Here is a 115,343-nt window from a genome sequence, read left to right on the forward strand (position 1 = left end):
TCTTTTGCGTATTCTGTGCCAGTTTCAAAAAGCTAATAATATCTGTTGGTTCGCTGTTTACTAAAACGACATCGGCTGAATCAACAGCTACATCAGTCCCTGCTCCAATTGCGACCCCAATATCAGCTTTAGCCAAACTAGGAGCATCATTGATTCCGTCACCAACCATCATGACTTTGTTGCCTTCACTTTGTAATTTAGCAACAATTTTTTGTTTGTCTTCAGGCATCAATTCTGAATAAACTTCTGTTATTCCGAGTTTCTTAGCAATACTATTAGCAACTTTTTCATTATCACCAGTTAACATTACTGGGGTAATATTTAATTGTTTTATTTGCTTAATCAACGAACTTGCAGATGATTTAACTTGGTCACCCACAGCAACATAACCAATTAGAGTTTTATCTTGAATCAAGTAACTAGTAGTATAATCGGCAACATCAATAATCGGAAAATTAGTTATGATTTCGCGGGCCGCTTTTTCATTTACTAGTAAATATTCTTTACCACCTAAAACACCCGAAACACCTTTACCCGAAATATTTTTACTCTCAGATAACGGCAACAACTCAATCTGCTTTTCATGCGCATATTGCAAAATACTTTTTGCGATTGGGTGAGTTGAATCTTGCTCAATCGAAGCAATTAATTTCAATGCTTCAATCGGAGACATTGATTCTTTTAATGAATCACACTTACGTACTTGAAATTTACCCTCAGTCAGTGTGCCCGTTTTATCCATTAAAAGATAGTTAATCTTAGAGCTGACACTTATCACATTTCGATTTCTAATTAATAAACCATTTTTGGCACCAATAGAAGTGCTTTTAGCATTAACCAATGGAATTGCTAGCCCTAAAGCATGAGGACATGCAATTACTAAAACGGTAACCATTCTTTCTAGCCCATCGGCAATGCCATTGATGCTTGTCCACACGATTAGCGCAATGATACCAATAATTAACGCTGCGTAGAAAAGCCAACCAGAAACTTGGTCAGCCAAGGTTTGCAGCTTTGATTTATTCATCTGCGAAGATTGAACAAGTTTATTAACATTAGCCAAAAAACCGGAATTGGCAGAGTTTGTTACTTTAATAGTTAATGCATTTGAACCATTAACAGAACCCCCGATTACTTTATCGTCTTTTTTACGCGTAACATCATTCGATTCGCCCGTAACTAGCGATTCATTAATATCACTTGTACCATTCAAAATAATCCCATCAAGGGGAATACTTTCACCCGGCTTAACAATAATCGTTGCGTCTTTTTGAACTTCATTGATAGCAACATCACTAGTTTGACCGTCTCGTTGAACATGAACTTTATCCGGCAGCAACTTGGCCAAATCATTAACTGAACTGCTTGCGTTCATTACCGAGGTCATTTCAATCCAATGCCCAAGTAACATAATTAAAATCAACGTTGCTAATTCCCAAAAGAAATCCATTATATGATTTTTACTATTCAGCAGATCGTTTTGGATAAATGCATATAGACTATAAACATAGGCAGTCGTAATTCCCAATGAGATTAAAGTCATCATTTCTGGCTTTTTAGACTTTAATTCGTAGTACGCTCCCTTAAGAAACGGCTCGCCACCGTAAACAAAAAGAATAGTAGCAAAAATAACAACAACCCATTCGGAGCCAGGAAACGAAAATTGAAATGGCAAATGGACTCCCATTGCAGGTGCTAAAAATAGAATAGGAAGTGAAAGAATTACGGAAATCCAAAATTTTTGTTTTAAATTGCCCATGTGCATCATGTGATTGCCATGCATCATCATGTCACCACCACCCATGCTCATTTGCTGGCCATGATCCATATGCATTGATGAATCATGGTTCATTCCATGACTATTATCATTCATATTCATATTATTCAAATTAATCAAGTCCCATCTTTAAACATCAACCATATCATTCAGTTAACTTTAATCTACTTTGATAAGTGAATAATGTCAAAGAAGAGGCTCAACAATTTAGTAACAGCTAATTAAAAAATTTAAGCCTTTTTGAGCTTAGCATTTTGATATAAATGATGGATAAAGCCGATTACTAAGCCAATAATTGTTGGAATCACCCAGTCCATGCCAATTTTGGCAAAAGGTAGAAAACGAGTTTGAATAGCTTGTAATTGCAGAGCCCAAGGTTGCTGGCTTACTACAGGAGGAAAAGAGGCAATCATGTCAAAAATAGCTGGAATAAAAGTTAATCCGACTGCCCAGTAATAAACTATTGCATCATGATTAAATAACGGGCCAGTAATTGACAAGATTATCAGAACAATTGCAATTGGATAAAGGAACATTAACATTGGTGTTGACCATGATATGATTGTGTCAAGCCCAAAATTAGCGGTGATAAAAGAAGCCACTGTCATTATCAATAGCCAAGTATGATAACTAATTTTGTTGAAACTGCGGTGAAAATCTTGCGCAAAGGCTGCTAATAAGCCAACTGCTGTTGTTAAACAGGTCAATGTTACTAAGGTCGCCAGCAACGCATGGCCAAAGTCTCCTAAATAGTAAGTAACAATTTGGTTAAAAGTGGTACCTCCTTCTGGAGCGATTTTAAAATGATTAAGTGTCGTTGCTCCGAGCCAAATTAAGCAAATATAAATAATTCCAATAGCACTTGTTGCCAATACACCAGCCTTAGCAGTCACTTTTGCGTTACTCTTAGCTGAGGTTTTACCCAGCTGCTTAACTGCCGAAACAATCGTATAGCCAAAAGCTAAACCAGCTAATGCATCCATCGTGTTATAGCCTTGCAAAAAACCGTTAAAAAATGGCATGGTTTGATAAGCAGGAGTAACACTTTGCTGTTTAGCAGCCCCCATAGGTGAAATTGCTGCCAATAAAAAAATAAAGAATAACAACACTAAGAATAGTGGATTTAATATTTTTCCGATACTTTCTAATATTGATGATTGCTTATATGAAATAATAAAAGCTAATATAAAAAAGACCGCAGAGAAAAGTAATAGACTAATTTGAGAGTATTTTTGCGGTAAAATTGGAGCTAGGCCAACCGAAAAAGAAATACTCGCTGTTCGCGGTGTTGCAAATAATGGTCCTAAAGTTAAATGGATTAGAACCATAAAAGCAAGTGCAAATTTAGGCCCAAGTGGTAGACCGATATCATAAACACCTTTTGCATGGCTGGCACTAATAGCTAAAACTGCTAATAAAGGTAATAAAACTGCTGTGACCAAAAAGCCAAAGGTTGCCATTCCCCAGTTTGCGCCCGCCATTTGACCCAAATGAATGGGGAAAATTAAATTTCCTGCTCCGAAAAAAAGTCCGAATAACAAAGAGGCAACAACAAGATATTGCTTCCAGGTTAAGGGCTCTTGATTTAAGTCTTGTTCTAAATTTTCCATAATAAATCTCCTTTAATTTATACTCGCTGATGGTTCCGACATTCTTTGTATCAATATTCCATATGAAAGACCACTTTCTGCGTAATTTTAGAAAGGTAAGCTTAGGTTTTGTAACTAAAAAAGCACCCTTGAAATTAATCAAGGGTGCTTTTAACACGGTACCACCTAAATTACTAATAACCTAGTCAGAAAAAACCAAGTTAATAAGTCACTTCACGTACGGCAATAATGCGATACGCTAACACGATAATGGGTGTTCCCAATATTAGCTACTTTTAATTCACCATATAGCTCAAAGTTACTTTCACTCTGCCATCACGGTTCTTTTTCAGCAACAGAACTCTCTAAAACGCTACGTGCAAAGTTACTTTTCTTTTCATTGCTTTCTTAATATTAATAATATTTTAATCAAGACATTATTTTTTGTCAACGTCAAATCTAAAAAATAAGACTAATCAACTCATTCTGCCTATCATAATCATTTTGGCAACACAATCTTTGTTCCATGCAATTGATTAACTCTTAGTTCACCAGCAACCAAAGATGCATTACTAGTATTAATTCCACCGCCAGGTAAAATTTCAATTTGGTTATTCGCCCAAGCAATAATCTTTTTCAAATGATCAAAGTTGGCTTCTACCGGCTCTTCTAAATTTCCTCCGTGCGTCAAGATACGTTTAACACCCATACTAATCAATGATGTTACTGCATTTTTTTGGTCAGATTCTGTTATATGATCAAACGCCATATGCATTACAACGTCAAGTCCTAGTGCTGTAGCTAGCGAAACTAGCTCTTCCATTTGGACCTTATTAAGCAAATGTTGCTTAGTCAAGCAGCCAAATGTCACTGCGTCTGCTCCTAACAAGCCCGCAATTTGAATATCATTTTTCATCATATCCAGTTCGATACTATCGTAAACAAAATTGCCACCTCTGGGCCTAATCATAACAACGACTGGAACCTGAAAACCATGAGCATAATCAACCGTTTTTTTGATAACACCAAATGAAGGAGTTGTTCCCCCAGCCTGTAAATTATTATTTAATTCAATTCTACCGGCTCCTGCAGCAATATTCTTAGGGACAGACACAAAATTTTCAACACATGCTTCTTTAATCACGATTGTTTCTCTTTCTTAATCTAATGGAATATGAGTTTCAGCCTTAAATTTTTCGAGCCATTTTTGTGTAAATGGAAAAATATGGGTTTTGTTGTCCTCCGGCTCAGCTACAAAAATTGTTGGCGTTTGATTAGTGCCAGCTACACAAAAAGCAAATTGAACGTTAGTAGCTACGCCAAAATTACCGTTTTGATCCAAAGCAATAAGTGATATCGCTCCTACGCTACCATATTTTTCCTTTAGCTTATTAATAAAGGGGTAAAGTGCCTCATCACAAGCCTGTTGTGGACTTTTTCCCTCACCCATTTTATTAACAATTTCATAGGACAGGCATCCCTTCATAATATCTTCGCCAAGACCTGTCGCAGCTGCTCCACCAATAGAACTATCGACATAAAAGCCTGCTCCCGATAAAGGTGAGTCACCTATTCGCCCATTTTCTTTCATAAATAATCCGGAAGTTGATGTTGCCGCAACCATCGAACCTTTTTGATCAAGCGTAACCGCACCAACCGTATCATGCCCATCATAAGGGACTAAGTTTTCCTGCTTTTTAGCTTGAATTCTATCTTCCCACTGAGTTTTTGCTTTTTTAGTTAGCATATTTGTCATGGTAAAACCATTTTGCATGGCAAACTTAGTAGCACCTTGACCAACTAAAAAGCTATTCGTTTTGCGTTCACTTAATTTTCGTGCAACAGATACTGCATTTTTGACATTTTCAATTGCGGCTACCGATCCTTGAGCAAAAGTGTCACCTTCCATGTAACCAGCATCCATCTGCACCACGCCCTCTTCATTGGGTAGACCGCCGTAACCAACAGAGTGGTAATCGGGAAAAGATTCTACATCATTAATTAGTTGTTCAACTGCATCACCGGCAGATTGATGCTCTTGTAATAATTTACTGGCCTTTTTAAGTCCCTTAAAGGACATTCTCCAAGTCGAAATTGCTGCCCAAGTCATGTTTTTACCTTCTTTTTATTAATTTAGATAATTTTAATCTTAAACTATGTATAGAAGAGTTACAACTATTGGTAACAACAAAAAAAGATTCTAACCTAATATAAAAGGCTGAGAATCTTTTTGTAATTACCACATTCCAATTACTTTTGTCCAAACAAGTCCGCCGCCAAGCCAGATTACGTTCAAGACAACGCCAATGATGGCACTGAGTTTCCACCAATCTTTATTGGAAACATAACCAGTTGAAGATAATAAAGCGGCTGGACCCGCAGAGTAGCTCGAAGTTGACAGGTATAGTGAACCATCTAATGCAAGCATTAAAGCGGCCATGACTGGCGGTACTCCAGCACCAATTGCTATTGATAAAAAGCCAGCATATAGAGCTGAAATTTGAGTTGATACACTTGGGAATAAATAATGTAGGTAAAAGTAAGCCAAATATAAAATTACTAATACTAAAACCCAATTCATTCCGTGCAGTGCACTTCCCAGAGTCTTTGAAAACCATGGGAAAAAGCCAAGCGTCATTAGTTTTTGCGACATCAACATGATGATTGACAACCAAGTTAAGATATTCCAAGCAAAGCTTTGTCCAAGAATATCTTTAACATTGATAACACCACAAATAAGTAAAAGAGCCACGGCGATAAAACTAACTTGGGTAGCATCAATTCCAAATTCTGGTCCAACTAACCATAAAATAACTGACAGTAAGAAAACGATTCCCATAATCTTTTCGGCAGCCGTCATTTTGCCAAGTTTTTTCAATTTATCGTCTGCCCAATCATGAGCATTAGGAGTTTCCTTAATCTTCGGTGGGTAAATTTTATATAAAATAAAAGGAACGACTAATAATGAAATCAAACCAGGAACAATCGCTGCTAAAAACCATTGCATCCATGAAATTGAAATATTTTGCGTTTTTGCTATTCCAAGAGCTACCATGTTACCAGCTAAGCCGGTTAAAAACATAGTTGAAGTGACAATATTAACTTCGTACTCATTAAAAACCAGGAAAGAACCCATGTCCCGTTCTGTTCCCTTTTTAGGATCAGAACCCATTTCTTTTGATAAGTTATCAATAATCGGGTACATAATGCCATTAACACGCGCGTTGTTACTTGGAATACCAATTGCCAAAACAGTCTCAACTAAGGATAATGCGTAAGCTAAGCCTAAAGTTCTTTTACCAAAAGTTTTAACAAAGAAATAAGCAATTCTCTTACCTAATCCAGATTTGATAAAGCCTGCTGCCATAAACATGCACATTGCAACCATCCAGGCCGTCGAATTACCGAATCCCGCCGTAACTTCGTCCATTTTGAAGATACCGGTTAAGGTGGCAATTACGACAGCAATAATAGTTGTAGCCATCATTGGTAACGGCTTAGTCACACAAGCAACGATGGTTGCAATAAAAATCGCGAACAAGTACCAAGCTGTGACATTGATTGCTGTTGGTCTAATCGGTGTGACTAGCCAAAGAATAAGGCCAATCCCCACTGGCAAGAGCCACTTTTTCCATTCAAATTTATCTAACATTTTTGTTTTCTCCTTAGAAAATTATTCGTTCGCCTTTTTAATAGCTGAACTAACAGCCTCTTTTAAAGCATGGGTTGTTGTGGAAGCACCTGAAATGGCATCAACAGCTGTTGTGTTTTGTTCCACCATTTCTTGTGGCAGACGAGCGATCGCAACAGCCCCAATACCTTCAGTCTCATGATTTTCCAAAACTTCAATGTTCTTAATTGTTTGATCTTCATAAGTTACTCGGACCAGAATTCTTCCCCCAATGCCTGCTTCAGAAGAACCAAGATATTGATTCTTTTGCAAAACGATTTGGTTTTCGTTGTTGCCATCGAGTAGGTCATTTATGTTCGGGAGAGTGCTTACATTTGCTGCTTTTGTCGTTAAACTTGGTAACTGTGCAACTTTTTCGCCAGCAATTTTACCAAAAATCAAACACTCTGCTAAATTGCCACCGCCTTGGTAACGATTGGTACACATGCCACCAAGTTCACCAGCACTATACAAACGTCTAATCACTTTGTCGTCATTATTTAGAACTTGAGCAAATTCGTTATGTTGAGGTCCTCCTTGAGTATTTAAAACTGCTGGAGCTAATTTGACGGCATAAAAAGCACCATTGACGTTGAATTGAGCCATTGTTTCTGGAGCCCGATTAAATTCAAGATCTTGGCCTTTTTGCACAAATTGATTAAATCTAGCAATTGTATTTACCAGATTTTTACCAGGAACTTTAATTTTGGTAGCCAAAGCTTCAACTGTATCAGCCTTAACGACCTTGGCAAAAAAGTCTTGGTACTTCAATCTTCCTTCTTCTTTTTCCTGCAGAAACTTTTGGTACTGGTTGTGATCAAAGACAAGCCATGCGTTATCGTATGCATGCGGCAAAAGATAATCACCGTGTTGGTAAATATGACCATGCCTAAATTTGGCATCCTCACGCATGAACCGTGTCCCATCATCGGCAACCGCAATAATGGAACCTTCTTTAACATTTTTCCAGCCACTAATTTGTCTTCCGCGAACGTTGTCTTTTTCGGCAATTACGTAACTAGGTACTATGCCAAGAGACTCGTAATTACCCATATGCCACATCTTAGCACCAACTTCAGCAGCCATTGTAATGCCATCGCCTTGATTATATAAGGTACCCAATGGGGTCAACTTGCTAACATGCAGATAGTCTTGCTGCATCTGAGCATTATTTTCAAAACCACCAGTTGCCAGCACCACACCCTTTTTTGCGCGAATATAATAGTGCTTGTGATTACGAGTAATTACTGTTCCAACAATTTCATCATTTTCAGGGTCCTGCAAAAGATGCTCGGCCTTTGACTTCAGCCAGACATTAATTTTCGAACTACGTGAGAGAACTTCTTGGCGAAGTATTTTCCATAAACCAGCATCAAAATCCTGATTATGCACCAAGGCAAAGTCAAAGGTTTCGGAACCATTATATTCGGGATACTCGCACAAATTCTTTTTATTAGCCAAATGATCACCTGGCTGATAGTCTTTTGACCAAATAAACGGATCAATCCCCAGATACTCTTTAAAGTAACTCGGCATTTGAACAAAGCCGTCCAAATAAGCATTTAAAGTAGGCTTATCAACATTGAATGGTGCGGCTAATTGCTGATAATAATTAGTTATTTTTTCTTTATTATGTGCCATTGCCACATGCTGAGCCGAATAGCGGGTATTACCGCCTTCGTGACCATAAGGGGCAGCGTCTGCAATTAGCACCCGACAGCCTTTATCTGCGGCAAAACGAGCAGCAGTTGCCCCAGCTCCACCAAAGCCTAAAACTAAAACATCATATTCTCCATCCCACTTAGTTTGTGCATCAATTTTCATTTTTCTTCTTCTTTACTGCTTCTTAGCATTTTTGATTGCTTCATTAACTGCTTCCTTGAAGGCAGCACTTGTAGTGCTGGCGCCACTGACTGCGTCAACATCTGTTGTCTGGGCGGAGAGCATCTTTTTGGTCAATACCGGTATTGCTTTGCCTCCTAAAGATGGTGTTTCTTTTTCCTGCAAAGTTTCGATTTTAGCAATTTTATTATCATCTAGCGTTACGCGAACAACGATTGGAGCATCGTTAATTCCGTTTTCACTAATACCAATGCCTTGATTTGCATCAGCTTCGTAATCAGCTGAAGTGGCGTGCGCATCCGACTTAAGGTCCGGATTTTCCGAAGCATTTGTAACAACATCTTCTTCTGCCATTTTTCTTTTTGGCCAAGCTGCATTTTCACCAGCAATCTTACCGGAAATTAACAAGTCTGCGATACTGTTTGCGCCAATGTATTTTGTTGCAAAAATGTCGCCAAGTTCCCCTGCTTCATATAAGTGCGGAATGACGTTATTTTCCATATCAAGTACCTCACACTTTTCATTTCTGCGCGCGCCACCATGAGTATGTAAAATATTATGTCTAATCGCAATGGCATAATAAGGCCCATTGCCAAAAGCACGCATTGTTTCAATTTTGCGGTTTAACACCATATCCCGTTTTGTTTTTGTTACTTGAAAATTAAAGTCAGCAACTGCTTCAGCTAATTTTGGAGCACTAATTTTTTTGGCTAACTCTTCGATCGAATCGGCTTTATCTGCATATGAAATTAACTGCTTAATTTGCTCTGCCTTGTCTGAAGAATCATTTGCTAGTTGATCATATTGTTTTTGATCCATGACAATGTGAGGATGATTTTGATTTGGCAACATAATCCAATTACCATGGTTATACTTATAACCGTGGCGATCTTCTTCATCTTCACGGTAATAACGCGTTCCGTCATCCCCAGCAACAAAAATACTGCCGTTAAATAGGCTTTGCCAATTGATCATGTAAGCAAACTTCTCTCTTGGCTTGCCCTCATTTAATGAAAAGCCATGTGAATCATAATTAGACATATGCCATAGCCGAGCACCAGCTTCGACAGCTAAATCAATTCCCTTACCCTTATTGTATAAAGTACCTATTGGTGCTAATGACCCTTGGCCGAGAAAAGTCTGTACCATATCCTGATTATTTTCGAAACCGCCACAAGACAATACGACACCATTTTTGGCTGCGACATTTTGCACGATGCCATGGCGTTTAATCTGTACGCCAAGAATTGTTTTTGAAGCAGGATCCTGAATAAGATGTTCCGCCGGACTTGAAAACCAGACGTCAATTTGATCTAAACGTTCGTATACTTTCTTACGAAGTAATTTCCAAAAGCCACCATTGTACATGCCAGCCGTCATTGTTTGTGAGCGCATAGTAGCCGCATGATCATATTCGGGATATTCACCTTGTGGCCTTCTACCAGTATATTGGGCATCAATTCCAAAATATTTTTGTGAATATTCCTTCATTTGTAAAACATTATTTACAAAAGTATCTAAAGCTTTTGGATCGTATTTAAACGGATAGTAAGTTTGTTTATAATAATCACGCAAATCATCGAAATTATCGCTCCAGGCAAAGGCCCCACCGGCATAGCGGGTATTACCACCTTCTTGACCTTCTGGCGCAGAATCAATCAATAAAACTTTTGCCTTTTGATCAGCGGCAAATCTCGCCGCACCTGCACCAGCTCCACCGAAGCCAATCACGATTACATCATAGATTGCGTCCCACTTAAGAGTTGAATCGTAGATCATTATCTTACCTTCTCTTTCCTAAAAGATTACTTATACTTAATGAAATATATCCTTTAAGAAAAATTAAGTCCAATTTATTTTTTAAAAATTTTTATTATAAAAGATTATTCAAAAGTATTGTCAAGTAAGGAAAAATTGCAATTTTTTCTCAAGTTTAATATAATCAAAAAAGATAAGATTATAAAAGTTTTTAATTAATTAGGAGATAAATATGAACGAAAAAGATCTTCTATACTTCTGTAAATTAGTAGAAACAGGTAATTATACAGCAACAGCTGAATTATTTGACGTAACCCAGCCGACCATTTCAATGGCAATTAAACGGCTGGCAGATAAATTCAACGATCCACTTATTTTGCAAAAAAATAGAAAGAGCAAAATTACTTTGACAAATGCTGGAGAGCTACTTTATCAAAAAGCTAAAATTTTGTTACAAGACATTGCCAGTATTAATTATGATGTTAAGCATGCTAGTGATAAAAAAATAAGATTAGCTTTTTCGGGTGAAGCAGGCAACTCATTTATTGCCGATATAATTATGCAATTTTACCAGGCAGGCTTAACTGACCTCATTGACACTAATATTGAAAGATCAACTGATGCATTCTCTGATCTAACAAATGGTGAAGTTGATGTTGCGATTTATTCATGGATGGTCCCGATTAACGATCCTGAATATTTTGTTCATAACCTTAAAAAAACAGAATTGGTTATTATTACAGGTTTAAATGATCCCTGGAAAGAAGTTAGCGAAGTTAACGCCTCTGATTTACGTAATCGGAAATTTATAGCTCGTTCACAAGGTTATTTAACAAGAGAATGCTTAGAAGAAGTTGGAAAACTGGGTAACTTTTCACCTGATATAATTTATACTGCTCAAACAATGCAAACTATGATTGACTTAGTAAAAAGGAATATTGGTATTGCCCTAGCAATGGAAAGTAGCCTTAAAGACGAAACTGGTATTCATGTGATTCATTTAAAGCCAGGGCAAAAATTATATGCTTATATGCAAATTGCTATGCGCAAAAGCTTTGTTCCTAATAAATACCAAAAAAAAGGTATCGAAATATTACGGCACTTTAAGCCATAAGTACAAGAACTTTAAAAGTTAGAAAAACTCATGACTACTACAGATCATTTTCTGATTTTAGTAGTCATGAGTTTTTTAAAGCTAAAATATTAACTAATGTTATTTTTAATTTTCATATCCATAAGCAGAATCCAACTACAAGCTAAAAAATTCTTGTTAATTACTGATAATAAAAACATTTCGATTTAATGTTTCAAATAGCGTTTAATAGAGCTCTAGTTGCCTAGAAATTGATAAGCGGACAAAAGAAATATAAGATCAGCTATAATTCATTTCAATTCTAAATTGTTTGAGCTAACCATAGCGAAGAAGCTATAAAAACAAAATAAAAATATCTAAGAATCTTTTAATCTACTGCAATAAAAAAACATTATTCATTTGTTTTACTTACTGTGATAATGTGCTACATCATAATTCTATGAAAATTTTTCAGAAACAAATTATTTTCAGAATATATTTTTTATGTCCAATATTGCACTATTCATGCTCTTTCTTTACTCCTTAACAACTAAAGGCTGTAATTGTTTTTCTATTTCATTAAGTGGGACATTAGCTTGAAGTAAACTAGCGGCAGTATAAGCCCCTTCAATAAATGCAGTGTTATATAAATGAACTTTTTTGTCTGAAAACTCTACGGCCATGTCTAGGTTCATTTTGGCACTGCCTAGATCATAAAAAGCTAAGATTTCATCTGCCTGATTTTCGTTAAAAGCATTAATAATCTTATCCATACTAGTGCCAATATCATTGTCATTGGTACCGCCAGCAAGAGTGAAAGGCACATCTTTAGCCACCTGCTTAATAAGCTTTTCAATGCCAATAGCTATTTCTGGCACATGGGAAACAATGGTTATTCCAAAAGTCATAATTATCCTTCCGTTTCAAGTAATGCTGCGAATAAGTAGCCACTTGATTGTGAACCTGGGTCAACATGTCCTTTAGAACGCTCGCCCAAATATGATGCTCGACCTTTTTTGGCAATCATTGGAGCGGTACTTTTAACTGCAGCAGTAATTCTAGACTCGGTTAACTGGCCTTCTTTAACTTTTGGTACTAGTTGTGCCCAGACGTCAACCATAGTTTTATCCCCTGGCTGTGCACCACCGCGTTTTTCAATCCCATTTAACGCAGCTTCTAATAATTCGCCTAAATCTGTTGTAGTAGCACTTTTTTTAGCCATTTCCAAGAAAGCTGTTCCATATAAAGGACCAGACGCGCCACCAACTGTTGAAATCAGGGTCATTGCAATCTCCTTTAGAGCCTCTGATTCTGAAGCTGGAGGAGTAGTAGAAAGTTTTTTAACTACTGCTTGCATACCCCGATCCATATTAAAGCCGTGGTCACTATCTCCAATTGGCGTGTCAAGATCACTTAAAAGTTGCTTATTTTCAGCTATTTTGGCAGCAAACTTTGTCATCCACTCAATTGTTTGATTGACAGTTAATTCCATTTAATTATTCTCCTTAATTTACCAAGCAATAGTTTCAACCGGAGTATTTAAATACTCGAGCCATTTGTTATCCTGAATTTCTAGCATAGTAAGTGAAATTCCGGCCATGTCCAAAGAGGTCATATAATTACCAACCTTGGTAAACACAGGCTTAAGGCCACTCTCATTCAGCTTGTTGAATAAGTCATTAGTAAAAATGTATTGCTCCATCAGCGGAGTAGCACCCATGCCATTTACCAGCACAGCATACTTTTTAGCAGGGTCTAATTTTAGTTCGTTATCAAGTTTTCCTAGCAATTCCTTTACTAATTCATTAGCAGGTTTAATCTTTTCAACCCGATAGCCTGGTTCTGAATGAATTCCAACCCCATACTCAATTTCATCATCTTTTAACGTAAAACCTGGTTTACCCGTTTCTGGATTGGTAGCAGCAGAAAGAGCCACAGCAATTGTTTTAATATTTGGCAAAACTTGCTTGGCCAGTTCTTCAATTTCTGCTAGACTGGCCCCATTTTGAGCAGCTGCACCTAAAATTTTGTGCATCAAAATTGTTCCCGCAACACCGCGGCGACCCTGCGTATAGGTGCTATTTTCAACCGCAATATCGTCATCGACAACAATAGATTTAACTTTGATATCTTCCATTTCCGCCATATCCATTGCCATTTCAAAGTTCATAACATCGCCCGAATAATTTTTAATGACCAGAAAAACACCTTGTCCATGGTCAGTCGCTTTAATTGCGGCATAAATCTGATCTGGTGTAGGCGATGTAAATACTTGTCCGCATACAGCTGCACTTAGCATTCCTTTTCCGACAAAGCCAGCATGGGTCGGCTCATGACCTGATCCACCTCCACTAACTAAACCTACTTTGCCCGTCATTGATGCCTCATTCGCACGCACCAATGCATCAGTTTGCGGTATTCGCCGAATATATTGTGGATATGCCTTGCTCATCCCGCTAACCATTTCGTCAACGACATCGTTAGGATTATCAATAATCTTTTTCATTACCAAAAGCCTCCTTTTTAGTTAAATCAGTTATAGATTAATTATAGCAATAAGCGCTTTCATAGACTATTGCTGAAAACAAAAAAACGAAGATTGCTCTTCGTTTTCGCTTTATTTAATTAATACTTGATATCGTTTAGATCGATCATCATCCGGATGTTCAGCCGCATGACCACAGGCGACAATGACACTTACCTCGTATTCACCAGAAATACCTAAGTCTGCTAGCAATTTGTCATCAGTATTGAGAATTCTTGCCGCATTCATTAAATAAACTGAACCTAAATTTAAATCTGCTGCTTCAACCATAATATTTTCAGCCGCCACGGAAGCATCGCGTTCACCAAACATACTATTTTTCTTTACGTTAATAACAAACAGCAATGGTGCGTCATAACAAGCACTCTTGGTTAAAGTTTCAATCCGATCAAGAAGTGAACTATCTTTCACAACAGTCATCCGCATATCTTTAGTTTGGTGCATTCCACATGGAGCCGACTGAAAAGCCGCAATCAACTTAGTTAAATCTTCTTGATCAACGTTTTCATTAGTATATTTTCTAATTGCTACTCTTTTAAAAACAGAATCAGACATTAGCTGCATCTCCTATTTAAAATAGTGACCTGAATCGATTGAATTATTGAGCTAAAACTTTACCACTTTTATGATCTAAATTTGCCCATCTAATGAAGTATGTATCAGTAATTTGAACGTACTTTTTACCATGGATCTTCTTAGTATTAATTACCATCACGGTCTTACCCTTTTTAACATATACGTTAGCTTTGCGAATACCTTTGCTATTATATACGTATGACTTCTTTTTTACCTTATATTGAGCTGCCTTAAACAATTTAACGTTTCTAACGCTAATGTATTGATTCTTCTTATTATTAAAAGCAATTAAAGACTTGCCTTTCGGATTTGCAAGACCGGAAACAAGAATTATAGTGCCCTTCTTTAACTTAGAATTTTTCACACGTTTACCATTTTTATCGTAAACATATGAATTCCTTGTTAATTTAGCATACTTACCCATTAATGATAAGGCTTTAGAAGAATCTGCAGAATTTTTACTTGGCTTCTTAGAAGTATCATTACCTGTTGCTGGCTTAGTTTGATTCCCAGTTGTTGGGGTTTTTGAAGCGTCCTGGTTATCAGCCGGCTTAGTTTGATCCCCAGTTGTTGGCGTTTTAGTCGTATCTTGACCAGTTGTAGGCTTAGTTTGATCCCCAGTCGTTGTGGTCGAAGTTGAAGTACCAGTACTAGTAGTAGCTGATTGGCTTGTGCTATTACTTGTTTCTGCTGCCAATACTGGCGCTGCAGCACTTAAACTAAGTGATAACGAAGCAGCACCCACTAAACCTAAAATTGTTTTTTTGTTCATATTTACACCTCATTAAAATATCTATTTGTTTCTATTTTACTACTTTATGCCAAATTTTTCCTGTTATAAATCAGATGGTATGTTTATTTCTTTGTTAAAAGTCAAAAAAACTTTTAGTTTAAACTTATTTAGTAATATCTTATAAGGAATTAAAACCGGTTTTGCTTTATACTATTTAGAGAAACAATAATTTTTAATTGAGGAAGGCTGACATGAAGCAGAAAAAAAGCGATATAATTGAAATTTTAGTTACAATTGACCAAAACTACATTAAGCCTCTTGAAGTAATGATGTATTCAATGAAACTTAATAATATGGAGCAAGATTTTTGCATTTGGTTAATTCATGATAACATTGAGGATTCTGCTCTACGTGACCTAACGAAATTTGGTAAGCAAATTGGCATGCAGGTCAAAACTGTGGCAATGAATAATAATATTACATTTCCTGATTCACTTTTAAACCTGCATGATTACCCTAAAGAAATGTATTTCAGATTATTATCAGGTAAAGTTTTACCGGCTAATTTGCATAGAATACTCTACCTTGATCCTGATATTTTAGTAATTAATTCACTTAAACAGCTTTGGGACTTGGATTTAGCTGGCAACATGTTTGCTGCTGCTGTTCACGAGGGTTTAACCGATATTATGAGCTCAATCAACAACATTCGCCTAGGTACAACAACCGGCTACTTTAATTCAGGCATCATGTTAATGGATCTTGACCAAATGCGAAAAAAGGTCAAAATAGAAGATATCACGGCAGCAATTGAAAAAAATCACGATACTCTTATTCTACCGGATCAGGATATTCTCAATTATCTCTATGGTGAAAACATCCTAAAAATACCTGAAACACTTTGGAATTATGATGCTCGCGCATATTCAGTTTACTTAGCTAGAAGTACCGGCGATTGTAATATAGAATGGGTAATGGAAAATACCTCGATTTTACATTTTTGCGGGAAACCTAAACCTTGGCAAAAAGAAAAGCATTCAAGATTTAAAGCTCTTTATCTCAACTATCAGCAAATGACTAATCGCATCTTAAAAAGACAAAAATAAATATGATATTTAGCCTTTTTCTGTTGATGAAGCTACGAACTGTGCTAAAATATAAAAAGTTGCGAAATATCAAGCGACACAAAGCATTATGTAATTCGTGTATAGTTTAATCACAAATTAGTCCTGCTTAAATTTTTTAGAAAAGAGAAGAAAATATGGCTTCAATTAATAAATCTGAACTTACCAAAGAAGTTTCAGCAAAAACTGGTTTTAAACAAAAAGATGCGGAAAAAGTTATCGATTCACTAGTCGAATCAATCAAGGACAACTTAGCTAAAGGCGAAAAGGTTCAAATTATCGGTTTCGGCTCATTCGAAGTTCGTGATCGTGCTGAAAGAAAAGGTAGAAACCCACAAACTGGTAAAACCTTGACCATTCCCGCAACTAAAGTGCCAGCTTTCAAACCAGGCAAAGCTTTAAAAGACGCGGTTAAATAGTTTAATTATAAGTTAAAAACAACAGACAAATTTGCCTGTTGTTTTTTTGTTTTATTTTACCTATTTTGGTGGTTTAATTTCTTAGCCAAAAAATCACCGGTAACTTGCACAATAAAGATTAGGATAATGACCAAAACTGTGGCTACAAAGGTCACATCGTTATCAAAACGCTGATACCCATAAGAAATGGCCGTATTACCCAAGCCACCAGAGCCGATAGCACCAGCCATTGCAGTTAAGCCGATTAAACTAATAATTGTTACCGTCGATACTCGGGCCAATTCTGAACGAGCTTCGTTTAAATAGACATTAAAAATGATATCCCAGGTTGTTGCCCCCAAACTTTGCGCTGCTTCAATTTTTCCGTGATCAACACTTTCTAAAGCCACCTGAACTTGACGAGCATAGAAGGGAAAAACTCCAAGTGATAACGGAACCAGTGCAGCATTCATACCGATCTGCGTTCCGACTATTAATTGGGTAAACGGAGCAATGAAGGCTAACAAAATGATAAACGGAATTGCCCGAAAAATTGAAACAATTTTATCACAAATATTAAACCAAAACTTATTTTGTCTGATTCCACCCTCTTTGGTTAAAACTAGAATTACCCCGAAGAGGATACCTAAAATGCCACCAAAGATTGCTGACCAAAAAGTCATAAATAAAGTTTGAAAAATACTCGTTCCCCAGCCAGTATCGCCGCCCCAGCCTAAGTTCACGACATTTGGAAAAATTTTACTAAACCAACTAATCATACAAATTCCCCTTTTCATTCAACCTAGTTACTGCTACTCCTTCTTCGGTTAAAAAGGCAACTGTCTGCTTCTGCTTATCGTTATCACCCTTGACCAAAACTAAAAGCGTACCGATTGGTTCATCGTCTAGTAACTCAACATTCCCGTATAGCATGCTAGTTTCGACTCCGATCTGGCGGTAAAGGTCAATAATAATTGATTTGGTTACGTTAGCTAAACTATAAATAAGTTGGTAAATTGCTTCATGATCATTTAGCTTAGTTAAATTTAGCGACTCTAATGTGTTAATTACTTCTAGTGAGCCGCCTACAAAGCTCTTTGTTAAGCTGTTTTTCGGATGCAAGACTACATCACGCAGCGTACCGTTTTCAATGATTTTTCCTTGCTGCATTAAAGCAACTTTGTCACAAATCTTTTTAACCGCGCTCATCTCATGTGTAATCAAGACAATTGTAAGGTTGAGTTCTTCTTTTAATTTTTTTAGGAGGGTTAAAATCTGTTGGGTATTTTGCGGGTCAAGTGCACTAGTAGCTTCATCCGAAATGAGAATATCTGGTTCATTGGCTAAAGCACGTGCAATTGCAACCCTTTGCTGCTGCCCACCGGATAATTGAACCGGGTAAAAATCTGCCTTTTCCTTTAAATCAACTAATTCTAACAGTTTCAGGGATTTTTCCTCTATTTCCTTATCTTTTAAGCCAGAATGCTTTAAAGCAAAAGCAACATTTTCAACTACAGTTATTTCGTTAAGCAAGTTAAAGCTTTGAAAAATCATTCCGATTTTTCTACGCTCCAATTGCAGATTCTTGTTAGAAATAACCTGCTTACCGTCTTTGACAAAATCTGTGCCATTAACTTTAATGTTCCCAGCCGTTGGTTTTTGTAATAAATTAATTGTTCTAACTAAGGTTGACTTACCTGCCCCAGAAAAGCCAACAATACCGTAAATATCACCTTTTTCAACAGTTAGGCTGACATCATGGACTGCATGCACTATTTTTCTTTTTTTATCAGCGAAATCAACGTTGACATGTTGCAACTCAATAATACCCATTAAATTTTCTCCATTCACTTAAAAACTAACTAAAACTTGATGTCCCAAGCAGTTTTTTGCATGTCACCATAATATTTCTTGTCTAAGCGCTTAGTTTCTTCGGTCTGGTAGGCCTTCACAACGGCGAGGTAATCTTTATTCTTCTCCTCACCCTTACGAGCACAAATGATGTTAACCCATTTTAATGAATCCCTGTTAACCGGCTCAACAAAGATTGTCTGTTTCTTACCTAAACCAGCGGGACGAGCAAAGTCATTATTAACAACTGCGGCATCAACTGAGTCAATTACCCGACCACATTGATCAGCATTTATTTCTTTAATTTTTAGGTTTTTAGGATTTTTCACAACGTCAGCAACAGTAGCTAATTCCTTGCCTTTACGCAGTTCGATTAAGCCGGCATTTTTTAAAACAAAAAGTGCACGGGATTCGTTGCTGGCATCATTTGGAACTGCAATTGTAGCACCTTTTGGTAAGTCGCTCAGTTTGTGATATTTCTTGGAATATAATCTGATCGGATTAATTTCTGTGCGGCCAATTGCCACTACGCCGCCCTTATTCGCTTTATTCCACGCTTTCAAAAAGGCATAGTGCTGAAAGGCATTTAAGTCAATATCACCATTTTTAACGGCTTTGTTTGGCTGGTTGTAATCGGTAAAGTTCTTCACTTTAACCGTTACACCATATTTCTTTTTTGCAGTAGCCGCAACATGATTCCAAATATCTTCCTTTGGCTTAGTTTCACTAACTATTCCCACGGTAACCACATGGTTGCCACCTTTTTGACTATTATTAGGTTTGGGGCCAAAGCTAAACCACCCAATCACAATCACAACTAAAGCGACGATTACGCCGATAACAATATTTCTTGTCTTCTTCTTCGACATTACAGAACCTCCAAAGTTCAACAAAAAAGCACTCATCCCTAAAAATAAGGACGAGTGCTTCGCGATACCACCTTTAATTTGTTTATTACTCACGTAATAAACCTCAATAGCTATCTATCAATAGCTTGCACAAATAACGGATGCAACTCCGCCGAAAGCTAAATATCACTAACGGTCATCATTTCAAGCCCATGTTCATTATCCCTTGTCTGCTAACTCTCACCAAAATGTTAGCTCTCTTTATCAACTTGGCAAATAACTACTCTGCTTTTCAAGATGTATTAATTATTTAATTGTTTATTAATTTAGCACCTAGTTTTAGTTCTGTCAACCACGTTTAAAATTATTTTTGCTGATGCTTGTGAAAATTCTGATATTGATCCCAATTATCACGCGCGACTACAAAGGTAATGATTGCCATGCCAATTACTTGCCACCATAAGTTAGGATTGATCATTTCAGCTTGAATAATACTATTAACAAGGATCAGGATACTGATCACTAAAACGATTACGCTTATGATCATCTTCTTCATTTCGTTTCTCCTTTCTAGCATAAGTTAAAAATTCATATGAATATTTATTTTGATCATCAGGTAAATGAGTCTCTTTTTTTATTAACTCAAATTGCGAATAGTCAATGGTCGGCATAATCGTGTCACCAGCAAAAACAGCTTTTATTTCCGTTTTTTCTAAATAATCTACTTGCTTTTTCAATGCTTGGAAAACCGATGTACCCCCGATAACAAAAATCTTTTCATCTTGATGTGACTTAAGCCAATGCTTTAATTTATTTAACGAAGATAATATGACAACTTGGTTATTGTGATCAAATTTGTGTGCCACTTCGCAACTACTTGATAAAACAATATGTTGTCTATTAGGTAGCAGCCTAGGTAAGCTAGCAAAAGTTTTACGGCCCATAACAATTGGATGACCAACTGTTAACTTTTTAAAATGTTCCAAATCCTTAGGTAAATACCACGGTAAATGTCCATCTAGACCAATTTGATGTTTCTCATCCTCAGCCCACACAAAAATAATCATTAATGCACCTCTAGTTTTATTATACAGCTTTATTCTCGTTATTTATATCTTTTACCTTTAACTCGACCAATTAACGTAAAACAGCAAAAAATTAGCTAGGCAACTGCTTGTCAAAACCCTAAATTTATTTTTCCTGATTTAGCAGTATGCTATAGTAAAATAGTAAAAAGTATACAAGCATGAGGAGAAATGAAATGACTAAAAGTGCTGCAGATTTTTCAGATGAAAATTTTACCCGAATGAAAACAATTGAAGCGGATTTAGTCCGCAATTTACAAGAAGTTGTTAAAGACCCTAGCACAGAAAGTAAATTGAGTGATGCCATTTTCACAGATCATCAAAATTGGCTGAAAGTCATTATGCCAAACTACTCAACTGAAATTCATTTAGGAATTGTTAACGGCTATGAAAGTGATGAACGCTACCAATCATATTACGATGACAAGGCTGGTAAAGGTGCTACTAAGATACTAATCAAAATTGTCAAAGATCATTTGCAAAAATAAAAGGTGAAATCTTCTAATTAGAGGATCTCACCTTTTATTTTTTTAATGGAACCAACTAGTATGCTTGTCAGTAAAAGCAAGCAGGTCATTACTTAAATATAGAATATACGTGAAAAATAACGTTAAATTTGCGTCACCTTGAAAAGCCGTAACACCCCACAGAATGATCGCAAAGATTCCCTGAATTGACCAAAAGTAGTACTGTTCCCGAAAACGAAACGTGCAAAGGACTGAGCCAGTGATGCCAATTGCACCGGCGATTGCATCAATCCATGGCCTTGGACTAATAAAGATTTTTGTGTCCATTAAGTAAAGCAGGCCCGTTACCACGATAAAAAAGCAAACTGTATAAACCCACTTGGATAAATTGAGCCCCCTAATATGTTTTTCTGCATCTTTTGTCCAAGCTGGTAAAAATAGCACGGGCAAGTCTAATAGAAAAATATAGGCTGCCTGCAAAACAACATTGGCATAATTTTTAGCATATATCGAAACAATAATGTAAATAATTGATGATAATAAGCCCAATACACCGTTAATCGGTCTTGCATTAGTAATAGCCAACGTACACGTAAAGCCCATGATAGCTGCAATCATCGTCACAAACGCAATTAAATCAATTGGTGAGGAAATTGTCGTACCGATAATGACGCCGATCCCTAGCATCAATAGCATATAAGTTTTAAAGCTCCAACCACGCATTTGACTTACATACCATTTAATACTAAATAAATTATTATTAGGTTGAAATTTCATTAATACCGCCCTATCTATCTCTTTATTTGTGTGCAAGCACGAAATCTATCATAGCATTTAATTCGTAAATCCAAAATTATTCTGACTTGAACAACTTATTGCTTATCCGTAAAAGCTAGCTTTAATAAAAATGGGGCAATCAAAGTTGTTAAGATAATGACTCCCACAACTAATGAATAAGTAGTAGAAGTTAAAAAGTGCTTTTGCCTGCTAATCTGGGCAACAATCAAGGCCATTTCACCACGCGAAACCATTCCTGCCCCAATTTGAATTGAACTCAAAAAGGAAAAACCAGATAGTTTAGCACCAATACCAGCACCACCCCATTTAGATAAAATTGCACCAAATAAAAGCAGTACAAATAACCCAATATTTTGCCAGATTCCAGTTAACGTCATCTCAAGACCAATACTGATGAAAAAAAGCGGAATAAAAAAGCCATAGCCAATGGTCGTAAAATTTTCTTGCAGTTTCGCTTTTTCATTTAACTGGCTAAAAGCAAGTCCGACAAAAAAGGCACCAATCACATCGCTTAAGCCAACAAATTCTGCACCAAAAGAAGCCACTAAAATAATAACTAATAGTAAAAGGACGTTAGCTGCCGGCACAGTAATCTTAGTCCACAATTTAACCAACCTTGGTGCTAGCCAAAAACTACCAATGATTAGTACTAATAAATAGCCTATCTGACAAAATATGTGCCATGCTAATTCATATTTTGCTGTAGTTACTGGCCTTTGCGTGTTAAACAAACTGCTTGCGATGCTTAACAACAAGATTGATAGTATGTCATCAACTACAGCCGCGCCGAGAATGGTCATCCCTTCCTTACTTCTAAGACAACCTAATTCCTGTAAAACCGCCACAGAAATTGAGACTGATGTCGCCGCAAAAATTAATCCCAAATAAAGACAATCAATTGGCGCAAAAGCAAACAATAATCCTGTTAAATAAGCAACAATTATTGGAACAATCATTCCCAGCAGTGCCACAAGCAAACTGGGATACCAAAGCTTTTTTAAAATAGTCAAATCACTTTCAAGGCCAGCTAAAAACATCAGCAAGATAACGCCAATTTCCGCTAAATTTTTAATTAGTGAAGTTGGCCTGACCCAATTTAAAAATGCCGGACCAAGGATGACACCTGCAATTAATTGGCCAATCACAGCAGGCAGCTTACTCCTTACGCTAATTTGCCCACCAATTAGGGCGAATAATAAGATTAAAATTACTAGTTTTATTTGTTCCATTTTTCCTTCAACTTTCACACAAAAAAGACTTCCAAGAAATTACCTAGGCAACCCAAACCTAGGAACAATTCTTGAAAGTCTTGAACTCCAACCGAAATTTTTTTAATTATTATAACGAAAGAAACTTAATTTTGTAAACCCTTTTTTGCTTTTCCTTCATAAGCCAATTTTTCATTTTCATAAGTAAGCAGCTGATCATCAAAATGTGTGACTTTAAAATCAAGGTAATCAATCGCTTTTTGTAAGTTCATCGCTTGCTTTTTTAGTTCTTTTAGCTGAGACACAAGTAGTTTTTTGCGCTCTTTAGGTGGCTGTTTTTGCTGATATTTAGCCACAAATTCTTGCAGTCTTTTAACCGAAACACCAGCTTGACGTAAAGCTTTAATGTAAAAAATCCAATTTTGATCATATTCGCTATATTCACGATAGCCGTTAGTGTCCTGCCTAACTGGTGGTATTAAACCGCATTTTTCCCAATAGCGAAGTGTATCTTTTGATAAATTAAACTGGGAACTAACTTCATTAATATTCAAAAATTCTCCTCATATCAGCGAATCATATTATAAATACGTTCAACCGCAGCCGGATCGCGATGATCAAAAAATTGGCTTTGTCGTTTATCTAACCTGTTGATTTTGGTCATTTCTTGGTCAGTTAAAGTAAAATCAAAAATATTACTATTTTCCACAATTCGCTCACGATGAACAGATTTTGGAATAACAACTATTTTTCTCTGAATTAGCCATCTTAAAATCACCTGTCCTACCGATTTATGGTTACTCAATCCAATTTCTTGTAGAAGTGGGTTACTAAAAATCTGGTTTTTCCCCTCAGCAAATGGTGCCCAAGCTTCTGGCTGAATTGCTTTGTCTTGCAAGAATTTAACAGCATCTTGTTGTTGCATCCAAGGATTAATCTCAATTTGATTAACAGCTGGTCGTACGCGATTATACAAAGCCAAATCCCAAATTCGATCGGGTTCAAAATTCGATACACCAATTGCACGAATCATCCCAGATTCATATGCTTCTTCCATTGCACGCCAAGTGCCGTAAACATCACCATAAGGTTGATGAATTAAGTATAAATCCAGATAATCTAACTGCAACTTTTTTAATGATTCATTGATTGCTCTTTTAGTGGCTTCATATCCTGTGTCCTGGACCCATAATTTAGTAGTAACAAAAATATCTGATCTTGTTATTCCGCTCTTCTTAATTGCTCGTCCTACTGCTTCTTCGTTTCCATATGAGCTAGCTGTGTCAATTAGCCTGTAACCTGCATCCAATGCTGTCAAGACAGCCTTTTCTGCTTCCTTATTGTCAGTAATTTGGAAAACACCAAAGCCTAAAAGCGGCATTTCAATTCCATTGTTTAATTTAACTGTTTCCATGCGTATTCCTCAATCAACTATGTTTAATAATTTTGCAGTTATTATAAACCTTGGAGTGCAGACCAATGCAAGAGGAGTAAAAAGTATTCCTAATGTGGCTCAGATTAAACGTAATAAGGCCAACGAAATTACGCCCACCAAAACGATTACCAGTAACGATTTACTAATTAAGGCAACAATAAAGGTGGGTAGTGATGCCAAAACATAATCCACATTAACTTTGGGAAGATGTCCTAGACTTGGCGTAAATAAACTACTAAACCAAAGAGATGCCATAATTACAATTGGGACGAATGATAGAAATTCAACTATTATTTTAGGTAAAGTAAATTTTTTTAATAAAACAAATGGCAAAATTCGCGATAGCCAAGTGGCAATTCCGCAGCCAATAATTGTTAACATTGTGTAGTTAGAAAAAGACATGTTTCACTACCATCCCCAATATGCACCCTAAAATTGTCACCACAAGAATAACTAACTGTTCAGGTAAAATAATCATGCATAAGTAAGTTAAAGCCATTGTTATCAAAACTACTGTCACCTGTAAAGCTTGTTTCATTTTTTTATCACTAATTATCTGTAGGTACAATAAACCTATAAACATTGCTACAATGGCAAAATCTAAGCCCAATCTTTGCGGATTGGTAATTAAGCCCCCAAGAAATGCACCTATAGCAGTTGCAATTACCCAAGTCAAATACGAAATAGTATTAGTCGTATTCTGCCAGGTAAAAGTCAGCCGATCGCCTGTATAGTTTAATTTGTTCACCCCAAGTGCAAAACTTTCATCAGTCAGCAAGGTGCCGATGGCTATTCCCTTACCTACACTATCTTTTTTAAAATATGGTGCCAATGTAGTGCTCATTAAAATCATTCTGGAATTAATCAGAAAGGTCGCTAGGATGATTGACAAAATCGGGCTCCCTGCCGCAAGCATACTTACTGTAGTAAACTGGGCGGATCCGGCATAAATAATAATTGACATTAAGCAAACTGTTAAGATTGAAAATCCACTCGCGCGGCCAATGATGCCAAAAGCAGCAGCAATTCCTAAATAGCCAAATACTGTTGGTATTGTTTCAACAAATGCGGCATGTCTTGATAAAGAGTTATCCATCTACTCATCTACCTTTCCCTTTTTCTTAAAAACTATTTGCATAAAATAGTGTAAACTAGGTTTAACTAGCAAAAATTATTTGAACCTAAGCAAAGGCAAGTTTAATTTGCTACAATGCTCTTTCGTTCGATATATAATAAATATGTTCAATATATTAGATTTAACAAAGTTTACGACGAACTTTAGATAAAGTCAATTACTTTTTAAGGAGAAGCTAATTGGAAATTAATCAGATTATTGCCCACAACGTTAAGTTTTACCGGCTTAAAGCCGGACTAAATATTAGTCAGCTAGCGGAAGCTGCGGGTATTAGTAAAAGTATGCTCTCACAAATAGAAGGTGGAACAACTAATCCGACAATCAACACAATCTGGAAGATTTGTGCTGGACTTAATATTCCCTATACCCTTCTTTTAGAAGATTCTGACCTTAATAAACCAACAATTATTCAAAAAAGTAAAATTCTGCAGCAACATTCCGCCGATGGTCATTACCGGATTTTTAATTATTTTCCCCAATCAGTTCATCGACGCTTTGAGCTTTTTCAAATGGAGCTAGATCCGCATTCACAATATAAATCTGTTGGGCATTCATCAAATTCCGAGGAATATGTAATGGTAATAGCCGGAACATTATGGATTACGGTCAATAATCAGAAAAATCTGTTAAAAAAAGATGATGCCATCTTCTTTAATCCAACCAATCCCCATATCTACTCCAATGAAACCAATGTAATCGCAAAGGCCGTTATTATTAATAATTATTACTAATTTATTTACAAATCTTGTTTTAAGAACTATCTAAAAGAAAAATCACTTCTGATAATGAAGTGATTTTTTTACTTGTATATTTTTTGGTTCTAGTTTTAGTTGATAATTAAAATTTTACTTTCCTTGTTCGTCACGGTCTTTAAATACTTGTTTAGCTACATTAACAGCATTTAAAACTTTAGGAAAGCCAACATAAGGAATGGCTTGGATGAAAGTCTCAATTACTTCTTCTCTAGTTAATCCAACATTTAAAGCACCATTGATGTGAACGTTTAATTGTGGTGCAGTATCGCCCTGTGAAAGCAAACTAGTAATAGTAATCATTTCTCTTTGCTTTAAGTCTAAAACACCACGATCATAAATATCGCCAAATGCGAATTCAATAATGTATTTACCAACATCTTCTGGCAAACCTGCTAATGAATCGATAACTGCTTGACCAGCTTCTTGATCAACTTTAGCTAAATTCTTTAAACCAGTTTTGTAACGATTATTTTCTGCCATGTTATTCTCCTTTTCGCTAATTCAAATTACTGCTATAGAATAAATGCTGGAGTATACTCCACGTCAACCACTTTTTTTAAGTTGACACAAAAAAAGTTGAATGTAATTATTATCTTAAAAAACAGATGAGAAGAGATAAATATTATGCAATATTCTATTGGTCAATTTTCTAAATTATGTGGTCTGTCGATTGATACGCTGCGATATTACGAAAAGCAGGGATTAATATTTTCAAGCCGCGACAGAAACAACCGTCGTGTATATACAGATAAAGATATCAATTGGGTCAAGTTTATTCTTAGACTGAAGAAAACCGGCATGAGTATTAAAAAAATGCAGGAATACGCCAAATTGCGTTACCAGGGTGACGAAACAATTCCCCAAAGGTTGGTCCTTCTTTTTGAACAATTGGATTTATTGCATCAAGAACAGGATCAACTCAATGAAGATATTAAATTTATTGAACATAAAATCAAAATTTATCTTGGACTAGCTAAATGATAAAAGAGTAATAAATCTGCTCTTGTCTAAATTCGATAATAGTGCAAATATATCAATATAGCTTTAGTTTGACTGCAACTAAGATTAAATATCGGCAAACTATTGTTTATAACAAGATAATATTGGTAATTAAATTAGGAGGTCTATATGAAACGGAAATCTTTACTAATGTCATTTTTAGTCATTTTTGGCGTTTTGTTATCCTTGAATGTTTTTGGGCAAAACGTTCAGGCAAAATATTGGAAAGAATATTACTTTAAGCCGCGCGAGGTCAAAGTAATTAAGCCAGTCAAAATTTATAAAATGAAAATTGCTTATCCATTATATAAGACCCATGCGGTTGCTTCCAAAACATTGCGAAAAGGTCAAAAAGTTCATATTCGTGATGTTGCTAGTTACGAATGGCTGGTAACTCATAAGGGTTGGGCTAACGGCTATTTTAAAGCTCATGGTAAATATTTCTGGCAATGTCCGAAAGCTAAGGGCTGGTATAAATTAGTCAGATAGATTACTACTGAAAATAAAGAGCGTTTGTAGACACTCTTTATTTTTATAGCTAGGTCTTTTAAGAAAAGTGAATGTAATTACTTTAAAAGCACATTCTTTGGACGGCTAGTCCGATTTAGGTATATGTTCCATGTCTTGGGAAAAAAATGGTTTTTACAAACAAGAACTAGGAAATATTTGACCTATTTCAAGTGAGTAGTCATTGTGGCTATGAGTTTAGTCAAAATATTAGCGATAATTAAAAATCTTTTCGAAGATTTAATCGAGTTGCCTGAACTTTTAGGCATCTTTAAATATAAGTAAGGAACATCTGGCATTATGAAACAACTAGGAAAAATAACTTTATCTTTATTAAAAGCCATTGGTTTCCTTATCTGGTTTCTGTTCTCCTTTATTTTTATGGAAGCTCCAACACTTGCATATATAATATGTGACAATGAAACAAGGAACAATGTCAATATTTGGCACCATGTATTGGTTCTGATAATTGGCTGTCTAGTTGGTTTTGTATCTGTTTATCCGCTTTATAAAAAAGTTAACGGCACGCCGATCTGGTCAATCAAACTAAGCATAAAAAATCTACTGATTTCTTTCGGTTTTACAATACTGTCAACTTTGATTGAATCGATAATTGGAAATGTTTTAAAATTAGGAAGTTCAAACGACAATGATTTAATTAGATTACTTCACACTCAACTAGGCGCGATTGTTTTTTTCACCTTGGTTATATCGGGTCCTATATTTGAATCAATGCTATTTCAAGGTAGCTTACAAGGCGGGATTTTTAAAAAGCTTAATCTTTGGCTAGCAATTCTTCTCACTAGTCTGCTTTTTGCTTTTGCACATGGATACGAGCTTTCTTGGTCAACTTTTCAATTATTTATAAGTGGGCTAAGTTTTTCTCTAATATATTTAATAACTAAAGACATTAAAATGGTCATTTTTAGTCATGGCTTACTGAATTTAATTATTTGGATATTCAGATTTTTTTGATGTAAAAGCTAAAGAAAAAAATATTTATAAGCAAAAGGGCTGAACCAGCTAGTTCACCCTTTTTTGCTTTCCCAAAAAATCTTTTTGTTAAATAAAAAGCAAGTACTTGCTTGCATTAAAAAATTAAAGATGCTATTCTACACCAAACACAAAATAAAAAGTGAGGTTAAAAATATGAATTTCAAAAAATTTATCAGCAGTCGTGGAACTGTAATCGCACTGTTGATTACCGTTATTTTTGGTGGACTAGTATTCTGGATATATGATTCAGGGTATAAGAATATGCCAAGCAAGATTAAAGAATTGCCCATCGAAATTATTAATCAAGACTCTGACAGCAAGGATCTGGCTGAAAATATTAAAGCTAAAGCTCCGTTCAAACATGTAAAAATTAGTTCTGATCTCAAAAAAGGAAAACAGAATCTAGATCAGCGAAAGAGTTACCTGCTGATAGCAATTCCAGCACACTTCAAGCACAACCTTTCACATGGCAAAAACGCTAAAGTGAAATTTTATCTTAATGATTCAAACCAAATGTCGGTAAGTAGTTCTTTGAATGCGGTAGCCAATAAAATGGGCCAAGCAATTGACACGAAAATACAAGTTCAAAGTCAGACAATTAAAATAGCAAAACCACAGCTAGCTAAATTACAATTAGAGCTAAATAAGCAAAGGGCAAACGCAGAAATTGAAATAAATACTGCTCGACGCTCAATTGCTCAAGCACCCAAACAAATGCAGCCAGCTTTAATTAAAAAGCTAAAAACGCAAACCGCTTTAAGACAAAAACAAGTAGTAAAGGAGGCTTTGAAGCAAAAGCAGCAAATTATTTCTCAAAGCAGGCAAAAGGCATTAGCACAACAGAGTAAAACTTCTTCTTTTACTATTCAGCACCGCAATTCTGTTCCGAAGGGTTTAAACAATGCCCTAGCCCCTTTCTTTATCAACATCACACTTAATTTAGGAACGCTCATGGGAGCACTACTTCTTTATGGTGTATATACTAAATTTGCGTCTCAAATCGGCCGGTGGAAGTCATTTGCATATTTGGTATGTACTTATTTACTAATAGCATTTTTAGCAAGCTTAATTGTGAGTGCGATTGATCTTAAAATTTTGCCAGGATCCATGGCAAATTATTTGAACATCATGTTTGGACATACATTGGCAATTTTCCTTTACTACAACTTCAACACAATAGCACTTCTATTATTAGGACAAATCGGAACTCCGATTAATATTATTTTGACAATGATTCAAGTCGTTTCAGGAGCCGGAATTATTCCACTGATTGGAATGAATTCTTTCTTTAATCTTGTTCATTACATATCCCCGGTATACTACGGGATTCAGTCTGACTTTAATTTCCTCTATGGAGGGACATTTTCTTCGGAGCAACAAATCGGCTTTTGGCTACTCCTGGTAGGAATCTTGTTAGTTAATATGATAATTGTTACAATAAGACACAAGCAACCAACGTTAAAATTTGATGAATTAAGTTAAGGCAGGTGATCAACATGGCTGGTGATGTTGAACAAAGGATTTTGGCAGCTTTTTCACATTTATTAATTCAAAATGGATATCAAGGAACAACTACAAAAAAAATTGCTCAAGCCGCACAAGTTAATGAAAGTACCTTATTTAGACACTTTAAAGATAAATATAGTATTTTGCAGCAACTTGTAGCCGAATATCGTCAAGATATTCAAACAGTCGGGGATAATTACCAGCTTGTTGGTGACATTGAAAAAGATATCATGAATTTTTCTGTAATCTACCAAGGTTTTATTGAACAGCACTTAGCGTTATTTTTGACCGGTATTCGTGAATCACAAAAATTACCTGAACTAAAAAAAGTAATTAAAAGCTTACTTGATTTAATCAGAAATATTTTAGAAGAAAAATTTGCGCAAATGCAAAATAATGGCGAAATTGCCCAGGACATTGACTTGAAAGTGGAAATTGATAATCTAATTCTACTTAACTTGGGTCAAGCCATTATGCAACATTCCTTTCCAGATTCGCTTTTTCAAATTCAACCACAGGAATTTGTACAAAACAACATTCGGACTTACGCAGAACATTTAAAACCAAAGAATTGAAGTCGTCATTAAACATATTTTTTAAAATTAAACCAAAGAAGTTTAAAAAGTGTTACGGCCCCCGAAATTAGAACAATTTTGGAGGTCGTTTTTCGATGATAAAATTATTTAAGTAAGTTAAAGCGAAATCTTCAACTTGGAACAAAATTATAGGGCTAGTCCTGAAGAATTGTATGCGTCCATGTTTAAGCCATACGCTAATTCTAATTATTCTAAAGACTCTATGGAGCGGTCATAAAAGTTTATATTAATTAAGTATAAACTTAAAGACGATGTTTAAGAACGAGTTCGCAAAAAAAGACATGACATAGTCGACCACCGAACAATCGATCGCATTAGCACATTCGAGAAAAAAGCCAAATTAAAATACACGACTTCAATTGACTATCGAAATCGTGTATCAAGATTTGCTTATTATAAAATGTCGAACTGTTTGGTTGCACTTCATATCCAATAAAATATTCCTAATGTATATATCATTGGGGCTTGCTTCAATAAAGGATAATTATTTTGGCTTTGCCCCGTTAATATTTAGAATTTTCGCTCAACTTTTAATAGTGTGCGATAATCTACCCTTTTCAACTTTTACTTAAATTTATAATTACAGGTTACTAGCTCTATAATTTTGTCGATATTCTTCACTTCCTCCATTCTACGTAAAAATTTTCATCATTAAATCGCGTAATAAGATTGACTTATATTAGCGCAAACGCTAATATGAAGGCATAGTAAATAAATGCTATTGAACAGTATCCCCATACAATTGCAGTGGTCATTTATTTACTTAAAACCGTAAGTGATTTAATTGACAAATATATTATTACTCGTTTTCGCTAATTAGTCAACATAATAATAGTGAATTCGCTAATATTTTTTGTCAAGGATAGGGAGATCCTTGATATGTGCACGTTTGAAAGAATAAAGAAATTAGCCAAAAAGCATCATTTAACTCTTGCAAAGGTAAATGATTTAGCTGGTATAGGAACTAATTCAATTTATCGTTGGAAAAAGCAAACCCCAACAAGTAATAACTTACAAAAAGTTGCTAATGTATTACATACTTCAACCGATTATCTACTTGGTAATACTGATGATCCTTCCCCCATTAATATCAAGGAACGCCATGCGATTGATATTGAAAATGATGAATTATTATCCTACCGTGGCCGACCTATTCCTAATGATTATCTTGATATTATTAAAAATCTTATGGATTCAGACATTGAAAGAGGTAAACGTCGTGAGTAATTTAATTGCTTGGCTATATAATTATGCCTTTAAACACAAAATTGGCGTTTTACAAATATTTACCAAACCAGAATACAGTTCTTTGTCCGACAAAAGCAAACAATTGATTATTATCAATATAAATTGGAAAAATAAAAAAGAGTTACCTTTCATAATTGGTCACGAAATTGGTCATATTTTAGCTGGGGAACCGGGTTTATCCAATTATTGTGGAACACCTTTAACGCCGAATGAACGTCGTGCAGACCTATTCTCACTAAATTTGATTTTTAAATATGCATCAAAACAATATGACTGTTTTGATGAGCCAATTCAATTTATTGAGCAGTATGGCATTCCATATAGAATGCTAGCTGATACAGTTAACTTATATAAAAGAAACGGCCAACTAGTTTTTTAGTTAGGTGTTTATCTTGTTAGCAGACATAAAACAAAATTATGCGAATATTAAATAGAATTTGCGATTAGTATTTCTAAATTAGAGGAAAAGTGATCAAATTCACTGATGTTAAGCAAAAATAGAATTTTTATACCGTGCATTTGCCGTATAAAATTAAAACAAGCTTGTAAAGACTTTGATTACAAGCTTGTTTCTTATTTTAAGGAGAGTACAGGATTTGAACCTGCGCGCCAAGGAAAACTTGGTTCGCCGGATTTCGAGTCCGGTGCATTACCACTCTGCCAACTCTCCACAACAATCATAATTATACATGATATTGGTAAAACTGCAAAATTAATTTTACAATTTTACTAAATTTGTTCTTATAATCGTTTAATCGTTGTCCATTTTAGATATGATTTCCTTAATTTTACCAAAATTACTTACCAATGATTTGCACCATTAGACTTTTATATAATTCATAAACAGAATATGCCCAAAAATTATTATATCTAATCAAATATGCTGCCAAATTATTTACCAATTTAACGCAGAGGAATAATAAGCACTGAAAATCTACAAATAAAAGGAAAATAAAAGGAAAAATTCATCGCAGAATGAACTACCAAATAAGAAATAAGTAACCCATTACACAGCTTTTTAGGAGTCTTCTGTCTTCTGACTAATTGGTCGCGCTTCCACGATAAGCCATTGAATCGTAAATAAATTTTATATCAATTTAATTCCAAAAAGACTCTGCACAAATACATTGAAATTGGTTCATAATTTAATTTGTTAATAAAAATTAGCTTGCGGGGTATGTCTATTTACCTCTAATCCAGTAATACCAATGATCAAATAAATAATTTGTAAAATTACAAGTCCTTGAATATCGGTAATTTTCCAAGCTATTTACTTACAAAGTTACTGTCATTCTCAGAGCCTCATAGACTATCCCATTTTATATAGCTATTAAATTTATTAACAGCAATTTTTAAAGAGTGCTTTTAGGTAATAAAATCTTGACCAGATTGCTACAATTTAATTAAAAGGATAGATTTGTTTTCGGCAATGATAGTGATATGACAATAACGTACAGTCACTAAACAATTTCAAAACAAGAGAATTAAATAACTACCGACTTAAAAACCGTTTTATATTTCAAATTAATCTAGGGTCGGAATTTTCAATCTACAATTATAAGTAAAATATATTTTATAATTACTATAATATTACTTTTATTTTTGCATTTTATTCATGAATAGTATTTACTTTAAGCTAGATTTAAAGGCTTAGTTTAAAAATAATCTGATCTAGGTTTTATATAAAATTTCAGATTAATCAGATACTTGCCTTGCTAAAGTTATTTGCAAAATTAATAGTTTTATTTAACTAACTAATTTAATAAATTACCTTTTATTAGCAATTTCCTTAAGTTTTACTCAAGAGTGTCCTTTAAAGTATATTGAAACCTTGGCAACTGGTAAAATACAGTCGAATAAAGTTTGATAGGTAGGGGTTTGTCTTGTATTTAAACATCTGGATTGCAATTATGTCTGCTCTAATACTGGTGCTACTTATATTTAACATTAGGAACTCACGCCGCTTTAACCTGTTTGACCATTGGCTCCACCACAAATTAGTTAGGCGACATAATGGTTTTAGCTGGCAAGTAATTGCTTTTATCAATGACCCTAAACTTTTAGTAGTTTGGGATATTTTTCTTGCCAGCTTTTTAATTAATGAAGAAAAAAATCTAACTGCTTTTTGGGTGCTATTCACACTAGGCTTTACTGACTTAACAGGGCTACTGCTTAAGAAATGGATGCATCGAAAACGTCCTATTAAACATTCTAATCTCGAAGACGGTTATAGCTTTCCTAGTGGTCATGTTTTAGGAACAACCATAATGGTCCTGATTTTATGGAAAATATTTGCAAATCAATTTGGTAGTAAACTTTTAATCACTCTGTTTGCGATCTGGATTATGGTAGTCATTTCACGCATTAGTCTTAAAGCCCACTACCCTTCAGATGTAATTGGTGCAACTTCATTAGCAGTCTTATGCTTTACCTTGTCGCAGCAATTTTTTCTTTTGCTACTGTAATAAAATCAACTAATTAAACTAAAACAAAGTAAGCATTATTTTTATATGCAAAAAAAGACTAATTTAAAAAATTAAATTAGTCCTTAAAAAAGTCTTTACCTGCAATAACAGATAACTGTTTTGCAAAATAAGATAAAGTCAATATTTCATTAATCTTCTTTATAACATGTAGAGTATCTTACCAAGTACAAAAACAATTACACACAGTGCTAGTGTATACACTGCACAATATGGAAGAGCCTTTTTTAGAAGTACGCCTTCTTTCCCTTCAAGCTTAGTGGCACCTGTTGCAATAGCAATACTTTGGGGAGAAATCATTTTACCGGCTGTTGCACCAGCCATGTTAGCCGCCGCTAGCCAATAAGTATTAACACTTAATGCTTGAGCTGCTTGTACTTGCAAGGCTCCGAACAATACGTTAGCAGAAGTATCACTACCGGTAATAAAAATTCCTAGAACACCAATGATTGGCGAAATTACTGGGTAAAAAGGACCAGTTAATTTAACCAAGCTGATTGCGATGATAGTAATCATGCCACTATAACCCATTACTTTTGACAAGCCTACAATAGCACAAACCGTTACAATAGTTTTAGTCAGTTGTTTGATGGTGTCAAATAGCACTAAAACCATCTCTTTTAATGATAACCCTTGAATAGCACCACCAATGAAACTTGATAGCAGAATCAAGGTACCAGGAGATGATAGCCAGTCAATGTCGACTGGTTTGGCACCAATGCCATTGTAGAAGTGAAAACTCGTTTTGACACTAGCTAAAGCACCCTTGATTGATGGAAACAGTGAAGAGGTAAAAATAATTAAGACGAATACCAAAATAAATGGTATCCAAGCTTTAATTTTATCTCCAGTCGTTTTTGTACCAGCCTCAATATTAGGCTGCACTGGTGTTTCTTGTCTTTTATTAGCATATAGTCTAGTGATGAAAACCAAAGACAGAATACAAATAATCGCGCCTACGATTGAAGGTAACTCTGGCCCCATATATTTAGTAATGAATATTTGTGGAACTGCAAATGTAAAGCCGGCCATAAACGTTGAAAAAAGTACGCCATTTCCTTTAAAAGATTTCAGGCCCTTCCCTGAAGTAAGCATCACCAAAACGAACGGAATAATCACAATCAAAAAGAACAATTGAATAGCTACAAAATAAGATAATTGCGTAGTTTCAAGCCCTGTAACCTTTGCCAAAGTTGTAATCGGTAAACCTACAGCACCAAAAGCAGTTGGTGCTGTATTGGCAATAAGACACACAACTGCAGCTTTAATTGGGTTCATTCCTAAAATGATAAGAATACTTGCCGGGATAGCAACCGAAGTGCCAAAGCCCGCAACTGCTTCTAGAAATCCACCTAAGCCCCAAGCAAGAATCAGTACTAAAATTCTCATATCTTTTGTGATCGAAGTAAGCATTGACATGATTGTATCAAGTCCGCCCGATTTCTTACTAATATTGTAAATAAAAAGAGCCGATATGATTACATAAATAATTGGCCAAATTGCCATCATAATTCCATCCATACCAGCAGTAATACTATTTATAAACGAAAAGTTAAAGCCAAAAATACTAAGCACAATTGTAACAATAAGTCCAACCGCACAGGCAACGTCTCCACGTACATGAAAAACACCCAAAGAAATGACTAACCAGATTATGGGAATAAGGGCAATAACTGTTTTAACTATATCCATTCTAATTTCCTCCGTTTATTTATTCAAAAAATGGAATAAGATAATTCCTTAAAAATTAAAAATTACACGAAAAAGTATTATTTGTTCCCTAAAACACATACAATAAAATAAAATGTAAATTATTACCCATAAAGGTATTTTAGCATGCTAAAAAATAGATTTAAACAGGATTATGCCAATTATTGTAAACGCTTTCTATAAGTAGCATATTTAAGCCAAAAATACTACTAAAAAAGAGATTAACTCTGCAAAAAAGTTAATCTCATAATAAATAATTCGTAATTTATAAGTCGTCAAAGCCAATCATCAAACTGCCCTCTTCAGCGTAAAAGGAACATAATCCGCGCATCGATCGAATAATAATATCAGCTTGCGGATAAAGAGAAAGGATCTTTTGCTTTAAAGTTTCTGCGTCCTTCTCATTTCGACACTGATCAATAATTACTCGTCCACCACGGTATTTGCGCTCTCCCATTAATTTTAGAACTTCTTTAAATGCTCGTTTCATTCCCCGCACTTTTGAGATGGGCTCAAGCTTGCCTTCATTACTGGCTGTTCCAACCACGTCAATATTTAACATTTTGGCAACCTTGGCCACTGCAATATTGACCCGACCATTTAACGCTAGATTATGTAATGATTGCAAAATAACCAACAGATGAGTGTGCGTTTTATATTGCGAAATTTTTTGTTCGATGTCTACAAATCTTGTTTTACTATTAACTAGACGCTCAATTTCTTCCCTTATAATTGAAATTTCTGGGCCAGCTGTTCGGGAATCAACCACGATTACCTTGCTACCCGGATTATCTTTTTCATAAATTTGTTTTGCCTGGTAAGCTGATGAGAAACTACCACTTAAGCCACTAGTAATTGTTAACATAATAGCTCGTTTACTACCTTCAAGAGCTTTAAGCCATTCATCAATGCTTGGACAAGAGGTTCTTCCTTCTTCTGTGTTTGTTTCCATGCTACTTAAAAAGTCATCCATATCAAGATCTTCATTATCAAGGAAATCTTTACCTGCAATTGTGACTGTTAAAGGAACAACTGTTAACTTTTCACTAGCACGATCATTAGAGCCAGAATCAATTATTAATTTTACTTCTTCCATAAAAAGCATCCTTATATAGAAAATAAACCATTCAAACTTAAAAATGTATAGCTAAATGATAAAGCAAATTACTTAAAAAAGCGACAAAATCTTTTTAAATTTTTTTAACACTAGAAATCGTTTACAAATGTTTACATAATCACAAAGTTAGGCTAAAATTTGTTCTGTAGAGATGGAGCCCTTGCTCCTCTTAATGTATGTACTAGACGTTAGTACAGCATTTATTATTTAGGAGGTTTTTAGATGTTAAAATCAGTCATTGAAAATGTTCATGCACTGGAAATCTATGATTCACGTGGTAACCCAACTGTAGAAGCTTTTGTTACTCTTTCAAACGGTGTCGTAGGTAAGGCTGAAGTTCCATCAGGTGCTTCAACTGGTGAAAACGAAGCAGTTGAATTACGTGATGGCGGCGACCGTGTTGGTGGTAAAGGTGTTTCTAAAGCAGTTAACAATGTTAATACTAAGATTGCTGAAGCTTTAAAGGGATTAGACCCACACGACCAAGCTAATATCGACCGTGTTATGATCGAATTAGATGGTACACCAAACAAGGCTGAACTTGGTGCTAATGCTATTTTAGGTGTGTCAATGGCTACTGCTGATGCAGCTGCTAAAGACAGTCACCAACCTTTGTACAGATACCTTGGCGGTACTGACCTTGAAATGCCACAAACTTTCCACAACGTTATTAACGGTGGTGAGCACGCAGACAACGGTATTGATGTACAAGAATTCATGATTACCCCAGTTAAGAAGACTTCATTCCGTGATGGTTTTGAAAAGATTGTTAACACTTACCACACTTTGAAGAAAGTTCTTGAAGACATGGGTTACGAAACTGGCCTCGGTGACGAAGGTGGTTTCGCTCCTAACATGAAGAATTCTGAAGAAGCTTTACAAGCTTTACACGATGCTATCGTTAAAGCTGGTTATAAGCCTGGTGAAGACATTGCCATTGCTTGTGACTGTGCTGCTTCATACTTCTACAACAAAGAAGACGGCAAGTACCACTTCGAAGGTAAGGTATTTGACGATGAACAATTAGCAGAATACTACGACAAGTTGCTTGATAAGTTCCCAGAATTGATTTCAATTGAAGACCCATACGATGAAAACGATGTTGATGGTATGATCAAATTCACTCAAAGCCATAAAGACAGAATTCAAATTGTGTTAGATGACTTCATTTGTACTAATCCTAAGCTTTTAACTAAAGCTATCAAGGAAGGTGCAGGTAACGCATCATTAATCAAATTGAACCAAATCGGTACTGTTACTGAAACTTTGGAAACTATCCGTCTTTCACGTAAGAATGGTTACAACACCATGATTTCTCATCGTTCAGGTGAAACTGGTGACACATTCATCGCTGACTTTGCTGTTGCTGTTAACGGTGGTCAACTTAAGACTGGTGCCCCAGCTCGTTCAGAACGTGTTGAAAAGTACAACCGTTTACTTGAAATCGAAGAAGAACTCGGTGAAGGTGAACGTTTAGCTACATTCCCAGACAGCGTTGACAAGGATTAATTAGTTTTAATTCAATAAAAAGCCTGCAGTATTGCAGGCTTTTTGTATACCCAATTTTGTTTTTGCAAGTGTTATAATTTATAAAAATAAAAGTTTTAACGGTTAATATCTATGAAAAAAATAAGTAATTTTTATGATCCCCAGTTACCAACACTACTAATGTCAATTCATCCAGAATACGTCAACCAGATCTTACAAGGAACTAAAATTATTGAGTACCGCAAAAGATTTTTTAAGGAAAAATTTCAGGCCTTTGTTTACACAACTGGTGCCCAGGGAGGCATTCAGTTATTTTTGACTTGCGCCCCGGCGATTCGTGACAATGCGCAAGTCTTAGCTAAGATTGGTCAGAATATCCAACATGATGATTTTAATGAGATTTATGATTACTTCCTTCCCAAAAATACGGGTTGTATCCTCCCTATTCTTGCAACTACTTCAATGGAGAAAGTTGCATTGTCAAAAATAAGACAAATATTACCGTCAATTGCGATTCCGCAAAGTTACCTCTTTTTGGATGCTTCTGATAAATTAATCCTGCTCAATTTCCTATTAAAGCAAGATGCAATTAAACACAAAACTAATCAGTGGGAACACCATTTTGCTAATATTGCTAATATCAAAAAAGAACCAACCGACATTAGACTATTTTAACCTGGCAAAAAAAGAGTCCGGCTTATTAAGCTAAATTCCATAGCAGATAGCTTTTTATGGCGTTAGTTTAACAGCAGGACTTTTTTTATTGTTATTCAGCTTTTTTCTTGGCTGCCAAAAATTCTTTTTTACTAATATACTCAATTGAGCGCACATATTGGCCCTTATGATCAATAGCAATGTATTTTTCGTTAGGTGAATATCCGCCCACGTACTTAATTTTATAAGGTAGTAATTTCCCATTTGTTGGATTGAAAGATTGGACAGAATAATATTTTTGCGTATTTTGCGGAACCTCCGCATAGCTGATTGTTTCCGCAATCAATGGATTGAACCTATCGGAAATTGAATTATGAAAAACAAACGGCACACACAGCAAAAGAACAATTGCTGTGACAATGATAATCTTCAATTTTTTACTTGTCATATTTATTCTCCTCATTCGTTAACTATTAAAATTGGTCTAAACTATTGCCTTCTCAATGGTATTTATTCACTTAACCGTTTAAAAACTAATAAATAGGAAAAAAACTTTTTATCAGTTTTAAAAGCCAGTACAAAGATAACTTTAGATATAGATTAATAGTATACGGTTACTTTTAAAATACAAATCGCCTTATCTTAAAATAACTTTAAAAAGTCGAAATTTATTTAGAATAATTGGAAACGTTACCTCAGCTTATTAGCTAGAAATAACTGTGTAATTATGCTAATTTAGACTATGAATTAATAAAGGTAAGGAAGGAAAATTATGTCTGAAAAAAATAGTGGCTTGACTCAAGCCCAAGCAGATAAGCTCCTCAAACAAAATGGGTTAAATGAAGTTCCTGAACCACAATTTAACTTTTTCAAAGAATTTTTATCTAAGCTATGGAACTTGTCAGCCTGGATTTTGGAAGCTGCCTTAATTCTAGAATGTATTCTAGGTAAATGGATTCAATCATTATTTGTTTTGTTAATGCTTTTGTTTGCAGCGTGGAATGGTGCTTCTAAGAAAAAGCAATCCCGCCGCGTTTTAAACAATATTTCACATAAACTGACACCAAAAGTTTCAGTTGAGCGTGATGGTAAATGGCAAAATATTGATTCAAAGTATTTAGTAACTGGTGATTTAATCAGCATTCAGGCTGGTGATGTTTTAGCAGCTGACGTTAAAATTATTAGTGGCCAAGTTTCATTTGACGAGAGTTCAATTACTGGTGAAGCTAAAACTGTTAGTAAAGGGCAAGATGACACTGGCTTTGCTGGTACAACAGTGATTGAGGGCAACGGTTTAGCTATCGTAACTGCCACCGGTGCCAATTCCCGTTCTGGTAAAACAATTAACCTGATCAATAATTCTGCTGCCCCCGGTCACTTACAACAATTACTTACTAAAATTATTTATTATCTTTGTATATTAGATGGTATCTTAACACTAGTTATTGTCATTGCCTCCTTCTTCAAGGGTGGCGATCTGAATAACTTAATTAACATGTTGCCATTCTTGGCTATGATGTTTATTGCATCAATTCCTGTGGCAATGCCATCCACTTTTGCCCTCTCAAACTCGTTTGAAGCAACTCGGCTGAGTAAAGAAGGCGTATTAACTTCTGATTTAACGGGAATTCAAGACGCAGCCAATTTGAACTTATTGTTACTTGATAAAACGGGAACAATTACCGAAAACAAAACGGCTGTCTCTAACTGGACCAATTTTAGTAATCTAGACGATAAAACCGTTTTAGAGCTTGCTTCTGCAGCTACAGATCAAAGAAATAAAAAAATTATTGACAATGCAATCGATGATTATGTCTCTAAATTAGGTTTAACTATTAGGACAAGCGACAATTTTACTCCCTTTACATCTGGCACAGGTTATTCAATGGCCCAAATTGATGACCATAACGTTAAACTTGGTTCTTTTAAGCAGCTGTCCCTAATCGACAAAGCTGCCAATGACAAGATTAAGGAAATTGACTTTGGCGCCGGTCGTTCGGTAGCCCTTTTAATTGATGACAAATTAGCTGGCGTTTTTATTCTTCAAGACCAAGTACGGTCTGATTCCAAACAAGCATTGGCAGAATTGAAAAAGCGCGGCGTTTTACCAATCATGTTAACTGGTGATAACCAAAAAACAGCCGAAGCTGTAGCTCGCGAGGTCGACCTTAAAGGAGAAGTCATTTCGATTCACGACTTTAATGATCAAACTGATACTAGCAAATTAGCCGGTATTGCGGATGTTTTACCAGAGGATAAGTTAAAAATGGTGAAATTTTTCCAGCAAAAAGGTTATATTGTCGGTATGACTGGTGATGGTGTCAATGACTCCCCTGCTCTGCGTCAAGCAGAAGTTGGTATCGCTGTATCAAACGCAGCCGATGTTGCTAAACGTTCTGGTAAGATGGTTTTACTTAACGATGGTCTCACTTCAATTGTCAAAATTTTAGATGCTGGTCACCGGGTTTATCAACGAATGACTACCTGGTCATTAACTAAATTAGCCAGAACCGCTCAATTAACAATGCTATTAACCTTTGGCTACCTTTTCTTTGACTATATCCCAATGGCACTAAACGCAATGGTCATTTACACCATCATGAATAATATGGTGACGATGATGATTGGAACCGACAGAACACATATTACTTATCAGCCTGAAAATTGGAACATGGCCAAATTAGCTAAAATAGCCTTTTCGCTAGCTTCTGGCTGGACGATAGTTGGTATTATCGCTATTGCTTACCTTAATACTCATGGTTGGAGCCACGGAACAATTTCAACGATGGTCTATGTCTACCTTGTTTTAAGCGCAATGTTTATTATTATGATTACCAGAACAAAACGTTATTTCTGGCAAGACTATCCTTCTAAAGCGGTTGGACTAACTCAATTAGGAGATATTATCTTAACGATCATCTTGGCAATATTCGGAATTGCAATGACTAAGATTAGTTGGATGAATTTACTGTTAGTCTTTATCGTGGCACTACTTGCCGCAATCGTAATTGATTTGTTCTACCAACCGATTATGAAAAATAGATAACTTTTACAATACTGCTAAAGCTGGATTCCTAAATGAAGGATCCAGTTTTTTGGTTTAATTAAGTATCAATTGATTACTTCTTTTAGAAATAGATTTGAGCAAGTATTTAAGATATCAAAGTTTTTATATAAAAGAACTATAAAAGTAATAGATGAGGTAATTATTAAGGAATACTTTCATCCACAAAAGTTCTTTAAAATGTTAATTGACAGTTACTTATGTTCTTTCCTTAATTTTTATCCAGAAATACCAATCTGTATTTTGATGACACCGTTCAAAAGCAAACACCCAACTTAGTTTTATACATGCTTAATGAAATTACTAAAAATCCGAAAGATTGCAATTTAAATAAGCTGGCTGAAGAATCCAGTTATAACCGTGCATATTTAGGGAGCCAATTTAAAAAATATACCGGCCTGTCTTTTTCCGAAGCATTAAAAGACCGGAAATTGCTTGATGCTTATAATATGCTAATATCAACTAAAATGCCTATTTCCGAAATAACCGAACAAGTAGGAATCAGTAATAAAACATGCTATTATAATAAATTTAAAAAGAAAGCTCACAAATTACCAAATGATGTAAGAGCCGAATTCAAATAAAAAAGCCTGATCCAGAATTATTTTCTGGGTCAGGTTTTACTTAAAGAATATCAATGTTATATATCTTTTAAGGTGTTTTTGTGAAAAAGTATAAATAAAAAATAGTGAGCTATTGACAAGAATGTCAATTTTTAAAACAAAAAGTCTTTACTGGGTGACTATAGCACCACCCCCTTTCAGGTTAGTTAGCCTCAAGGTTTGAGTAAAAAATAATTTTTATAACACTAAATAAATGCTGTAAACAATAAAAGATCAAAATAGAGATCTTTTCCTTTTAAAAACAGTTATTTCTTCAGCTCATAAACATAAGAAGTTTCGTCTGGACGGTATGCACCATGCAGCTTGCCAACTTGAGTAAAACCCATTTTATTAATCAAATGTTGCATAGCCTTATTATCTTCGTGCGTATCGATTCGAATTGAATCAACTTTATCGCTTTGCCTGATCTTGTTAATCACGGAATTCAATAATTGGGTCGCATAACCCTTGCCAGCGTGCTCAGATTTAATTGCAACACGGTGAATAACAACATAATTATCTGTGTCGCAAAGCCACTTACCATTTAAATTATCATATACATGGTCAGGCCCATCCACAATAGCAATTGCACCGACTGTCTCATGATCATCCGAGACAGCTAGATATGCCCAACCATTCTTGATATCTTCCTTAATCTGATCATGCGAAGGATAATCGCCCTGCCATTGATCTACACCATGTTCTGCTAACTGATTAGCACCGTCTTTCAAAATAGTTATGATTTGGTCGAAATCGGCCATCGTTGCTTTTCTTAATTGCAAAATTCTTATTCTCCTTTTTTGAAATACCGCACCATTATATATATTGAAGTTGCAGTTGTAAAAAATTTTGACTCCTATTTAGGAGAAATTTTGCAAAGCTAAAAAGTTTTTAATTTATACAGTTTATTTATGCCACCAAGCCTGCTATATCAACATGTCAATGATGCAAAAATTAAAAATATGTTTGATTTTTATATTAAAAGCCTGTAGCTTAATACCATATATTATTATCAAAAGAATTTGATATCTCAATCAAAACTAAAAAGCCAGTTAATTACTGAATCTAGGAATTAACTGGCTCTATGCTCAAATTAACAAATAAAAATTAAATAGTTTAAAATAAAAACCTATGCTAAAGCATCAGCTTTTATAATGGTGTTAAGCACCGTGATATTGGACAAGTGAGAAAACATCTAGATCAGGCAGTTTCTCTCTTCCCTTTAAATCCGGTAATTCAACGTAAAAGGCAGCCCCCACAAGTTCACCACCTAGATTTTCAATCAACCGCTTGCATGCACGAAGGGTTCCTGCAGTTGCAAGTAGGTCATCACAGATAACTACACGTTGACCCGGCTTAATTGCATCCTTATGCATTTCGAGACTATTTGAACCATATTCTAAATCATAAGATGCGCGTTCAACTTCTCGAGGAAGCTTATGAGGCTTTCTAGCGGGAACAAAACCAATTCCTAATTCAGTTGCCACCGGACAACCAACAATAAAACCGCGAGCTTCAGGGCCAACAATTACGTCCGCCCTTCTTTTCTTAGCATAATTTGCCAATTCATGTGTGGCTTCTTGAAATACCTTTCCATCTTGCAAGATAGGAGTTATATCCCTAAATATTATCCCTTCATTAGGAAAGTCCTTAACACTTGCAATGTGTTTTTCAAAAATGTTTGCCATAAGAAGAAAAACCTCCAAAACTTCATTCGCTTTTCTAAAGCTTCTTTTGACCTTTCTATTCTAGCAGACTTTCTAATTAAAAGCATTAAAAGCCTTAAAAGTTAATGTTGTTTTAATTGCTCATTCACGTACATTAAGAGTTTAGAACTCGCCATTTTTCTAAGCCGTTGTACAAAATTAATTTGTGAACGAGTTGCACTAAAATATTTTGAAGCCGTAAGTGGCTGCTTAAGTGGATTCTTGATACCGAATATTTTATCTTGGTCCATTTTAATAAACTTTAGTTCAAAGAAAACGCGTAGAATAAATAAAATACTATTATAATCCAAGCCTAGATATGGAGCTACCTGCCGGTAGTCATCTGCAGCCAAGCCCGGGTGTTGATACACATACTTCAATACTTGTTCGAATGCACTTTTAACCGGAATATTTTCTACTGGCAATTGATCTAGTAAGAAACGCAAATATAGCTGGCCAAAATGATTATTCAGCGCCAAATCAAATTCATTTTGATTATGGGGCGCATCTAAGAATACAGCTATTTCACCCTCATCATCATATTCATTGACCAAAGTAATCTTAGAAGGATCTAGATCATACCGATTGGCAGCTACTGCTTTATTTTTTTCATCAAACAATAAATATTTATCCGCAAATCCCATAACATACTTTTCTTGTCGGAGGTCGACTACATCTTGAGCCACACTTAATTGCGGTGCTGCGAAAACTATTCCTTTCATTACTCCTTGCAGCTTAACTTGTTTGCGGTAGCAATTTTCTCCTAATTGAATGAAGAGCTGGTCAATATATGGCAAGAGGGTTCGTGTAAGGTACTTCTTATTAAAGCCAACAACTTCAAGCTTAGTGTTGTTTTTTACAACTGTTAGTTTAATATGATTCTTATCTTTGCCCATGAAGAAACAACTGCATATTTCTGGGTGACTAATACTAAATATTGGTTCTTCATTATCTGTCCCGAATGGTCCAACCTTTTTGATTTCAGCCATCGTCTTTGTACTCAACCCGCTAAAAGGTAACTCAAAATCATAATATTCAGTCATTGAGCTAACAGGTGTTTGATAGCTTTTTTCAAAAGACTGTCGTAAATCATCGACTTTACTTTCTTCCATTGAAAGGCCGCAAGCAAAATCATGTCCACCAAATTTTAGAAACAGTTCTTTTTTCATGGGGTCAAGTGCTTCAAAGAGATTAAAACCCGCAATCGATCTACCCGAGCCTTTAACAATGCCAGCATCATTTTTCGTTAAGACAATTGTTGGCTTGCGAACATGCTCCACAATTTTATTGGCAACTAACCCAAGAACACCCTCATGAAAGTTGGAATCATAAATAACTAGTGTTTTTTTTGTTTGCCAACTGTTACTTTTAATTTGCTCTAAACAGCTCTTAAATACTTGTTCAGTTAATTCCTTTCGTTGATCATTTAGTTTCTCAACTCGATCGGCAATTTCCTGGGCTTCTTCTTCACTTTCACTCAAAAGTAAATCAACTGCTAACTCGGCATTGTCAAGCCGTCCAACGGCATTTAAACGTGGTGCAATATTAAAGCCAATATCGGTTTCATTAATTTGGCCAAAACTAAGTCCAGCATTTTTGATTAAACAGCGCAAACCGGGTCTTTCGGTCTGATTAATTACCTTTAATCCCTGCTTAACAATGATATGGCCTTCACCGGAAACCTTAACCATATCACCAATTGTTCCAATCATCGCCAATTCTAGCAGTTCAGTCATTGGATCCTGCATTAACTCACGGCAAATAGTGTATGCAACACCTGCACCGCAATAATCATCAAAAGGATAAGACTGTCCAGGATAATTACAGTGAACGATGGCATAGCTATCCGGCACTTCTTCCTGAATTTTATGGTGATCGGTAATAATTGTATCAACCCCGTGTTCTTTGGCATAAGCCACTTCATTTACACCAGTTATACCATTGTCAACCGTAATAATCAGTTTGGTTCCATCAGCAACAATCTTCTGGTAGGCTGCCATATTTGGGCCATAACCATCCCGAAAACGGTCAGGAATATAAAAATGAACATCTGCCCCTAGAATCGTCAAAGTTTCCATCATAATACTAGTTGCAGTTATTCCATCTGCATCGTAGTCACCATAAATAGTTATTTTTTCACCATTATCAATCGCCAGATTAATTCTTTCGACAGCCTTAGTCATGTCATGCATTAAAGTTGGATCTGCTAAATCCTCTTCAGTCGCATTAAACCAAAAGTCCAACTGCTCATCAGTATTAAGATTACGCTGAGCAAGTAATTTTGCCTCAATCTCACTAAGTTGATATTTTTCAATTAATTCGGGAGCTAACTCTTTTCCAGAGCGCTGTTTCCAATCTATCATTTAAATAATTAGCCTTTTTCCAATCAGAAGAAAATCAGGCAGTTTAATTAACCGCCTGACAAAAGTTATTTCAAATCATCATCGTTCATACGGAGAACTGCCATGAAAGCATCTTGTGGTACTTCAACACGACCAACTGCTTTCATCCGTTTTTTACCACGTTTTTGCTTTTCAAGTAATTTAGCCCGGCGGTCTGGATCACCAGTATGGATTTTCCAGGTAACATCCTTCCGGTATGGCTTGACTGTAGCTCGAGAAATGATTTTTGCACCAATCGCTCCTTGAATATCAACTTCAAAGTTTTGCCGCGGAATTAACTTCTTCAATAAAGAAGTCATTTGTCTAGCACGATTTTGTGCTTCATCGCGATGTGCAATAAAGCTCAATGCATCAATCACTTGTTTATTCAGCAAAATATCAATTTTAACTAAATCAGTAGCGCGGTACCCAGTTATTTCATAATCAAGTGAAGCATATCCTTTAGTTGACGACTTCAAATCATCAAAAAAGTCATAAATAATTTCTGCAAGCGGCATATTATAAATCACGTTAACGCGGTATTTATCTAAATAATCCATGGTTACAAAGTCGCCACGCTTACGCTGACACAGTTCCATTACCGGACCGACAAAGTCATTTGGAACCATGACCTCGGCTTTAACATAAGGCTCTTGAACTTCTTTATATTCACCGGCTGAAGGAAGATCAGATGGATTATCGATTACCTTAGTCGAGCCATCATTCATAATTGCATGGTAATCAACCGAAGGAGCAGTCATAATTAAATCAAGGTTAAATTCTTGCTCTAGTCGCTCCTGGACAACGTCCATATGTAAAAGACCTAAGAAACCACAACGGAAACCGAATCCCAATGCCGTAGAAGTTTCAGGTTCAAATTCCAGCGCGGCATCATTTAACTGCAGCTTTTGTAATGCTTCTTTTAAATCATCATATTTAGAATTATCAACTGGGTACATTCCGGAATATACCATTGGCGGAATCTGGCGATAACCAGGTAATGGTTCAGCCGTTGGCTTTTCTGCAGAGGTGATTGTATCACCTACTCGAGTCTCACGGACAGATTTAATATTAGCAGTTAAATAACCGACATCTCCCGCAATTAAAATATCCTTCTTCACGGAGTGAGGACTCGAAACACCGACTTCAGTAACCTCGTATTCTTTACCTGTGTTCATAATTTTGATGTGATCACCAGGTTTGACCGTTCCCTCTTTAATCCGCACAGATAATACTACACCACGATAATCATCATATTTTGAATCGAAAATAAGTGCTTTAAGCGGATTAGTCAGAGAACCATCTGGTGCCGGAATATCCTGCACTATTTGTTCAAGTAAATTGGCAATACCTTGGCCAGTTTTTCCAGATACTTCGGCCGCGTTGCTTGCATCAATTCCAAGCATCTCAGTGATTTCTTCTTTTGCTTGGTCAGGATTGGCTGAAGGTAAATCAATTTTATTAATGACTGGTAGAATTTCAAGGTCATCGTCAATGGCCAAATAGGTGTTAGCCAAAGTTTGAGCCTGAACACCTTGGGACGCATCAACAACCAACAAGGCTCCTTCGCAAGCTGCAAGCGAACGAGAAACTTCATACGAAAAGTCCACGTGTCCTGGTGTATCGATTAAATGAAAAATGTAATCTTCTCCATCCTGAGCATGATACTTTATTTCAACAGAATTCATTTTAATGGTAATTCCCCGTTGACGCTCAAGTGGCATGTCATCAAGCATTTGGTTTTTTAATTGGCGTTCTGAAACAGTATCCGTCAATTCTAAAATTCGATCGGCAATTGTGGATTTACCATGGTCAATATGCGCTACAATTGAAAAGTTACGAATATGTTTTTGATAATCTTGTAGTTTTTTAATATCCATATGTTATTTGCACCCTTTACTCTATCTTTATTATTATAGCAAATTCAGCGACCATGATAAATGAATTGATCAAAGGATACAGTCTGTATTGTATTAAATCATTTTTGTTAATTTCACAATATGGAAAAAACTAACTCATTTCTTTTTCTTACTTTAATTTTTAAAGTAGCCACTTCTTGCCGTTTATTAAAATAATCATTTAAAGAAAGAGCATCAAACTATGCAATTATTTGATGCTCTTTCTAATTACTTATTTTTTTTAAAACAGTCTTTGTCCTTTACTTTTTTCGCCGCTTTAATAAGCCACCTAATACGTAACTGATCGATAGCATTAGATTGCCTAAAATTGTCCAAATGGCGATATGCTTTTGATCTGCTCCTGTTTGAGGAAGCAAATTCACATCCTGTTTTTGTTTACTGCTTGAGCTGGCCTTAGTTGCTAATTGTTTGATCTTAATCTTTTTATTACGTACTACAACTAAATTTTTAATCTTACCTGTCTTAAGCCGGTTAGATATCAATGCTTGACCATCAACCTTTTTTGACTTTTCCTTAGTTTGATCCCTTCGTCTAGTTACACCTAAAGTAATGCTTGCTTGACCTTCACTACCTACTTCATTTTTAATATAAATATAAGTTATCATCTGCTCGCTGGTGGTAAAGTAGCCAACTGGTTTCCCCTTTATTTCCTTGAAAGTATAACCCGGCAGGTCTTTTTGCTTGCTTTGATAGCTTTCTCCCACTTTGCCACTTAAAATTTCATCCGGCGCAATTTTATTGCCCTGCTCGTCTTGATAGTGCACAGTGATGGTTGAAGTTGTTGGCTCCGCAGGCTTTACTGGGTTCTTCGTGTAAATATAGACTACTTCTTTCGGTTCATCGGTATACGTGCCAGTACTATCGCCTTTTATTTCTTTGAAAGTATAACCCGGCAGGTCTTTTTGCTTGCTTTGATAGCTTTCTCCCACTTTGCCACTTAAAATTTCATCCGGTGCAATTTTATTGCCCTGCTCGTCTTGATAGTGCACAGTGATGGTTGAAGTTGTTGGCTCCGCAGGCTTTACTGGGTTCTTCGTGTAAATATAAACTACTTTTTTCGGTACATCGGTATACGTGCCAGTACTATCGCCCTTTATTTCTTTGAGGGTATAACCCGGCAGGTCTTTTTGCCCTACCTTGATATAGCTTGTTCCAAGTTCACCCATGAAATCCTGATGATCAGCAATTTTTCGGTAATTTTCATCACAATAGTAAACCCTAACGGTTCCAACGTGAATATAAGTACCATGATCAGTTATGCCATTATAATTTAGTAGTATATCCAATAAAGTCCTAGATTTTCCCCTTGCATTTTCAGTTGTTCCGTCACCTACATTAATCCACTGGCAAAATTTATGCTCGATATCATCGGTATCTCCCCAACGGTCTCGTCTAAATTTAAATTTTGGTCCCAGCACTATTTTTTTTAGGCTAGAAAGACGGGTTAACATCCTATAATCATTATCATTTTTATTCATGTCAAAGCTACTTAAATCTAGGCTGGTTAAGCTGCTACAGCTGTCAAACATATCATACATACTAGTTACTTGGCTAGTATCAAAGCTTCTCAAGTCTAGACTGGTTAAGCCACTGCAATCAACAAATACTCCGTCCATTTGGCTTACATTTTTGGTATTAAAGTGACTCACGTCTAGGCTAGTTATACCCTTACAATCGCAGAACATGAAGACCATACTTTTTACTTGACTCGTGTCAAAGTGACTCACGTCTAGGCTAGTCAAGCTACTGTCATTATTGAACAAGTATGACATGTTAGTTACTTGACTTGTGTCAAGTTGTTCTAAGCCAGAAATCATTTTTAAATTATCATAATCACCAAAAAGATATGTTGCATCACCTATAACTCTGATTTTGCCATTTATTGTGATTTTTTCTATACTATTTTTAGTTAAATTATCATACCAATAAAAGGGGTCCCAAGAGCGAAATTCCCCTGCTGGATTATCTAATATTACCGGCTGATCATTTGTGCCTCCCAAAATAGTTAATTCTTTATTTTCATCATCAAAAGTCGCTTTCAAGCCAATCCAACTAACCTCGCGAATTTTTGCTCTAGTTAAATCACTTGCTTTGACTGTTGCCTGATTAGTTGCCTCGTTCGAAGTCGACTCAGTTGTATTTGATTGCAAATTGCTGTCTAGCTCACTTGTAGTGCTTTCTTTACTAACAGCTGATTCTTTTTTTGTAGAGTTTACATCATCCTGACTATTTTGGTTGGCACTTTGACTAACAGAAATTCCCTTTTTAGTATCTGCCTTAATTGAAGATTGCATTATGTTTTGGTCACCAGTCAAACTGTCTGCCTCAACCACATTCTTATTAAGATATAGTCCTAATAGGACAGCAGCGGATGCACCAACAATCATACTACTTCTGATTGCTCTTGTTTTCTCCATTTGACCATTTTTACTAATTTTCATTCTATATATCACTCCGTTTTAATATTCTTATATCAAACTGCCACCATTTATTAATACTTAATATAATTGAATTATATAACTTTTTTCTCTATTAAAAAAGTATTTTATTAATATAAATTACGTAACTCTAAATATATTTAAGGGAAATTAAAAGAGCATTAAACTATACAAAATACAAAAGTTTGATGCTCTTTTATGATTGTCAATTTTTAATAATTATATTAAAAATAAACGCAAGATAATTTTATTTTTTTTAGAGAACTTTACTGCAATTTCTCTTTTAGTCTTTCAAAAAAGCCTTTTTCTTGGGGAGTGATTGAGCCGCCACCAGCTTTAACAAAGTCCACTAAAGCTTGCTTTTGCTTTTCGTTGATCGTTTTTGGAATCTGGACTTGAATAGTAGTAATCTGATCACCGTTGCCATTACCGCGAAGGTAAGGAACACCTTCACCACGGATAGTGAATTTTTTATTCGGTTGTGTACCTGCTGGTATCTTTAACTTCTTATCACCATGAACTGTCTTAACCGTAATTTCATCACCAAGAGTAGCCTGAGCAAATGAGATCGGTACGGTAGTATAAATTGTGTTTCCACTACGCTCAAATTCTTTAGATGGCTTAATCCGGTAGCTTATGTACAAATCACCATAAGGTCCACCATTTTTACCTGCTTCACCTTGACCTTCATAACGGAGTTGTTGGCCATTATCAATTCCAGCCGGAATATTAACCTCAATGGTATTTTTACCGTCTACAACGCCATTACCATGACAAGTCTTACATGGATGCTCAATGATGACACCCCGACCATGACATTTATCACAGGTAGTTTGCCGCCGAATTACACCAATCATTGACTTTTGGCTAACGGTCATTATTCCCGTACCACCACATTTGTCACAGGTAACAGGTTGAGTACCCTTTTCAGCACCGTTACCCTTGCAAGTTGGACAAGTTTCACTGCGAGTATAAGAAACTTGTGTTTTCTTGCCATTAATCGCATCCATAAAGTCAATTGTTAACGTATAATCAAGATCTTCTCCGCGAGTTGGTGCCTTCGGATCAACATGACGTGACGAAGCCCCAGCACCACCAAAGAAATCATTAAAAATATCGCCGAAATCGCCAAAGCCACCGAAGTCACCATATCCTTGACCGGCTCCACCGCCAAAGCCGCCCTGACCATTTACACCAGCAGAACCAAATTGGTCATATTGTGCCCGCTTTTGTTGGTCATGTAAAACTTCATATGCTTCGTTAATTTTTTTATATTTTTCCTCTGCGCCAGGTTCATGATTAATATCTGGATGATACTTTTTAGCTAGTTTACGGTAAGCAGAGTTAATTTCTTTATCACTGGCATTCCGATCAACGCCTAGCACATCATAGTAATCTTCTTGTGCCATCTAAAAGCTCCTTACTTTACAAAAGAAAAGAACTACTTATGCGGCAGTTCTTTTCTAATTTATTCAATTATAAACCCTTTATTTATCTGGGTCTACCTTATGAAATTCACCTTCGCCAGCAGAGCCATTATCAGAGCCGCCATCTTGTGAACCTGGGTTTTGTGGGCCTGCCTGCGGACCAGCTTGACCTTGAGCACCTTGAGCTCCACCGTTAGCTTGGTATAATTTTACGGCTAAATCTTGAGCAACTTTTGATAATTCATCCTTCTTGGCCTTCATTTCATCCAAGTTATTATCTTTTTGTGCCTTCTTCAAAGCCTCAAGAGCATCTTTAACCTTCTTAGTATCGTCATCTGATACCTTGTCTTTGACTTCATCTAAGGTCTTTTCAGTTGAGAAGATTAATTGGTCAACCTCATTGCGAAGATCGACTTCTTCCTTCTTCTTTTTATCCTCTTCAGCATGTTCTTCAGCTTCTTTTTGCATCTTTTGAATTTCTTCATCAGATAAGCCGGAAGAACTCTTAATAGTAATCTTTTGTTCTTTTCCAGTACCCATATCCTTAGCAGATACATTAACGATACCATTCTTATCGATATCAAATGTAACTTGGATTTGTGGTACACCACGAGGAGCAGCAGGAATGTCAGTTAACTCAAAGCGACCCAAAGTCTTGTCATCAGCTGCCATTGGACGTTCACCTTGTAAAACATGAACATCTACCGCTGGTTGATTATCAGCTGCAGTTGAGAAAATTTGGCTCTTTGAAGTTGGAATTGTGGTGTTCTTCTCAATTAATTTAGTGAAGACGCCACCCATTGTTTCAATCCCTAATGAAAGTGGTGTAACATCAAGTAATACGACATCTTTAACATCACCGGAGATAACCCCACCTTGAATAGCGGCACCTAAAGCTACAGCTTCATCTGGGTTGATTGAATGGTCAGGTTCCTTACCAGCCCATTTTTTAACTGCTTCTTGAACAGCAGGTATACGAGTTGAACCACCGTTTAAAATAACTTTATCAATATCGCCAACAGTTAAATCGGCATCCTTCAAAGCATTATCAAATGGAACCTTGGTACGATCAACTAAATCAGCAGTCAATTCATCAAACTTAGCACGAGTTAAGTCAGCTTCAAGGTGAAGAGGACCAGACTCACCAGCAGAAATGAACGGAAGAGAAATATGAGTTGATGATACACCTGATAAATCTTTCTTAGCTTTTTCAGCAGCATCCTTTAACCGTTGTAAAGCCATCTTGTCTTTAGAAAGGTCAACGCCATTTTCATCTTTAAAGTTCTTGATAAGCCAGTCAATAATCTTATTATCAAAGTCATCCCCACCAAGGTGAGTATCACCGTTAGTCGAAAGAACTTGGAAGACGCCATCACCTAATTGCAATACAGAAACATCAAACGTACCACCACCAAGGTCGTAAACTAACACTTTCTCGTCTTCGGCATCTTTATCAAGACCGTAAGCAAGTGATGATGCAGTAGGCTCATTGATGATCCGTTTAACTTCTAAACCGGCAATCTTACCGGCATCCTTAGTAGCTTGACGTTGTGCATCGTTGAAGTATGCGGGTACGGTGATAACTGCTTCCGTAACTTTTTCACCTAAATAATCTTCAGAAAATTTCTTGATATATTGTAAAATCATGGCAGAAATTTCTTGTGGAGTATAAGACTTATCGCCAATTTTTACCTTGTAATCGGTCTCACCCATATGACGCTTAATTGATGAGATTGTGTTAGGGTTAGTGATTGCTTGTCTCTTAGCAACTTCACCTACTTGAATTTCACCATCTTTAAATGCGACAACGGAGGGAGTGGTACGGTTACCTTCTGGGTTAGTAATAATCTTTGGTTCTTTACCCTCTAAAACTGCTACTGCTGAGTTAGTGGTTCCGAGGTCAATACCGATAACTTTTGACATTAATAATCTTCCTTTCAATTATTGTGCAACAACAACCATTGCTGGTCTTAGTGTACGATCTTTATATGAATATCCTTTTTGTAAAACTTGAACAACGTGATCTTTTTGTTCATCATTTTCAGCTTCTATGGTTTGTACTGCTTGATGTAAATTAGGATCAAATTTAGCTCCCTCAGCTTCAATTTCACTGATACCATGATCCTTCATCGCCTTAATCAAAGCATCCAAGGTCATTTGGACACCCTTTTTAAGTTGTTTAGAAGCTTCATCATCTACTTTAGTATTCAAGGCACGTTCAAGGTTATCCATTGCTGGTAGAACATCCTTTGCTAAAGATTGTGATTCATACTTGATTAATTGTGCACGCTCATTATTGTAGCGATTTTGCATATTTTGCATTTCCGCTTGACTACGAAGGAATTTATCCTCCAAGTCTTTCTTTTCTTCTTGAGCTTTGGCTAAATTTTCCGCAAGCTTTTTTTCTGCAGAATTTTGATCTTTGTGCTCGTCAGCCTTAGTATTTACTTTGTTTTTCTCATCTTTTTTAGCCTTTTTTGTTTGACTTTGTTTTTTAGCCAAATCTTTTTCGCTAACATATTTTTCCTTACTCACGGCTAACCTCCTTTATTTAAACCTGCCATAATATTCAAGCAGTTTCTTAGCCAATTCATTTCTAAAATATTCCAAAAGGCCAATAACTTGTGAATATGGCATATTATTTGGACCAAGTAAAGCAATTATGCCCTTGCCATGGGAGCCAACGCTATACTCTGCCGTAAGCAGACTATAATCTCTTAACAAATCATTTGACAATTCAGAACCCAAACTTACACGTACCGGATATTTACCACGTTCTGAATTAATCTTGTCATCAACAAAATTAGAAATCAAATCATTGTGATCAATCAATTCATATAGTGAACGCAAGTTAGAAACATCATCATACGAACTATTATTCAATAAGTTGATTTGACCATCAACATACATCTGCTCACTAGCAGCATCGTTAATAACATCTTCAACTAAATCAATTAGTTCGCTTACATGATTGCTCGTTAGCTTTTTACCTAAAGTCTGATTAAGCAAGGTAGGAGTTATCTCGCTTAAATCTTTTCCTACGAGTTTATCGTTAATCATCCGCACAGCTTTTTCTACTTCATCACCATGTACATTATAAGGTAAGCTGTAAACTTGGCTATGGACGTTACCATCACTGGTTACCAAGATTGCCATAATTTGGCGATTGAATAACGGTACGATTCGAAAGCCAGTAATAGTTAAATCACTATTTTCTGGTCCCTCCGCAAAAGCAGTATAATTAGTCAAGTCAGAAAGAATTTTGGCAGCTTCCTGCACAATCTCGTTGACTTGGTGAAAAGGCTGATCTAATTGACTAACAATTTTCTGGTAAACAGACGAAGGGATTTGAAGAGGTTCAAGCAAATTATCTAAGTAATACCGATAACCTTCAGTAGACGGTACGCGTCCACTGGAAAGGTGTGTTTTCTCAAGTAATCCCTTCTCTTCCAAAGCAGCCATTTCATTACGAATAGTTGCACTCGAAACTTTAATTGGCAACTGATTCATGACCGTCTTAGATCCAACCGGTTCATGCGTTTGCGTAAAATCATTAATAATTGTCTTTAAAATTAATTCTTGACGTTCGGTCAACATAAAAATCGCCCTCACTTTTAGCACTCATACTTATCAGGTGCTAACAATTATTATGATACTAGTTTTTAGCAGAATGTCAAGTCGAGTGCTAAACTTTTTCTGACAAAATGCAGTTTTCTAATTAACCGGAAGAATTTATTAGTTTCTCTGCGCAAAATAAGCCTTTATTTGAGCTTCATCTTGTTTCATCTGCATTTTTAACTCGTTCAAGTTAGCAAACTTAATCTCACCACGTGTATACTTGTACCATTTTATAACCATGTCCTCGTCATAAGCTTCTTCATTAAACCCAAATAAATTAGATTCAATAAAAATCTTCTTATTATCATTAATAGTTACATTATAGCCAACACTGGTCATTGAGTCATACCATTGACCCTTAATTTTAGTTCGGGTTGCATACACGCCAACCTTTGGCACCACTTTGTTAGTATCCCATACTAGATTAGCTGTAGGAAAGCCCAATTTATGTCCATTACGCAGACCATGACCTACTGTCCCAGACATAACATATGGCGCACCCAAAAGTTTTTGTGCTAAGTCCATCTGACCAGCAGTAATTGCCTTTTTAATTTCCGTCGAGCCAATCTTTTGCCCATCATAAGATTGTTTCGGAACATCAATTATTTCAAATCTGCCTCTAGCAAATTTAGGAAAATTTTTCATATTAGCAATATCTTTGGGACCATAAGTATAATCAAAGCCAGCCACTACCGTGTCAGCACCCAGTTTGACGACAATGTTATCAACAAATTCTTGTGCTGTTAACTGGCAAAATTGCTCATTAAAATGCATGACCAATAAATAGTCAACACCAAGTTTTTGCATTTTATAGGCTTTTTCACCTAAATTATCTATATAGGTAACTTGTGAATTTTGGTAAACCTCTTTAGGATGACGGTCAAAGGTCATTACAACCAAGGGCAAGTGCTTGTTGTCTGCCTTTTTTTTGGCAATTTTAATTAACTGTTGGTGTCCGAGATGGACACCATCAAAAAAACCAAGCGCTAAGATAATATTAGTTGGAAATAGCTTTTCGCCGATGGGGTAAGTTAAATGGATAATGTGCACGATAAATAACCTTCATTTCACCTATTCGTTTTGTAACAGCATCAAATCAGGGCGATAAACAGCATCATCCTTTTGATAGATTGCTTTAACGCTATTATTGTACCTTAATGCAACCCTTTTTGCATTCGTTTTCAAAGGAATTGAATTGCCATTTTTTACTTTTAGCCATTGACCATTAGTTAAATCACAAGTTTCATAATCCTTAAAAAAGGCATCAATTGGTTGAATAAAGTTGGTCACTTCATCAGGATGAGCAATAATTTGATCAAGTTTAACCGCTTGATCAATGATAAAACCAGAACTTGCAGTCCGGCGTAATGTTTTCATCACGGCTGGAACCCCGAGCCGGGTGCCTAAGTCATTAACAAGGGATCTTACATAAGTACCTTTACTACATTCAATTTGAAAATCAAATTCTTGAAAACCGGTTTTTGAATCAAATACCGGTTCAGACATAGTATCATAGGCAAAAATTTGCACTTGCCTTTTTGGCCGGTCTACTTCGATACCCTCACGAGCGTATTCATATAGATGCTTACCATTAACCCGGACAGCTGAATAAATTGGTGGTACCTGTTCAATTTGGCCAACAAATTTCTGCATTTGCTGTTCAATTTCTTCTTTTGCAATCGGATCAGTCAACTTCTGACTTTTGAGAACCTTACCACTTATATCATAGCTATCAGTAGCATAGCCTAAAATAGCTGTTCCCACATATTTCTTATTTTGCGTATGCATTAATTCAATTAACTTGGTGGCCTGACCAATTGCTATTGGCAAAACACCAGTTACATCGGGATCCAAAGTACCAGCATGACCGATTTTCCTAATATGAAGGGCTTTGCGTAAATGGTAGACGACGTCAGCACTGGTCATGCCTTTGTCTTTATCAACCACTAAAATTCCATTTATCATTTTACCTTACCCACTAAAAAAGCGCCCAACAGCGCTTTTTGGTTAATTATTTCGATCTTCATCTTGCTTTTTAACTTCAGCAATTAGTCGATCAATTTTACTACCATATTTTACTGAATTGTCTCGCTTGAAAATTAATTCAGGCACTTTATAAACTGTTAAAATTTGACCAAGCAAATGACGCATCATGCCCTTTGCTTTTTCAAGTCCTGCAGCAGCTTCTTCTTCCTTTTTTGGATTTTCAGAAAGAATGCTGTAGTAAACAGTTGCATACGACAAATCATTAGTACATTCAACTGCAGTAATTGTAACATCGCTTACGCGTGGATCACGAATATTTTTCCGCAGAATTTTGGTTAATTCACGGAGGATCTCTCCTTCAACACGACCTACTCTGTGTTTCATGTTTTCCTCCCCGTCAAACTAGTTAGGCTTAACTTCTTGCTGTTCAACTGCTTCTAATTCATCACCAATTTTAATGTCATTATAACCTTCAATTGTCAAACCACAATCAAAACCTTGCTTAACAATTTTAGCATCATCCTTAAATCGCTTAAGTGAAGCAACTTTACCGTTATAAATGACCACACCGTCACGAATTAAGTTGACATCAGAATCGCGTGTGATGTAACCCGAGTCAACAAAAGCACCGGCAATAGTTCCAACTTTAGAAACTTTCCAAGTTTCACGAACTGTTAAGTTGCCGACAACCTTGTCCTCGTATGTTGGCTCAAGCATTCCTTGCATAGCTGCCTTAACATCATCAATCGCCTTGTAAATAATACTATATAAGCGAATATCGACACCATCAGCCTCAGCTTGCGACTTAGCAGTTGCCGTTGGTCGAACATTAAAGCCGATGATGAAGGCATTGGAAGCACCAGCCAATGTGACATCAGATTCATTAACGGCACCTACGCCTGCGTGAATAATGTTAACGCGAACGCCCTCTACCTCAATCTTTTCTAGAGATTGTTGCAAAGCTTCTGTCGAACCTTGAACATCTGCCTTTAAGACAACATCGACTTCCTTCATATTCTCTTTCTTCATTGTGTCAAACAAATTATCAAGAGTAACATGAGTAACATTTTCACGTGATTGTTGTAATGCTTGTTGAGCTCTTTGCTCACCAACACTTCGAGCAGTCTTTTCGTCATCAAAGACAACGACCTTATCAGCTGATTCAGGAACATCATTCAAACCAGTAATTTCAACTGGCATTGAAGGTGTTGCCTTTTCAACCTGCCGACCACGATCATTGGTCATTACCCGAACACGACCAAACCGGTTACCAACAACAATTGGATCACCAGTATGAAGCGTACCTTGTTGAACTAACAAGTCGGCAACTGGACCACGTCCACGAGACAACCGAGCTTCAATAACCGTACCGATAGCTTTTTGTTTTGGATCAGCCTTTAATTCCATCACATCAGCTTGAAGTAAAATCATTTGCAATAATTCATCAACATTTTCACCAGTTTTGGCAGAAATATTAACAAAGATGGTATCGCCACCGTAATCTTCTGGAATAAGATTATACTTCATCAATTGCTCAGTAACATGTTGTGGGTTGGCGCCTGGAGCATCCATTTTATTGATTGCAACAATGATTGGAACTTTAGCGCTTTTAGCATGATCAATAGCTTCAATTGTTTGTGGCATTACACCGTCATCAGCAGCTACGACCAAAACAACAATATCAGTAATCTCTGCACCACGTTCACGCATATTTGAAAAGGCCGCGTGTCCAGGGGTATCCAAGAAGGTAATCAAATGATTATCAATTCTAACCTGATATGCACCAATCTTTTGCGTAATACCGCCAGCTTCATGATCGGTAACATGAGTATGACGTAAACGATCAAGTAAAGTCGTCTTTCCGTGGTCGACGTGACCCATGATTGTGACTACAGGTGGGCGCTTAATCTGATGCTTAGATTCCTTAGAGGCTTCCATTCTCTTATTATATAAGTTATCGATATCAGACATGTCTTCATGAACTTTTTCTTCAGAATTAATTCCGTATTCAGCTGCAACTAGTTCAATTGCATCCTTGTCCAAAGATTGATTTTGATTAGTCATCACCCCAAGCATGAATAACTTTTTAACAATTTCTGCTGGTTCACGGTGAAGAATTTTACCCAAATCCTGTGCATTCATCCCAACTTCATAAACTAAAGTTTCTGGTAATGGACGCTCTTTTCTTTGGGTTGGCTGCTTTTTCGGCATTTGTTCATATTGACGTTTCTTATTCTTGCGCTTACGCTTCTCTTGGTGCTTAGAATAAGTATTGTTGTTATTGCCGAATGCTTGATTCTTTCCTTTGCGACCTGGTTTACCATTATTACGTGAATTATGGCCATTGCCACGACGCTTTTCTTCTTTGGCAGGTTCTGGAACAGAATTATTGTCGATAGCCTTGGGCCGCTCTGAAGTAGCAGTTTGGTTTTGTTTCATTCTAGCTGGCGAAGGCTTAATAATTTTAGGACCGGTCACTTTAGAAGCAGAAGTTTCAACCTTCTTTACTTTAACAACATCTTGCTTCTTGGCACTGGTTTCTTCCTCAGTTTCTTGTGGTTTACTCGTATTATTCTTATAAGACTCACGAGCCCTTTCAGTTTGACGATTCAGCGTACTCTCTTCAACTCTCTGTTTTTGTTTTAATTGCTTCAAAAGATCTTGTGCAGCGGGTTTCTGTGTTCTTGTGGATTGTTCTCGGTTAGAACGTTGCTGTGAATAATCTTGCCCTTTGCGATTGCGGTTGTTTGAACGGTGGTTATTATTGTGCCGATTGTTCTTATTACTTTTACCGTCTTCATGTTTTTTCTCATTTTTACGGATGGAAGCAACAGAAATCTTAATCTTGCTACTCTTTTTAGCAGCTTTTTCTTGCTTTTTGGCGGGAGCGGGGTTACGGAAACTACCCTTTAACTGATTCACTTGTGAATCCTCTAGTGATGACATATGATTTTTTACATCAAAGCCAAGGTCTTTCGCCTTATTGACCACATCTTTATTATCGATGCCTAAATCTTTTGCAATTTCATAGATTCTCTTCTTAGCCATCAAATCACACTCCTTCATTTATCTTTTGTATTAACGCTTTGCAAAAACCTGTATCAGTAATCCCCAATACCTTACGGTTTTTACCTATTGCATGCGATATCTCGCTACTGCTGAATTCAGAAATGACAGTAGCATCATTTTGCTTAGCAATTCGAGTAAGCTTTTCGCTTGTATCCGCGTGACTATCATTAGCCAAAATTACTATTTTAACTTTTTTTGCCTTTAAGCCAACTGATACGATTTCCAAACCGGAAACAAGCTTACCAGCTCGCTCAGCAAGTCCTAGCAAATTCAATGCCTTTTGTCTATTTTGCAACTTTAATCATCACCAAACAATTCTTTTCTTGCTTTTTGATGATCAACATAGGAATATAATTCTTCATAAAATGAAGCGGCAATTTTAACGCCTAAGCTTCGCTCAAGAACTCCTTTTTCTTTTGCTTGCTCAATTTTGTCAGGATCAAGCGATACATATGCACCACGTCCTGGCTTTTTCCCTGTAGGATCAACAGAAATGTTTTTTTTCTTATCAATTACAATCCGAACTAACTCTTTTTTCGGTTGCATGGTATTGGTTAATAAATCTTTCCGCATCGGAATTTTTCTTTTTTTCAAAAGAGTTCACCCCCTGCCTTATTCGTCGACAGTATCTTCACTTTCAGTAGAAGTTGGTTCAGCATCTTGCTCTGTTTCTTCATCCTCTTGAGTAGAAGTAGCGGCATCTTCATCATCAACGGCTGAAACGGAATCAGCAATATCTTCAGCGGCTTCATCTACTACATCGTTTAAAGCGGCATCTTCATTTTCCTGATTGGCTTCGTTTGAGCTTTCATCGACAAACTCAACTTCTGATTCTGGCCTGATGTCAATCTTGTAGCCTGTTAGCCGAGCAGCTAAACGAACATTCTGACCCTTTTTACCAATAGCAAGCGATAACTGGTAATCCGGAACAATTACCAATGCACTTTTTTCATCTTCTTCATCGCCAAATTGAACCGCAATAACTTCTGCAGGGTTCAATGCATTAGCAATAAAATCAGACGGATCTTCTTCATACTTAACGACGTCAATATTCTCACCACCGAGTTCATTAACTACGTTTTGAACACGGGCACCGCGTTGACCGACACAAGTACCAACAGGATCAATGTTTGGATCGTTAGACTTAACAGCAATTTTAGTTCTGTCTCCCGCTTCACGCGCAATCGAAACAATTTCTACTGTCCCATCGTAAATCTCAGGAACTTCTTGTTCAAAAAGACGCTTAACCATATCAGGGGCTGTCCGTGAAACAGTAATTTGTGCGCCCTTGGTATCAGAACCAACATGAGTGACAAGTACCCGAATTTGGTCTTGAGGGTTATAAGTTTCATTAGGCATCTGGTCATTTCTTGGCATAACAGCTTCAACATTACCAATTTTAACATAAACAAAGCGGTTGTCGCGACGTTCAACGGTACCCGTAATCAATTCATCTTCATATTGTGAATATTCGTTAATGATATGGTTTCTTTCAGCTTCCCGCAAATGTTGCATAATAACTTGTTTAGCTGTTTGTGCAGCAATTCGGCCAAAGTTTTTAGGTGCAACTTCAAATCTGATTTTATCGCCCAATTCGTATGCTTTATTAATGGCTAAAGCATCTTTCAAACTGATTTCAAGTCTGTCGTCGTGAACTTCTTCAACAACAACTTTCTCAGTCATTAATTTGAAATCGCCTCGGCGTTCATCAAATTCAACAACAACATTGGTTGCCTGATTATAATTCTTTTTATATGCCGCAACAAGCGCTGCCTCAATAGCTTCAACAATCACATCTTGTTTGATACCCTTTGTTTTTTCTAAAGTAGCAAACGCCTCTAGCATTTCTTTAGACATAAGTTTTAATCAGCCTTTCTAAAATTCAATTGCAAAACGTATATTTGCAATTAACTTACGGGGAATAGTTAATTGTTTCCGCCTTGTTTTTATCTTTACTTCTAATTCGATTTCATCAGTATTAAATGACTTTAACGTACCTTCGTATTCTTTTTCACCGAGAACTTTTTGGTAAAGGCCAACGTGAACGTAATTATTCAATGCTTTTTGCCAATCCTTCTCAGATTTTAAAGGACGTTCGATACCAGGAGAAGATAATTCTAAAACGTAAGGATCAGGGAATGGATCAGGCTCGATTTCATCTAACTTGGCGGAAATTAATTCACTAAGTCCAGCTATTTCGTCCATATCAATTCCATTTTCACGGTCAACATATATTCTTAAATAATTTTGACCTTTTTCTTTTACGTATTCAATATCTACAAATTCATCATTGCGTTGTTCAATGATTGGTTTGATCTCTGCAAGTACAGAATCTTTAACTTTCGCCAAGTACTTTCCTCCGTAATAAAAAGAGTGAGCAAAACTTGCTCACTCCGAATCATTTATTCGAACTTCTTTAAGAAGTATACCATAATTATATTAATACTGCAAAATTTAAAAAAGTGAAAGTTGATTTTGGTCAGGCATCCCTTCCAAAACTTCATTTTCTTCTAAATAATCCATAATTGTTTGCGAAACTTTTCCTCTCTTAGATAGGTCTTCTTTGGAGAGAAATTCTTGCTCGGTCCGAGCAGCCACGATTTGTTTTGCGGCATTATTTCCTAGACCAGGAACAGCGTTAAACGGAGCCAAAATAGTGTGCTTATCAATAATCTTAAAATTAGTTGCTTCTGAATTATTGATATCAACCATTTTAATCTTAATTCCCCGCTCAAGACACTCATTTGCAATTTCTAAAACAGTTAATAAGCTTTTATCCTTTGCTGAGGCATCATTACCCTTTTCTTGAATATCCGCCATTGCTTTCTTGACAGTATTTTTACCATGACTCATTGCTACTAAGTCGAAGAGGTCAGCCCGTACAGAAAAGTAAGCAGTGTAGTAAATTTCAGGGTAATATACTTTAAACCAAGCAATCCGCAAAGCCATTAGAATATAAGCAGTCGCGTGGGCCTTCGGGAACATATATTTAATCTTCAAACAAGACTCAATATACCAGTCGGGGATTTTATCATTTTTCTTCAAAACTGCCATGTCATCATCACTAATACCACGACCATGACGAACAGATTCCATCGTGGAAAATGCAACCTCTGGTTTTACCCCCCAGTGAATCAAGTCCATCATGATGTTATCCCGACACCCAATTACATCTTTCAACTTGCAAGTTCCATCATTGATAAGTTCTTCGGCATTGCCTAGCCAAACATCAGTACCATGAGAAAGTCCAGAAATCTGTAACAATTCAGAAAATGTGGTTGGCTTGGTTTCTTCTAGCATTCCACGAACAAATCTAGTTCCAAATTCTGGCACCCCTAGCGTTCCAGTTTTTGACTGAATTTGTTCAGGAGTCACTCCTAATATTTTTGGACTTGAGAAGAGTGACATGACACCTGGATCATCTGGTGGAATAGTCAGTGGATCAACTCCAGACAAGTCTTGCAGCATTCTGATCATCGTCGGGTCATCGTGTCCTAAAATATCAAATTTTAAGATATTATCATGAATTGAATGGAAGTCAAAGTGCGTGGTTTTCCAAGCAGCGTCAACATCATCGGCTGGATATTGAACAGGCGTGAAATCGTAAATGTCCATGTCGTCAGGAACAACGACGATTCCCGCTGGGTGCTGGCCCGTCGTTCTTTTTACTCCACTGACGCCAGCAGCCAACCGATCTAGTTCGGCTTTTCTTAAATTAAGTTCTTTTTCTTCATCGTAATGCTTAGCATAGCCATAGGCCGTTTTATCAGCCACAGTGGCAATAGTACCAGCACGATATGAATTGCCAGGGCCAAACATAACTCGAATAAAATTATGGGCAACAGGCTGATAGTCACCGGAAAAATTCAAATCGATATCTGGGACCTTATCACCGTGAAATCCTAGGAAAGTTGCAAATGGAATATCTTGACCATCTTTAACGAGCTCGGCACCACATTTAGGACATTTTTTGTCGGGCAAGTCATAACCAGACCCATATTCACCATTTTCAAAAAACTCTGAATACTGGCACTCTGGACAACGATAATGCGGCGCCAAAGGATTAACTTCAGTAATACCAGACATTGTTGCAACTAGACTAGATCCAACCGATCCCCGCGAACCAACTAAATAGCCATCTTTATTTGACTTAGCTACTAGTCGTTGAGAAATCAAGTAAATAACGGCATAGCCGTTAGATATAATCGAATTTAATTCCATATCCAAACGATCTTGAACAATCTTTGGAAGTGGCTTGCCATAGAGTTCATACGCTTTATCGTAGGTTAGCCGTTTCATTTCCTCGTCGGAATTTTCAATATGAGGTGGATACAGTCCATCCTTAATCGGCGCAATTTCTTCAACGGATTCAGCAATCTTGTTTGGATTAGTAATTACAATCTCTTTTGCTGCTTCTTCACCTAAAAAGCTAAACGCATCAAGCATTTCTTGCGTTGTATAAAAATGCAAATCGGCTTGTTTCTTGTTTCGTTCAGGATTACTACGCTGAGCAGAAATTAAAATTGTCCGGTAAATAGCATCATGTTCTTCCAAATAATGAGCATCGCCAGTTGCAACAACTGGTTTATCCAGTTCATGCCCCAACTTATAGATATTGGTTAGGATTTCTTCCAATTCTGCTTGGTCGGCAATTAAATGATCCTCAATTAACTGCGAATAATTTGCTGGTGGCTGCACTTCAAGGTAATCATAAAATTTGGCTTTTTTCCGTGCTTCGTCATACCCTTTCTGCATCATTGCAACAAAGACTTCGCCTTCAGAACAACCGGAACCATATAGTAGCCCCTCATGATTTTTAACTAAATCTGATTTAGGCGTACGTGGAATGCGATAAAAGTATTTGGTACTGGCTATTGATACCAAACGATACATATTTTTTAAACCTGCTTGGGTTTTAGCTAAAACGGTCATATGCTGCGGTCTTGCCCTCTGAAAGACTTGTCCGTGGGCAGCATAATCATTCATTTTACCAAGATCATCCTCACCATACTTTTTAGTAAAAGCTTCTAAAAGCTTAAACATTAAGTAACCCGTTGCTTCAGCATCTTGATTAGCACGGTGGTGATGTTCAAGAACAACATTATATTTCTTTGCAAGAGAATCTAACGTATGACGCGTTTGTTCTGGGTGAAGCAGCCTTGAAACTTCAAGTGTATCAACAACTGGTTGCGTAATTTCTGCTAAGTCCGCACGTCGTAAAGCGGCATTAACAAAACCGACATCAAACTGAACATTATGACCACATAACGGACGATCGCCATAAAAATCTTGAAACTGCTTAATAACAACAGCTTCATCATCGGCAGCCATGACCATTTCATCAGTAATCGAAGTTAAATTAATAGTTTGTTCACTTAATGGATGATGCGGATTAATAAATTTATCAAAGCGCTCCAGGACTTCACCGTCCTTCATTTTGACAGCACCAATTTCAATAATAGTGTCATAAACAGAAGACAAACCAGTTGTTTCAACGTCAAAAATCACAAATTCCCGGTTTTCGTAAGTCATAGGAGCTGGATTTAGCACTAACAAAGCATGATCATCAATCATGTTGGCTTCCAGACCATAAACAATTTTGACACCATTTTTCTTACCAGCATTATATGCTTCAGGGAAGGCTTGGACATCTGCGTGATCAGTAATTGCAATTGCCTTTTGACCAAATTTTTTAGCTGCGGCAACAAAATCCGAAGCAGTATTAGTTGCATCAAGCTGACTCATATTAGTATGAAGATGCAATTCTACCCGCTTTTCTTCACCATCGTATTTTTCTTGCCGGCCGACATGTTCTACTGCTTCAAAGCTGGCAACATTGAAAACCACATCATGACTCCATTGATCTTCTGAAGCTGATCCCTGCATTTTTGCCCAGGTGCCAGGTTTTAACTCTGAGATGCTATTCATTTGTTCTTTGTCAGAAATAAATTTCTTGAAAGAAATTGAATCTGAATAGTCAGTAATTTCACCGGTAAAAATCACGGTACCCGTCTTTAATTCGCGACTTTCAATATTGAAAATGTTACCTTCAATTACAACATTACGCGTTCCGTCAATTACCTCTTTTATTTGAGTGATTGGTAAACTCTCGTCAAGTTGCCGGCTGCCATAGCGTGTTTTCCTAGTCGGATAATTATTTTGCTGCTTCGGTTTTTCTTTAGGCGGAGCGGCATTGTATGCCTCCTGCATAATTTGCTCATGTTGCTCTTGTAACTGCTGTAAGCTGGCCAAGTTACTCTGTGAATTTGCTTCGTCTATTTCAGTCACAAATTTAAGATTAAAAAAGCCATAGTCGCGCATTTCTTCAGCAAGCTGGTCCAGCATCTTTTGCTCAATCAGACCATCAACAACTAAATTATCGACTGGAATAATCCAACGACTGTCCTCTTTTTTGGGTTTATGGTTAGAAATAAATTCTCGTGCAACCGGTTGTAAAACTTGCGAATTTTGCACGACAAAATGCCAATAGTCCGTAAGGTAGTCGTCTAATCCATCTTTCGTACGCACAAATAGACGGGTTTTAACAAAAGATGAAAAAGTAGCATTTATCGCCTTATTTAATGCGTCATATGTTTCAAATTTAAGGGGTGTAGTAAAAAGAACGTGAATATCCCACCTATGTTCTTTAGCGTAAACATCCACGTTCTCAATTTCGCCTTTTTGCAACAAATCATTATCTGAAAATTGATTTGGAAAATTAATCTGTTGTAAAAGTCGTAAGAAAAGTTCGTTTTTATTAATCACGAAAATTATCCTAACTCTTTATTTACAAAATTGGCAAGTTCAGCAACCGAAATTTCGCTAGCCTTATCATCTGTTGGTCGCTTAACTTCCACAACACCTTCACTAGCCTTTTTACCGATAGTAATTCTAATTGGGGCTCCAACTAAATCTGCATCAGCAAATTTAACACCAGCCCGTTCGTTACGATCATCATATAATACATCATAATTAGAACTAAACATTTTCTCAAGTTTTTCAGCTAACTCGGTTTGTTCTTCATCCTTCATTTTCATTTGAACAATGTGCAAATCAAATGGAGCAATTTCCTTTGGCCAAGCAATGCCAAATTTAGTAAGATGTTGTTCAATAACAGCAGACAAAACTCTGGTTACACCAATGCCATAGGAACCCATGATTACGGGTTGTGTCTTACCATTTTGATCTAAGAAATCTGCACCCATTTTTTCGGTGTAGTACGTTCCCAACTTAAAGATGTGTCCTACTTCAATTGAAGTCGTAAATTTTAATGGTAAGTGATCAATTGGATCAGGTTCACCCTCGTTCGCAACCCGAAGGTCATCGAATTCATTTACTTTAAAGTCACGGTCAAGGTTAGCATTCTTATACTGATAGCCCTCTTTGCCTGCACCAACAATGACGTTAATCAGACCTTCAACTGTCTTATCGGCAATCACTTTATCTGCCCAATCAGAAGCAACTGGGCCTACACTTCCCTTGCCAACTCCCGTGATTTCCTTTAATTCATCGTCAGAAGCAACACGGACAGAATCAGCATCAAGAGCATGAGTTAACTTTACTTCATTAATTTGTTTATCACCGCGAATAAGAACCAATACTTTTTCTTGTTCATTTACAATGTATAAAACGCTCTTAACAATTTTAGTCTTAGGAACAGCTAAAAACTCGGCTAAATCAGCAATTGTTTCTTGTCCAGGTGTAGCAACTTCTGTTAATTCAGCTTCATCTTCGGGCTCTGGTTTAAAAGTATCTTCGCTGACTGCCATTTCCAAATTAGCAGAATATGTTCCTGTTTCATTGGTTGCAATAGTATCTTCACCAATTGCAGCAGGTGCTTGAAATTCAGTTGAGTTTTTGCCACCCATTGTTCCTGAGTCTGCAATTACTGGAGTTACTTTCACACCGCAGCGCCGAAAAATTGCTTCAAACGCCTTTTTTTCATCATCAAATTGTTGATCAAGTTGTTCTCTAGTTGCTGCAAAGCTATATGCATCAAGCATAATAAATTCTCTGGTCCGTAATAAACCAAATCTTGGGCGATTTTCATCCCGAAATTTAGTTTGAATTTGGTAAAGAGCAATTGGCATTTGCTTGTAGCTCTTAAGATTTTTGGCAACAATTTCTGTAAATGTTTCTTCATGAGTTGGTCCTAGCAGGCTCTGACGACCGTGACGGTCTTTTAACCTGAACATTTCTGGACCATATTTTTGCCATCTACCAGAATCTTCCCACAAAGTTGCAGGTAAAAGTTCAGGCATTGCCATTTCTGGCACATTAATTTTAGCCATTTCTTCTTCCATTATTCTTTCGGCCTTTTTTAAGACACGATAGCCTAATGGTAAATAAGCATAAACACCAGCCGTTACTTGACGGACATATCCGCCACGAAGCATCAGCTTATGACTTTCAGCAACAGCATCTGCTGGTGCTTCTTTTGACGTAGGCATAAATAATTTAGATTGACGCATTAACAATTCTCTCCCAAGAAATAAATTTCTAGATTTTATTTTATAAAGTAGCGGTAAATATCATTACCGGTAACTGCGATTATTAATAGTAATAAAAGGCCAAAACCAATTAATTCAACTATTGCTTCATGATCTTCCGATATCGGTTTGCCACGGAAAATCTCAATGAGATTAAGCAAAAGCTTTCCCCCATCAAGGCCAGGAATTGGCACTAAGTTCACAATTCCTAGATTTATTGAAATCATTGCCAAGAATGCTAATAAGTAGGTAAAGCCCAATTGTGATACCTGTGAAGTTTGTGAATAAATACCTACAGGTCCAGACAGCTTATTTAAGCTAAAGTGCCTAATCAAGCCACCAAGTGCATTAAAAATCATTCCGGTTGTTGATACTGCCGTATCCCAACCACGCTTAGCTTTTGCAAGGACACGGTCATCACTTTTGGCTTTGATACCAATTTGATAAACTTTTTGGCCTTGTATTTTCACCGTTTTGGGTTTAACAGAGACCGTCTTAGTTTTACCATGACTTGTTAAAACAATACTTAAAGCTTTGCCTTTACTGGCATTAATTTGATTAGAAATTTCATTAAAAGTAGTTGTTTTATGACCATTAATTGAAACAAATTTTGATCCAGGTTCAACTGCTGCTTGTTCAGCTGGTGAATTAGCTTCAACAGCTCCAATCGTAGTTGTTGCCGGACCGGGAATAGTAAAGGTCCAAATTAGAAAGACAACGAATCCCAAGACAATATTCATAAGGGGACCCGCAACATTAGTTGCAAGCTTTTGCCAAACATTAGCTTCTTGAAATTGGGTGTCACGAGGAGCAATGATTAATTCCGTATTGGATTGATCAATAACAGTTGCATCGTGATTAACCTGATAAGAAACTAATTTATCCTCTTCACCATTTTCATAGCCTTTAATAACGAGTTGATCCACTAAATCGACTTCTGTTATTTGAAGCGGCAGGCCCTCAATCGGAATGTCTGATCCAGAAGCATCAATCCGAACGACTTCATTTTGCTCATTAGTCTGCAAAATTACAGTCATTCCAGGTTTAAGCTCAGCTTCATCGTCTTTACTGGCTAAACGAACATAACCACCAAGTGGTAACCAACGAATAGTATAAGTTGTAGGATTACGACGAACTTGGAACAATTTTGGTCCCATACCAATAGAAAATTCGCGCACTAAAATACCGCATTTTTTTGCGACGATAAAGTGCCCGAATTCATGGACAAAAACCAAAAGACCAAATACAACTAAAAAGATTAGTATTCCCTTCATGGAATTCTCCTAATGCACGATTCCTAATAAAGCAGCAAAGACGGGTAAAACAAATAGCATACTATCAAACCGGTCTAAAATACCACCATGTCCAGGCAGAATTTTACCTGAATCTTTAACGCCATAATACCGCTTATAAGCAGATTCAACTAGGTCGCCCATTTGACCTACAATGGATAATACAAAGGCAAAGATAACCATTTGCCAGAATGGATAATTAACATTAACAAAGTAAACGTAAATTGCGGCACATATTACAGCACAAATAGTTCCGCCAATTGAACCCTCCCAGGTTTTATTAGGACTAATTACAGGCCACAACTTATGTTTACCAATTTGCCTTCCTATCATATAGGCACCAGTATCTGTTAGCCATACTACAACAAAGACATAGCATAAAAGTGCTAACCCATTGCCGCTATTTCTAATACTTGCCATATAGTGAAAACCGGTACCAATATATAGTGAACCTAACGTGTAAACTGAAACATCGTCAAAAGTTGTCTTGTTTTTTGACAAAACTGTCCAAGTTAGCATCATCATGATTAAGGCAAAATAAATTCCATATTTAGTCCAATGGAATGGCATTGAGTTAATAAAGCTATCTGGAACCGCCCAAGTAATTGTTGCAAGCAGTGCCAACAAAAAGTTAACAGAAACCAGTATCTGTTTTTTCATTAAAAAGATTTCACTGATGCCGACTGCAGCAAAGGCCACGGTTAGCCAGTCCATCCACAATCCACCCGCAATAACGATTGGAATAAATAAAATTAAAGCAATAACTGCTGTGATTATCCGTTGTTTCATATCAAAATTACCTAACTATCCGATTCATCTAGTTTGCCAAAACGGCGATGACGGTTCTGAAAATCAATGACAATTTTTTTTAAATCTTCTTTAGTAAAATCAGGCCAATTCTTCTGACTAAATGCAAGTTCAGAATAAGCCAGCTGCCATAACATAAAGTTGGAAATACGCTGTTCACCAGAAGTTCGTATTAATAAGTCTGGATCACTAAATTCTCCAAAACTAGCAGTCATCAAACGTTGAGAAATCATTTCTTCATCAATCTGATCACTATTAATCGCTCCTGTTTCAATTAGCGTTCCAATCTCTTTAATAGCTGAAGTGATTTCACTTCTTGATCCGTAATTAAAAGCAAAGTTCAAAATTAGTCCAGTATTATCTGCCGTTTCAGCCATTGCACGTTGAACAACATCATAAGTTTTACGTGGTAATTTGTCCAAAAAGCCCATGATATTGACCTTAACGTTATGCTCCATCAAGGTGGGCATAAACTTGTCAAAAAAACGGACTGGCAGATTCATTAAGTATGCGACTTCTTCTTTGGGACGAGCCCAGTTTTCTGTCGAAAAAGCATAAAGTGATAAAACTTTAATTCCCAATTCATCTGCTGCTAAAGTAATCCGTTCAACATTGTTCATACCTTCATAATGACCTGCTACACGAGGCTTACTCTGCTTAGTAGCCCAGCGGCCATTACCATCCATGATAATGGCAAGATGATTTAATTGATTCTTTTTTACTGCCATATGTTAGCCTTGAGTAATTTCTTTACGTTTTTGCTCAGCCAGTTCATCAATTTTCTTGGTTGCTTGATCAGTTACCTTTTGAACTTCTTTTTCTAAATTACGTTGTTCGTCTTCGGTAATTTCATCGTCTTTTTGTTGCTTTTTAAGGGTATTCATAGCATCACGGCGGACATTTCTAATCGCAATTTTACCCTCTTCAGCCATTTTATTGACTTCTTTAGCAATCTCTTGTCTTCTTTCACCAGTCAATTGAGGAATTACCAATCTGATAACTTTACCATCGTTTGCTGGAGTTAATCCTAAATTGGATGCTAGTAAAGCATGTTCAATATCATCCACACTGTTTTGATCATATGGCGTAATTAATAAAACACGTGGTTCAGGAATAGTGACACTAGACATCTGGGTTAAAGGTGTTGGTGCACCATAATAATCAACTTTAACTCCATCTAGCAATGCGGCATTAGCAACACCTGCACGGATAGTACCCAAGTTTTTCTCAAAAACAGTGATTGATTTGTCCATGTTTTGTTTTGCTTTTTTGATTGTTTCGTTATTCATTTATTTGCCTCCTTCAATTACTGTTCCAATATGCTCGCCCATGACAACTTTCTTAATGTTACCTTCAGTATTTACGTTAAATACAATTAGCGGAATATTGGTATCCATTGAAAGCGAGCTAGCGGTCCGATCCATAACTTTTAAATCTTTTGAAATAACGTCTAGTTGAGTCAGTTCGCTAAACTTCTTTGCCGTTGGGTCTAATTTTGGATCGGCGGAGTAAACCCCGTCAACACCATTTTTAGCCATCAAAATAACATCGGCATTAATTTCCGCTGCGCGTAAAGCTGCAGTAGTATCAGTAGAGAAGTAAGGATTACCAGTACCTCCGCCCATGATAACAACGCGTCCTTTTTCTAAATGACGAATTGCTTTTCTTCTTATATATGGTTCAGCAATTTGTCTCATTTCGATTGAGGTTTGCAATCTAGTTGCGACACCGACATGTTCCAGACCATCCTGAAGAGCTAAACCATTCATGATAGTTGCTAGCATGCCCATATAATCTGCTTGTGAGCGTTCCATACCAAGTTTTTCACCAGTCTCACCACGCCACATATTACCGCCACCGCAGACGATTCCAATTTGAACTCCTAAATCGTGCACTGATTTGATTTCTTCAGCTAAATGACTAATAACTGTCGGATCTATCCCTGTTCCGTTGTTACCGGCCAATGCTTCTCCAGAAATTTTCAAAACGACACGTTGATATTTAACTTGAGTCATGACAACCTCCTCTATTAACTTAAATTATTCTAACATATTAAATACGCAAATGTGGGGCAACAAAACAAAAGAGAATAATTTTATTTTAAAAAAAGTAGTTACAATATATTTCAACGTTAAAATCACATTACCAGAAAGAATTTTAAACTTAATGGCTCTTTATTTTTTCAGTTAAAACCAACTTACTAAAATTTACTTTTTTTGCAATTATTGCTTTTGATAAAAAAAGCTGCCTTCTTTTGAGTAGAAGGAGCTCTTCTGAATTTTGTAATTTAAACAGTTTCGTGATCTGTTTGTAACAGTAAATTATATAGCGAGCCGTACAAATTAGAATCATTTCTAAACTTAGCAGCAACAATTTCCGGTTTAGTTAAAGTTTGACCGATAATCGAATTATCATCATTAACTAGTTGATCATAAGCTTGCTTAATTCCATCAATCAAGCATGATTGGGCACTAATTCCACCACCAATGGCAATTTTATTAACGTCAACCACAGTTTGCATGTTAAGAATTAAAGTAGCAATTTGCAAACAATACTGTTCAAAAATAGCAACTGCCTCAGGAACATGGTTTTTAATTGCCTCAAAAGCTTGTACACCATCGCTTACATCATCATAATTTAATTGTTCATTTACCTGGCCAACAAAGCGAACGGCCGAGCATAACTTGCCGATACTACCCTGCATATCCTTAGTATTAGAAATATTAGCAATCATAAAGCTCATTTCTCCAGCTTGATTATGCGTACCATGAAGAAGGTGACCGTCAACTATAATACCGTTGCCTACTCCGGTACCCAAAGTAATCGCAGCACAGTTTTTTTCATCTTTTAAGTTTCCTAACCAATTTTCTGCTAAAATGCTTGCTCTACCATCATTAATTACGGCAACAGGAAAATCTTCTGCTTCATAAATTTGACCAAAATCTATTCCATCCAAAAAAGGAATAGCACCACCAAACCTAATTTTCGTTTTGTCAATTTTACCTGGTGCACAAAAAGATAAGCCTTTAATTGAACCGGAATATTTTTGAACGATTTGATCAATTTGTGCCAGAAACTTGTCTTTGCCATCTGGCGTGCTCACTTTACCTTTTTCAATTATATGACCAGATACATCAATTTGTGCGTACTTGATTTCAGTACCGCCAATATCAATACTTAAATAATTTTTCATACTAACCCTTCAAGAAAAAATTTAGTCAAAAACCAAATAACTATCAAAACTTAAATTTAACATGGATTCATCTTGAAACAATGTCTGATGAAATTTCCATTTAGAATTATAACTTAAAAAAATTTCTTTTTAGAAAAATTAGATTTTATTTGTGTCTTGGCAAGATTTCAAAAAATTATTCATTGTCTTTTGGGAATATCTTACTAACCAAAAAACTGACTTCAGCAAGTTTGAAATCAGTTTTAAGAAAAGATTTTAAGCAAATTAATTATGTTTTACTGATTGTGGACAACTTAATCTCCATGAGAGACAGAAGCTGAATCACTTTCAGTAAGAAAACTTTGATAAGATTTGGTAGTAAGTATAACAGTTAACTCAAATCTTTAATCAACTCCTTTGAATTATTCAGCAAGACCTTTTGGTCCGATAATCATGTTAAAAGGCAATTATATTAACTTAGCGGCTTCATCAACAGCATTTCGTCCTGAATAAATACAATATCCGGCTTCAGAGCCAGGCACATTAACACCATATGTATCACCAACTAATGCGGCTGAAGCATCAGAGCCGATAGCGTATAACCTAGAAATTTTGTGGCCTACCGGATCCAAAACTTCATTTCTATGATTAACTCTTAACCCGCCCATTGTGCAATAGGAACCAACTCCTAATTCGAAAGCATAAAATGGTGCTTTTTTGATAGGAAATAGATACTGATTGGGTTTTTCAAAATCTTCATCTTTTCCGAGTTTTACTTGTTTGTTATATCTATTTACTGTATCTTCTAAATTAGGCATATCAAGTTTCTTAGCTAATTTCTTTAATGTTGAACTTGTAGTTATGAAAGATAATTTTTTATTTTCTGCTTGCTCGATCATATCTTTTAATTTATTTAGCCTAGTTCTTTCAGACAATGGTTTTAGACTTCTAGGTAAAACATTAAAAGTAAAATTATCAATTGTTGACTGATCAAAAACTGCATAAACCTTTTCTTGTCTAATTATTGCATTACCTGCATGTGCCCATATTCTAAAAACACTTTCATCAACAAAGCGATCACCAATTTCATTTACCCATAATGGTGCCATCTCGCAAGTTGCAATACCAATATCTGTCTTCCAAAATTTAAACGATGGAATACTCTCTTCCTTAATTTGACCTCCATACATCATCGCCATACCTAAGCCAAACTTTTTTGCTCCAACTTTCCAAGCGAGTCTAAGACCATCTCCATTATTTTTTCCGCAGTTCATTGGAATTATTCTGCTTGAATTTGAATTAAAATACTTGTTCAGCATTTCCCTATTATTTAAGTAGCCTCCTGTGGCTAAAATTATGGCCTTAGTAGTTATGATTTGTCTTTTTTTCGTTTCAAAATCTTCTATAGTTATACTAATAATTTCATTATTTTTGTCCCTGTTAATTGAAATTGCTGAAGCAGAGGTAATAAATTCGACACCATTTCTTTGAGAAAAAGGTTGTAATCCATCGTGAATTGCCTTTTTACCAAGACCATCAAATAAATGCCACGTATTTACTCCTGCTCCTAGGGTAGCAACTCCTTTGAACTTCACTCCTATGCGCTGTAACCAATCTATATTAAAAGCAGATTCATTAATATAATTTTTCCAAATATTGGTATCAGCTTCATAATGTGAAAACTCTAATTCATCATGTAAAATTTTTTCACCAGAAATATTAATTCCTTGTTTAATTTGCATTTTACTATTAACTGCAAAAATTCCTTCTACATAATTTCCTGATCCTCCGGTTGTTCTACCTTTTTCTACTACCAAAGTTTTTAAATTTTTACCAGCAGCTTCTGCAGCTGCGGCCTGACCTGATAATCCAGAGCCAACAATCACTACATCATAACAATTAAATTTTCCAAGCATATAATCTTTCTCCTATTATTTTTATTATTTTGTTTAACTTAAATTTTATAAATATCGCTTACAATGCTAATATAAGAATTAATAAACCATTTGTAAAATTATTTTTTTGATTTTAGATTATTGTAAAAAGGTAATAAATATTTATGGATGAAAAACTTTTACATAAAGTTTTAGTAACGGTAGAAGAAGTAAAAACAATTACCGATTTGGCCAATCGTCTATACCTGAGCCAGCCATATATAAGCCAGTTAATTACAAAAACTGAAGTAAAATATAACGTTTGTCTGGTAAATCGTAGAAAAACACCTATTTCATTAACCCCGGCCGGAAAAGAATTAGTTTTAGGTTTAGAAAAAATACTTAATGATCGAAAATATATGAGTCAAAGAATTAATCAATATTCTACTAAGAGTGAGTCGACAATAAAAATTGCTATAACACCTATTTGGATTTCTAGAAAAACCTCAAAAATAATTCAGCTCTTACAACAAAGTCATCCGTACACCCAATTTGAGATTTATCGTATCTTCACATCCAATGATTCATTAAAATTATTAGAAAATGGAAGCATAGATATTTTTTGGGGTGCACAGTTTCATAACTCTCAACTACTCTCAAATTATGTATATCGGTCAAGGGCATGTATTATAGTCACCTTCAATCACCCCTTGTTTGATAAAAACAAATATGAACTATTATTTTCGCAAAAAGTCTTGAATAAATTAAATTATAGTAATGAAGTTTCTTTAACTAACAATTCTGCTTTTCAAAAAATTGTTGATCATCTTTTTGAAGATGCCGATATTAAACTTAAAAAAGCTATTAAAGTAAATGATTTTATTGGGGCTGCACAACTATCAATAGAGGGGTGGGGTATAAGTGTAACTTTAAACGACGTTTTGGAATATTTGAATAATACAAATAAACAATACAATATTATTCCTATTCCCTCTAAATTAATTAATCTTGATGTTGCTATAACAATTAATAAGAAAACTTCGAGCAAAGTAAAAAAGATAGCCAATTCATTATTGAACATTTTAAATAAGGAATATAAGAAAGAATAGCTTTTATTTGTGTTGCTTAAAAAGCCACGGTAATAACTCTGGGGTATTAAAAGCTCTCGCCCAGCTTGCATGCGGATTAGGCTTAACAGTGTTCTTAGGATAAATAGTGACCTTCAGCTGCTTGCCCCCTGCTTGGTGAATGGCTTCTTCAGCTTTCTTAGTTCCGAGTACCCCAACAGTTGGATCATCTTCGGCATGAAAGGCCCAAATTGGTAATTGTGCCAAAGTCTTACCTTCTTCAGGGCTTGCAAGCATATACCGTCCTTTTCCTTGATCACCATAGCCTTTTTTGCCATCATCATAAACATAACCGGAACAAGGCACTAGAGCTGTAAAAAGATCTGCATGATGGACGCCCATATACCAAGTTGTCGAAGCACCATTTGATAAGCCAGTTAAATAAATGCGCTTCGTGTCAATGTTGTACTCAGATTCTATTTGTCTAAGTAAAATAAACAGTGCTTTGCGAAAATCTTTTCTAAACCACCCATTTAGAGTTGGTGCCCAAGTAGCTTGCGGAACTAAAATAACAGCATCTTCTTTAGTTTTAGCATAGTCATGCAAGGTTTTTGGCACATCATTGGCCAGTAGCGGCATGCCATTGTTAAAACCACGCTCGCCAGAACCATGTAAAAACAATACTAACGGCCGCTTTTTCCGATTGGTGCCAGAAGCATAAATTGAATAGCTTAATTGAATTGTATCCGTTTGAATAATTTTTTGCTTAAAATCTGCTAAAAATGGATCTGGTTGAAAGGCAACTTCAATTTTAGGTTGCATGCCGTTAACGTGAAGCATTATTTGTGGCAAAGCTAACTGATTAATAAACTTAGCGGGATCAAAACTTAAGGCTAACAATTCCTTGGTCAATTTAAAATAATAGATTAACTGATTTTGCTCTTTCTCAATCTTAGTTATTTGTAATTCTTTACCTTCTATTGTAAAAGAAATTCGTTTTTGTAAATCTTTGGTTATTTGACTTGGCGTAATCTTGGCGCTGGTTACGAAATAACCATTGTCAGTAACTTCTTCTTGATACACTACATTTAATTTCATGCTCATAACTCCTATTTTGTTGTTTTTCTTAACCTATTGTTTCTAATAATTGCCAAAATCACAAAAACAATTCCGACAAATACTAAATACCACATTGCAATTCTGATGATGTTCATTGGTCCCGACTAATGTAAAATGGATGCTGTAAGTGCCATCGTGTATGGTGAAATAAAAGCTCCACCATTGTTAAATACTTTTGCCCAAGATAAGAAGAAATCCTTGGAAGTTGCTGGCACATCTTCCATTACCGCACCATAAATATACGGAAAAATAATATTCGTGGCAGAAATTACCATCATGGATATCGTGAATACCAGCATATTAGGCGAATGAAGCACGCCCCAATAGCCAATAACCCCTAACAACATCGTAAATACTGGTGTGTAATGTCCCAGTAACCGGTAAATTTTGCCATAAAAAGCTGTAAAAACTGCGCCAGCAAGTCCTGCTAACGCTAAAGCAGTTGAGAAAAACTCTTGGTGTGCTAAATTTAGTTGTTGAATTACAAGCGGAGTATCGGTTTGTTGTGGCATAATTGCATTGAAATATACAAATGACATTAATATTGCTACTAACGCTAAGATCGGCACATTAGTAGTTTTCTTTTCGGATTTAGCTTTAACTAGTTCTTCTTTTTGCCGAGATTTAATTTGTGCTTCAGTCTCTTTGCTATAGCCTAAAGCAAATAACAAAATGATTGGGATAAACAGCAGGTAAACTAAATAAGCTGCTTGCAAATTAATTTCAAGTAGTAAACCAGCAACAAAAACTGCCAAGCTTTGACCAAATGTTTGAATTGCTGACTGATAACCAAGTAAGGTCCGTTGCTCATCCCTACTCCAAATATCTCCAATTAAACTGGCCGTTGAAGTTGAATATAAACCGTTACCTGCTCCTAATACAAAACGCGCAATTTGAATCAGGTGAAAGTTGGTGCTAAAAAATGGCGCAACACCCCCAATTAAACCGCAAAATAAGCCAAGCAAAACGGTTTTTCTTTTACCCAAGTATTTAATAAATAACGTTGACAAAAGGACAAAGATTACCATCCCAATTGAAGGAATAGTCACTAATGCTTTCACATTCGCTACGCTTTCATTGGTAAAGTGCTTTGTCATCATTGGTAAAGTGCCCGAAACCGCACTAGCTGCAGTTAACAAGGTTGAAATTGATAAAATACCTACTTTTAAAAGTGGACTATTTTGCTTAATATTCTGAGTCATTTTCCTCTCCTTCCATGTAATCGCTTACTAAGATATTATAAGAGAAGAATATTGACTAAATATTGCAATTATTTTTATTAAATAGGTAAATTGTTGACTTTTTAACTTTTTCCGATAAGTGGAAGGTGTTGCACTATAGACATCTTTAAATATTTTTTGCAGGCTTCGAACATTGGCAAAACCGCATTGGTCGGCAATAACGGTAACAGGCAAATCAGTATTAACTAGTAAATCGTAGGCATGTTGTAAACGAATCAGCTGCAAGTAATGAATCAAGCTTGTTTGTACTTCGGTTTTAAATAAGCGATCCAAATAAGCCTTTGAAAGACCGAAGTGATCAGCAACTTCGCCTAAGGTTAAGCTATCTCGATAATTGGCGGTTAAAAAATTAATGATATCTTTGACCTTGTCCTGCTTTCTGGCATCATTAAAGCAAATAATATTCTTTTTTGGTACAACAAAATTTTTGAGAAGAAGCGCCATTAAAAGATAAAAATGGCCTAATATTTCAATCTTATTTTCATGATCATGTTGATTAGTCCAAAGCTGATAAATCCTTGTTAGCTCAGTTTTTACCTTCAGCATTATTTCCTGATCAGTGATTTGAAAAACAAAATACAAATGACTAATTTCAGGCAGCAATTCATTCAAGAACTCAAATGGAACAAGAATGGTAATTGATCTGCGAGCATCACCTGGACCAATATTTTCGACACCATGAACTTCACCAGAATTAATAATTATGAAATCGCCGTCACTCAAGTGCGTTTTGTGCCCCGAAGTTAGGTAATCGCCTTCACCGTGAATAGTAAAATCAATTTATAGGGCACGGTGCCAGTGTTTAGTAATTTGAAGTGCTGAAGAATTATGAATAATAATCTTAAACGGTAAGGTTCCCTTAGTAACAATAATTTCATGACGAAACATCTTTATCTTCCTTTACTGTGGTAGATAATGATTAAGTAATAAAAAATGACGCAGTAATTGATTAAACTGCAACGGTATTTCTGCCATTATATCGTGACCACAATTTGGCACAATGGCAGCGGTAATTTGAGGATTTTGTTCTGCCATCCAGTTTGCGAACTGAAAAGGATAATATGGACTCTTTTCAGCCGCAAAGATAATCATCTTCTGGCTGCTACGTTTAATTATTGTCCGCCAGTCTAGCTGAACATGCTCTTGCAATAAGTCCAAATTTGCTTTTCGATCAAATGGGTAAGCAATTTTGGCTGGTAATAATTCCGTCATAACAGAACTATCGATGCCATGAAGCGTTTCATGCACCTGCGGAGCTAATAGGGTCAAGTCTTGGTAATTTTCCAAAGTAAAATTCATAAAGCCATAGTGCCAAGACTTCGTATTTAGCATATATGGGCTTTGATCGATAATAACTGCTATATCAATAATTTGCGGTTTTATTTTTAACAAGTTATAAATAATACTCCCGCCCATTGAATGGCCGATAAACGTGGCCCGAGTTATTTTTAGAAAACTTAATAGCTCAATTAGATCCTTAGTTAGTCTTTCAAGTGATTGTCCTTTGACTGTACGCTGGCTTTTACCCATATTACGGTGATCATAAGTTAAAACGCTATAACCCATTTTTCTAAGGTAAGAAATTTGTTTTGACCAAACTTCTTGATAGCCACCAAAACCGGTTATTAGAATCAGTGGCTTACCGGTGCCATAAAGATGAAAATTAAGTTCTACGTTATCGCTTGTTTTAAAAATACTCATTTATTTTCCTGTAAAAATTGCCAAGGATCGACAACTAGAAGTGGCCCCGCAGCGGTTTTTACCAAAGTTTTTTTACTACGATTAGCAGCATATTCCTCTAATGAAAAACCGTTTTGACCTTTGACTACTTGTACATCAGCGTGCACATGATACTGATTCAGCTTTTGCAAAAGTTCTTGGGCCTGACTTCTGTTTAACGTAGGAGTCTGGTAAAGTAGCAAATCCAAGTCACTAACATGTTCCGTCGTGTTTTTAACCATTTTTACACTGGTTGCCATTTCATAGCCTAACGAGCCTCCTATTCCCCACTGAAAATTGTTTAATAGCGGGGCTATCTTTTGTAATGCCTGAAAAGGTGGAAGTTTTTGTCTATCTTCAGATAAACTTCTCCAACTTCTATGTTGAATAAAGTACTGGGGATGATATTGCTTTTTAATGGCTGCAAGATTTAAGTAGCAAGCAAACCTTTGCCTTCTTTCGTAACCTCTTACTCCAACTGGAATCAGATTATCATTGATTAAGCCCCGTCTAACCACCACTGTTTTTGTCTCAGACAAAGAATCCTTTGCCCAGCCAGGTAAAGGATTCTCGGTTAAAACTAGATCTTGCAAACTAGTGAATTGCAGTAAATCATTGGGCCATATTGCCGTTAATCGTTCCATTGGTCAAACACAGCTTTACGCATCTCATTAGTTGCCTTCCGGCCACTTGCAATGGCAACCGGATTTTCATACCTATAATGTAAATCGGTCGAGTGCTTCTTGGTACTTGTAATGGCCTCATTAATAATTTGCTCAACTTCTGAAACGGCCGCATCATTTGCGTCCCAAGAAGAAACATCAGGGACTAATTTATACAAAGCACCCAATTTGGCATAATTTTTAATGTCATAAGCCATTGCCGGAACGTGCTTCGTAGCTTCTTCTAGTTCTGGAATTGATCTTTGGGTAATTCGAGCAGCCGAAGCTTTTGACATTGCCTGAATGGTAATTGAATCATCAGCTAAGGCAATCATTCTGTTGGATTGCAAACCGTGGGCTAAAAAGCCGCCTGAAACTGCATCCCCTGGAATAAAGGCAATAACTGGATGACCGGCCTGCCGAGCCTTTGCATAGGCGGCTGCCGCAGAAGCTAAACTAATGTGAATACCTATCAATTCCTCCTTATACCCATAAGCTTGGCTTGGAACATCAACGATTAAGATAAGCTGACGTTTAACATCTTTATTTTGATCTTCAGCAACAATTTGATTAACGATTTTTGCGACTAAAAATCCTTCTTGCAACCCCACCTCACCGTGACGTACACGAGGAAAGCGATTATTTTCATTAGGAACAATCGCAATAAATTCTTTGCCATCTTTTTCCGCATGGAGAACTGTTGGATAATCTGATTTTGCATTCGGTAAACCAGTTAGTTTTTCAAACCACAAGCGGCCACGAGACTTGGTAGTTGCCTTATCCCCAGCTACCGCTTGGTTTATATCATGCTTATTAGCCTGATTTTTAGCATAAAGAGAACAATATTGCTTTGTAGTAAGGGGTTTAGCAAAATCAATTTGATCAAGTAAAGATAGATAAAAATCAGATTGCTCAGTCCGATGAGCATCCTTTTTTTCTTCGATTGCTCTATCAATAGCTTCTTTAATAGTCGTGATATTATCTTCGTCAACTTCATCTGCAATTCCTGTAGCTACTCTTTGACGAGTTCCAAGCGTATTCCAAATTAAGTCCTTATCACTAGAATCAAATTCACGTACACCAGCTTCTTGTTCGATAACTTCGGGACCATTTAAAGCAATTCTAGCTTTTGGTGTTGTAATTAAGTATGACATAATTGCACTAGTAATTGACATTCCGCCAAAGCTGCCTACCCTTCCCGGTACTAGTCCAATTACGGGAACATATTTTTTCAAGGCAATAATGGCATTTTGAATTTCAGAAATAGATAATAACCCGTAATTAGCTTCTTGCAGACGAACACCACCAGTATCAAGAATAATTATTGGGTATTCCTTTATACCTTGCTTGTTATCATCTAAGGTTTTTTCTAAAGCTGCAACTATTTTGGCGCCAGATACTTCACCAATTCCACCACCTTGAAACTTTCCTTCGATAGAAATAATTACGACCCTTTTACCGTTTAGTTTACCTTTGACAAGAACAACACCATCATCACTTTCCGGAACAATTTTTTGCGGCTCAAGATGTGGTGAAATCATATCATATTCTGGTCCAACTAATTCTCGACCAGTGCCTTTATCAATTAAAGCATTTGCCCGTTGACGACCATTTAATTCTACAAAACTATTCTTCATTATTTAATGCCTCCATTGCCTGTGTTAATCGTAAATTAACGACACCCGGTGTGGCTCCAAAATCATGAATAACAAACCTGCCTTGTAAAGGATACCTTGCAAAAAAGCGGTCAAGGACATTTTGCCAAACCTGTTTGAAACCGTCACTACCAGTCACAATTTCTAATGTAGTTTTGTCATCAGGATAAATTAATACTTCTAAATCTCCGGAGGCAACGACACCAACATGAACAAATTTAGTCACTGGCTGAGTGTTTTGATAGCTAAAATTAAGTTTTTCCATTTTGTTAACCTCCTTATTATGACCATGACCTAAACTTGGCAGGTGGATTGTATAAGCCATGTGACCATTGCACTAAATCATCCATTGTTTGAGCAGCCAGTAATAAACGTTTTGCATCCCGGCGGGCAACACCAATATCTTCTGGTAAAGCAACGATCCCTTGATCGCGCAGTTTTTGGACCTCTTTTGGCTTTGAGCGCAAACCAACCGGTGTCACACCTGCTACTGCTTCAATTGCAGCTTTTCTTTGTTCCATACTATCAGTTTTATACAGATATGCGATTCCTTCTTCAGTCACGATATGGGTCGTATCCTCGGTATAAATCATAATTGGAACGTTAGCTAATTTAGCTTCTTTACGTACCTTTTCAGCATCTAAGTGATCAACAAAGACGGGCTTTTTATTAGAACCAAAGGTTTCAACCATCTGCACAACGAGCTTTTGCCCTTTTGCCAATGGGTTATCTTCGGGCTTCAAGCTTTGCCAAGCAGGAGTTGAATGACGTCGACCGGTTGGATTAGAGCCCATGTTAGGCGCACCACCGAAACCAGATAAACGACCATTTGTGACTGTTGAAGAATTACCCCATTGATCGATTTGTAAAGTAGAACCAACAAACATATCACAAGCATATTGTCCGGCAACTTGGCCTAGGGCACGATTCGACCGCATTGTTCCGTCATTACCTACAAAGAAAATATCTGGCCGCGCCATAATGTACTTTTCCATCCCTACTTCACCACCAAACGAGTGAATTGATTCCACCCAGCCGCTTTCGATTGCTGGTATTAAGGTTGGGGTTGGATTTAGTTCCCAGTTACGACAAATTTTACCTTTTAAGCCCAGTTGCTCACCATAAGTTGGTAAGAGAAGTTCAATTGCGGAAGTGTTAAAACCTACACCGTGGTTTAAAGTTTGAACATTGTGTTTTTCATATATTCCCCGAATTGCCATCATGCCCATTAAAATTTGCAGTTCGCTAATTGCTTGTGGGTCACGGGTAAATAGTGGCTCAAGCTGGTAAGACTGATCAGCGGGAATAACCACATCAACCCAACCGGCAGGAATATCAACTCTTGGTACTTGATCAACGATTTCGTTAGCTTGAACGATTACAATGCCATCATGAAAAGCTGCTGCTTCGACAATAGTCGGTGTTTCTTCAGTATTAAAGCCCGTATATAAATTGCCTTCATGATCTACTTTATCAGCGGCTACTAAAACAACATTAGGAATTAAATCGATAAATAGACGGCCAAAAAGTTCCAAGTATGTGTGAATGTCGCCAACTTCCATGGTGCCATCAGAAATCATTTGCGAAACGCGAGTACTCTGAGGACCTGCGTAAGAAAAATCCATTTTGGCAGCAATTCCTAAGTCAAAAATGTCTAAATGCTCTGGCCTAGAAATACTTGACATAATCATATGTAAGTCATGAACTTTTTCCGCATCTACTTTTGTCAGTGCTTCTGACAAAAATGAAGCTTGCTTTTGATTATCGCCTTCCAAAACAACCTTGTCTCCAGGTTTAATTAGTGTCTCAAGGACCTTAACAACATCCTCTGTTTTAGCAAATTTCCCCTCGAGCAGTGTCGCCGCTTTTGCTAAGCGTGCATTTTTAGCATCCCGATGGGTGTGCCAATTTCTTTCAGTCATTATCTTTTCCTTTCCATTTATGTAATAAAAAATCTGCGTCATCAATCGTCATATTTGCCAAAGTTATATTAGCTAGTTGATTCGTTTTTGCCTTTAATAATTTAGTAAAAGCAGTTCCTGGAGCAAATTCCACGCTTACTTGAGGTTTGTATTCAAGAGCCACATTGATCATTGTTTCCCAAAAAACGGGATGAGTTAGATTATTGGCCAAATCATAGCTAATTTCAGCTATGCTTTTAACCGGATGTCCATTATTATTTGCTAAATAAATACAGGTAGGAGAATGTAACTCCAACTGCCCAATCTGTTTGGTCAATTTATCCGCCACGCTTTGCATCAATGGTGAATGCGAAGGATTCGGAACTTGTAAAAGTTTAGCCTTGGCTGCACCGCTCTCTTTAGCTAATTTGAGTACAGCTTGAATAGCAGTTATTTTGCCAGACAAAGTGTTTTGCAATTCAGAATTTTGGTTTGATAAAAAGACCGGATCTTTTTCCGTTTTCACTTGTTGCACCAAGTTTCCAACTTCTTGACGAGATAGGCCTACAACGACACCCATGCCATAGCCTATTGGAAATGATGATTGCATTAGACTTGCTCGCAAACTTACAAGTTTAAAAACATCCTCTCTATTAATAACGCCGGCAGCATAGGCGGCGGCAAAAACTCCAAGTGAATGTCCCGCTACTATATCTGGTAGCCAGCCTTTTTCTTTGAGCTGATCAATTTGCTGAACTTGCAACAGCAAAATACTAAGCTGAATTTGTTGCGAATTTTGATAGCCCTTTTCACTGTCTACAAGCTTCACACCTGTGCAACTTTCAACCTTACTTTTTAATGTTGGGTCAATCTTTTGAAGCATCCCGGCCTTTTGACCCCCTTGACCGGGAAATAACCATAAGTATTTCAAGTTATCACCTCTTTGGATCTCACAAAAACAGTTTAACCCTAATCGATAACCATTTATAATAGATAATAGGAATAATAGTTAACTAAAAGGTTATCAATTGGTGTAAAAAATGAATTTAACCGGATTAAAATATTTTGTTAGTGTTGCAAGTATAGGTTCAGTGACTGAAGCAGCTAAGCTGGCATACGTAAGTGAATCAGCAATTAGTAAAACCATCAGGCAATTAGAAGAAGAAATAGGCGTTAAATTGTTTGACCGGCAAGGAAGAACAATTCAGCTTAACCAACAAGGAAAGATTTTTTATTCATATGTTTCCGATAGCTTAAATTTACTAAACCGTGGAATTAAGGCTGTCCAAACTAATAAAGACCAAGAAAATAGCCAAATTAATGTTCTTTTTACTGTTGGCTCACCGCTCATCCCACTTGTTGCCCTTAAAATGCAAAAATTACTGCCTAATGTCAGTCTAAATATTCATCAACGAACAACCTTCGCTAAGGATTTAAAGCAGTTTGATTTTATTATCTCTTCCAATAAAATCGACCATTTTACCGCAATTCCGTTATTAAAAGAAGAAATAGTAATTGGTTGGCAAAAGAATTTTATGCAAGGTAAACATAATTTAGATGTTAAAGATTTACCGAATTTTACTTTTGTGGGCGAAAGTGATGAAACTGAATTGCAACAAACAATTAATCAATTTTTAGCTAAAAATGAATTAAAACTCAATTTTAAATATCAATCTGATGAACCAGCTACGGTGCGAGAAATGATTGCAGCAGGTCTAGGCATGGGCTTTATTCCCAAAGTTACCTGGGGAAGCTTTTTTACCAATTTTCATTTAATCGACAGTGCAAGAATTTTCCCCAATTCGCCGCAACGAACAATTTATCTAAATACTCCCTACCAAAATTTAACTGATAACCAAAGATTATTTAGTAACGAAATCGCTGCAGTACTAACGGGTGCACAAAATAGTTAGAATATAATTACTAAAAATGGGCTTGCGTTTTTACCAAAAAGCGCATATATTAGACTGGAACTTCTTAGGGATCTCACAAATCTTCTAAGAAAGGTCTTAATTAAAATGGATAAATATCCTTATCCCACCTATAAAATTGCTGACATTGGTGACTACTTAAAAGTATTTGCTTGTACAGCAGTGATGTCTCAACCAATCATGTCCTTAATCATGGGAAGTGGTCAGCCTATAAGAACACAAGACATTTTTGGTATTCTGTATAATTTAGTCAAATATACTGCTCCAGCCTTTATTTTTGGCATTTTATATACCACCATTAGAACTAATGATTTAGCGGGAAACTTTTCTTACCGCAAGCATCTGCGTTCAAGTTGGTCGAACTTGTTTGTACCAACTATTTGGTGGACTTTGATTTATTTACTAGGAATGCCTTGGCTCCAACAGATTAATCAATTTCATAATTTTGGTTCTTTTTGTTGGCATTTTATTAATGGTAACGCTGCGCCACATTTGTGGTACAACACAATGATGTTGCAATTTATCATCTTAATGCCACTTTTCTGGGCAATCAGTCGCTTTGTCGGCAATAACGTAAAAAAAGGAATTGCTGTAGCATTAATCACCCTAGTTTTATATTTAGCTTGGCTCTTGTTTTACGACACAGAGGTATTTCACGGTGCGCATGAAAAAACGTGGTATCTGCTTGATCGCGTGTTTATTTCGTTTTTTATCTACGGAGTCTTTGGTGTCCTCTGCTGGCAATTGCGGAATCAAGTTAATAACTTTTTACAAAAATTTTGGTGGCTGATTTTAATTGCTTTTGTTGCTTGTTTCATTTGGACCAACTTTGAATTATATCAGTTCGGTCATCCCGTTCTTTTTGCCAATGCACCGTATTATAAGCCATCAATGACATTTTATTGCTTAGCGGTTATTGCATTAATCGCTGCACTTTGCTTATATCAAGTACGAAAAAATTCAGAAACAGCTTTAACAGTTTTCCATTTTCTTGCTACTTATGCCTATCGTGCCTATTTATCAAATGTCTTTTGGAATCAACTGGTCTGGCGCGGACTAAATATGCAATTCCACGCAACATACCACCCATTCTTAACTTTCTTTGGCACATGGGTATTAACATGGATTTTGTCATTCACGTCAGCTTACTGTCTGCATATTTGGTGGACGAAATTAAAACAATACTTAAGTCAAACTATAATTAAATGATTAACATAATTTAAGATAACGTTCTCCTTTAAGTTAGACATAACTTAAAGGTTTTTTAATAGTTAATATTCAAACAAAATAAAGCTTTGACAAAACGATTTTAAAAATATCTATCAAATAAGATTTAAAGAACATACTAAAAGGCTTTATTCCAAAATGATATCGGAATAAAGTCTTAAAGAAAACAAGTTACATTTAACCTTTATATTTAGAATTAGCTTTTTAAAAATTTTTACTACTTAATATTCTGACTCTTTATCGATATTTAAAAGCAGATTATAAAGAGCTCCATAAAGATTAGCATCATTCTTAAACTTTGCAGCAACAATGGTTGGCTTAGTTAAAGTTTGACCAATTAGGGGATTTATAACGTTTACTAATTGATTGTAAGCTTTATTAATTCCTTCAATCAATATAGGCTGCGCGCTAATACCACCCCCAATAGCAACTTTGCTAACATCTATGACCGTTTGAATATTTAGAACTAAAACTGCAATCTTCTTACAATATGACTCAAAGACTTTAACAGCCTCAGGTATTTGACTTTTAACAGCATTAAAAGCCCTACGACCATTATCAAGGTCGGAAGAATTAATCCTAGTATTAATCGTTTTAACAAATTTAACAGCTGAACCAAGAGAACCCATTGCTCCGTCCATATTTTTCTTTTGAAAATAGTCACAAATCATGAAACTTAATTCTCCTGCTTGAAAGTGAACACCTTCAAGCAGCTGGCCATTGAGAATGATTCCTCCACCTATACCTGTTCCAAGAGTGATTGCTGCACAGTTTTTTTCATTTTGTAAACTGCCCAACCAACTTTCTGCAAGAACGCTAGCTTTTCCGTCATTGATTATCGCCACGGGAAAATGACTTTCACCGCTATATATATGAGCAAAATCAATTCCATCAAGAAAAGGCAAAGCGCCACCAAACCTTATTTTTGACTCTTCAATTTTTCCAGGTGCACAAAATGCTAATCCTTTAATTTGATTAATATATCTTTGAACAATCTTATCTATATCACAAAGAAACTCTTTTTTATTTTTACTTGTTTTAATTTCACCTTTTTCAATCATGATACCAGAGGAATCGATGTGAGCATACTTTATCATAGTCCCACCAATATCAATGCTTAAATAATCTTTCATACTTTTCTTTTAATAATTTAGTTTTGCTTTTCTATTTACTAATTAAACTTCCATTTTAAAGTAATCTATTCTGATAGTTCAGATATTATTTGAATGCTCAAAAACATTCTATTCGTTCCTAATTATCAATAAAGAATTCTGCAATTTGTGAAATTGCTAAATCAGTTTCAGGACAATCGAATAATACGAAAACATGAAATAGGTCCTGCCACACATGCCAACGAACATCAACGCCAGCTTTTTCGCATAAATTATTTAGAATAGCAGAACTATCATACTTCACTTCTTCACTTCCACAATTGATAAGAAGTGGCGGGAAGTCATGAAAGTCATCATAAATCGGAGAAATTAATGCATCCCTTTTTGCTGGATCATCAAAATAAGGAATTGGATCAGTTGCTCCTACTAACATAGGATCACGTTCGCTCCTCAGATACTCTGAAGATGAAGTATTTAGTTGATTAATTACCGGCGAAAAAACAGATATTCTGTCTGGTATTTTTTTATTTTTTTCGCGCAGTTCAATTGTAAGCGTCAATGCAAGCGTCGCACCCGCTGATTCTCCGAATAAAAAAATATGATGATATTTTTTACATAATAAATTATAAGCTTTAAAGATATCTTTTTGAGCCGACGGATGCTTTCCCTCAGGATATTGCGTGTAATCGACTGAAAAAACATCAATTTCTGCTTTCTTACCCAATTTTATTGCTAACTTTCGTCTTGAATATACAGTCCCTGTTGAATATGCACCTCCATGTAAAAACATAATTATCTTATCTTTACAGCTATTGTTTTTTATACAATAGAATTCTCCTTTTACACCATTTTGATTAATCTTATGTAATTCAACATTATTTGGTATTTTAAATGCATTTCCAGCATCTGCTCCCTTTCTGGCTTCTAAAATAGTTCTTTTGGTCAAAGGCAAATTTTGTTTAGGCTTAATATACTTTCTAGAAAAATCAATTGCTTTTCTTGCTTCTTTACTTAACATTTTTCCTCCAATTATTTATTATTCTTAAAAGTTAACTTTTTGTAATTAATGCCAATCCAAATTACTACGATTAGTAGAATGGCAAAAATAATTGTTCCACAAATAAAAGTGAATTCCGCACTAGTATTATTAAAAATCGTTCCTAAAAATTGGGCAGTATATGGCGCTAACAATGTCCCTATGTTAGCAACAGTCATTACCACTGAAGTTGAAAAAGGAACTTGAGAAGGAGAAGTAAACATTCCTACACTTGACATTGTTGATACCATGGTCATTGACACCGCTATACCAACTAGGACAACACCGACTCCACTTAAAATTAATGAATTTGAAATAGTAAATATAAAAAAGCCAATCAAACCACTAAAAATTGAAATGGTTAGTGAAAATCTCTTGCAAATCTGTGGAAGTGACATAAAAATGAATCCTCCAGCAGCCATGGCGAATGACATAATTCCTAATAAAGTGCTTGCGTCTTGCGCCGTTCCATATCCTTTCTCAATAATTAGTGAAGCAAATTTAATGGAGACAAATGCAAAAGTAGAATTAAATAAGAAGATAAAGATAGCGAGTAACCAAATTTTCCAATCTATTTTTTTACTATTTTGACCCAAATTTGTATTATTTGCTTGCTCAATTTTTAAGTTTTGTGGAATAAAAGTAATAAATAAAAGCAAAACAGGTAATGCAATTAGATTGACCCAATAGGCCTGCTGCCAACCATTACTGAGTAGTACTCCAGCTGCAAATGTCATCAGAAACATTCCCAAGCCTTGAACTACACTCGACCAACCAAGTAATTTCTGCTGCTCTTTCCCTTCAAACATCGCAATAATTAATGACTGAGAGTACGAAGCAAGTAGACCAGTTCCAACACCTATCCCAATTCTAGAAACAAAAATAATTGTAAAATTATTAATCAGGGCTGGTATTATTCCACTTATTAGTATTATTGTTAGTCCGCACACTATGGTTCTTTTTATTCCAATTTTATCGGCTAAAAGATTACTTAACGGTGTGAAAATAATTATTCCCAGCGAAGAAACTGTCATTGTTAATTCAACTAGAGTAGATGAAACTTGAGGAAATGATCTTATCATAAGTGGAATAGTAGCCGCTGTAGCTCCAGAAGAGACGACAAAAATGTTTAATAGTAATATTGCTAATTTTGTCCAAATATTGTTTACCTTATTGTTGTTCATTTTTTACTCCTAAGTATGCGAAGCTCTTAAATAATTCATTAATTCGATTTATATCTTTATTCGAGAAAGGTTTGAAACCAATTCCTTTCATTTCATGACTTAATTGGAATAATGAGTACTTTCCAAAATGCTCCATATTACCTGGTATTTGAAGGAAAGACCAGAATGGAACTAAGTTTTTCAACTTTTCCGTTAACTTTTTATTATCCTTATATTCCTGTATTGGCGTGTGAACGTCAAAAGTTTCAATTATTGGAGTTTTTGTTGTCAGTAAAAGTTGATAATTTCCTGAAGATAAGTTTTCTGGACAACTTTTTCCATCCATGGTTAAAGTTTTTAAATTTTTAATTTTAATTTGTAATTTACTGCCAAAAGGAACACTAATTTGAAATTGTACATGTCTTGCATCCCTTATTTTCCAACTCACTTTGACTAGACCTGTAGGAAGCATAATTTGACCGGAAACTTTTAAAAACTGAGGTGCTATAAAAGGTTTAAATATTACGTTATAACCTTCTTGTTTTAGTCCTAGCAAACTTTCATAGGCCCAAGACATCACCGCACCATTAGAATAATGATTTAATGAATTCATTCCATTATCAGCAATATGATTATTTTTATCAATTGAATTCCAACGTTCCCAAATTGTTGTTGCTCCGTGCTTTACTTCATAAAGCCAACTTGGATAATCCTCATTTAAAAACAATCTTAAAGCAAGTTTTTCCTGATTATTTTCTGTTAAAGCAGGCAACAAAAGTGGCGTTCCTACAAAGCCAGTATCTAAATGATTGTTACGTTTTTCAATCTTCTCAACTAATTTTTGAACTAACTTTTGTTTCACTTCTTTCGGATATAACTTAAAGACTAAACAAATAGCTATTCCTGTCTGTGTGTCCGCGATTGTCAATCCATCATCAGTGAAAAAGTGATTTATAAAAGACTTCTTAATCAATTCTGCAAGCTGATTATAATAAAGGCTTTCGTGCTTAAGGCCAAGTTTTTTTGCTGCCATACCAACTATCAATGAGGAGTAATAGTAAAAGGCACTGGCAATTAGATCATCAGGCGTTTTTCCTTTTAGTTTCATGATGTCTTCGGTATCTAAAGCCAACCAGTCGCCTAACTGATCATCATTAAGCCAAAGATATTCATTACCTTGACATTTTGCTCTGTCATGAATCCAATCAACCCAAGACATCATTGAATCGAAGTTTTGTCTCAAAATGGCTAAATCCATACTTCTTTGATAACTAATCCATGGAATCAAAGTAGCTGCATCGCTCCATACAGCCTTGCCACCATCATCAGTGTCTACCCTTGGTACATACAATGGAACTCTCCCACTTTGAAGATTTTGCTCAATTGCAATATCTTTTGAAAACTTCTTAAAAAATTCAAATGTATCCATATTATAACTAGCCGTTTTTGCAAAAATTGCAGCATCTCCAGTCCAGCCTAGGCGCTCATCTCTTTGAGGACAGTCCGTGGGAATATCAATAAAATTAGATTTTTGGCCCCATTTAATATTGTTAAACAACTTATTAACTAATGAATTATCTGTACGAATGAATCCAGATTCATTCATACTTGAATATAGTGCTACGGCTTCAAAATCATCTAGACTAATGCCTTCTGGAAAACCATTTAACTTAATATAGCGAAATCCAAAATAAGTAAAATGGGGCCGCACTAGTTTATTAACTCCGTCACTAATATAAGTAAACTTAGCTCTAGCAGAGCGAAGATTCTTACGATAGAATTCACCATTTTGTAGTGTTTCACCGTATTCAATGCTAATTCTTTTCCCTTTAGGAATCATGTTCTTGAATATAACCCAACCAGCAAGGTTTTGGCCAAAATCAAGAACTAGCGATCCCTTAGGAGTTCTCATTATTTTTAAGGGATGAAAATGTTCGTGTATTTTAATTGGTAAACTAAGCCGGTCACTCAAATGCTCAGTAGGCTTGTTCATTAACGTGGCTAACCCTAAACTTTCTGCTTTGCGATTGTCGTCCAAATCTTCACCATAATAAATACCCGAATGACTTATTGGTGAAGTTAAAATTTCCCAGCTTTCATCGGTCGCAATTATTTGCTCATCCTCACCTTCTGTGATTCGCAAACAAGCAGCAGCCATTAATTTTTCTCCATAATTATTAGGCTGACCGCCATGAACTTTTAAACCTAATTTAGAACGATACCAACCATCACCTAACATAACAGATAGCGTATGCCTACCTTTTTTAATAGTTTTAGTCAAATCATAAGTCTGTAGTTGAAGCTTACAGTTATAGTTAGTAAAACCTGGTGTTAAAAATTCATCTCCCACCTTGACTCCATCAATGTAAGCTTCATAAAGTCCTAGACCAGAAATATAAAGTCTAGCCTTTTTAGGATTTCTAGTCGTGAAGCTTTTTCTTAGAATTAATGAATGTAATCCAAACTTATTTGAACCAATCCATTTGGCAGGTAGTTTTTCATCCATTAGGCCTGTCTCAAAGCTATCTGTTTTATGAATTACTTCACTTTCAACTTTTAACTGCAAATCAACAGTGTAATAAGTTATCGGCCTTAATTTTAGTGAAAAATCAAAAATAAGATTTTTAGCTATTTGCCAATCTGTATCAAAAACTACAGTTCTACCATTTCTGATAACCAATTTGCGTTTCACACATTGACTAAGTGGCTCATTCAAAAAGCCAACAATGTGAAGATGATTTTCCATCCTAAAACCAATTGGATTTGTCATATGATTTATTTCAATCTTTTTGATTTTCAAATTTGCTTCCTCCTTTTTGTTATCGCTTTCATTGATAATTATGCTACAATGTAGTTGTTAATTTTTACTTATTCTGCTTAAATTTTACTTTTTAAGTACAAAGGAAACTTTTTATGAATGATAATCTCTACAAAGTATTAAAGAATTTTAGTGAAGCAACTGATTTAAATATTTACGTTTTTTCGAATTCTAGGAAACTTATCGGAAAGTTCACTACTCCACTTGCACCTGTTTTTCCTGAGGTACTTCTAAAAAAATTAGATAAACGAAACGACGACTTAAGTTTGCTATTAATTAAAAATCGCAGTTCTACTGGAAAGATTAAGTATCAAGATTTATCCATCATTGGTTGGAATGCTAATTTTACAATTTCAAATAACAGTAATTATGACCGACTAGCTCCTTTATTGGGTTGGGACAAATTTATTCAAACAATGCGCTGCCTTTATTTCATGATATTTGGTCGATGGCCTAACATTTCCAAAGAAACAAAGAAGCTTGATATCGGCGATAATTTATATTCTCTTAGTACAAAAAAGGCATCCTATAAGGGATACCTAGTAGAAAATGAACTAATGGATATAGTAAGCAAAGGGAATATTAAGCTTTATAACAAATATTTTCGAAATTTTGTAATAAATGGAAATATTGGTGAATTTGGTCATAATAAACTTAGGAACGAAAAAGATTTAGCCATTGCAGCAACAACCTTATATACAAGGGCCGCAATCAAAGGTGGACTGGCTGCTTCTGAGGCTTATGGATTAAGTGATAAAATAATCAACCAGATCGAAGAAGACGTCATTATTTCAAACTATTTTGAATATTCTAGAGCCATTGGTGAAATTTTTATAAATCGTGTATATCGAGTAAAAAGGAATAATATTACCCCTCTTGTATATAAGGCACAAGAATATATTTATGAAAATTTAGTCAATATTAAATCTGTAAAAGAAATTGCGGAGTCTTTAGGAGCTAGCCTTTCATATTTACAACACTTATTTAAAAAAGATACAAAGGTTTCTCTTATCAAATTTATTAATCAAGAAAAGTTGAATTTAGCTAAGCACGAATTAATTTTTTCCGAAAAAAAGATAGAGGATATTGCAAATGACGTGGGATTTAATAGCTTTAGCGTTTTTTCAAGAACATTTAAAAAAATTGAAAAAATTACTCCTCTTCAATATCGTAAAAAGTTAAAGTAAATGATATGAATACATATAAAAACAGCATTCCTCTTTATGAATTAAGGAATACTGTTTTTATTCTGACTATTTTAAAAAAAGAGTTATTCAAAAGTGTGGGAATTTTACTTCAAGATTCATCAGAACAGTAACTTTATTATTTTTTGACAATAGAAGCTAATCCGGCCATGATGTTTTCATACTGCTGCTCATTTTCAACAAATTTGTCATTATTAACGATAATATCTGCAATTTCTTTAACCCTCAATGCCCCATGTTTTATTTTAAACTGGTCTTTTTTCTTGGTTCGTTCAACTATTTCATCAAAGGTATAGTTTTCCCCATTATCGATAGTTTGTTTCTTAAATTCGCGTTTCGCCCTAACTTCAAGAGGAGCCTCAATATAAATATTGAGCATCTTTGCCCCCAGTTCCTTTTTCAGGTATGCCCCAAGTTCTGAGCGATACAAACTTTCAATCGAAGCGTAATGAGTTCCTGCCTCCTGCATTTTACCAATTAGACGATACAAGAATTCACGAAAAATCTGTTCAGGGTTGTTTGCATATAACTTTTTGAAATCATTTTCCGTTGGATGTCCGCTAAATTGATAGTTTCGTTCAAGCATCATCTCTTTTTCAATTGCAATGATTTTCATTCGTTTTATGCCAATACTATCAAAATAAAGTCCAGCTGCTGATTTACCGCATTCACTTAAGCCACCTAATGAGAACATTCCCTTAACATATTCTTTTCTCTTAGTAAATTGCTCATCGGTTATTTTCATGATAATCTCCTTTCATGACCGAAATGGTTTGTTACCATTTAATTGACAGTGCAATTGTATATGCTATCATAAATAAGCTTATTAGGCAAGCGCTTTCATAAATCAGATAGGAATGATAACAGAATTTCTTAACTATTTTTAGTCCAGACTTCGAACTAAAAAGATATAGTTTCGATATTTTATTAATCTATTTTGGTAAGTTTTGTTTTACCTATTTTTCTAATAAAAAAGAATCTTATCATCACTGATAAGATTCTTCTTTGCTTATATTATGATTTTAATTATTTCATTTGTTCTTGAACTTCAGCAGCAAAGTCTTCTTGCTTCTTTTCAATACCTTCGCCAACTTCATAACGAGTGTAGGCAACAACTTCACAGCCTTCTGACTTAGCATATTCAGCTACTGTCATGTCGCCATCTTTAACGTAAGGTTGGTCAACTAAACAAATTTCACTTAAGTACTTGTTGACACGACCTTCAACAATCTTAGGAATAATGTTGGCAGGTTTGCCTTCATTCTCAGTTTCCTTAGTGAAAACAGCCTTTTGGCGATCAAAGTCAGCCTTTGGAACAGAATCCTTATCAAGGTATTCTGGGTTAATTGCAGCAACATGCATTGCAATGTTCTTTGCTGCTTCTTCGCTATCCCCCTTTAAAGTAACAACAGCAACAATTGCACCGCCGTTATGCTTGTAAGCACCAAAAACTTCATCATCGTTCTTATTAATTAATTCAAATCTTCTTAAAGTGATTTTTTCACCAATAACAGCAGTTAAGTTAGTGATTTCTTCACCAATAGTTGAATCACCCATTGGTGCCTTTAAAGCTTCTTCAACGTTAGCTGGCTTTGCAGCAAGAATAGCCTTAGTTACATCATCAACCAACTTAATGAACTTATCATTTGACGAAACGAAATCAGTTTCTGAGTTAATTTCAACAAGAGCAGCAGTGTTACCTTCAAAAGCGTATTCTGCTAAACCTTCAGCAGCAATTCTACCACTCTTCTTAGCAGCTTTAGCAACACCATTTTCTCTTAAGATATCAATTGCCTTTTCAATGTCTCCGTTAGCTTCAACCAAAGCCTTCTTGGAGTCCATCATTCCGGCACCAGTACGATCACGTAACTCTTTAACTTGTTTAGCAGTAATATTTGCCATTGATGTATCCTTCCAAATAAAAGCTAATTATTAAATTAATCTTCTTCTGAACTATCTTCAGTTTCGGCTGCTTGTTCTGCGTCATCAGCTGCAGCGTCTTTAGCCATTTCAGCTTCAACGTTTGCATCGCTGTCATCTTGGCCTTGTTTTCCTTCGATAACTGCATCAGCCATTGCACCTGAAATTAAGCGAATGGCACGGATTGCATCATCGTTTGAAGGAATAACAACATCAACTGGATCTGGATCAGTATTAGTGTCAACCATAGCAACAACAGGGATACCTAAAATGTTAGCTTCGTGAACAGCAATCTTTTCCTTCTTAGGGTCAACTACGAACATAACATCAGGAATTCTAGGCATATCTTCGATACCACCTAAGAATCTTTCAAGTTTGTCCATTTCTTTAGTCAAAAGTGAAGCTTCCTTCTTTGGTAATACATCAAAGGTACCATCTTCTGACATCTTCTTTAAATCTTTTAATCTTTGAACTCTACTCTGGATAGTCTTCCAGTTAGTCAAAGTACCACCTAACCAACGTTGGTTAACGTAGTATTGACCTGCACGAGTTGCTTCTTCAGCGATTGAATCTTGTGCTTGCTTCTTTGTACCAACAAACAAGATAACTCCACCGTCTTGAGCAACGGCTCTAACAAAAGCATAAGCGTCATCCAACATCTTGATAGTTTTTTGCAAATCAATAATGTAGATACCGTTTCTTTGAGTGAAGATATATGGAGCCATCTTAGGGTCCCATCTTCTAGTTTGGTGACCGAAGTGGACACCAGCTTCAAGTAATTGTTTCATTGAAACTACTGACATAATAAATTCCTCCTATGGTTTTAGTCCTCTCAAGCGGTCATTTCAACGCTTCACCAATGTTTGGCACCAAAACGTTGATCGCTCTTGATGTTTTCTAACTGTGTATTTACACAACACACAAATAAAATAATACTAAATTTAAGGCCAAGAATCAAGTCTAAAAATTAACAGTATGCTCATGTAAAAAATTTTCTTTCCATTGGCGTGTATGGTGTTTAAACCAATATTCTCTTTTTAAAGCTAAGCGTTTATCACTAAATTCTTCATGATAGATCATTTTGACTGGTCGCCTATTTTTAGTATATTTTGCACCCTTCCCCGAATTATGGGCCTCAAGCCTTTTAGTTAAATTGTTAGTAAAGCCACCATAAAAACTTCCATCGCTGCACAATAAAACATAAAAGTAATATTTTGCTTGTTGATCGTGCTTGGCTTTTTCTTCTGGTGTTTCGCGGATGATTTTTTGAATCGCTGGTAAAAATGAGCCGTCGTGATCGTGGACTTCAATAGCATCTTTTAAAACTAAGCCATCACTAGCAGTGTGCCTGACAGCTTCAATTATAATCAAGTTTGTATCTTCGCCGCGATGAGAAACATAAGGCTGAATGAATTTAATACTTAGGTCATGTTTTAAACAAAAATAGGCAATTTCATTTAACCGTTCAGGTCGATGAACCATGTACATTTTCCCCTTCATTTTTAATAAGCCACTAGCAACTGCAATAATTTCTTCCAAAGTAATCATTATTTCATGGCGGGCAATTGCCTTTTTAGGATCAGGATTAACCTTGTGATCTTTGGCAACCTTAAAATAAGGCGGATTGATAACAACCACATCATAAGAATCTTTTCGCAAAAATTGAGCGGCATCCTTAACATTTTTTTGAAAAACATGGATCCGATTTTCCATTTGATTTAATTCGACAGAACGCATAGCCTGTGAAGCAGCTTCTGGTTGAATTTCAACTGCATCATACTTTGCTCGGTTAAAATAAGCCATATAAATGCTAGCAGCACAATTGCCAGAACATAAGTCTGCAACTTTAGAGCTATCTTTAATCGCGTCTTTGGCCATAGCCGCCAATAATAAGGTATCAAGTGAAAAACTAAAGGCATCTTTATCTTGAATAATTTTTAAATCATCGCTATACATATAGTCGATTCGTTCATTTTTGCTCAAATTTACCATAAATATTTTATCCCTTCGCAAAGCTTTGCTATAATATTTTACATCATTGGAGGAAAATATGTTTTATCACATTATACGGCCCATCGCCCGCTTCATTGTGTGGGTGTTAAACGGGCATTTACATGTTAATCATCAAGATCGTATTCCCGAGGGAAATTATATCTTGGCTGCACCTCACCGTACTTGGTGGGAACCGATTTTATTTGCATTAGCTGCTAGCCCTAAGGAATTTATGTTTATGACTAAAATTGAATTATTCAAAAATCCAATTTTGCGGTTTATTTTAAAGCACGCACATGCATTTCCAGTTGATCGTAAAAATCCAGGCCCTTCCGCTCTAAAAACCCCAATAAAGGGATTAAGAAAAGGCAATTACTCACTGATTATTTTCCCATCCGGCACTCGTCATTCCGCTGAACTTAAAAGTGGGACAATTGCCATTGCTAAATTATCTGGTAAACCAATCGTTCCAGTTGTTTATCAGGGACCATTAACTTTTACTGGATTATTAAAGAGAAAGCCATTAGAAGTTTGTTTTGGGCAACCCTTTCGGGTAGATCCAAAAATAAGGTTAACTCACGAAAATGAACAACTTCTAGATAATCAGTTAAAAGATGCTTGGAAAAAAATTGATCAGGAACAAAATCCAGCTTTTCATTATCATGCAGAATAAAAGATCGAATCCGAAAGGTTTCTGTCTTTTTTTGTAGTGTTAAAATAAATTACAACAGTAATTGAATGGAGGAATTCTGAAATTGTTAGAAAAGTCGTTTTATAAGAAGATGCTAAGCAAATCATTTCCCTTTCCAATTAAGGTAACTTATTGGGATGGCAAAAGTGAAATATACGGCAATGGCACTCCCAATATTGAAATTATTTTTAATGAAAAAATTCCAATTAGTGATATAACGCGCAATGCTTCCCTAGCTTTAGGAGAGGCATATATGGACAAAAAAATCGAAATAAATGGTAGTTTGCAGAAGCTGATTTTTGGTGCTTATGAAAGTGCTGATAGTTTTATGCGTTCCAGCAAGTTTCGTAAATTTATGCCTCACCAAAAACACACTGAAGAACAAAGTGAAAAAGACGTTCAAAGTCATTACGATATCGGAAACGATTTTTACCGTCTTTGGTTAGATCCAACCATGACATACTCATGTGCCTATTTTAAAAAGGGCAATGAGGATGACTTAGAAAAAGCACAAATTGACAAAATTAAACATATTCTTGACAAACTGAATCCTGAAAAAGGTAAAACTTTACTAGATATCGGTTGCGGTTGGGGAACTTTAATGCTCACCGCAGCTAAAGAATATGGCTTAAAAGTTACCGGTGTCACTCTAAGTGAAGAACAGTACAAGCTCGTCCAAAAGAAGATTTATGACGAAAACCTGCAAGATGTGGCTGAAGTTAAGCTTGAAGATTACCGGGAACTTGGTAATGAGCAGTGGGATTATATTACATCTGTGGGGATGTTTGAGCATGTTGGCAAAGAAAACTTGGGTCAATATTTCGCTGATGTTGCCAAATACCTTAAAAAGGATGGCGTTGCGTTAATTCACGGCATAACTCGTCAGCAAGGTGGAGCAAGTAACGCATGGATTGACCGTTACATTTTCCCAGGTGGTTATATCCCTGGTTTAGAAGAAAACGTTCATCACATCGTTGCAAGTGGCTTGCAAATTGATGATATGGAAATGCTAAGACGCCATTATCAAAGAACTTTGGAAATTTGGGACAATAATTTTAATAAGCAACGAGATGTTATTGAAAAGAAAATGGGTGAACGCTTCACCCGAATGTGGGACTTGTACTTACAGGCCTGTGCTGCCTCCTTTGAATCAGGCAACATTGACGTTGTCCAGTATTTGTTAACAAAAGGTGCTTCTGGTAAAAATTTGCCAGTGACACGCGACTATATGTTAGGTCAATAAGTTATACTGCAATAAAAAAGAGGTTGGAAAATCTATTTTTTTAGATCATTAAAAAAACGTTGAACTCACTGGTTCAACGTTTTTTCTGTATACATTTTCTCTTGGTCTTACTATTCTTTGATTACCAATCTTCAAACAGAACGGAGATCAAAAATAATGTACCTAGATTATATTACAGGTTAACCCGTTTTAGTACTTAATCTAGACTTTATTATCTCGAAAAATCAATCAGTTTATGCAATTAGTTAGTTTGTCAATTCCACTCCCCTAGCCGGTCTTGAAGGTGATCCTTCGGCTACTGGTTATCTGGCTCATATGCTTAAAATCTTGCTTTTTATCTATAGCTGTAATGCTTTTTCCGGTCGCAAGATGACTGTCCAGTGCTAACTGAAAATCTACCCATGATATATTTGGCTGACCAGCAGACCATGTCCTATAACACGATTAATAACTTTAGCGACAGCAAGCAGGCAAAAGTTGAAAATGATCTAGGATTAATGCTAATGACCATGAATTAGAAAAAATATTGGCAAAGGAGCAGTCTTAATAGTCAACTTTGGTGGGCAGAAAGGAGTAAAAAGCAGACAAAATACTTTTTGCTGTGAACCATAAAATTAAAACACATTATTAGCTGCTAACTAAGGACTAAGTTTCGATATTCAATCGGAATTAGTCCTTTTAGTTTGATTTTGCTTCTTTTTTGAATGTAATATTCTACGTAGACTCTGAATGCGTCTTCTAGTTCATTGAGATTTTTAAATTACTTTTAAAAACCATAAAACATTTCTCATTTAAGTATTTCAAAGAAGCTTTCCATTAATCCATTATTTTAGCAAGGAAATTACCCTTGTGTGAAATTGATTGGCTAATGCCATGGTTTTTGAGCTACGCTTGAGAGCTGCTTCTTAAAACTATTTGTATAAGTAGTGAAAGGTTGGTCTAAAACAGATAGATCGTGACCGTTAATCAAAGCCAACAAGTAATCAATATTAGACCTGCCAACCCGATAACGCTGACTTAATTCAGTAGTACTAATTTGGTAGTCATGCCAAAGATGATAGACTCAAATTTTATCTTGTTTAGATAATTTAGACATAAAAATAGCCCCTCATTTTGGGGGCACTTCACAAAAGTGTTTTGTCTGCTTCTTTTTTAAAAGAGTCGGTTTTTCCAGACTTCATATTTTTTACATTTATTAGGTTTTAGCCTAAATTAAACATAAGGGGTTATTTGCTGAATTTATAATAGAAATACTTAGTTAACTTTAATAAGATAGGAGAGATGACAATAAAACCGACTAGAAAAATAATAAACACGAGGAATTTGTTAATATTAGTCCAGAAAGGCCAATACAATTTAGCAATAGACCCAATTATTATTACTTCAAAACAACCAATCAAAAAATTTAAAAACTTTAATCCTTTCGGTTTGTTTTGCGTTTTAAAATCTGTTCTTGATATTTTTTTCATTTTATTCATCTTCCTACCTACTATAATTAAACAAATTTTTTATTGGTATCCCTAGCTAACTAAATTACCCTTATTACTACATCTTACCCAAATTCCTCTTTCCATAGCTTTACTACCTGCACTACTAGTTACAAATGGTATGACATTTTTAGCATTCTCAACAACTGCTGCTCCAAGACCTGCTTCTGTTAAGAGCCATCATACTCCATCAGCAACAATCACCTTAGTAAGCGCACTGTTTATATAGGTGCCACCAGCACGCATCATATTCTGCACTAAGGCAGCTTTATATGCTTTTTTCACAACACCATAACCATATTTTCCCATGGTAGAAAAAGCTCTTTATTGGTAAAGTATGTTGTTTTCTCTGCATCACTTGTTGAATTAGTTTCCATATTATTTACATGCACTATTTGTGTAATAACAATTCCATTCCTAAAGTTGCTGCCAATGGACCTAGTGCAAGTGCAGTTAAGCTGGTAACTAAAGCTTTATTTAATTTCATAATTGTTCTCCTTTAAAATTAAAAAATAAATAATATAAAAATCAACAATTTTAAAAGAAATCTCTATGGCAATTAGATTTAATAATTGTATTATACATCTTTTTTATTAAATTTAAATTATAATGTTTTTAATAATGGAAATAAAAGGATAATCAAACTAAAAGGACTAACTCCGATTGAATATCGAAAGTTAGTCCTCAGTTTGCAGCTAATAAAGTGTCCTAATTTTAGGGTTAACATAAAAAAGGTCTTTTGTCTGCTTCTTTATTGCTTGAAAAGCTAGTTTCTTCCCAGACTTTTTTGCCAAAATTTACATTTTGAAGATTTTTTCTGGATTAACAATGTCATTTGGATCAAATAATTTTTTGACCTGGCGCAATAGCTCTGTGTAGTCATGGCCATAAAATTTCTCGTAATAATTTGCTCGTGCATAGCCAATTCCGTGTTCACCAGACATATTACCATCTAATGACTTTGCAGTTTTATAAAGTTCAGAAATGACTCTATCACTTGTTTTAGCATATTCTTCTGGTGTCATTTCATCGGAGCAGAGATAGATATGCAAATTGCCGTCGCCAGCATGACCGAAACTAGGAATTCTGATCTTTAGCTCTTTTTCTAACTCTTCAATTCGGTCCAGCACATCAGGAATATGATTAATTGGTACGCAAACATCAATTTCATCCATTTTTGGCGTTGATTTCTGAATTGCCAACAATAGCTCTTCCCGACACTTCCAAATCTTTTTAGCTTCTTCAGAGTCTGCACTTAAAACAATTGCTTCTTCAGCTTTAAACTTTTTAACAGTTTCTAGTGCTTGATCCAATTCTGCACGCCATTCTCCTTCAGTGAATGAGTCTAGGCCCATAATGATAAAACCATCACCATTCTTGATTGGAAATTCATCATTAGCATATTTTTCCCATAACTTAATTACTTTTCTGCCCATAAATTCAACAGTTGTTGGTACAACTCCTGAAGCTAAGATTGCTGGTACTGATTTTATAGCATCATTTAAAGTTGGGAAAGGAATGATGGCATTGATTGTCTTATGTGGTTTAGGATATAGTCTCAATGTTACTTCCGTTACCACACCAAGCGTTCCTTCTGCTCCAATAATTAAATCTTTTAAAGAGTAGCCGGAAGATGATTTTACCGCTTTAGAACCAAACTTATATAATTTGCCATTCGTTAAAACCACTTTTAACTCACGAATATGCTCTCTGGTTACGCCGTATTTAATTGCCTTTAACCCACCAGCATTAGTTGAAACATTACCACCAATTGTTGCCCAATGCATTGCAGGTGCTGGCATATAAGTAAATGGCTTATCAGCCAAATATTCTTCGATATCCTTTAATCTTATTCCTGCTTGTACAGTCATTGTTAAGCCATCTGGATCATATTCCAAGATTTTATTCATTTTAACCATATCAAGAGATATACCGCCGTCAACAGATAAATTGGCTCCCATCAAGCCAGTTGAATTACCCCGTGGTACCAAAGGAATATGCTTTTCATTCGCATACTTAACTACTTGGATAACTTCTTCATTATTAACCGGTTGAATAACCAGGTCCGGCAGAGCGGTTACTGTTCGAAATTGATCGTGATCCCAGTGCTTTGTAGGTTGATTAATAAAACGTTCTGGATCGGAAATAAATTTACTTAAGTTTGTCCGATCAGTTTGGTCTATTTTATGATATTCCATGATATTTTTCTTCCCATTCCTAAATCATAAACTTAATTAATATCTGACATAAATAATCTACTCTTTTATGTAAACGCTGTCAATACTATATTGAAAACAAAAACACGAGCTCTTTGTGAACTCGTGCATAAAGTTAATTTTGGTTATTTTGAAGGGTATATAAGTTATAATAATAACCCTTTTGGGAAAGCAGTTCCTCGTGGTTACCACGTTCAATAATCTTACCATCATTTAGAACAATAATCTGGTCAGCATCGACGATAGTTGATAAACGGTGAGCAATCGCTAAAGTCGTTCTTCCTTTTCGTAAGCTCTTCAATCCCTGTTGAATCAAGGTTTCTGTCTCGGTATCAACATTTGCAGTAGCTTCATCTAAAACCAAGATTTTAGGATCAGTTACTAAAGTTCGTGCAAAAGAAATCAATTGGCGTTGTCCTTGACTAAATTCGCTGCCATTCTCGCCAACTTTAGCGTGATATTTGCCAGGCAATTTTTCAATAAAACTGTCAGCCTGGACAGTTTTTGCGGCAGCCTTAATTTCGTCATCAGTAATGTTTTGGTTATACAGCCTAACATTAGAATTAATATCACCATAAAACATAAACGGTTCTTGTAAAACTAGACCTAATTTTTGCCGTAATTCTTTTTTCGGATACTTCTTGATATCTACGCCGTCAATTAAAACTTCACCCCGGTAGAATTCATAAAAGCGCATCATAACATTAATGATTGAACTTTTACCGGAACCTGTATGACCTACGATTCCAAGAGTTTCTCCTGGATTAACGGTAAAGGAAATATCGTGTAAAATTTCGTTTTTTCCATCGTAGGAAAAGCTTACGTGCTTAAATTCAATTTTCCCTTGTGTGATTGTTAATCCCGGTTGTTCTTGCTGCTTAGGTTCATAATCAGTATTATCTAAAATTCGAAAAATTCTCTTACCAGCAACTATTCCGTCTTGGAAAAAGGTCATCTGGTCCATCATGTTTGCAATCGGATTAAAAAACTGTGAGATATATTGTGAAAAAGCGTACACAACACCTGCAGGCACAAAAGTCTGGCGTAGTGGAAAGCCAAAGTACATTAAAGTTAAAGCAAGTGCCAGAGAATAAAGCAAACTAATTAACGGCGAAAGTAAAAGCGAATTAAGATTGATCATGTTAAAACGGGTTTTCATTAGTGCCGTGTTTTCACTTTCAAAATGGCCAGTCATTCGTTTTTCTTGCTTGAATTGCTGAATCAGAGAAACACCTTCAATTGATTCATTTAAATTAGTGTTTATCCGGCTTAACCGCTCACGGTAACTACGATAGAGTTTGGAACTTCTTTTAGAATATTGCCAAATAATAAGTAATAAAAATGGCAAGAAAGCCAATACGATTAGTCCAGCTAAAAAATTAGTTGTAAACATTGCTACTAGCGCTGAAATAATCGAAAAGAAAGAGATAACGACACTAGATAGGACCGTTAAAAAATTGCTCAAAGTCATCGTATCGTTTGTTACTCTTGACACAATTGAGCCTGCTGGCGTTTGGTCAAAATAACGCATTCCCAACTGATGGAGTTTTTGGTACAAAGCCGACCGTAGGTCTTCCAACGACTTTTCGGATCCAAGAGCAAAAAAGTACTCGTAGGTAAATTGTAGAATACCCTTAATCACTGAGCCAAAAGCATATAAAAAACCGGCAAACAAAATCACTTGCATCGTAACGTTGGCTTTGACTAAATAATTATCCAAGAAATACTGCAAACCGTAAGGTAACAGCATATTGATGACGCTGACAAGAAATGCACCCACACCAGCAATAATCATTTCATTTTTAAAGTGCATCACAAAACGAAGTAGTCGCTTGAAGATGCCAATTTGTTCCTTGACAGGTATTTCTTTTGACCAAACTGATTCATAATTATTCTGTTCTTCCAAGCTATTCACCTACCTTTTCTTCTAATTCTTGCCGTTGCCACATATCAGCATACCAGCCATTTTCTGCTAATAATTGATCATGTGTGCCTCGTTCAACAATTCGTCCGTCTTTTAATACCAAAATCAAATCTGCTCCCATTACGGAAGTTAATCGGTGAGTGGCAATTAAAGTTGTTTTCCCTTTTCTCTCCTGCCGAAGTGATTTCAAAATAGCCATTTCTGTTCTGGCATCGACCGCTGATAGCGCATCGTCCAAAACCAAAATTTTACTTTGCTTTAAAAGCGCCCTAGCAATAGACATTCTTTGTTTTTGACCACCAGATAAGGAAACGCCATTTTCGCCAATTAGCGTATTATATCCGCCAGGCATTTGTAGAATATCATTGTGCAAATCACTCTTTTTCGCAGCAGAAATGACCGCACTTTCATCGGAATTTGCATCAGAAAAAGCAATATTTTTTTGAATACTAGTAGAAAAGAGGTAATTGTTTTGCGGCACGTATGAAATTTGTCTTAATAGAACATTCAGAGGAATTTCCCGAATATCATGACCGTTTAAAGTGATTTTGCCATCATATTGATCAAATTCGCGTAGCAAAAGTTGAAAGATGGTCGTTTTACCAGCACCAACTTTACCGACCAAGCCAAGAGTCTGACCTGTTTTCAAAGTAAAATCAATATTGTGCAAAACCGGAATTTGTGGTTCATCTGGATAAGCAAAGGATTTTACTTCATATTTTAAGTCGCCATCAATATCTTGGGCATGAATGCTTTGATCAGCATTTTGATCAGTAATTGCAGGCTTTTCATCCAGTAACTTTTCAACACGGTCGTAACTGGCACTACCACGTTCTAGAATATTAAATAAATAGCCAATTGCAAACATTGGCCAAACCATGTTCCCAATATAGGCAATGAAAGAAACTAATTGGCCAATTGTAAGAGCCCGGTTACTAACCAATAACCCACCATAGATAATTGTAATTGTGTAAGTTAAACCGATTAGTAAAGTACCTAGTGGATCAAACAACGAATCCCACTTAAAAACACGTTTATTGATTTTGATCGTATTATCAATCATATCATTGAATGCTTGCGTATCTTCTTTACCCTGACCAAAAGTTTTTAGGACCTTAATTCCTGAAACAGATTCTTGTGTTTTATTATTGAGGCGAGAAAAAGCAGCTTGTGATTCGTCAAAGGCATTATATAACTGATCCCCCAATTTCCAGGCTCCCCAAGCTAAAAATGGTAAGGGAATTAAAGCAACTATCGTCAACCGCCAGTCAACAAAGATAATCATTGCGATCATAGTTGAAACACTCATTAATAAAGAATCGACCAAAGTCAAAATACCTTCACCAGCAACTTCTTGAATAGCTGAAACATCATTGGTAGCGTGCGCCATTAAATCACCTGTTCGGTGGCGTTGATAAAAAGTGCGATCCATTTCCATAAAATGCCAAAATAATTTCGAGTGCAACTGCAGTTCTAGTTCTGCCGCTCCACCCAATATTTGCCTGCGCCACAAGTAGCGAAAGCCATATAATAGTAGTGCCGCGAAAATGATTGTCAAAATTAATAAACCATATTCTTGCCAAGAAATATGTCCTTTATCGAGCTGATCAGCCATTAGTCCTAATATTCGCGGTGGAACCAAATTAATTACAGACGTTAAAGCCAAGAAGGTCACACCAATTAGGTACCGTTTTTTCTCCTTTTTAAAAAACCATCCAAGCTTAAAAAATATACCCATTTTTCACCTTTCTTTCCAAATAAAAAGGCGGAGAAATAATCCTCCGTCTTTATTTTCAATTCAGTAAGATTGACTATTTTTGATGCTTCATCATGTTCATCACCTGGTTAACCTTCTTAGCGGAAGGCTTTTGCCCCATTTGTGACATCATGGCAACGATCATATCCTCACTGATTGGTGGATTATCTTTAAAGTATTTCTTCATGTATGCTCTTGCACCATAAAAACCGCCAACAAGGCCAATTAATAATGCAATAATAATTAAAACAATTACTAATCCTAATTTCATAGAAAATCACCTCAATTTGTCCAATAGATATATCTTACCGAAAATTTAAGCAAATTTAAAGACGTAAATTAGTCTTTTCGCAAACCTTTCTTGCGCTGAGCTTTCTTCGCTTTTTCGGAAGTAATTTCCTTGCCATTTTTATCAATTATGACCAAGTTTTCAACGTCTTGCTTAAAACCGGCGCGAAAGTTTTTGATAAATTCTTGATGAAGTTTTTTACGTTCCTTTTCTTCTTCATCAGATAATCCCTCTTTTTCTTTCTTATGATATAGTTCGTTTATTCGATTAATCATCTTTTTTTCATTGTCTTCCGTCATTTTTTGCACCTCTTTCGCACTTCTCAATAAAAAAAGTCTACCCTATTTCTACTAATAAAAAAAGTTTAAATTTTTAGAACGCTTGTTTGTATTATGTCTTAATTTCTGTTAGAATATGCTTATCAGGAAATAGACTATCATGGGAGCCAAGAATGACTAACAAACAAAGTTCAAAACAATTACAAATTTTACGTTATATCTATGACACAGTTGAAAAGCGCGGATTTCCACCAACCGTGCGAGAAATCTGCCAAGGAGTTCAACTTTCTTCGACTTCGACTGTTCACGGTCATTTGTCACGGTTGGAACGCAAAGGCCTTATTCTTAAGGATGCCACCAAGCCACGAGCATTGGAAATAACAGAAAAAGGTAAGAAAGCTATTGGCGTTAAGCCAACTGAAATTCCTGTTGTCGGTGTTGTTACTGCCGGTCAGCCAATTTTAGCAGTTGAAGATATCGAAGATTACTTTCCTCTTCCACCAGATTTAGAAAATGATGCTGGTGACTTGTTCATGCTACATGTTCATGGAGAAAGTATGATTAATGCTGGTATTTTAAACGGGGACAATGTTATTGTTCGTAAACAAAGCTCAGCAACAAACGGTGAAATTGTTGTTGCCATGACAGATGAAAACGAAGCAACTGTTAAACGTTTTTATAAGGAAAAAGATCATTATCGCCTTCAACCTGAAAATGATAACATGGCACCGATTATTCTTAATAGTGTTCATATCTTAGGTAAAGTTGTTGGTCTTTACCGCAATAATATTAATTAGCTTAAAAAGTTTTTAGTCTGTTAGATTGTTTAATTAATAACTGTTCATTTACTTAATGAGCAGTTTTTTTAGTGCTTTTTTCAATGCCACTAAAGCTTTTTTTCTGTGACGCAGTTCTCTGATTGCAGCATCATTTTCCGCTATTTTTTCTTCGATTAGCCGAAGATTTTGCTCATGCTGCTTTTTTGTGCCACATGACTGGTCATGCAATTCTTTGATTGCGCAAATTTCTTTTAGTGAAAAGCCCAATTCTTGTAAGTTTTTTATTTCCAGAAATGATTCTACTTCATTATCAGTAAACCAATAATTTTTTCCCTTTCGTATTGGCGTTAATAAGCTTAATTCAAGATAAAACCTGACTGTATCCTTAGTAGTATTCATTTTAGTGATAAATTCTTTTAAATACATGTATATCCTCCTTGACGTTGGGTAAACCCCCTATAGTTAAATAGCGTTAGGAGGAAAGAAAATTGAAAATTTCAACTAATTTATTGACTATTATTTACGGAACAATAATGATAATTGCGGCCGTAGCTAGCATCCCCAAAATTCCTGTTTGGTTAATTGGCTTAAACGTTATCTCAAGCGTTTTATTAATATTGAGCTGCTTAACTGGTTACCATAAATATGCACCAATTTGTTTATTTGCACTTTTACTCATTGCGTTAATTAATGGCTATTGCCTAAACGGAAGAATCAATTGGCTTCACTGGTTTATCAGACTGACCATAACCATTGCTTTAAGTTGGTTAAACTGGTGTTTTTAAAAAAATGGCATTATTTAGTTTACAAAAGAGATCTTCTGTTTGCTATTTAATTCCGCTTCAATATATTTGTTACCATTTTTAACGTTAAGTCAAGTATAATCGCTTTCATAAAAAGAATCTGATGACTTTCCACATCAGCTATGCTTTTTAACTTCACAAAGTTTTCGGCATTTTTTAGTATTAAATTCCGATATTATAGCATTTTTATTTTACTTTGTGAATTATTCAGATGTTTCACTTTGGTTTCACAGTATAACTTTTCACAAAGTCAAAACTACAGTTGATCGAGTATGCTTGTTGCTAGTTCCAGTCCTTTACCATGCGCATCTATACCCCAGCCACGTTCTTGATGATTCTCAATATCATTAAGTGAATCGGCAGTAAACAGAATTTGCGCAAAATCAGCTTGCCGAAATTGTGCACAAGCAGCCATAGCGGCACATTCCATTTCAACGCATGCAGCACCAAGTTTCTTAAATTGCTTGACCTTTCTAGCAGTTTCCCTGAAAAAACCATCAGTAGTCCAAGTCGTTACCTCTTTGACTTTAAAACCATTTTGCACCATCAAGTTTTCAGTTTTAGTTAAAAAGGCTGAACGCAAATCAACGAAGTTGCCTGGTTCCATGTAGTGAAAAGATGTTCCTTCATCACGAATGGCTTTGGTCGGAACCAAAAAATAGTTTTCTGGCAGATCAACAAGTGTCCCTGCTGAACCGATTGCCAAAATCTGCTTGACACCATAGCTAATGAGCCAGTCTAGTATTTGAACCGCAGCAGGAGCGCCAAGCATTGCCTGACACAAAGTGATTTTTTCTTTGGGCATCTCCACCTCATAAATTAAGGTCATTTTACCAAAGCAATCGAAGTGACCCAAAACTCGGTGAGGATGCTGAGCTAAGAAGTCATCAATTGCTTCTTGCGTTAAAAAGGCAAAGAGCAATTTTGCATGAAAGTGATAATGCGTTTCATTTCTTTCATGATCTGGTTCTAAAACCGCACGCGGAGTTGAATCAAAATCTAATAAAAATGGTTTGCTCATCAAATTACCTCCAAATTAAGATATTGATTAAAATGCTATCATAAAAAGCACAAAAAAAGAACCATCTCTTAAATGCGAGATGGTTCTTTTTTAACAGTGAATTAACGACGTTTTTCCGCAATTCTTGCAGATTTACCGTGACGTTCACGTAAGTAGTAAAGCTTAGCACGACGAACACGACCGTGACGTAATACTTCAACTTTAGCTACACGAGGATCGTTAACTGGGAAGGTACGTTCAACACCAACACCAGAAGCAATCTTACGAACAGTGTATGTAGCAGCAATGCCTGCACCCTTACGCTTGATTACGACACCCTCAAACATCTGAATACGTTCATGACTACCTTCAACAACACGTACGTGAACACGAACTGTGTCACCAGCACGGAAGTCAGGAATATCATCACGTAATTGTTCTTTAGTCAATTCTTGAATTAATGGATCCATAATTTTTTCTCCTTCTGCGGCATTCATCAACGTTCTATGCGCCAGCGGAACACCCATAACTATTAATGCAAAAAATTTGCACCTCAATCATCTTAGCAAAATAAAGTTATTAAATCAAGCTTCATCATCTTCATGCTTAATTTCTGCAAGCAATTTCTTTTCTTCATCACTTAAGTGGTAATCTGCTAATAAATCCGGGCGATATAATACAGTAGCACGCAAAGATTCTTTCTTTCGCCATTCAGCAATTTTTTGGTGATTGCCAGAAGTTAATACTGCAGGAACTTTCATCCCCTCAAAATCTTCTGGCCTGGTATATTGCGGATATTCAAGCAGACCATGTGCAAAACTTTCTTCGATTGGTGAGGCAGCATTCCCTAAAATTCCTGGAAGTAAACGAACAGTAGCATCGATCATGCTCATTGTTGGCAACTCACCACCAGTTAAAACATAGTCCCCAATCGAAACAGTCTCGTCTGCTAAGTCATAAATCCGCTGATCAAAACCTTCATAGTGACCACAAATAAAGGTCAAATTTTCTTCTTGGGACCAATTTTGTGCCATCTTTTGGTTAAAAGTTTTACCCTGTGGAGCTGTTATAATGACTTTGCCCTTATTTGCTAGAGAATCCAATGCCTTTTTAATTGGCATAATTTGTAAAACCATACCTGCACCACCACCGTATGGCGTGTCATCAACGTGATGATGGACATCACTTGTGAAATCTCGAAAATTTACTAAGTTAAGATCCCATTTTCCATCTTCCAGTCCACGTCCTAACATTGAAGTTGTTAATGGGGTAAACATATCAGGAAAAAGAGTTAA

105 protein-coding genes, 1 tRNA gene, 1 pseudogene and 2 other annotated features (2 of these 109 cut by a window edge) are annotated in these 115,343 nt (G+C 36.0%); of the genes and pseudogenes, 25 read left to right on the plus strand and 82 right to left on the minus strand.

Features of this window, described 5'->3' with window-relative positions; genetic code table 11:
* The 7 genes from J3U73_RS02780 to J3U73_RS02810 all read right to left on the minus strand — a co-directional run.
* Positions 1-1,879: the 5' portion of a copper-translocating P-type ATPase gene (locus tag J3U73_RS02780; RefSeq protein ID WP_267409700.1), read on the minus strand. The gene continues 170 nt to the left of window position 1, outside the view; the window shows 1,879 of its 2,049 coding nt (coding positions 1-1,879); the start codon lies at positions 1,877-1,879; its stop codon lies beyond the left edge, outside the window.
* A gap of 128 nt (positions 1,880-2,007) precedes the next feature.
* A complete protein-coding gene (gene brnQ, locus J3U73_RS02785; protein WP_220234567.1) occupies positions 2,008-3,387 on the minus strand; it encodes a branched-chain amino acid transport system II carrier protein in 1,380 nt (459 codons plus the stop codon).
* Between the two features lie 137 nt (positions 3,388-3,524).
* Positions 3,525-3,776 (minus strand) — a binding site (T-box leader).
* Positions 3,777-3,865: 89 nt separating this feature from the next.
* Entirely contained in the window at positions 3,866-4,510 is a 645-nt protein-coding gene (locus J3U73_RS02790) for a copper homeostasis protein CutC (RefSeq protein ID WP_267409495.1), read from the minus strand.
* A gap of 15 nt (positions 4,511-4,525) precedes the next feature.
* A complete protein-coding gene (locus J3U73_RS02795; protein WP_267409496.1) occupies positions 4,526-5,476 on the minus strand; it encodes a N(4)-(beta-N-acetylglucosaminyl)-L-asparaginase in 951 nt (316 codons plus the stop codon).
* Positions 5,477-5,602: 126 nt separating this feature from the next.
* On the minus strand, positions 5,603-7,018 hold the full coding sequence (locus tag J3U73_RS02800) for a DASS family sodium-coupled anion symporter (RefSeq protein WP_267409497.1): 1,416 nt from the start codon (positions 7,016-7,018) through the stop codon (positions 5,603-5,605).
* 21 nt (positions 7,019-7,039) lie between these two features.
* Positions 7,040-8,860, minus strand: a complete 1,821-nt coding sequence (locus tag J3U73_RS02805; protein ID WP_267409498.1) for an FAD-binding protein — start codon at positions 8,858-8,860, stop codon at positions 7,040-7,042.
* A gap of 12 nt (positions 8,861-8,872) precedes the next feature.
* Positions 8,873-10,657 carry an FAD-binding protein gene (locus J3U73_RS02810; protein ID WP_267409499.1) on the minus strand — a complete coding sequence of 595 codons (1,785 nt, stop codon included), beginning with the start codon at positions 10,655-10,657 and terminating at the stop codon, positions 8,873-8,875.
* A gap of 211 nt (positions 10,658-10,868) precedes the next feature.
* Between J3U73_RS02810 and J3U73_RS02815 the strand changes: the two genes are divergently transcribed.
* Positions 10,869-11,750: a LysR family transcriptional regulator gene (locus tag J3U73_RS02815; protein ID WP_220268024.1), complete on the plus strand. Its 882-nt coding sequence runs from the start codon at positions 10,869-10,871 to the stop codon at positions 11,748-11,750.
* Between the two features lie 494 nt (positions 11,751-12,244).
* Here J3U73_RS02815 and dhaM read toward each other — a convergent pair whose 3' ends face one another.
* The 5 genes from dhaM to J3U73_RS02840 form a co-directional block, all read right to left on the minus strand.
* Positions 12,245-12,616, minus strand: a complete 372-nt coding sequence (gene dhaM, locus J3U73_RS02820; RefSeq protein WP_267409500.1) for a dihydroxyacetone kinase phosphoryl donor subunit DhaM — start codon at positions 12,614-12,616, stop codon at positions 12,245-12,247.
* A gap of 2 nt (positions 12,617-12,618) precedes the next feature.
* A complete protein-coding gene (dhaL, locus tag J3U73_RS02825; RefSeq protein WP_267392626.1) occupies positions 12,619-13,200 on the minus strand; it encodes a dihydroxyacetone kinase subunit DhaL in 582 nt (193 codons plus the stop codon).
* Between the two features lie 18 nt (positions 13,201-13,218).
* Complete coding sequence (dhaK, locus tag J3U73_RS02830; protein WP_267409501.1) at positions 13,219-14,214, minus strand: dihydroxyacetone kinase subunit DhaK; 996 nt, start codon at positions 14,212-14,214, stop codon at positions 13,219-13,221.
* A gap of 111 nt (positions 14,215-14,325) precedes the next feature.
* Positions 14,326-14,808: a nitroreductase family protein gene (locus J3U73_RS02835; protein WP_220268028.1), complete on the minus strand. Its 483-nt coding sequence runs from the start codon at positions 14,806-14,808 to the stop codon at positions 14,326-14,328.
* Positions 14,809-14,851: 43 nt separating this feature from the next.
* Positions 14,852-15,601 carry an SLAP domain-containing protein gene (locus tag J3U73_RS02840; RefSeq protein WP_267392624.1) on the minus strand — a complete coding sequence of 250 codons (750 nt, stop codon included), beginning with the start codon at positions 15,599-15,601 and terminating at the stop codon, positions 14,852-14,854.
* Positions 15,602-15,813: 212 nt separating this feature from the next.
* On the opposite strand from J3U73_RS02840, the gene J3U73_RS02845 reads away from it, so the two are divergent.
* Both J3U73_RS02845 and J3U73_RS02850 read left to right on the plus strand, forming a co-directional pair.
* Positions 15,814-16,668 (plus strand): glycosyltransferase family 8 protein, encoded by an 855-nt coding sequence (locus J3U73_RS02845; protein WP_220268030.1) that lies wholly within the window; start codon positions 15,814-15,816, stop codon positions 16,666-16,668.
* Positions 16,669-16,823: 155 nt separating this feature from the next.
* Positions 16,824-17,105: an HU family DNA-binding protein gene (locus J3U73_RS02850; RefSeq protein WP_220268031.1), complete on the plus strand. Its 282-nt coding sequence runs from the start codon at positions 16,824-16,826 to the stop codon at positions 17,103-17,105.
* Between the two features lie 56 nt (positions 17,106-17,161).
* On the opposite strand, the gene J3U73_RS02855 is transcribed toward J3U73_RS02850, so the two are convergent.
* From J3U73_RS02855 to J3U73_RS02875, 5 genes are all read right to left on the minus strand, one after another.
* Positions 17,162-17,863, minus strand: coding sequence for a methionine ABC transporter permease (locus J3U73_RS02855; protein ID WP_220268032.1), 702 nt, complete (start codon positions 17,861-17,863; stop codon positions 17,162-17,164).
* The gene (locus J3U73_RS02860; RefSeq protein ID WP_267409503.1) at positions 17,856-18,917 is read right to left on the minus strand and encodes a methionine ABC transporter ATP-binding protein; all 1,062 of its coding nucleotides are present in this window, start codon (positions 18,915-18,917) and stop codon (positions 17,856-17,858) included. The genes J3U73_RS02855 and J3U73_RS02860 overlap by 8 nt, the downstream gene beginning before the upstream one ends.
* A gap of 29 nt (positions 18,918-18,946) precedes the next feature.
* Positions 18,947-19,804 carry a MetQ/NlpA family ABC transporter substrate-binding protein gene (locus tag J3U73_RS02865; RefSeq protein ID WP_267409504.1) on the minus strand — a complete coding sequence of 286 codons (858 nt, stop codon included), beginning with the start codon at positions 19,802-19,804 and terminating at the stop codon, positions 18,947-18,949.
* A 43-nt stretch (positions 19,805-19,847) separates the two neighbouring features.
* Positions 19,848-20,088: a binding site (T-box leader), on the minus strand.
* Positions 20,089-20,147: 59 nt separating this feature from the next.
* Positions 20,148-20,339, minus strand: a complete 192-nt coding sequence (locus tag J3U73_RS02870; protein WP_127326205.1) for a hypothetical protein — start codon at positions 20,337-20,339, stop codon at positions 20,148-20,150.
* Positions 20,281-20,850 (minus strand): dihydrofolate reductase, encoded by a 570-nt coding sequence (locus J3U73_RS02875; RefSeq protein WP_220219729.1) that lies wholly within the window; start codon positions 20,848-20,850, stop codon positions 20,281-20,283. The genes J3U73_RS02870 and J3U73_RS02875 overlap by 59 nt, the downstream gene beginning before the upstream one ends.
* A gap of 194 nt (positions 20,851-21,044) precedes the next feature.
* On the opposite strand from J3U73_RS02875, the gene J3U73_RS02880 reads away from it, so the two are divergent.
* Complete coding sequence (locus J3U73_RS02880; protein WP_416381464.1) at positions 21,045-21,356, plus strand: TipAS antibiotic-recognition domain-containing protein; 312 nt, start codon at positions 21,045-21,047, stop codon at positions 21,354-21,356.
* Positions 21,357-21,398: 42 nt separating this feature from the next.
* Here the strand turns inward: J3U73_RS02880 and pnuC are convergent, their stop codons facing one another.
* The 6 genes from pnuC to J3U73_RS02910 form a co-directional block, all read right to left on the minus strand.
* Positions 21,399-22,112 (minus strand): nicotinamide riboside transporter PnuC, encoded by a 714-nt coding sequence (gene pnuC, locus J3U73_RS02885; RefSeq protein WP_220219731.1) that lies wholly within the window; start codon positions 22,110-22,112, stop codon positions 21,399-21,401.
* Positions 22,113-22,207: 95 nt separating this feature from the next.
* Positions 22,208-23,362, minus strand: a complete 1,155-nt coding sequence (locus J3U73_RS02890) for a cation:proton antiporter (RefSeq protein WP_267409505.1) — start codon at positions 23,360-23,362, stop codon at positions 22,208-22,210.
* 125 nt (positions 23,363-23,487) lie between these two features.
* Positions 23,488-23,895: a MerR family transcriptional regulator gene (locus tag J3U73_RS02895; RefSeq protein ID WP_267409506.1), complete on the minus strand. Its 408-nt coding sequence runs from the start codon at positions 23,893-23,895 to the stop codon at positions 23,488-23,490.
* 14 nt (positions 23,896-23,909) lie between these two features.
* The gene (locus J3U73_RS02900) at positions 23,910-24,755 is read right to left on the minus strand and encodes an aldo/keto reductase (RefSeq protein ID WP_267409507.1); all 846 of its coding nucleotides are present in this window, start codon (positions 24,753-24,755) and stop codon (positions 23,910-23,912) included.
* Between the two features lie 99 nt (positions 24,756-24,854).
* A complete protein-coding gene (locus tag J3U73_RS02905) occupies positions 24,855-25,178 on the minus strand; it encodes an AzlD domain-containing protein (protein ID WP_220219735.1) in 324 nt (107 codons plus the stop codon).
* Entirely contained in the window at positions 25,165-25,872 is a 708-nt protein-coding gene (locus J3U73_RS02910) for an AzlC family ABC transporter permease (RefSeq protein WP_103751715.1), read from the minus strand. Before J3U73_RS02910 ends, J3U73_RS02905 begins: the two co-directional genes overlap by 14 nt.
* A 218-nt stretch (positions 25,873-26,090) precedes the next feature.
* On the opposite strand from J3U73_RS02910, the gene J3U73_RS02915 reads away from it, so the two are divergent.
* The gene (locus J3U73_RS02915) at positions 26,091-26,642 is read left to right on the plus strand and encodes a helix-turn-helix domain-containing protein (RefSeq protein ID WP_267409508.1); all 552 of its coding nucleotides are present in this window, start codon (positions 26,091-26,093) and stop codon (positions 26,640-26,642) included.
* 114 nt (positions 26,643-26,756) lie between these two features.
* Here the strand turns inward: J3U73_RS02915 and J3U73_RS02920 are convergent, their stop codons facing one another.
* Positions 26,757-27,146, minus strand: a complete 390-nt coding sequence (locus J3U73_RS02920; RefSeq protein WP_220232028.1) for a carboxymuconolactone decarboxylase family protein — start codon at positions 27,144-27,146, stop codon at positions 26,757-26,759.
* A 144-nt stretch (positions 27,147-27,290) separates the two neighbouring features.
* Between J3U73_RS02920 and J3U73_RS02925 the strand changes: the two genes are divergently transcribed.
* The 7 genes from J3U73_RS02925 to J3U73_RS02955 all read left to right on the plus strand — a co-directional run bounded on the left by J3U73_RS02925 (position 27,291) and on the right by J3U73_RS02955 (position 32,897).
* Entirely contained in the window at positions 27,291-27,647 is a 357-nt protein-coding gene (locus J3U73_RS02925) for a MerR family transcriptional regulator (protein WP_220219738.1), read from the plus strand.
* Positions 27,648-27,794: 147 nt separating this feature from the next.
* Positions 27,795-28,154 (plus strand): hypothetical protein, encoded by a 360-nt coding sequence (locus J3U73_RS02930; protein WP_267409509.1) that lies wholly within the window; start codon positions 27,795-27,797, stop codon positions 28,152-28,154.
* A 318-nt stretch (positions 28,155-28,472) separates the two neighbouring features.
* Positions 28,473-29,147 carry a CPBP family intramembrane glutamic endopeptidase gene (locus J3U73_RS02935; protein ID WP_267409510.1) on the plus strand — a complete coding sequence of 225 codons (675 nt, stop codon included), beginning with the start codon at positions 28,473-28,475 and terminating at the stop codon, positions 29,145-29,147.
* A gap of 174 nt (positions 29,148-29,321) precedes the next feature.
* The gene (locus J3U73_RS02940) at positions 29,322-30,650 is read left to right on the plus strand and encodes an ABC transporter permease (RefSeq protein WP_267409511.1); all 1,329 of its coding nucleotides are present in this window, start codon (positions 29,322-29,324) and stop codon (positions 30,648-30,650) included.
* Positions 30,651-30,664: 14 nt separating this feature from the next.
* Entirely contained in the window at positions 30,665-31,249 is a 585-nt protein-coding gene (locus tag J3U73_RS02945) for a TetR/AcrR family transcriptional regulator (protein ID WP_267385523.1), read from the plus strand.
* 900 nt (positions 31,250-32,149) lie between these two features.
* Positions 32,150-32,497, plus strand: a complete 348-nt coding sequence (locus tag J3U73_RS02950) for a helix-turn-helix domain-containing protein (protein ID WP_220268047.1) — start codon at positions 32,150-32,152, stop codon at positions 32,495-32,497.
* On the plus strand, positions 32,490-32,897 hold the full coding sequence (locus tag J3U73_RS02955; protein ID WP_267409512.1) for an ImmA/IrrE family metallo-endopeptidase: 408 nt from the start codon (positions 32,490-32,492) through the stop codon (positions 32,895-32,897). The genes J3U73_RS02950 and J3U73_RS02955 overlap by 8 nt, the downstream gene beginning before the upstream one ends.
* 202 nt (positions 32,898-33,099) lie before the next feature.
* On the opposite strand, the gene J3U73_RS02960 is transcribed toward J3U73_RS02955, so the two are convergent.
* Positions 33,100-33,188: transfer RNA gene (locus J3U73_RS02960), tRNA-Ser, on the minus strand.
* A 1,240-nt stretch (positions 33,189-34,428) separates the two neighbouring features.
* On the opposite strand from J3U73_RS02960, the gene J3U73_RS02965 reads away from it, so the two are divergent.
* On the plus strand, positions 34,429-34,983 hold the full coding sequence (locus J3U73_RS02965) for a phosphatase PAP2 family protein (protein ID WP_220269689.1): 555 nt from the start codon (positions 34,429-34,431) through the stop codon (positions 34,981-34,983).
* Between the two features lie 159 nt (positions 34,984-35,142).
* Here J3U73_RS02965 and J3U73_RS02970 read toward each other — a convergent pair whose 3' ends face one another.
* Positions 35,143-36,693: an L-lactate permease gene (locus J3U73_RS02970; RefSeq protein ID WP_267409513.1), complete on the minus strand. Its 1,551-nt coding sequence runs from the start codon at positions 36,691-36,693 to the stop codon at positions 35,143-35,145.
* Between the two features lie 283 nt (positions 36,694-36,976).
* Positions 36,977-37,807 (minus strand): DegV family protein, encoded by an 831-nt coding sequence (locus J3U73_RS02975; RefSeq protein ID WP_267409514.1) that lies wholly within the window; start codon positions 37,805-37,807, stop codon positions 36,977-36,979.
* A gap of 243 nt (positions 37,808-38,050) precedes the next feature.
* Between J3U73_RS02975 and eno the strand changes: the two genes are divergently transcribed.
* Together eno and J3U73_RS02985 are read left to right on the plus strand one after the other, a co-directional pair.
* Complete coding sequence (eno, locus tag J3U73_RS02980) at positions 38,051-39,337, plus strand: phosphopyruvate hydratase (RefSeq protein WP_267409515.1); 1,287 nt, start codon at positions 38,051-38,053, stop codon at positions 39,335-39,337.
* Positions 39,338-39,448: 111 nt separating this feature from the next.
* Positions 39,449-39,991: an ASCH domain-containing protein gene (locus J3U73_RS02985; protein WP_267409516.1), complete on the plus strand. Its 543-nt coding sequence runs from the start codon at positions 39,449-39,451 to the stop codon at positions 39,989-39,991.
* A gap of 91 nt (positions 39,992-40,082) precedes the next feature.
* Here J3U73_RS02985 and J3U73_RS02990 read toward each other — a convergent pair whose 3' ends face one another.
* Positions 40,083-40,418: a YxeA family protein gene (locus J3U73_RS02990; RefSeq protein WP_267385499.1), complete on the minus strand. Its 336-nt coding sequence runs from the start codon at positions 40,416-40,418 to the stop codon at positions 40,083-40,085.
* Between the two features lie 324 nt (positions 40,419-40,742).
* Here J3U73_RS02990 and J3U73_RS02995 point away from each other — a divergent pair, with 324 nt between their 5' ends.
* A complete protein-coding gene (locus J3U73_RS02995) occupies positions 40,743-43,016 on the plus strand; it encodes an HAD-IC family P-type ATPase (RefSeq protein WP_267393074.1) in 2,274 nt (757 codons plus the stop codon).
* A 305-nt stretch (positions 43,017-43,321) separates the two neighbouring features.
* Positions 43,322-43,618 (plus strand): helix-turn-helix domain-containing protein, encoded by a 297-nt coding sequence (locus tag J3U73_RS03000; protein ID WP_267393076.1) that lies wholly within the window; start codon positions 43,322-43,324, stop codon positions 43,616-43,618.
* A 284-nt stretch (positions 43,619-43,902) separates the two neighbouring features.
* Here J3U73_RS03000 and J3U73_RS03005 read toward each other — a convergent pair whose 3' ends face one another.
* The 26 genes from J3U73_RS03005 to J3U73_RS03130 form a co-directional block, all read right to left on the minus strand.
* Entirely contained in the window at positions 43,903-44,418 is a 516-nt protein-coding gene (locus J3U73_RS03005; RefSeq protein ID WP_220219758.1) for a GNAT family N-acetyltransferase, read from the minus strand.
* A 378-nt stretch (positions 44,419-44,796) separates the two neighbouring features.
* Positions 44,797-45,324, minus strand: a complete 528-nt coding sequence (locus J3U73_RS03010) for an adenine phosphoribosyltransferase (RefSeq protein WP_220268055.1) — start codon at positions 45,322-45,324, stop codon at positions 44,797-44,799.
* Positions 45,325-45,425: 101 nt separating this feature from the next.
* Positions 45,426-47,702 carry a single-stranded-DNA-specific exonuclease RecJ gene (recJ, locus tag J3U73_RS03015; protein ID WP_267409701.1) on the minus strand — a complete coding sequence of 759 codons (2,277 nt, stop codon included), beginning with the start codon at positions 47,700-47,702 and terminating at the stop codon, positions 45,426-45,428.
* A gap of 68 nt (positions 47,703-47,770) precedes the next feature.
* The gene (gene lepA / locus J3U73_RS03020) at positions 47,771-49,603 is read right to left on the minus strand and encodes a translation elongation factor 4 (RefSeq protein WP_267393079.1); all 1,833 of its coding nucleotides are present in this window, start codon (positions 49,601-49,603) and stop codon (positions 47,771-47,773) included.
* Between the two features lie 278 nt (positions 49,604-49,881).
* Entirely contained in the window at positions 49,882-52,083 is a 2,202-nt protein-coding gene (locus J3U73_RS03025; RefSeq protein WP_267409517.1) for a MucBP domain-containing protein, read from the minus strand.
* A 263-nt stretch (positions 52,084-52,346) separates the two neighbouring features.
* Entirely contained in the window at positions 52,347-53,489 is a 1,143-nt protein-coding gene (dnaJ, locus tag J3U73_RS03030) for a molecular chaperone DnaJ (RefSeq protein ID WP_267393083.1), read from the minus strand.
* 78 nt (positions 53,490-53,567) lie between these two features.
* A complete protein-coding gene (gene dnaK, locus J3U73_RS03035) occupies positions 53,568-55,430 on the minus strand; it encodes a molecular chaperone DnaK (protein ID WP_220268059.1) in 1,863 nt (620 codons plus the stop codon).
* Positions 55,431-55,448: 18 nt separating this feature from the next.
* On the minus strand, positions 55,449-56,042 hold the full coding sequence (grpE, locus tag J3U73_RS03040; protein WP_267393087.1) for a nucleotide exchange factor GrpE: 594 nt from the start codon (positions 56,040-56,042) through the stop codon (positions 55,449-55,451).
* Positions 56,043-56,054: 12 nt separating this feature from the next.
* A complete protein-coding gene (gene hrcA, locus J3U73_RS03045) occupies positions 56,055-57,104 on the minus strand; it encodes a heat-inducible transcriptional repressor HrcA (protein ID WP_267393357.1) in 1,050 nt (349 codons plus the stop codon).
* 138 nt (positions 57,105-57,242) lie between these two features.
* Complete coding sequence (gene ribF / locus J3U73_RS03050) at positions 57,243-58,175, minus strand: riboflavin biosynthesis protein RibF (RefSeq protein WP_267393089.1); 933 nt, start codon at positions 58,173-58,175, stop codon at positions 57,243-57,245.
* Positions 58,176-58,196: 21 nt separating this feature from the next.
* The gene (gene truB / locus J3U73_RS03055; RefSeq protein ID WP_267393091.1) at positions 58,197-59,090 is read right to left on the minus strand and encodes a tRNA pseudouridine(55) synthase TruB; all 894 of its coding nucleotides are present in this window, start codon (positions 59,088-59,090) and stop codon (positions 58,197-58,199) included.
* A gap of 42 nt (positions 59,091-59,132) precedes the next feature.
* Positions 59,133-59,495: a ribosome-binding factor A gene (locus J3U73_RS03060; RefSeq protein ID WP_103751748.1), complete on the minus strand. Its 363-nt coding sequence runs from the start codon at positions 59,493-59,495 to the stop codon at positions 59,133-59,135.
* 18 nt (positions 59,496-59,513) lie between these two features.
* On the minus strand, positions 59,514-62,159 hold the full coding sequence (gene infB, locus J3U73_RS03065; protein ID WP_267393093.1) for a translation initiation factor IF-2: 2,646 nt from the start codon (positions 62,157-62,159) through the stop codon (positions 59,514-59,516).
* 4 nt (positions 62,160-62,163) lie between these two features.
* Positions 62,164-62,475 carry a ribosomal L7Ae/L30e/S12e/Gadd45 family protein gene (locus tag J3U73_RS03070; protein ID WP_220268064.1) on the minus strand — a complete coding sequence of 104 codons (312 nt, stop codon included), beginning with the start codon at positions 62,473-62,475 and terminating at the stop codon, positions 62,164-62,166.
* 2 nt (positions 62,476-62,477) lie between these two features.
* Positions 62,478-62,774, minus strand: a complete 297-nt coding sequence (gene rnpM, locus J3U73_RS03075) for an RNase P modulator RnpM (RefSeq protein ID WP_267393095.1) — start codon at positions 62,772-62,774, stop codon at positions 62,478-62,480.
* An 18-nt stretch (positions 62,775-62,792) separates the two neighbouring features.
* The gene (gene nusA / locus J3U73_RS03080; protein WP_267393097.1) at positions 62,793-64,037 is read right to left on the minus strand and encodes a transcription termination factor NusA; all 1,245 of its coding nucleotides are present in this window, start codon (positions 64,035-64,037) and stop codon (positions 62,793-62,795) included.
* A gap of 18 nt (positions 64,038-64,055) precedes the next feature.
* Complete coding sequence (gene rimP / locus J3U73_RS03085) at positions 64,056-64,529, minus strand: ribosome maturation factor RimP (protein ID WP_220232053.1); 474 nt, start codon at positions 64,527-64,529, stop codon at positions 64,056-64,058.
* Between the two features lie 105 nt (positions 64,530-64,634).
* Positions 64,635-68,945: a PolC-type DNA polymerase III gene (locus J3U73_RS03090; protein ID WP_267393101.1), complete on the minus strand. Its 4,311-nt coding sequence runs from the start codon at positions 68,943-68,945 to the stop codon at positions 64,635-64,637.
* Positions 68,946-68,950: 5 nt separating this feature from the next.
* Entirely contained in the window at positions 68,951-70,651 is a 1,701-nt protein-coding gene (locus tag J3U73_RS03095; RefSeq protein WP_267409518.1) for a proline--tRNA ligase, read from the minus strand.
* Positions 70,652-70,686: 35 nt separating this feature from the next.
* Complete coding sequence (rseP, locus tag J3U73_RS03100) at positions 70,687-71,943, minus strand: RIP metalloprotease RseP (protein ID WP_267393105.1); 1,257 nt, start codon at positions 71,941-71,943, stop codon at positions 70,687-70,689.
* Positions 71,944-71,952: 9 nt separating this feature from the next.
* Positions 71,953-72,750 (minus strand): phosphatidate cytidylyltransferase, encoded by a 798-nt coding sequence (locus J3U73_RS03105; protein ID WP_220268069.1) that lies wholly within the window; start codon positions 72,748-72,750, stop codon positions 71,953-71,955.
* A gap of 11 nt (positions 72,751-72,761) precedes the next feature.
* Positions 72,762-73,496 (minus strand): isoprenyl transferase, encoded by a 735-nt coding sequence (locus J3U73_RS03110; RefSeq protein ID WP_267409519.1) that lies wholly within the window; start codon positions 73,494-73,496, stop codon positions 72,762-72,764.
* Positions 73,497-73,499: 3 nt separating this feature from the next.
* A complete protein-coding gene (gene frr / locus J3U73_RS03115) occupies positions 73,500-74,057 on the minus strand; it encodes a ribosome recycling factor (RefSeq protein WP_220219776.1) in 558 nt (185 codons plus the stop codon).
* Entirely contained in the window at positions 74,058-74,783 is a 726-nt protein-coding gene (gene pyrH / locus J3U73_RS03120; RefSeq protein ID WP_220268071.1) for a UMP kinase, read from the minus strand.
* Between the two features lie 272 nt (positions 74,784-75,055).
* Positions 75,056-75,961: an ROK family protein gene (locus J3U73_RS03125; RefSeq protein ID WP_267409520.1), complete on the minus strand. Its 906-nt coding sequence runs from the start codon at positions 75,959-75,961 to the stop codon at positions 75,056-75,058.
* A 446-nt stretch (positions 75,962-76,407) separates the two neighbouring features.
* Positions 76,408-77,856 carry an FAD-binding protein gene (locus tag J3U73_RS03130; protein ID WP_267409521.1) on the minus strand — a complete coding sequence of 483 codons (1,449 nt, stop codon included), beginning with the start codon at positions 77,854-77,856 and terminating at the stop codon, positions 76,408-76,410.
* 143 nt (positions 77,857-77,999) lie between these two features.
* Between J3U73_RS03130 and J3U73_RS03135 the strand changes: the two genes are divergently transcribed.
* Positions 78,000-78,923 carry a LysR family transcriptional regulator gene (locus J3U73_RS03135; RefSeq protein ID WP_267409523.1) on the plus strand — a complete coding sequence of 308 codons (924 nt, stop codon included), beginning with the start codon at positions 78,000-78,002 and terminating at the stop codon, positions 78,921-78,923.
* Positions 78,924-78,926: 3 nt separating this feature from the next.
* On the opposite strand, the gene J3U73_RS03140 is transcribed toward J3U73_RS03135, so the two are convergent.
* From J3U73_RS03140 to J3U73_RS03180, 9 genes are all read right to left on the minus strand, one after another.
* Positions 78,927-79,979, minus strand: a complete 1,053-nt coding sequence (locus J3U73_RS03140; protein ID WP_267409525.1) for a PHB depolymerase family esterase — start codon at positions 79,977-79,979, stop codon at positions 78,927-78,929.
* Between the two features lie 125 nt (positions 79,980-80,104).
* On the minus strand, positions 80,105-81,202 hold the full coding sequence (locus tag J3U73_RS03145; protein ID WP_267409526.1) for an MFS transporter: 1,098 nt from the start codon (positions 81,200-81,202) through the stop codon (positions 80,105-80,107).
* A 27-nt stretch (positions 81,203-81,229) separates the two neighbouring features.
* On the minus strand, positions 81,230-82,021 hold the full coding sequence (locus tag J3U73_RS03150; protein WP_323848368.1) for an AraC family transcriptional regulator: 792 nt from the start codon (positions 82,019-82,021) through the stop codon (positions 81,230-81,232).
* A 120-nt stretch (positions 82,022-82,141) separates the two neighbouring features.
* Positions 82,142-82,942 (minus strand): alpha/beta fold hydrolase, encoded by an 801-nt coding sequence (locus tag J3U73_RS03155; protein WP_267409529.1) that lies wholly within the window; start codon positions 82,940-82,942, stop codon positions 82,142-82,144.
* Positions 82,939-83,604, minus strand: a complete 666-nt coding sequence (locus tag J3U73_RS03160; protein ID WP_267409530.1) for a malonate decarboxylase holo-ACP synthase — start codon at positions 83,602-83,604, stop codon at positions 82,939-82,941. Before J3U73_RS03160 ends, J3U73_RS03155 begins: the two co-directional genes overlap by 4 nt.
* Positions 83,592-85,259, minus strand: coding sequence for a biotin-independent malonate decarboxylase subunit beta (mdcD, locus tag J3U73_RS03165; protein WP_267409531.1), 1,668 nt, complete (start codon positions 85,257-85,259; stop codon positions 83,592-83,594). The genes J3U73_RS03160 and mdcD overlap by 13 nt, the downstream gene beginning before the upstream one ends.
* Positions 85,249-85,542, minus strand: a complete 294-nt coding sequence (mdcC, locus tag J3U73_RS03170; protein WP_220268081.1) for a malonate decarboxylase acyl carrier protein — start codon at positions 85,540-85,542, stop codon at positions 85,249-85,251. The genes mdcD and mdcC overlap by 11 nt, the downstream gene beginning before the upstream one ends.
* A 16-nt stretch (positions 85,543-85,558) precedes the next feature.
* Positions 85,559-87,199: a malonate decarboxylase subunit alpha gene (gene mdcA, locus J3U73_RS03175; protein ID WP_267409532.1), complete on the minus strand. Its 1,641-nt coding sequence runs from the start codon at positions 87,197-87,199 to the stop codon at positions 85,559-85,561.
* Positions 87,192-88,061: an ACP S-malonyltransferase gene (locus tag J3U73_RS03180; RefSeq protein WP_267409533.1), complete on the minus strand. Its 870-nt coding sequence runs from the start codon at positions 88,059-88,061 to the stop codon at positions 87,192-87,194. Before J3U73_RS03180 ends, mdcA begins: the two co-directional genes overlap by 8 nt.
* Before the next feature lie 157 nt (positions 88,062-88,218).
* Between J3U73_RS03180 and J3U73_RS03185 the strand changes: the two genes are divergently transcribed.
* Complete coding sequence (locus tag J3U73_RS03185) at positions 88,219-89,091, plus strand: LysR family transcriptional regulator (protein WP_220268084.1); 873 nt, start codon at positions 88,219-88,221, stop codon at positions 89,089-89,091.
* Between the two features lie 105 nt (positions 89,092-89,196).
* Positions 89,197-90,318, plus strand: coding sequence for an acyltransferase family protein (locus tag J3U73_RS03190; protein ID WP_267409534.1), 1,122 nt, complete (start codon positions 89,197-89,199; stop codon positions 90,316-90,318).
* A gap of 239 nt (positions 90,319-90,557) precedes the next feature.
* Here J3U73_RS03190 and J3U73_RS03195 read toward each other — a convergent pair whose 3' ends face one another.
* From J3U73_RS03195 to J3U73_RS03210, 4 genes are all read right to left on the minus strand, one after another.
* A complete protein-coding gene (locus J3U73_RS03195) occupies positions 90,558-91,469 on the minus strand; it encodes an ROK family protein (protein WP_267409535.1) in 912 nt (303 codons plus the stop codon).
* Between the two features lie 118 nt (positions 91,470-91,587).
* Positions 91,588-92,466 (minus strand): alpha/beta hydrolase, encoded by an 879-nt coding sequence (locus tag J3U73_RS03200; protein WP_267409536.1) that lies wholly within the window; start codon positions 92,464-92,466, stop codon positions 91,588-91,590.
* Positions 92,467-92,477: 11 nt separating this feature from the next.
* Positions 92,478-93,668 (minus strand): MFS transporter, encoded by a 1,191-nt coding sequence (locus J3U73_RS03205; protein ID WP_267409537.1) that lies wholly within the window; start codon positions 93,666-93,668, stop codon positions 92,478-92,480.
* Positions 93,655-96,447 carry a family 78 glycoside hydrolase catalytic domain gene (locus J3U73_RS03210; protein WP_267409538.1) on the minus strand — a complete coding sequence of 931 codons (2,793 nt, stop codon included), beginning with the start codon at positions 96,445-96,447 and terminating at the stop codon, positions 93,655-93,657. The genes J3U73_RS03205 and J3U73_RS03210 overlap by 14 nt, the downstream gene beginning before the upstream one ends.
* Positions 96,448-96,560: 113 nt before the next feature.
* On the opposite strand from J3U73_RS03210, the gene J3U73_RS03215 reads away from it, so the two are divergent.
* The gene (locus J3U73_RS03215; protein ID WP_267409539.1) at positions 96,561-97,652 is read left to right on the plus strand and encodes a helix-turn-helix domain-containing protein; all 1,092 of its coding nucleotides are present in this window, start codon (positions 96,561-96,563) and stop codon (positions 97,650-97,652) included.
* Between the two features lie 136 nt (positions 97,653-97,788).
* Here J3U73_RS03215 and J3U73_RS03220 read toward each other — a convergent pair whose 3' ends face one another.
* From J3U73_RS03220 to J3U73_RS03235, 4 genes are all read right to left on the minus strand, one after another.
* Positions 97,789-98,415 (minus strand): hypothetical protein, encoded by a 627-nt coding sequence (locus J3U73_RS03220; RefSeq protein ID WP_267409540.1) that lies wholly within the window; start codon positions 98,413-98,415, stop codon positions 97,789-97,791.
* A gap of 281 nt (positions 98,416-98,696) precedes the next feature.
* Positions 98,697-99,572 carry a translation elongation factor Ts gene (tsf, locus tag J3U73_RS03225; RefSeq protein WP_267393156.1) on the minus strand — a complete coding sequence of 292 codons (876 nt, stop codon included), beginning with the start codon at positions 99,570-99,572 and terminating at the stop codon, positions 98,697-98,699.
* Between the two features lie 35 nt (positions 99,573-99,607).
* Positions 99,608-100,393: a 30S ribosomal protein S2 gene (gene rpsB, locus J3U73_RS03230; protein WP_220268097.1), complete on the minus strand. Its 786-nt coding sequence runs from the start codon at positions 100,391-100,393 to the stop codon at positions 99,608-99,610.
* A gap of 157 nt (positions 100,394-100,550) precedes the next feature.
* Positions 100,551-101,582, minus strand: coding sequence for a GIY-YIG nuclease family protein (locus J3U73_RS03235; protein WP_267409541.1), 1,032 nt, complete (start codon positions 101,580-101,582; stop codon positions 100,551-100,553).
* A 58-nt stretch (positions 101,583-101,640) separates the two neighbouring features.
* Here J3U73_RS03235 and J3U73_RS03240 point away from each other — a divergent pair, with 58 nt between their 5' ends.
* Positions 101,641-102,255, plus strand: a complete 615-nt coding sequence (locus J3U73_RS03240) for a lysophospholipid acyltransferase family protein (protein WP_220268099.1) — start codon at positions 101,641-101,643, stop codon at positions 102,253-102,255.
* Positions 102,256-102,337: 82 nt separating this feature from the next.
* Positions 102,338-103,516 carry an SAM-dependent methyltransferase gene (locus tag J3U73_RS03245; protein WP_220268100.1) on the plus strand — a complete coding sequence of 393 codons (1,179 nt, stop codon included), beginning with the start codon at positions 102,338-102,340 and terminating at the stop codon, positions 103,514-103,516.
* Between the two features lie 634 nt (positions 103,517-104,150).
* Here J3U73_RS03245 and J3U73_RS10905 read toward each other — a convergent pair.
* The 7 genes and pseudogenes from J3U73_RS10905 to J3U73_RS03280 form a co-directional block, all read right to left on the minus strand.
* Positions 104,151-104,264: pseudogene (locus tag J3U73_RS10905) on the minus strand (IS3 family transposase); the annotation flags it as partial.
* Positions 104,265-105,183: 919 nt separating this feature from the next.
* The gene (locus J3U73_RS03255) at positions 105,184-105,312 is read right to left on the minus strand and encodes a hypothetical protein (RefSeq protein ID WP_258562373.1); all 129 of its coding nucleotides are present in this window, start codon (positions 105,310-105,312) and stop codon (positions 105,184-105,186) included.
* 488 nt (positions 105,313-105,800) lie between these two features.
* Positions 105,801-107,201: an FAD-binding oxidoreductase gene (locus tag J3U73_RS03260; RefSeq protein WP_267393181.1), complete on the minus strand. Its 1,401-nt coding sequence runs from the start codon at positions 107,199-107,201 to the stop codon at positions 105,801-105,803.
* A 133-nt stretch (positions 107,202-107,334) separates the two neighbouring features.
* Positions 107,335-109,134, minus strand: coding sequence for an ABC transporter ATP-binding protein (locus J3U73_RS03265; protein WP_267393183.1), 1,800 nt, complete (start codon positions 109,132-109,134; stop codon positions 107,335-107,337).
* Positions 109,127-110,881, minus strand: a complete 1,755-nt coding sequence (locus tag J3U73_RS03270; protein WP_267409543.1) for an ABC transporter ATP-binding protein — start codon at positions 110,879-110,881, stop codon at positions 109,127-109,129. Before J3U73_RS03270 ends, J3U73_RS03265 begins: the two co-directional genes overlap by 8 nt.
* 73 nt (positions 110,882-110,954) lie before the next feature.
* On the minus strand, positions 110,955-111,170 hold the full coding sequence (locus tag J3U73_RS03275) for a YneF family protein (protein WP_220268104.1): 216 nt from the start codon (positions 111,168-111,170) through the stop codon (positions 110,955-110,957).
* Between the two features lie 68 nt (positions 111,171-111,238).
* Positions 111,239-111,487, minus strand: coding sequence for a DUF896 domain-containing protein (locus J3U73_RS03280; RefSeq protein ID WP_220268105.1), 249 nt, complete (start codon positions 111,485-111,487; stop codon positions 111,239-111,241).
* A gap of 152 nt (positions 111,488-111,639) precedes the next feature.
* On the opposite strand from J3U73_RS03280, the gene lexA reads away from it, so the two are divergent.
* Positions 111,640-112,263: a transcriptional repressor LexA gene (lexA, locus tag J3U73_RS03285; protein ID WP_267393188.1), complete on the plus strand. Its 624-nt coding sequence runs from the start codon at positions 111,640-111,642 to the stop codon at positions 112,261-112,263.
* A gap of 48 nt (positions 112,264-112,311) precedes the next feature.
* On the opposite strand, the gene J3U73_RS03290 is transcribed toward lexA, so the two are convergent.
* Entirely contained in the window at positions 112,312-112,671 is a 360-nt protein-coding gene (locus J3U73_RS03290; RefSeq protein ID WP_267393190.1) for a MerR family transcriptional regulator, read from the minus strand.
* 62 nt (positions 112,672-112,733) lie between these two features.
* Between J3U73_RS03290 and J3U73_RS03295 the strand changes: the two genes are divergently transcribed.
* Positions 112,734-113,030: a hypothetical protein gene (locus J3U73_RS03295; protein WP_267393192.1), complete on the plus strand. Its 297-nt coding sequence runs from the start codon at positions 112,734-112,736 to the stop codon at positions 113,028-113,030.
* Between the two features lie 274 nt (positions 113,031-113,304).
* On the opposite strand, the gene J3U73_RS03300 is transcribed toward J3U73_RS03295, so the two are convergent.
* From J3U73_RS03300 to trmD, 3 genes are all read right to left on the minus strand, one after another.
* The gene (locus J3U73_RS03300; protein ID WP_220268109.1) at positions 113,305-114,072 is read right to left on the minus strand and encodes a nucleoside phosphorylase; all 768 of its coding nucleotides are present in this window, start codon (positions 114,070-114,072) and stop codon (positions 113,305-113,307) included.
* Between the two features lie 98 nt (positions 114,073-114,170).
* Positions 114,171-114,518, minus strand: coding sequence for a 50S ribosomal protein L19 (gene rplS / locus J3U73_RS03305; protein ID WP_103751777.1), 348 nt, complete (start codon positions 114,516-114,518; stop codon positions 114,171-114,173).
* 114 nt (positions 114,519-114,632) lie between these two features.
* Positions 114,633-115,343, minus strand: the 3' portion of a protein-coding gene (trmD, locus tag J3U73_RS03310) for a tRNA (guanosine(37)-N1)-methyltransferase TrmD (RefSeq protein ID WP_267409544.1). The gene runs 15 nt beyond the window's last position; 711 of the gene's 726 nt are visible here — the last part of the coding sequence; the start codon falls outside the window, past its right edge; its stop codon occupies positions 114,633-114,635.

The organism is Lactobacillus sp. B4005, from assembly GCF_026536045.1.
In the GTDB taxonomy this organism is placed as follows: domain Bacteria; phylum Bacillota; class Bacilli; order Lactobacillales; family Lactobacillaceae; genus Lactobacillus; species Lactobacillus panisapium.

Excerpts from the sequence above, each read along its gene's own strand:
- brnQ (WP_220234567.1), bottom strand. The coding sequence starts at position 3,387 with ATGGAAAATTTAGAACAAGACTTAAATCAAGAGCCCTTAACCTGGAAG.
- J3U73_RS02795 (WP_267409496.1), bottom strand. The coding sequence starts at position 5,476 with ATGACTTGGGCAGCAATTTCGACTTGGAGAATGTCCTTTAAGGGACTT.
- J3U73_RS02800 (WP_267409497.1), bottom strand. The coding sequence starts at position 7,018 with ATGTTAGATAAATTTGAATGGAAAAAGTGGCTCTTGCCAGTGGGGATT.
- J3U73_RS02805 (WP_267409498.1), bottom strand. The coding sequence starts at position 8,860 with ATGAAAATTGATGCACAAACTAAGTGGGATGGAGAATATGATGTTTTA.
- J3U73_RS02810 (WP_267409499.1), bottom strand. The coding sequence starts at position 10,657 with ATGATCTACGATTCAACTCTTAAGTGGGACGCAATCTATGATGTAATC.
- J3U73_RS02815 (WP_220268024.1), top strand. The coding sequence starts at position 10,869 with ATGAACGAAAAAGATCTTCTATACTTCTGTAAATTAGTAGAAACAGGT.
- dhaM (WP_267409500.1), bottom strand. The coding sequence starts at position 12,616 with ATGACTTTTGGAATAACCATTGTTTCCCATGTGCCAGAAATAGCTATT.
- dhaL (WP_267392626.1), bottom strand. The coding sequence starts at position 13,200 with ATGGAATTAACTGTCAATCAAACAATTGAGTGGATGACAAAGTTTGCT.
- dhaK (WP_267409501.1), bottom strand. The coding sequence starts at position 14,214 with ATGAAAAAGATTATTGATAATCCTAACGATGTCGTTGACGAAATGGTT.
- J3U73_RS02835 (WP_220268028.1), bottom strand. The coding sequence starts at position 14,808 with ATGTCTGATTCTGTTTTTAAAAGAGTAGCAATTAGAAAATATACTAAT.
- J3U73_RS02840 (WP_267392624.1), bottom strand. The coding sequence starts at position 15,601 with ATGAACAAAAAAACAATTTTAGGTTTAGTGGGTGCTGCTTCGTTATCA.
- J3U73_RS02845 (WP_220268030.1), top strand. The coding sequence starts at position 15,814 with ATGAAGCAGAAAAAAAGCGATATAATTGAAATTTTAGTTACAATTGAC.
- J3U73_RS02850 (WP_220268031.1), top strand. The coding sequence starts at position 16,824 with ATGGCTTCAATTAATAAATCTGAACTTACCAAAGAAGTTTCAGCAAAA.
- J3U73_RS02855 (WP_220268032.1), bottom strand. The coding sequence starts at position 17,863 with ATGATTAGTTGGTTTAGTAAAATTTTTCCAAATGTCGTGAACTTAGGC.
- J3U73_RS02860 (WP_267409503.1), bottom strand. The coding sequence starts at position 18,917 with ATGGGTATTATTGAGTTGCAACATGTCAACGTTGATTTCGCTGATAAA.
- J3U73_RS02865 (WP_267409504.1), bottom strand. The coding sequence starts at position 19,804 with ATGTCGAAGAAGAAGACAAGAAATATTGTTATCGGCGTAATCGTCGCT.
- J3U73_RS02870 (WP_127326205.1), bottom strand. The coding sequence starts at position 20,339 with ATGAAGAAGATGATCATAAGCGTAATCGTTTTAGTGATCAGTATCCTG.
- J3U73_RS02875 (WP_220219729.1), bottom strand. The coding sequence starts at position 20,850 with ATGATTATTTTTGTGTGGGCTGAGGATGAGAAACATCAAATTGGTCTA.
- J3U73_RS02880 (WP_416381464.1), top strand. The coding sequence starts at position 21,045 with ATGACTAAAAGTGCTGCAGATTTTTCAGATGAAAATTTTACCCGAATG.
- pnuC (WP_220219731.1), bottom strand. The coding sequence starts at position 22,112 with ATGAAATTTCAACCTAATAATAATTTATTTAGTATTAAATGGTATGTA.
- J3U73_RS02890 (WP_267409505.1), bottom strand. The coding sequence starts at position 23,362 with ATGGAACAAATAAAACTAGTAATTTTAATCTTATTATTCGCCCTAATT.
- J3U73_RS02900 (WP_267409507.1), bottom strand. The coding sequence starts at position 24,755 with ATGGAAACAGTTAAATTAAACAATGGAATTGAAATGCCGCTTTTAGGC.
- J3U73_RS02905 (WP_220219735.1), bottom strand. The coding sequence starts at position 25,178 with ATGTCTTTTTCTAACTACACAATGTTAACAATTATTGGCTGCGGAATT.
- J3U73_RS02910 (WP_103751715.1), bottom strand. The coding sequence starts at position 25,872 with ATGGATAACTCTTTATCAAGACATGCCGCATTTGTTGAAACAATACCA.
- J3U73_RS02920 (WP_220232028.1), bottom strand. The coding sequence starts at position 27,146 with ATGGCAGAAAATAATCGTTACAAAACTGGTTTAAAGAATTTAGCTAAA.
- J3U73_RS02925 (WP_220219738.1), top strand. The coding sequence starts at position 27,291 with ATGCAATATTCTATTGGTCAATTTTCTAAATTATGTGGTCTGTCGATT.
- J3U73_RS02930 (WP_267409509.1), top strand. The coding sequence starts at position 27,795 with ATGAAACGGAAATCTTTACTAATGTCATTTTTAGTCATTTTTGGCGTT.
- J3U73_RS02935 (WP_267409510.1), top strand. The coding sequence starts at position 28,473 with ATGAAACAACTAGGAAAAATAACTTTATCTTTATTAAAAGCCATTGGT.
- J3U73_RS02940 (WP_267409511.1), top strand. The coding sequence starts at position 29,322 with ATGAATTTCAAAAAATTTATCAGCAGTCGTGGAACTGTAATCGCACTG.
- J3U73_RS02945 (WP_267385523.1), top strand. The coding sequence starts at position 30,665 with ATGGCTGGTGATGTTGAACAAAGGATTTTGGCAGCTTTTTCACATTTA.
- J3U73_RS02950 (WP_220268047.1), top strand. The coding sequence starts at position 32,150 with ATGTGCACGTTTGAAAGAATAAAGAAATTAGCCAAAAAGCATCATTTA.
- J3U73_RS02965 (WP_220269689.1), top strand. The coding sequence starts at position 34,429 with ATGTCTGCTCTAATACTGGTGCTACTTATATTTAACATTAGGAACTCA.
- J3U73_RS02970 (WP_267409513.1), bottom strand. The coding sequence starts at position 36,693 with ATGGATATAGTTAAAACAGTTATTGCCCTTATTCCCATAATCTGGTTA.
- J3U73_RS02975 (WP_267409514.1), bottom strand. The coding sequence starts at position 37,807 with ATGGAAGAAGTAAAATTAATAATTGATTCTGGCTCTAATGATCGTGCT.
- eno (WP_267409515.1), top strand. The coding sequence starts at position 38,051 with ATGTTAAAATCAGTCATTGAAAATGTTCATGCACTGGAAATCTATGAT.
- J3U73_RS02985 (WP_267409516.1), top strand. The coding sequence starts at position 39,449 with ATGAAAAAAATAAGTAATTTTTATGATCCCCAGTTACCAACACTACTA.
- J3U73_RS02990 (WP_267385499.1), bottom strand. The coding sequence starts at position 40,418 with ATGACAAGTAAAAAATTGAAGATTATCATTGTCACAGCAATTGTTCTT.
- J3U73_RS02995 (WP_267393074.1), top strand. The coding sequence starts at position 40,743 with ATGTCTGAAAAAAATAGTGGCTTGACTCAAGCCCAAGCAGATAAGCTC.
- J3U73_RS03000 (WP_267393076.1), top strand. The coding sequence starts at position 43,322 with ATGCTTAATGAAATTACTAAAAATCCGAAAGATTGCAATTTAAATAAG.
- J3U73_RS03010 (WP_220268055.1), bottom strand. The coding sequence starts at position 45,324 with ATGGCAAACATTTTTGAAAAACACATTGCAAGTGTTAAGGACTTTCCT.
- lepA (WP_267393079.1), bottom strand. The coding sequence starts at position 49,603 with ATGGATATTAAAAAACTACAAGATTATCAAAAACATATTCGTAACTTT.
- J3U73_RS03025 (WP_267409517.1), bottom strand. The coding sequence starts at position 52,083 with ATGAAAATTAGTAAAAATGGTCAAATGGAGAAAACAAGAGCAATCAGA.
- dnaJ (WP_267393083.1), bottom strand. The coding sequence starts at position 53,489 with ATGGCACAAGAAGATTACTATGATGTGCTAGGCGTTGATCGGAATGCC.
- dnaK (WP_220268059.1), bottom strand. The coding sequence starts at position 55,430 with ATGTCAAAAGTTATCGGTATTGACCTCGGAACCACTAACTCAGCAGTA.
- hrcA (WP_267393357.1), bottom strand. The coding sequence starts at position 57,104 with ATGTTGACCGAACGTCAAGAATTAATTTTAAAGACAATTATTAATGAT.
- truB (WP_267393091.1), bottom strand. The coding sequence starts at position 59,090 with ATGATAAATGGAATTTTAGTGGTTGATAAAGACAAAGGCATGACCAGT.
- J3U73_RS03060 (WP_103751748.1), bottom strand. The coding sequence starts at position 59,495 with ATGAAACACAGAGTAGGTCGTGTTGAAGGAGAGATCCTCCGTGAATTA.
- infB (WP_267393093.1), bottom strand. The coding sequence starts at position 62,159 with ATGGCTAAGAAGAGAATCTATGAAATTGCAAAAGATTTAGGCATCGAT.
- nusA (WP_267393097.1), bottom strand. The coding sequence starts at position 64,037 with ATGTCTAAAGAAATGCTAGAGGCGTTTGCTACTTTAGAAAAAACAAAG.
- J3U73_RS03095 (WP_267409518.1), bottom strand. The coding sequence starts at position 70,651 with ATGCGTCAATCTAAATTATTTATGCCTACGTCAAAAGAAGCACCAGCA.
- rseP (WP_267393105.1), bottom strand. The coding sequence starts at position 71,943 with ATGAAGGGAATACTAATCTTTTTAGTTGTATTTGGTCTTTTGGTTTTT.
- J3U73_RS03105 (WP_220268069.1), bottom strand. The coding sequence starts at position 72,750 with ATGAAACAACGGATAATCACAGCAGTTATTGCTTTAATTTTATTTATT.
- J3U73_RS03110 (WP_267409519.1), bottom strand. The coding sequence starts at position 73,496 with ATGGCAGTAAAAAAGAATCAATTAAATCATCTTGCCATTATCATGGAT.
- frr (WP_220219776.1), bottom strand. The coding sequence starts at position 74,057 with ATGAATAACGAAACAATCAAAAAAGCAAAACAAAACATGGACAAATCA.
- pyrH (WP_220268071.1), bottom strand. The coding sequence starts at position 74,783 with ATGACTCAAGTTAAATATCAACGTGTCGTTTTGAAAATTTCTGGAGAA.
- J3U73_RS03125 (WP_267409520.1), bottom strand. The coding sequence starts at position 75,961 with ATGAAAAATTATTTAAGTATTGATATTGGCGGTACTGAAATCAAGTAC.
- J3U73_RS03130 (WP_267409521.1), bottom strand. The coding sequence starts at position 77,856 with ATGCTTGGAAAATTTAATTGTTATGATGTAGTGATTGTTGGCTCTGGA.
- J3U73_RS03135 (WP_267409523.1), top strand. The coding sequence starts at position 78,000 with ATGGATGAAAAACTTTTACATAAAGTTTTAGTAACGGTAGAAGAAGTA.
- J3U73_RS03140 (WP_267409525.1), bottom strand. The coding sequence starts at position 79,979 with ATGAAATTAAATGTAGTGTATCAAGAAGAAGTTACTGACAATGGTTAT.
- J3U73_RS03145 (WP_267409526.1), bottom strand. The coding sequence starts at position 81,202 with ATGACTCAGAATATTAAGCAAAATAGTCCACTTTTAAAAGTAGGTATT.
- J3U73_RS03155 (WP_267409529.1), bottom strand. The coding sequence starts at position 82,942 with ATGAGTATTTTTAAAACAAGCGATAACGTAGAACTTAATTTTCATCTT.
- J3U73_RS03160 (WP_267409530.1), bottom strand. The coding sequence starts at position 83,604 with ATGGAACGATTAACGGCAATATGGCCCAATGATTTACTGCAATTCACT.
- mdcD (WP_267409531.1), bottom strand. The coding sequence starts at position 85,259 with ATGAAGAATAGTTTTGTAGAATTAAATGGTCGTCAACGGGCAAATGCT.
- mdcC (WP_220268081.1), bottom strand. The coding sequence starts at position 85,542 with ATGGAAAAACTTAATTTTAGCTATCAAAACACTCAGCCAGTGACTAAA.
- mdcA (WP_267409532.1), bottom strand. The coding sequence starts at position 87,199 with ATGACTGAAAGAAATTGGCACACCCATCGGGATGCTAAAAATGCACGC.
- J3U73_RS03180 (WP_267409533.1), bottom strand. The coding sequence starts at position 88,061 with ATGCTTCAAAAGATTGACCCAACATTAAAAAGTAAGGTTGAAAGTTGC.
- J3U73_RS03185 (WP_220268084.1), top strand. The coding sequence starts at position 88,219 with ATGAATTTAACCGGATTAAAATATTTTGTTAGTGTTGCAAGTATAGGT.
- J3U73_RS03190 (WP_267409534.1), top strand. The coding sequence starts at position 89,197 with ATGGATAAATATCCTTATCCCACCTATAAAATTGCTGACATTGGTGAC.
- J3U73_RS03195 (WP_267409535.1), bottom strand. The coding sequence starts at position 91,469 with ATGAAAGATTATTTAAGCATTGATATTGGTGGGACTATGATAAAGTAT.
- J3U73_RS03200 (WP_267409536.1), bottom strand. The coding sequence starts at position 92,466 with ATGTTAAGTAAAGAAGCAAGAAAAGCAATTGATTTTTCTAGAAAGTAT.
- J3U73_RS03205 (WP_267409537.1), bottom strand. The coding sequence starts at position 93,668 with ATGAACAACAATAAGGTAAACAATATTTGGACAAAATTAGCAATATTA.
- J3U73_RS03215 (WP_267409539.1), top strand. The coding sequence starts at position 96,561 with ATGAATGATAATCTCTACAAAGTATTAAAGAATTTTAGTGAAGCAACT.
- J3U73_RS03220 (WP_267409540.1), bottom strand. The coding sequence starts at position 98,415 with ATGAAAATAACCGATGAGCAATTTACTAAGAGAAAAGAATATGTTAAG.
- tsf (WP_267393156.1), bottom strand. The coding sequence starts at position 99,572 with ATGGCAAATATTACTGCTAAACAAGTTAAAGAGTTACGTGATCGTACT.
- rpsB (WP_220268097.1), bottom strand. The coding sequence starts at position 100,393 with ATGTCAGTAGTTTCAATGAAACAATTACTTGAAGCTGGTGTCCACTTC.
- J3U73_RS03235 (WP_267409541.1), bottom strand. The coding sequence starts at position 101,582 with ATGGTAAATTTGAGCAAAAATGAACGAATCGACTATATGTATAGCGAT.
- J3U73_RS03240 (WP_220268099.1), top strand. The coding sequence starts at position 101,641 with ATGTTTTATCACATTATACGGCCCATCGCCCGCTTCATTGTGTGGGTG.
- J3U73_RS03255 (WP_258562373.1), bottom strand. The coding sequence starts at position 105,312 with ATGGGAAAATATGGTTATGGTGTTGTGAAAAAAGCATATAAAGCTGCC.
- J3U73_RS03260 (WP_267393181.1), bottom strand. The coding sequence starts at position 107,201 with ATGGAATATCATAAAATAGACCAAACTGATCGGACAAACTTAAGTAAA.
- J3U73_RS03270 (WP_267409543.1), bottom strand. The coding sequence starts at position 110,881 with ATGGGTATATTTTTTAAGCTTGGATGGTTTTTTAAAAAGGAGAAAAAA.
- J3U73_RS03275 (WP_220268104.1), bottom strand. The coding sequence starts at position 111,170 with ATGAAATTAGGATTAGTAATTGTTTTAATTATTATTGCATTATTAATT.
- J3U73_RS03280 (WP_220268105.1), bottom strand. The coding sequence starts at position 111,487 with ATGACGGAAGACAATGAAAAAAAGATGATTAATCGAATAAACGAACTA.
- lexA (WP_267393188.1), top strand. The coding sequence starts at position 111,640 with ATGACTAACAAACAAAGTTCAAAACAATTACAAATTTTACGTTATATC.
- J3U73_RS03290 (WP_267393190.1), bottom strand. The coding sequence starts at position 112,671 with ATGTATTTAAAAGAATTTATCACTAAAATGAATACTACTAAGGATACA.
- rplS (WP_103751777.1), bottom strand. The coding sequence starts at position 114,518 with ATGGATCCATTAATTCAAGAATTGACTAAAGAACAATTACGTGATGAT.